Annotated in this window: 85 protein-coding genes, 1 tRNA gene and 2 pseudogenes; 60 read left to right on the forward strand and 28 right to left on the reverse strand. The window is 68.1% G+C overall.

Features of this window, described 5'->3' with window-relative positions; translation table 11 throughout:
* From ATE62_RS09710 to ATE62_RS09720, 3 genes are all read left to right on the forward strand, one after another.
* Window positions 1-1,182, forward strand: a 1,182-nt coding sequence (locus ATE62_RS09710) for a tryptophan 7-halogenase (protein WP_058818505.1), incomplete at its 5' end; no start/stop codon positions are given.
* On the forward strand, window positions 1,182-2,228 hold the full coding sequence (locus ATE62_RS09715) for a cupin-like domain-containing protein (RefSeq protein WP_058807556.1): 1,047 nt from the start codon (window positions 1,182-1,184) through the stop codon (window positions 2,226-2,228). The genes ATE62_RS09710 and ATE62_RS09715, both read left to right, overlap by 1 nt.
* Before the next feature lie 28 nt (window positions 2,229-2,256).
* Complete coding sequence (locus ATE62_RS09720; protein ID WP_082662715.1) at window positions 2,257-4,281, forward strand: glycoside hydrolase family 97 protein; 2,025 nt, start codon at window positions 2,257-2,259, stop codon at window positions 4,279-4,281.
* Window positions 4,282-4,293: 12 nt separating this feature from the next.
* On the opposite strand, the gene ATE62_RS09725 is transcribed toward ATE62_RS09720, so the two are convergent.
* Together ATE62_RS09725 and ATE62_RS09730 are read right to left on the reverse strand one after the other, a co-directional pair.
* Window positions 4,294-5,523, reverse strand: a complete 1,230-nt coding sequence (locus tag ATE62_RS09725) for a serine hydrolase domain-containing protein (RefSeq protein WP_197411640.1) — start codon at window positions 5,521-5,523, stop codon at window positions 4,294-4,296.
* 89 nt (window positions 5,524-5,612) lie between these two features.
* Window positions 5,613-5,686 (reverse strand) — tRNA-Cys (locus tag ATE62_RS09730).
* Window positions 5,687-5,908: 222 nt separating this feature from the next.
* Between ATE62_RS09730 and ATE62_RS09735 the strand changes: the two genes are divergently transcribed.
* The 3 genes from ATE62_RS09735 (at window position 5,909) to ATE62_RS09745 (ending at window position 8,596) form a co-directional block, all read left to right on the forward strand.
* Entirely contained in the window at window positions 5,909-6,571 is a 663-nt protein-coding gene (locus ATE62_RS09735; protein ID WP_058807557.1) for a protein-L-isoaspartate O-methyltransferase family protein, read from the forward strand.
* Between the two features lie 35 nt (window positions 6,572-6,606).
* Window positions 6,607-8,097 carry a TolC family outer membrane protein gene (locus ATE62_RS09740; protein WP_058807585.1) on the forward strand — a complete coding sequence of 497 codons (1,491 nt, stop codon included), beginning with the start codon at window positions 6,607-6,609 and terminating at the stop codon, window positions 8,095-8,097.
* A 76-nt stretch (window positions 8,098-8,173) separates the two neighbouring features.
* Complete coding sequence (locus ATE62_RS09745) at window positions 8,174-8,596, forward strand: DUF2497 domain-containing protein (protein ID WP_058807558.1); 423 nt, start codon at window positions 8,174-8,176, stop codon at window positions 8,594-8,596.
* On the opposite strand, the gene ATE62_RS22885 is transcribed toward ATE62_RS09745, so the two are convergent.
* The 4 genes from ATE62_RS22885 to ATE62_RS09760 form a co-directional block, all read right to left on the reverse strand.
* On the reverse strand, window positions 8,593-9,078 hold the full coding sequence (locus tag ATE62_RS22885) for an endonuclease domain-containing protein (protein WP_082662717.1): 486 nt from the start codon (window positions 9,076-9,078) through the stop codon (window positions 8,593-8,595). The two genes, ATE62_RS09745 and ATE62_RS22885, sit on opposite strands and share 4 nt — an antisense overlap.
* Before the next feature lie 144 nt (window positions 9,079-9,222).
* Complete coding sequence (nudC, locus tag ATE62_RS09750) at window positions 9,223-10,095, reverse strand: NAD(+) diphosphatase (RefSeq protein ID WP_058807559.1); 873 nt, start codon at window positions 10,093-10,095, stop codon at window positions 9,223-9,225.
* On the reverse strand, window positions 10,095-11,381 hold the full coding sequence (locus tag ATE62_RS09755) for a serine hydrolase domain-containing protein (protein ID WP_058807560.1): 1,287 nt from the start codon (window positions 11,379-11,381) through the stop codon (window positions 10,095-10,097). Before ATE62_RS09755 ends, nudC begins: the two co-directional genes overlap by 1 nt.
* The gene (locus ATE62_RS09760) at window positions 11,378-12,406 is read right to left on the reverse strand and encodes an A/G-specific adenine glycosylase (protein WP_231736229.1); all 1,029 of its coding nucleotides are present in this window, start codon (window positions 12,404-12,406) and stop codon (window positions 11,378-11,380) included. Before ATE62_RS09760 ends, ATE62_RS09755 begins: the two co-directional genes overlap by 4 nt.
* Before the next feature lie 26 nt (window positions 12,407-12,432).
* Between ATE62_RS09760 and ATE62_RS09765 the strand changes: the two genes are divergently transcribed.
* The 4 genes from ATE62_RS09765 to smc all read left to right on the forward strand — a co-directional run bounded on the left by ATE62_RS09765 (window position 12,433) and on the right by smc (window position 18,130).
* On the forward strand, window positions 12,433-13,008 hold the full coding sequence (locus ATE62_RS09765; RefSeq protein WP_058807561.1) for a DUF721 domain-containing protein: 576 nt from the start codon (window positions 12,433-12,435) through the stop codon (window positions 13,006-13,008).
* Window positions 13,009-13,024: 16 nt separating this feature from the next.
* Window positions 13,025-13,753 (forward strand): thioredoxin domain-containing protein, encoded by a 729-nt coding sequence (locus tag ATE62_RS09770; protein WP_058807562.1) that lies wholly within the window; start codon window positions 13,025-13,027, stop codon window positions 13,751-13,753.
* Window positions 13,754-13,790: 37 nt separating this feature from the next.
* The gene (locus ATE62_RS09775; protein WP_058807563.1) at window positions 13,791-14,531 is read left to right on the forward strand and encodes a thioredoxin domain-containing protein; all 741 of its coding nucleotides are present in this window, start codon (window positions 13,791-13,793) and stop codon (window positions 14,529-14,531) included.
* A 155-nt stretch (window positions 14,532-14,686) separates the two neighbouring features.
* Complete coding sequence (gene smc, locus ATE62_RS09780; RefSeq protein WP_058807564.1) at window positions 14,687-18,130, forward strand: chromosome segregation protein SMC; 3,444 nt, start codon at window positions 14,687-14,689, stop codon at window positions 18,128-18,130.
* Here smc and ubiA read toward each other — a convergent pair whose 3' ends face one another.
* The 4 genes from ubiA to ATE62_RS09800 are packed head-to-tail and all read right to left on the reverse strand — an operon-like array spanning window position 18,131 to window position 22,363.
* Window positions 18,131-19,042: a 4-hydroxybenzoate octaprenyltransferase gene (gene ubiA / locus ATE62_RS09785; RefSeq protein WP_058807565.1), complete on the reverse strand. Its 912-nt coding sequence runs from the start codon at window positions 19,040-19,042 to the stop codon at window positions 18,131-18,133. It lies immediately after the preceding gene.
* A 50-nt stretch (window positions 19,043-19,092) separates the two neighbouring features.
* Complete coding sequence (locus ATE62_RS09790) at window positions 19,093-19,767, reverse strand: hypothetical protein (protein ID WP_058807566.1); 675 nt, start codon at window positions 19,765-19,767, stop codon at window positions 19,093-19,095.
* Complete coding sequence (locus ATE62_RS09795) at window positions 19,764-20,375, reverse strand: TadE/TadG family type IV pilus assembly protein (protein ID WP_058807567.1); 612 nt, start codon at window positions 20,373-20,375, stop codon at window positions 19,764-19,766. The genes ATE62_RS09790 and ATE62_RS09795 overlap by 4 nt, the downstream gene beginning before the upstream one ends.
* Window positions 20,372-22,363, reverse strand: coding sequence for a TadE/TadG family type IV pilus assembly protein (locus tag ATE62_RS09800; protein ID WP_058807568.1), 1,992 nt, complete (start codon window positions 22,361-22,363; stop codon window positions 20,372-20,374). The genes ATE62_RS09795 and ATE62_RS09800 overlap by 4 nt, the downstream gene beginning before the upstream one ends.
* 203 nt (window positions 22,364-22,566) lie before the next feature.
* Here ATE62_RS09800 and ATE62_RS09805 point away from each other — a divergent pair, with 203 nt between their 5' ends.
* From ATE62_RS09805 to ATE62_RS09820, 4 genes are all read left to right on the forward strand, one after another.
* Window positions 22,567-23,313 carry a 16S rRNA (uracil(1498)-N(3))-methyltransferase gene (locus tag ATE62_RS09805; RefSeq protein ID WP_058807569.1) on the forward strand — a complete coding sequence of 249 codons (747 nt, stop codon included), beginning with the start codon at window positions 22,567-22,569 and terminating at the stop codon, window positions 23,311-23,313.
* Between the two features lie 151 nt (window positions 23,314-23,464).
* The gene (locus ATE62_RS09810; RefSeq protein WP_058807570.1) at window positions 23,465-25,384 is read left to right on the forward strand and encodes a proprotein convertase P-domain-containing protein; all 1,920 of its coding nucleotides are present in this window, start codon (window positions 23,465-23,467) and stop codon (window positions 25,382-25,384) included.
* A 1-nt stretch (window position 25,385) separates the two neighbouring features.
* Entirely contained in the window at window positions 25,386-27,746 is a 2,361-nt protein-coding gene (locus tag ATE62_RS09815; RefSeq protein ID WP_058807571.1) for a beta strand repeat-containing protein, read from the forward strand.
* 53 nt (window positions 27,747-27,799) lie between these two features.
* Complete coding sequence (locus ATE62_RS09820; protein WP_058807572.1) at window positions 27,800-29,173, forward strand: glutamate--cysteine ligase; 1,374 nt, start codon at window positions 27,800-27,802, stop codon at window positions 29,171-29,173.
* 6 nt (window positions 29,174-29,179) lie between these two features.
* Here the strand turns inward: ATE62_RS09820 and ATE62_RS09825 are convergent, their stop codons facing one another.
* A complete protein-coding gene (locus ATE62_RS09825; protein ID WP_058807573.1) occupies window positions 29,180-31,021 on the reverse strand; it encodes a gamma-glutamyltransferase family protein in 1,842 nt (613 codons plus the stop codon).
* 237 nt (window positions 31,022-31,258) lie between these two features.
* On the opposite strand from ATE62_RS09825, the gene ATE62_RS09830 reads away from it, so the two are divergent.
* Window positions 31,259-33,523, forward strand: coding sequence for a TonB-dependent receptor (locus ATE62_RS09830; RefSeq protein ID WP_058807574.1), 2,265 nt, complete (start codon window positions 31,259-31,261; stop codon window positions 33,521-33,523).
* A 161-nt stretch (window positions 33,524-33,684) separates the two neighbouring features.
* On the opposite strand, the gene ATE62_RS09835 is transcribed toward ATE62_RS09830, so the two are convergent.
* A complete protein-coding gene (locus ATE62_RS09835) occupies window positions 33,685-35,073 on the reverse strand; it encodes a methyltransferase family protein (RefSeq protein WP_058807587.1) in 1,389 nt (462 codons plus the stop codon).
* A 246-nt stretch (window positions 35,074-35,319) separates the two neighbouring features.
* Between ATE62_RS09835 and ATE62_RS09840 the strand changes: the two genes are divergently transcribed.
* Window positions 35,320-36,516 carry a M23 family metallopeptidase gene (locus ATE62_RS09840; protein ID WP_058807575.1) on the forward strand — a complete coding sequence of 399 codons (1,197 nt, stop codon included), beginning with the start codon at window positions 35,320-35,322 and terminating at the stop codon, window positions 36,514-36,516.
* A 1-nt stretch (window position 36,517) separates the two neighbouring features.
* Entirely contained in the window at window positions 36,518-36,919 is a 402-nt protein-coding gene (locus ATE62_RS09845; RefSeq protein ID WP_082662718.1) for a bactofilin family protein, read from the forward strand.
* A 15-nt stretch (window positions 36,920-36,934) separates the two neighbouring features.
* On the opposite strand, the gene ATE62_RS09850 is transcribed toward ATE62_RS09845, so the two are convergent.
* The 3 genes from ATE62_RS09850 to ATE62_RS09860 all read right to left on the reverse strand — a co-directional run bounded on the left by ATE62_RS09850 (window position 36,935) and on the right by ATE62_RS09860 (window position 40,562).
* Window positions 36,935-38,698 carry a sensor domain-containing diguanylate cyclase gene (locus ATE62_RS09850; RefSeq protein WP_058807577.1) on the reverse strand — a complete coding sequence of 588 codons (1,764 nt, stop codon included), beginning with the start codon at window positions 38,696-38,698 and terminating at the stop codon, window positions 36,935-36,937.
* A gap of 62 nt (window positions 38,699-38,760) precedes the next feature.
* Complete coding sequence (locus ATE62_RS09855) at window positions 38,761-39,054, reverse strand: DUF1905 domain-containing protein (RefSeq protein ID WP_058807578.1); 294 nt, start codon at window positions 39,052-39,054, stop codon at window positions 38,761-38,763.
* On the reverse strand, window positions 39,054-40,562 hold the full coding sequence (locus ATE62_RS09860; protein WP_058807579.1) for a YifB family Mg chelatase-like AAA ATPase: 1,509 nt from the start codon (window positions 40,560-40,562) through the stop codon (window positions 39,054-39,056). The genes ATE62_RS09855 and ATE62_RS09860 overlap by 1 nt, the downstream gene beginning before the upstream one ends.
* A gap of 402 nt (window positions 40,563-40,964) precedes the next feature.
* On the opposite strand from ATE62_RS09860, the gene ATE62_RS09865 reads away from it, so the two are divergent.
* The 25 genes from ATE62_RS09865 (at window position 40,965) to ATE62_RS09985 (ending at window position 56,641) form a co-directional block, all read left to right on the forward strand.
* On the forward strand, window positions 40,965-41,615 hold the full coding sequence (locus ATE62_RS09865; RefSeq protein ID WP_082662722.1) for a TetR/AcrR family transcriptional regulator: 651 nt from the start codon (window positions 40,965-40,967) through the stop codon (window positions 41,613-41,615).
* Window positions 41,616-41,687: 72 nt separating this feature from the next.
* The gene (locus tag ATE62_RS09870; RefSeq protein WP_058808836.1) at window positions 41,688-42,125 is read left to right on the forward strand and encodes a VOC family protein; all 438 of its coding nucleotides are present in this window, start codon (window positions 41,688-41,690) and stop codon (window positions 42,123-42,125) included.
* A gap of 28 nt (window positions 42,126-42,153) precedes the next feature.
* Window positions 42,154-42,570 (forward strand): DoxX family protein, encoded by a 417-nt coding sequence (locus tag ATE62_RS09875; protein WP_058808835.1) that lies wholly within the window; start codon window positions 42,154-42,156, stop codon window positions 42,568-42,570.
* Window positions 42,567-42,785 carry a DUF4287 domain-containing protein gene (locus ATE62_RS09880; protein ID WP_058808834.1) on the forward strand — a complete coding sequence of 73 codons (219 nt, stop codon included), beginning with the start codon at window positions 42,567-42,569 and terminating at the stop codon, window positions 42,783-42,785. Before ATE62_RS09875 ends, ATE62_RS09880 begins: the two co-directional genes overlap by 4 nt.
* Before the next feature lie 30 nt (window positions 42,786-42,815).
* Window positions 42,816-43,784, forward strand: a complete 969-nt coding sequence (locus tag ATE62_RS09885; RefSeq protein WP_058808833.1) for an alpha/beta fold hydrolase — start codon at window positions 42,816-42,818, stop codon at window positions 43,782-43,784.
* A gap of 37 nt (window positions 43,785-43,821) precedes the next feature.
* Complete coding sequence (locus ATE62_RS09890) at window positions 43,822-44,496, forward strand: glutathione S-transferase family protein (RefSeq protein ID WP_058808832.1); 675 nt, start codon at window positions 43,822-43,824, stop codon at window positions 44,494-44,496.
* Between the two features lie 32 nt (window positions 44,497-44,528).
* On the forward strand, window positions 44,529-45,248 hold the full coding sequence (locus tag ATE62_RS24110) for a DUF1428 domain-containing protein (protein WP_058808831.1): 720 nt from the start codon (window positions 44,529-44,531) through the stop codon (window positions 45,246-45,248).
* Between the two features lie 20 nt (window positions 45,249-45,268).
* Window positions 45,269-45,823: a GFA family protein gene (locus ATE62_RS09900; protein ID WP_197412019.1), complete on the forward strand. Its 555-nt coding sequence runs from the start codon at window positions 45,269-45,271 to the stop codon at window positions 45,821-45,823.
* A complete protein-coding gene (locus ATE62_RS09905; RefSeq protein WP_058808830.1) occupies window positions 45,820-46,119 on the forward strand; it encodes a DUF6958 family protein in 300 nt (99 codons plus the stop codon). Before ATE62_RS09900 ends, ATE62_RS09905 begins: the two co-directional genes overlap by 4 nt.
* 24 nt (window positions 46,120-46,143) lie before the next feature.
* Complete coding sequence (locus tag ATE62_RS09910) at window positions 46,144-46,869, forward strand: DUF899 family protein (RefSeq protein ID WP_058808829.1); 726 nt, start codon at window positions 46,144-46,146, stop codon at window positions 46,867-46,869.
* On the forward strand, window positions 46,866-47,675 hold the full coding sequence (locus tag ATE62_RS09915) for a VOC family protein (RefSeq protein ID WP_058808828.1): 810 nt from the start codon (window positions 46,866-46,868) through the stop codon (window positions 47,673-47,675). Before ATE62_RS09910 ends, ATE62_RS09915 begins: the two co-directional genes overlap by 4 nt.
* Before the next feature lie 24 nt (window positions 47,676-47,699).
* Window positions 47,700-48,194 (forward strand): VOC family protein, encoded by a 495-nt coding sequence (locus tag ATE62_RS09920; protein ID WP_058808827.1) that lies wholly within the window; start codon window positions 47,700-47,702, stop codon window positions 48,192-48,194.
* Window positions 48,195-48,220: 26 nt separating this feature from the next.
* A complete protein-coding gene (locus ATE62_RS09925) occupies window positions 48,221-48,646 on the forward strand; it encodes a VOC family protein (RefSeq protein ID WP_058808826.1) in 426 nt (141 codons plus the stop codon).
* A complete protein-coding gene (locus ATE62_RS09930) occupies window positions 48,643-49,149 on the forward strand; it encodes a VOC family protein (RefSeq protein WP_058808825.1) in 507 nt (168 codons plus the stop codon). The genes ATE62_RS09925 and ATE62_RS09930 overlap by 4 nt, the downstream gene beginning before the upstream one ends.
* Complete coding sequence (locus ATE62_RS09935; RefSeq protein ID WP_058808824.1) at window positions 49,136-49,588, forward strand: hypothetical protein; 453 nt, start codon at window positions 49,136-49,138, stop codon at window positions 49,586-49,588. The genes ATE62_RS09930 and ATE62_RS09935 overlap by 14 nt, the downstream gene beginning before the upstream one ends.
* Window positions 49,588-50,241: a glutathione S-transferase family protein gene (locus ATE62_RS09940; RefSeq protein WP_058808823.1), complete on the forward strand. Its 654-nt coding sequence runs from the start codon at window positions 49,588-49,590 to the stop codon at window positions 50,239-50,241. Before ATE62_RS09935 ends, ATE62_RS09940 begins: the two co-directional genes overlap by 1 nt.
* Window positions 50,242-50,457: 216 nt before the next feature.
* Entirely contained in the window at window positions 50,458-51,252 is a 795-nt protein-coding gene (locus ATE62_RS09945) for a hypothetical protein (RefSeq protein ID WP_058808822.1), read from the forward strand.
* A gap of 126 nt (window positions 51,253-51,378) precedes the next feature.
* Entirely contained in the window at window positions 51,379-51,717 is a 339-nt protein-coding gene (locus ATE62_RS09950) for a PGPGW domain-containing protein (protein ID WP_058808821.1), read from the forward strand.
* Between the two features lie 122 nt (window positions 51,718-51,839).
* The gene (gene rpmH, locus ATE62_RS09955) at window positions 51,840-51,974 is read left to right on the forward strand and encodes a 50S ribosomal protein L34 (RefSeq protein WP_058808820.1); all 135 of its coding nucleotides are present in this window, start codon (window positions 51,840-51,842) and stop codon (window positions 51,972-51,974) included.
* A gap of 29 nt (window positions 51,975-52,003) precedes the next feature.
* Window positions 52,004-52,342 carry a ribonuclease P protein component gene (rnpA, locus tag ATE62_RS09960; protein ID WP_082662719.1) on the forward strand — a complete coding sequence of 113 codons (339 nt, stop codon included), beginning with the start codon at window positions 52,004-52,006 and terminating at the stop codon, window positions 52,340-52,342.
* Between the two features lie 70 nt (window positions 52,343-52,412).
* Entirely contained in the window at window positions 52,413-52,625 is a 213-nt protein-coding gene (gene yidD / locus ATE62_RS09965; protein ID WP_058808818.1) for a membrane protein insertion efficiency factor YidD, read from the forward strand.
* Between the two features lie 44 nt (window positions 52,626-52,669).
* Window positions 52,670-54,442: a membrane protein insertase YidC gene (yidC, locus tag ATE62_RS09970; RefSeq protein ID WP_058808817.1), complete on the forward strand. Its 1,773-nt coding sequence runs from the start codon at window positions 52,670-52,672 to the stop codon at window positions 54,440-54,442.
* Window positions 54,439-55,104: a ribosome biogenesis GTP-binding protein YihA/YsxC gene (yihA, locus tag ATE62_RS09975; RefSeq protein WP_058808816.1), complete on the forward strand. Its 666-nt coding sequence runs from the start codon at window positions 54,439-54,441 to the stop codon at window positions 55,102-55,104. The genes yidC and yihA overlap by 4 nt, the downstream gene beginning before the upstream one ends.
* A 167-nt stretch (window positions 55,105-55,271) precedes the next feature.
* Window positions 55,272-55,940 (forward strand): glutathione S-transferase family protein, encoded by a 669-nt coding sequence (locus ATE62_RS09980; protein ID WP_058808815.1) that lies wholly within the window; start codon window positions 55,272-55,274, stop codon window positions 55,938-55,940.
* Between the two features lie 62 nt (window positions 55,941-56,002).
* The gene (locus tag ATE62_RS09985) at window positions 56,003-56,641 is read left to right on the forward strand and encodes a hypothetical protein (protein WP_058808814.1); all 639 of its coding nucleotides are present in this window, start codon (window positions 56,003-56,005) and stop codon (window positions 56,639-56,641) included.
* Here ATE62_RS09985 and ATE62_RS09990 read toward each other — a convergent pair.
* Entirely contained in the window at window positions 56,638-57,105 is a 468-nt protein-coding gene (locus ATE62_RS09990) for a cupin domain-containing protein (protein ID WP_058808813.1), read from the reverse strand. The genes ATE62_RS09985 and ATE62_RS09990 overlap by 4 nt on opposite strands.
* A gap of 230 nt (window positions 57,106-57,335) precedes the next feature.
* On the opposite strand from ATE62_RS09990, the gene dapE reads away from it, so the two are divergent.
* Window positions 57,336-58,466 carry a succinyl-diaminopimelate desuccinylase gene (gene dapE, locus ATE62_RS09995; RefSeq protein WP_058808812.1) on the forward strand — a complete coding sequence of 377 codons (1,131 nt, stop codon included), beginning with the start codon at window positions 57,336-57,338 and terminating at the stop codon, window positions 58,464-58,466.
* Between the two features lie 224 nt (window positions 58,467-58,690).
* Here the strand turns inward: dapE and ATE62_RS10000 are convergent, their stop codons facing one another.
* The 3 genes from ATE62_RS10000 to ATE62_RS10010 are packed head-to-tail and all read right to left on the reverse strand — an operon-like array spanning window position 58,691 to window position 61,247.
* On the reverse strand, window positions 58,691-59,260 hold the full coding sequence (locus ATE62_RS10000) for a Smr/MutS family protein (RefSeq protein WP_058808811.1): 570 nt from the start codon (window positions 59,258-59,260) through the stop codon (window positions 58,691-58,693).
* A 2-nt stretch (window positions 59,261-59,262) separates the two neighbouring features.
* Window positions 59,263-60,603 carry a murein transglycosylase A gene (mltA, locus tag ATE62_RS10005; protein ID WP_058808810.1) on the reverse strand — a complete coding sequence of 447 codons (1,341 nt, stop codon included), beginning with the start codon at window positions 60,601-60,603 and terminating at the stop codon, window positions 59,263-59,265.
* A gap of 5 nt (window positions 60,604-60,608) precedes the next feature.
* Window positions 60,609-61,247, reverse strand: a complete 639-nt coding sequence (locus tag ATE62_RS10010; RefSeq protein WP_058808841.1) for a Tim44/TimA family putative adaptor protein — start codon at window positions 61,245-61,247, stop codon at window positions 60,609-60,611.
* A gap of 292 nt (window positions 61,248-61,539) precedes the next feature.
* Here ATE62_RS10010 and secB point away from each other — a divergent pair, with 292 nt between their 5' ends.
* The 4 genes from secB to ATE62_RS10030 all read left to right on the forward strand — a co-directional run bounded on the left by secB (window position 61,540) and on the right by ATE62_RS10030 (window position 65,548).
* Window positions 61,540-62,055 (forward strand): protein-export chaperone SecB, encoded by a 516-nt coding sequence (gene secB, locus ATE62_RS10015; RefSeq protein WP_058808809.1) that lies wholly within the window; start codon window positions 61,540-61,542, stop codon window positions 62,053-62,055.
* Window positions 62,056-62,082: 27 nt separating this feature from the next.
* On the forward strand, window positions 62,083-63,675 hold the full coding sequence (gene murJ, locus ATE62_RS10020) for a murein biosynthesis integral membrane protein MurJ (RefSeq protein ID WP_082662721.1): 1,593 nt from the start codon (window positions 62,083-62,085) through the stop codon (window positions 63,673-63,675).
* Between the two features lie 3 nt (window positions 63,676-63,678).
* Complete coding sequence (trpS, locus tag ATE62_RS10025) at window positions 63,679-64,677, forward strand: tryptophan--tRNA ligase (RefSeq protein WP_058808808.1); 999 nt, start codon at window positions 63,679-63,681, stop codon at window positions 64,675-64,677.
* 181 nt (window positions 64,678-64,858) lie between these two features.
* A complete protein-coding gene (locus ATE62_RS10030) occupies window positions 64,859-65,548 on the forward strand; it encodes a DUF4136 domain-containing protein (RefSeq protein ID WP_058808807.1) in 690 nt (229 codons plus the stop codon).
* Between the two features lie 113 nt (window positions 65,549-65,661).
* Here ATE62_RS10030 and dnaA read toward each other — a convergent pair whose 3' ends face one another.
* The 3 genes from dnaA to mutM form a co-directional block, all read right to left on the reverse strand.
* Entirely contained in the window at window positions 65,662-67,023 is a 1,362-nt protein-coding gene (dnaA, locus tag ATE62_RS10035) for a chromosomal replication initiator protein DnaA (protein WP_058808806.1), read from the reverse strand.
* A gap of 538 nt (window positions 67,024-67,561) precedes the next feature.
* On the reverse strand, window positions 67,562-67,825 hold the full coding sequence (gene rpsT, locus ATE62_RS10040) for a 30S ribosomal protein S20 (protein ID WP_054590504.1): 264 nt from the start codon (window positions 67,823-67,825) through the stop codon (window positions 67,562-67,564).
* 176 nt (window positions 67,826-68,001) lie between these two features.
* Window positions 68,002-68,814 (reverse strand): bifunctional DNA-formamidopyrimidine glycosylase/DNA-(apurinic or apyrimidinic site) lyase, encoded by an 813-nt coding sequence (gene mutM / locus ATE62_RS10045; RefSeq protein ID WP_058808805.1) that lies wholly within the window; start codon window positions 68,812-68,814, stop codon window positions 68,002-68,004.
* Between the two features lie 93 nt (window positions 68,815-68,907).
* Between mutM and ATE62_RS10050 the strand changes: the two genes are divergently transcribed.
* The 10 genes and pseudogenes from ATE62_RS10050 to ATE62_RS10095 all read left to right on the forward strand — a co-directional run bounded on the left by ATE62_RS10050 (window position 68,908) and on the right by ATE62_RS10095 (window position 75,662).
* Entirely contained in the window at window positions 68,908-69,645 is a 738-nt protein-coding gene (locus ATE62_RS10050) for a class I SAM-dependent methyltransferase (RefSeq protein WP_058808804.1), read from the forward strand.
* Window positions 69,642-71,186: a 2-polyprenylphenol 6-hydroxylase gene (gene ubiB / locus ATE62_RS10055; RefSeq protein WP_058808839.1), complete on the forward strand. Its 1,545-nt coding sequence runs from the start codon at window positions 69,642-69,644 to the stop codon at window positions 71,184-71,186. The genes ATE62_RS10050 and ubiB overlap by 4 nt, the downstream gene beginning before the upstream one ends.
* Entirely contained in the window at window positions 71,171-71,665 is a 495-nt protein-coding gene (locus ATE62_RS10060; RefSeq protein ID WP_058808803.1) for a hypothetical protein, read from the forward strand. The genes ubiB and ATE62_RS10060 overlap by 16 nt, the downstream gene beginning before the upstream one ends.
* Entirely contained in the window at window positions 71,662-72,180 is a 519-nt protein-coding gene (locus ATE62_RS10065; protein ID WP_058808802.1) for a hypothetical protein, read from the forward strand. Before ATE62_RS10060 ends, ATE62_RS10065 begins: the two co-directional genes overlap by 4 nt.
* 22 nt (window positions 72,181-72,202) lie before the next feature.
* Entirely contained in the window at window positions 72,203-72,463 is a 261-nt protein-coding gene (locus ATE62_RS10070) for a type II toxin-antitoxin system CcdA family antitoxin (RefSeq protein ID WP_058808838.1), read from the forward strand.
* Window positions 72,463-72,759 carry a CcdB family protein gene (locus ATE62_RS10075; RefSeq protein ID WP_058808801.1) on the forward strand — a complete coding sequence of 99 codons (297 nt, stop codon included), beginning with the start codon at window positions 72,463-72,465 and terminating at the stop codon, window positions 72,757-72,759. The genes ATE62_RS10070 and ATE62_RS10075 overlap by 1 nt, the downstream gene beginning before the upstream one ends.
* 2 nt (window positions 72,760-72,761) lie before the next feature.
* Complete coding sequence (gene coaBC, locus ATE62_RS10080) at window positions 72,762-74,024, forward strand: bifunctional phosphopantothenoylcysteine decarboxylase/phosphopantothenate--cysteine ligase CoaBC (RefSeq protein ID WP_058808800.1); 1,263 nt, start codon at window positions 72,762-72,764, stop codon at window positions 74,022-74,024.
* A pseudogene (gene dut, locus ATE62_RS10085) lies at window positions 73,996-74,448 on the forward strand (dUTP diphosphatase); the annotation flags it as partial. The gene coaBC and the pseudogene dut, both read left to right, overlap by 29 nt.
* A 111-nt stretch (window positions 74,449-74,559) precedes the next feature.
* Window positions 74,560-75,309, forward strand: coding sequence for a HesA/MoeB/ThiF family protein (locus tag ATE62_RS10090; RefSeq protein ID WP_058808798.1), 750 nt, complete (start codon window positions 74,560-74,562; stop codon window positions 75,307-75,309).
* Window positions 75,297-75,662: a DsrE family protein gene (locus tag ATE62_RS10095; protein WP_058808797.1), complete on the forward strand. Its 366-nt coding sequence runs from the start codon at window positions 75,297-75,299 to the stop codon at window positions 75,660-75,662. The genes ATE62_RS10090 and ATE62_RS10095 overlap by 13 nt, the downstream gene beginning before the upstream one ends.
* 44 nt (window positions 75,663-75,706) lie before the next feature.
* Here the strand turns inward: ATE62_RS10095 and ATE62_RS10100 are convergent, their stop codons facing one another.
* The 6 genes from ATE62_RS10100 to ATE62_RS10125 all read right to left on the reverse strand — a co-directional run bounded on the left by ATE62_RS10100 (window position 75,707) and on the right by ATE62_RS10125 (window position 84,106).
* Window positions 75,707-76,432 (reverse strand): class I SAM-dependent methyltransferase, encoded by a 726-nt coding sequence (locus ATE62_RS10100; RefSeq protein WP_058808796.1) that lies wholly within the window; start codon window positions 76,430-76,432, stop codon window positions 75,707-75,709.
* Window positions 76,432-77,559 carry a peptide chain release factor 2 gene (gene prfB, locus ATE62_RS10105; RefSeq protein ID WP_058808795.1) on the reverse strand — a complete coding sequence of 376 codons (1,128 nt, stop codon included), beginning with the start codon at window positions 77,557-77,559 and terminating at the stop codon, window positions 76,432-76,434. The genes ATE62_RS10100 and prfB overlap by 1 nt, the downstream gene beginning before the upstream one ends.
* Window positions 77,560-77,633: 74 nt before the next feature.
* Window positions 77,634-80,150 (reverse strand): penicillin-binding protein 1A, encoded by a 2,517-nt coding sequence (locus ATE62_RS10110; protein ID WP_058808794.1) that lies wholly within the window; start codon window positions 80,148-80,150, stop codon window positions 77,634-77,636.
* A gap of 250 nt (window positions 80,151-80,400) precedes the next feature.
* Window positions 80,401-81,537 carry a DSD1 family PLP-dependent enzyme gene (locus tag ATE62_RS10115; RefSeq protein ID WP_058808793.1) on the reverse strand — a complete coding sequence of 379 codons (1,137 nt, stop codon included), beginning with the start codon at window positions 81,535-81,537 and terminating at the stop codon, window positions 80,401-80,403.
* A complete protein-coding gene (locus tag ATE62_RS10120) occupies window positions 81,534-82,787 on the reverse strand; it encodes a D-arabinono-1,4-lactone oxidase (protein WP_058808792.1) in 1,254 nt (417 codons plus the stop codon). The genes ATE62_RS10115 and ATE62_RS10120 overlap by 4 nt, the downstream gene beginning before the upstream one ends.
* 56 nt (window positions 82,788-82,843) lie before the next feature.
* Entirely contained in the window at window positions 82,844-84,106 is a 1,263-nt protein-coding gene (locus ATE62_RS10125; RefSeq protein WP_058808791.1) for an N-acetylmuramoyl-L-alanine amidase, read from the reverse strand.
* Between the two features lie 612 nt (window positions 84,107-84,718).
* Here ATE62_RS10125 and ATE62_RS10130 point away from each other — a divergent pair.
* From ATE62_RS10130 to ATE62_RS10140, 3 genes and pseudogenes are all read left to right on the forward strand, one after another.
* Window positions 84,719-87,349 (forward strand): Rne/Rng family ribonuclease, encoded by a 2,631-nt coding sequence (locus ATE62_RS10130; RefSeq protein WP_197411703.1) that lies wholly within the window; start codon window positions 84,719-84,721, stop codon window positions 87,347-87,349.
* Between the two features lie 126 nt (window positions 87,350-87,475).
* Window positions 87,476-88,879: a M48 family metalloprotease gene (locus ATE62_RS10135; protein WP_058808790.1), complete on the forward strand. Its 1,404-nt coding sequence runs from the start codon at window positions 87,476-87,478 to the stop codon at window positions 88,877-88,879.
* A gap of 56 nt (window positions 88,880-88,935) precedes the next feature.
* Window positions 88,936-89,741 (forward strand): annotated as a pseudogene (locus ATE62_RS10140) (thioredoxin domain-containing protein); the annotation flags it as partial.

Here is an 89,741-nt window from a genome sequence, read left to right on the forward strand (position 1 = left end):
GGTTTCGGCAGCATCATCGACGGCGGCGATTTCTTTCCGCACTGGGTCAAGGCGCGGCACCACGGGCTCGGGGTCGGGCTCGACGACTTCTCGCTGACCGCCACCGCGGCGCATCAGGGCCGCCTCTTCTTCCCCGACGAGGAGAGCGAGCGCTACGCGCGCGCCGATTACGGCTACCACCTCCCCGCCGCAGCTTATGCGAAGAGCCTGCGCGCGATCGCGCGGCATCTGGGGGTCGAGATCGTCGAGGCCGAAAGCGCCGGCATCGAGCGCGGCGAGAACGGCATCGCCGCGCTCCTGCTCGACGGCGACCGGCGCGTCGAGGCCGGGCTATTCGTCGACGTGACGCGCGAAGCGTCCTTGCTGCACGACACGCCGGGGGCAGCGTTCGACTCGACACCATCGCCCGGCAACCGACTGCTGGTCGCCCGCGCGCCGCGCTTCGCCGCGCTGCCCGTCTATTCGGAGGTCCGCGCTGGCGCGAACGGCTGGACCGCGCTCTACCCGGCGATGGCGCACACCCATGTCGCGCATGTCTTTTCGGGCGGCGTCACGAGCGACGACGACGCGCTGGCGGCCGCACAAGCGACCAGCGGGCTGCCGCTCGAAAGTGTCGCGATCTGCCCGCTCGGGGCGGGCATCGCGGCCGCGCCCTGGGTGCAGAATGTCGTCGCACTCGGCGAAGCCGCCGCCGCCTTCGACCCGCTCCACGGCCTGCCGCTGCACGCGCTGCAGCTCGGCATCGTCCACCTGATCGCCGCCTATCCGGGCGCGGGCGCCTGCGACGCGCGGCGCACCGAATATAACCGGCTGATGCGCTCGCATTTCGACCGCGTAGCCGATTTCCAGACCGCGCATCTTGCGCTGCAGACCTACATCGGGCCCTTCTGGGACGCCGCGCGCGCCACCCCGCGCTCGGCCGAGCTCGACCATATGCTCGCTTTCTTCCGCGCGCGCGGCGAGCTCGCGCCGCACGAGGACGAGAGCCTGCCGCCCGACAGCTGGCGCGCGCTGCTCACCGGCCACGGTCTATTGCCCGAAGGCTGGCGCCCGTCGGCCGACCGCACCCCGCCCGACGCGGTGAAGACGCACTTCCGCAAGATGCTGGGCACGGTGCGCGAACAGGTGCTGCGCCAGCCGACGCACGACGCCGCGCTCGCGCGCATCATGCAGCGCGCTTGATGGCTGAGCCCGCGCGCCTCGACCCGCCCGCCGCCGCGCCCTCGCCGCTCGACGCGCTGCCGCGCATTGCCGCGCGCAGCGCGCCGGCGCCCGCCGATTTCGCCGCGCTGGTCGCGGCGGGAAAGCCTGTCGTCGTCAAGGGCCTGTTCGACGACTGGATCGCGCTGGCGGCCGGGCGCCATTCGCCCGGCCGCCTGAACGCCTATCTCGCGGGGCTCGACCGTGGCGTACCCGTGCCGGTAATGGAGGCGCCCGCGCGCGCCGCGGGGCGCTTCGCCTATCGCGCCGACATCCGCGAGTTCAGCTTCACCAAGCGCCACGCGCCGCTGCGCGATACGCTCGCGCGGATCGAGACGCTGATGGGGCAGGCCAATGCCCCGACGGTGGCGATCCAGATGTTGCCGCTCGCCGAGGCGCTGCCCGATTTCCTGGGCCAGAACCCGATGCCGCTGCTGCCCGCCGACACCGGGCCCAAGCTGTGGCTCGGCGGCGCGGTGAAGACGCAGACGCACAACGACCGCGACCATAATCTCGCCTGCGTGATCGCGGGTCGGCGGCGCTTCCTGCTCTTCCCGCCCGAGCAGGTGGCGAACCTTTATATCGGTCCGCTCGACAATCCGCCGCCGCTGTCGCTCGTCGATCCCGAAAATCCCGACTACACCCGCTATCCGCGCTTTCGCGAGGCGATGGCGGAGGCGCGCGTCGCGATGCTCGAGCCGGGCGATGCGATCTTCATCCCGCGCTATTGGTGGCACCATGTGACCTCGCTCGATCCCTATAATGCGATGGTCAATTATTGGTGGGGCGGCGCGGGCGAGGGCGTCGAGAATCCGCACGACATCTTCCTCGCCGCGCTGCTCGCGCTGCGCGACCTGCCGCCCGGCGAGCGCGCCTATTGGCAGGCGATGTTCGACGCGCATGTGTTCGGCGATGCCGCGGCGGCCGCGGCGCATATCCCCGAGGGGCTGCGCGGCGTGCTCGGTCCGATGCCCGCCGCCGAGCGCGCGGCGCTGCGCCGCCGGTTGTCGGCCGCCTTCGACACATGATCCCCCTTCCCCGGAAAGAGATGAATCCATGATCCGCAAGCTTGCCCTGTTATCCGGCCTGTCGCTGCTGGCGCTCGCCGCGCCCGCGGCGGCGCGCGAATGCATCACGTCGCCGGGGAGGGTCCTCGAGCTGTGCGTCGCCGTCGAAGGCGGCGAAGCGCGCTACGAGGTGCGGCGCGGCGACGTGACGGTGATCGCGCCGTCGCGGCTAGGGCTGAGCTTCGCGGGCGAGGCCGACCCGCGCTTCACGACGCTCGGCGACGCCAAGCGCTCGGCCTCGGACACGAGCTGGGAACAGCCGTGGGGCGAGCAGCGCGTCATCCGCGACAACCACAGCGAGCTGTCGGTCAAGCTGACGGGCGACACCCCGCTCAACAAGTCGGCCGGCGTCACCTTCCGCCTCTTCGACGACGGTTTTGGCTTTCGCTACGATTATGCCGATATCCCCGCGGGGCAGGCGGTCGCGGTCGCCGCCGATCGCACGCAATTTCGCACCGTCGGCGCCTATCAGGCCTGGTGGTACGAGGGGCTGGGGCAGGAACGCGACGAATATCTCTACAAGCAGGCCGACGCGCGGCGCATCACGCTCGCCGAAACGCCGCTGACGCTGAAGGGCGACAACGGCCTTTATCTCTCCTTCCACGAGGCCGCGCTCGTCGATTTCCCCTCGATGCTGCTCGAGGGCAATGGCGCGGGAACCTACAGCGCCTGGCTGATGCCCTGGCCCGACGGGGTGCTTGCGAAAAGGACCGGGCCTTTCACGACGCCGTGGCGGACCGTGCTGGTCGGCGAAACCCCCGGCGCGCTCGCCGACAGCCGCATCACGCTCAACCTCAACGAACCGAGCAAGCTCCCCGACATCGCCAGCTGGTTCAAACCCGGCAAATATGTCGGCGTCTGGTGGGAGATGCACCTCGAGAAATCGACCTGGGGCAGCGGCCCCACGCATGGCGCAAACACTTCAAATGTAAAGCGTTACATCGACTTCGCCGCCGCGAACGGCTTCGACGGGGTACTCGTCGAGGGGTGGAACAGGGGCTGGGACGGCGACTGGATCGCCAATGGCGACAAGTTCAGCTTCACCACCGCCTATCCCGATTTCGACCTTCCCGAGATCGCGCGCTACGGCAAGGCGAAGGGGGTGAAGCTGATCGGGCACCACGAGACCGGCGGCGCGATCGAAAATTATGCGCGCCAGCTCGATGCCGGGCTCCAACTCTACGCCGACAACGGCGTGTCGCTGATCAAGACCGGCTATGTCCGCCACAGCGGCACGATCGTCGACGGTACCGGCGGGCTGCAGTGGTTCGCCGGCCAATATGCGGTCGATCATCATCTCGACGTCGTGAAGCGCGCGGCGAAGCTTCGCATCGCGATCAACACGCACGAACCGGTCAAGGACACCGGGCTGCGCCGCACCTGGCCCAACTGGGTCAGCCGCGAGGGCGCGCGCGGGCAGGAGTTCAACGCCTGGGGCAACCCGACCAACCCGCCCGAGCATATGACGATCCTGCCCTTCACGCGGCTGCTCGCGGGGCCGATGGACTTCACGCCGGGCATCTTCGACATCGCGCGCGGCGGCAAGGAGCTGACGCGCCGCGTGCAATCGACGCTCGCGACGCAGCTCGCCGAATATGTCGTCGTCTATTCGCCGATCCAGATGGCGGCGGACCTCCCCGAAAATTACGCGGCGCGGCCTGACGCCTTCCGCTTCATCCGCGACGTGCCCGCCGACTGGGAGGTGTCGCGCACGCTGCAGAGCGCGATCGGCGACTATGTCGTCGTCGCGCGGCAGCAACGCGGCGGCGGCGACTGGTATCTCGGCGCGATCGGCGACGAGGAAGCGCGGGGGCTCACCCAGCCCCTCGATTTCCTCGCGCCCGGCAAGCGATACGAAGCGCAGATCTACGCCGACGGCCCCGGCGCCGACTATCGCTCCAATCCGGGCGCGCTGGCGATTTCGAAGCGCGTCGTGACCAGCGCCGACCGCCTCGATCTCGCCATGGCGCCGGGCGGCGGGGTGGCGGTGCGCTTCCGGCTGCTCGATCGCTGAACCGCGCCGCGATCAGATCAAAGTTTTCAAACGGTCGATCCCCGTCGCCGCGCGGACGATCCGCGCGGCGAGGGCGTTGCCGTTCGCGGCGTTGGTGAAGACGATGATCGCGCGCCCGTTCCGCGCGTCGCCGACGCCCAGCGTCTTGAAGATGCCGTAATTGCTGCCGCTGTGCTGGAACAGCGGGCCCGCCGGCGATTGTTCGAGCTCCCAGCCCAGCCCGCGCGCGATGTCGCGGCCGCGCACGTCGATCCGGGGCGTGAGCATCGCCTGCCGCCCGGTCGCGCCGATCTCCCAGGCGGCGCGGTCCCGCTGGTCCATCATCAGCGCCATGAAGCGCGCATAGTCGGACGCGGTCATGAGGAGGCCGCCCGCCGAATTGACCAGCAGGTCGTGCGTCGACGGCACCGCCTTCGGATCCATCTCGCGCATCGCCGCGACCGAATCCTCATAGGTCCAGGACGCGATCGGCTTGCGCCGCTTCACCGCGATCGGCAGCAGCTTGTCGCCCAGTTCGCGCGTCGGCTGCGGCGGCAGCATCGCCTCGCCTTCGGGGGGCTCCGAATGACCGTAGACCGCGGCCGCCGCGATCGCCTCGTCCCAGCCGAAGCTGCTGCTGGACATGCCTGCGGGCTCGAACAATTTTGTCCGCATCACGTCGCCGAGCCCCATGCCCATGATCGCCTCGACGACCAGCTGGAGCCAGACGAAGGCTTCGCCCGAATAGCTGTACGCCGATCCAGGCATGCTGCGCGTGGCGAGCGGCGCCGAAGCCCAGTTGGGCAGGCCGGTCGAATGCTCCAGCACATGGCGGGCGGTGATGCGCTCCAGATTCGGATCGTCGCCCAGATGATCCGGCCGGCGATAGGCGACGAGCGGCGCGTCGAGGTCGAGGCGCTTCTCGTCGGCCAGCCGCATCACGGCATAGGCGAAGACCGGCTTGGTCATCGACGCGGCCTCGAACAGCGTGTCCTCGCGCACCGGATCGCGGGTGAGGATGTTCTTCACGCCGAAGCCCCGGCTCCAGGCGAGCCGCCCGCGGTCGACGACCGCGATCGCGACGCCGGGCACCCCGGCGATCCGCATGAGCCGCGGCAGTTCGCCGACCAGCGCCTCCGACGGAATCCATGCGGAATCGGCGTCGGGGGATGCGGGGTTCGTTTGCGCGCGGGCAGCGGCTGCGCCCCCGACCGTCATCGCCGCCGATCCGACCAGCAGCGCCCGCCGCCCAAGCTTCTTCATTGGCTTCCCACTCCCATCGGCCGTCGCGCCCCGCCCGGGCATCCGGGATCGGAAACGCATAGGCTGCGCCGGCTTCGAAGAACAGGAAATGGAGGCCCGAGCCGGAATCGAACCGGCGTATACGGATTTGCAGTCCGCTGCGTCACCACTCCGCCATCGGGCCTCATGCCGAACGGCCGGTCCTGTCGGACGGCCCGGGTGGGCCTGCGCTAGTGATGGGCTTTGCCAGCCTTGTCAAGGATTCGCCGATCCACCCTTGGCGGCGGCGGCCGGGGCAGCTATGCGCAGCCCAGCAGACGCTCATGCTGTATTAGCATTGCAATACAGCATCGCTTGGGCTAGAGCGGGCTGCAATGAGGGTCATTCCAGGAATCGGACAGCGCTGATGGCGACGAGATTGAACGAGGTAAGTGCCGCGGAGATGCGGGCTGCGATGATCGACAGCCAGCTCCGCACCAACGATGTGATCGACCCCGCGGTGGTCGGCGCGATGGGCGCCGTCGCGCGCGAGGCGCATGTACCGCCCGCGCTGGCGAGCGTCGCCTATATGGACCGCGCGATCCCGCTCGGCACCGGCCGCGCGCTCAACCCGCCGCTCGTGACCGGGCGCATGCTCGTCGCGGCGATGCTACGCCCCGGCATGCGCGTGCTCCTCGTCGGCGCCGCGACCGGCTACACCGCCGCGTGCCTCGCGCTGCTCGGCGCCGAGGTCGAGGCGCTCGAGGAAGAGACCGGGCTCATCGAGATGGCGAAGCTCGCCGCGACCAACCCCGCGATCCGCTGGAGTCAAGGCCCGCTCGCCGCCGGCGCGCCCGACAAGGGGCTGTTCGACCGCATCATCGTCGAGGGCGCAATCGAGGCGCTGCCCGCGGCGCTCGCCGACCAGCTCGTCGAGGGCGGCCGCATCGTCGCGGCGCTCCGCGACGGCAGCGTCAGCCGCCTCGTCCAGGGGGTGAAGACCGGCGGGACGATCGCGCTCCGCCCCTTCGCCGACATGGACGTCGCGCCGCTCCCGGGTTTCGCGGCTCCCAAGGGCTTCCAGTTCTAACCGGCTCCTCCCCAGTTTTCAGGCTGATCATGACGATGCTCGATACCAACAAGAAACAGCCCCGCGCCCGCTGGCTTGCCGGCCTCGCGCTCGGCGCCCTGACGATATCGGGGACGCTGTCGTCGGCAGCGCACGCCGAAACGCTGCAGGGCGCGCTCGCCAAGGCCTATGAGAACAACCCGACGCTGACCGCCGCGCGCGCCGGGCAGCGCGCCAATGACGAGAATGTGCCGATCCAGAAGGCTGGCGGCCTGCCCGATGCGCGCGCCGTCGTCGATTATCAGGAAAATCTGGTCATTCCCGGCAACGCCAATGTCCAGCCGATGCGCTTCCTGAACGTCGGCGGGCAGGTCAGCGTGCCGATCTATCAGGGCGGCGCGGTGAAGAATGCGGTCAAGGCCGCCAAGTTTCGCGTCGAAGCGGGCCAGGCCGACCTCCGCGCGACCGAGGCGAGCATTTTTTCGCAGACCGTCGGCGCCTATATGGACGTCATCCGCGACCAGGCGATTGTCCAGCTCAACCAGAAGAATGTCTCGGTCCTGCGCACCAATTTGCAGGCGACGAGCGACCGCTTCGAGATTGGCGACCTGACGCGCACCGACGTCGCCCAGTCGCAGGCGCGCCTCGCGCTCGCCGAGGGCGATCTGCGCACCGCCGAATCGAACCTGATTGCCAGCCGCGAGGCGTATATCCGCCTCGTCGGTGACGCACCGGTCGACCTCGAACAGCCGCCGCAGCTGCCGAACCTGCCCGCGACCGCCGAGGATGCCGTCGCGATCGCACTCACCAACAATCCCGACATCGAAGCCGCGAACCAGCTGGTCAACGCCAGCCGCGCCGACATCGGCGTCGCCCGCGCCGGCCGCATGCCCAAGCTGTCGGCGGTCGGCGGCGCCGGCTATGCCAACAACCTCAATTCGATCGCGGACGGGTCGATCGGGCGGCAGAATGTCACGACCAACGTGCAGACCGGACTGTCGCTTTCGATCCCGATCTTCCAGGGCGGGCGCCCCGCGGCGCAGGTCCGCCAGGCGCAGTCGCGCAACAGCCAGTCGATAGAAGCCTATGTCGAGACCGAGCGCGGCGTCATCGCCCAGACGCGCGGCGCCTATGCCGCGTGGCAGGCGAACGAGCGGATCATCGCCGCGACCGAGCAGGCGGTCAGCGCCAATGCGCTTTCGCTCGAGGGCGTGCGCGCCGAAAACAGCGTCGGCACGCGCTCGATCCTCGACATATTGAACGCCGAACAGGAATATCTGAACACGCAGGTCCAGCTCGTCTCGGCGCGGCGCAACTCGTATGTCGCGGCCTTCTCGGTGCTCGCCGCGATGGGCAAGGCCGAGGCGCGCGACCTGGGGATCGAGGGCGGCGCGCTCTACGACCCCGAGGTCAATTACAAGCGCGTGAAGGGCAAGATCTTCGACTGGGACGACGATCCGAAGCCCCAGCAGGTTGCGACCGACACGCGCGCCGTGCCCGCCGCCGACGCCAGCGTCCCCGCAGGCGATCCGCTGAACCCGCAATAAGAACTTGTTAACCATCGCCGGCTACCGGTAAGAGATGGTTAATCGTCCGCTTCCCGGACGATTCTCAGGGGGCCATATGGGCGACATGTCGCGTGAACCGTCGATGGAAGACATTTTGTCGTCGATCCGGCGCGTCATCGCGCGCGACGAAGCCCCCGGCGCGCGCGAAATCCGCGAGCCCGCGCGCGAGGATATCCTCGAACTGAGCGACGCCGAGGACGATTATGACCCCGCGCCCGAGGCGGGCGGTGCCGAGGAACTCGTCTCGCCCGCCAGCGCCGATGCCGCGCGCCAGTCGCTCGAAGCGCTGACCGCCGCGGTCGCGCCCGCCGTCGCGGCGGCGGTGACCGCACCGGCGGCTGCCGGCCGCACGCTTGAGGATGTGGTGACCGACGCGCTGCGCCCGATGCTCAAGGACTGGCTCGACGCCAACCTGCCGACGATGGTCGAGGCGATGGTGGCCAAAGAAATCAGCCGGATTACGGGGCGGCGGCTCTAATAATCCTCCCTGTCGCGAAGCGATGGGGAGGGGGAGTGCAGGGTTGGATTGCCCCCGGCAATCCAAGTCCAGTCCGGGGGACTGGACGACCCAGCACTCTCGCGAAGCGAGTGGTGGAGGGGTGATCGACGCCCGGATACGAACCGCACCAGACGCTCTACAACGGCTTCGACATCCTCCATTACTTCGCGCGCGGGCAATCTCACCACGGCGACACCTTGCCCGGCAAGCCATGCTTCACGCGCGGCATCCCGCGTTGGCATATTGCCCATGTCGTGCACCGCACCGTCGATCTCAATCGCGAGCTTTGCGGACGCTACGTAAAAATCGAGCACATAGGCGCCTATGGGATGCTGCCGCCGAAACTTGACCCCGCCGGGTCGCGTTCGCAGTTGCTGCCAGAGCTTGGCTTCCGGCGCGGTCATCATCCGCCGCAGTCGGCGCGCTCTTGCTATCGTCTCTTTCGACGTCTGTTGCTGCATGACCCCTCCACCATGCTTCGCATGGTCCCCCTCCCCGTCGTTTCGCGACAGGGAGGATTAGGGTAGCCGTATCGTTGGCGATTCGGCGGCAAGATGGCGCCAAATCGGATCATCTTAAACCTTCCGCGGCGAAGCCGTGGGGAATTACGACCCCGCCCAATCCTCGAGCAAGTACCGCGCGATCGCCAGCGGCGGCGGGGCCATGAATGGCGCGCCCATGTCGCCCGCGAGCGCCGCGCGGACGTCGGCGCGGTCGACCCACATCGCCGCTTCGATCTCGGTCGTGTCGAGCGTCAGCGCGGGGTCGTGCGCCACCGCGCGCGCGCCGATCATCAGCGACGAGGGGAAGGGCCAAGGCTGGCTCGCCACATAGGTCACGTCCGACACACGGATGCCCGCCTCCTCGAACAATTCGCGCGCCACCGCTTCCTCGAGCGATTCGCCGGGCTCGACGAAACCCGCGAGCGCCGAGAAGAAGCCCGGCGGAAAGCCCGGCTGGCGCCCCACGAGCACGCGGCCCTCGCATTCGGCGAGCATGATCACCACCGGGTCGACGCGCGGGAAATGTTCGGCATTGCAGGCGCCGCACTTCCGCCCCCAGCCGCCGCGGAACAGAGTGCTCGGCGTGCCGCACACCGCGCAGAAGCGATGCCGCGCGTGCCAGTCGACCAGGCTGCGCGCGCCGCCGTAGAGCGCGGCTTCCTCGGTCGACAGCAGCGGCAGCAGCCGCATGACGGTACGCGAGCGCGCATCGATCCGCTGGCCTGGCGCGGGTTCGCGTACGAAGAGCGGCACCCCCGCATCATCGATTCCGAGCAGCATCGGCGCACGGTCGTCCGCCGGATCGAAAGGCTCCCAGCGCAGCCCGCCGCCCTCGCCCGGGACGAAGTCGATCCCGTCGAGGACGAGGCACAGGGCGCGCGGATCGGCGGCGGCCGCCGCAAAGGCTGCGGCGTCGGTGCGGACCTGGTCGGCGCGGTCGAGCCGCGATCCGGTGAACCCCAAGGGCCGCGGCATCAGGCGATCACGTCCTTCAGCACGGTCTCGCCGAACTTGGCCTGGAAGCTTACCGTCTCGGGCGGCATGATCTGCGTATAGCCGCCGACGCGGTAGCCGAGCTTCCGATGCACGAAGCCGATCGTCCCCGCGGCGCCCGCCCAGCCGAACAGCCCCTCGCCCCCCGGCGAGGTCGGCAGCGACACGCGCCCGCCCGCGCCGAAGCCCTGGCCGTCGACGAAGGTGCCCTTGCGGTCGACCGCGTCGCTCAGCATGTTCGACATCGCAAGCCGCGCGGTCTCGGCCTTCATGATCCTCTTGCCGCCGGTCTCGCCTTCGCCGAGCAGCATCGCGAGGAAGCGGTCGTAATCGCGCGCGCTCGACACGAGCCCGCCGCCGCCGAAGGGGTAGGGCGGCTTGTCGAGATAGATCGACGCGCTCGCCGGATCGAAGGGGATGAGCACGCCGTTGAACAAGGCATAATTGCTGGTGAAGCGCGCGACATCCTTCGCCGCGACCTGAAAACCGGTGCTCGTCATGCCGAGCGGATCGAAGATGCGCGCCTTCAGGAAAGCGTCGAACGCCTGCCCCGACACGACCTCGATCACCCGTCCCATCAGGTCGAGGCTGATCGAATAGCTCCACTTGGTCCCCGGCTCGTAGACGAGCGGCAAGGTCGCGAGCCGGTCGGCCATGACCGCGAGGCTGGGCGCGGCGGTGACCGGCGGCAGCCCGGGGATCGGCAGCCGGCTCGCCTGCCCGCCGACGATGCCATTGTCGTCATAGGCCTTCTTGATCGGCCCCTTCTGGATGATGTTGTAGCCGAGCCCCGCGGTGTGCGTCAGCAGCTGGCGCACCGTGATCGGGCCCTTGGCGGGGCGCACGTCGGTGATCGAGCCGTCGGGGGTGTTCTGCACCTTCATGTTCGCGAAGGCGGGCAGGAAGTCGGCGATCGGCTGGTCGAGCGTCATCTTGCCGTCCTCGATCAGCAGCATGGCGGCGATGCCGGTGACCGGCTTGGTCATCGAATAGAGCCGCCACAAGGTGTCGGGGCCGACCGGCACGCCGTCGCTGATCGACTGGACACCCGCGCCGAAGAAGCTCGCCTCCGCCTGTCCCTTGCCGATCGCCGCGAGCGTGCCCGCCAGTTCCTTGCGGTCGACGAAGCCTTTGATGAAGGCGTTCGTCGCGGGATAGAGCTGCGCGCCGCCTTCCTTGAAGGCCCAGGCGGCATTGGGCAGCAGCAGCCCGGTTCCGCCGAGCGCCAGCCCGCCGAGCATCGCGCGGCGCGAAACCATCATGTTCATTGCACTCTCTCCAGCATCTTGTCGGTCAGTTTCCGGTAGAGCGTCGGCAGCCCCGCCGCGTCAAGGTCCGAGATGGGCCACCACAGGCCTTCCGTTGCGGCATCTTGGACTTCGCGGCGCACCAAGGTCAGCGTCAGGTCGAAATGGGTGAAGCCATGGTCGACCGATACGATCCCCGACTCGCGCGGCGGCGTGTCGGTCCAGTCGCCGCCGGGCAGCGCACGCATGCCGCCGAGCATGCCCTTGTCGGGGCGCCGCACCAGCCAGACCCTGCCGTCCTGCTCGATCCAGTATGCGAGGCCATGGCGATGCGGCTTCGCCTTCTTGGGCGGCTTCACCGGCAGCCGCTCGATATCGGCACGCCCGCGCGCGCGGCAGTCGGCCATCACCGGGCAGATGCCGCACGCCGGGCTGCGCACGGTGCAGATCGTCGCGCCGAGATCCATCAGCGCCTGCGCAAAGTCGCCCGGGCGGTCAGCGGGCACCAGCGGCGCCAATGCCGCCTTGATGTCACGCTTCGCCGCGGGCAGCGGAATCTCGATCAGCCGGTGCCGCGCGATCACGCGCTCGATATTGGCGTCGACCACCACCGAGGGCCGCCCGAAGGCGATCGCCGCCACGGCCGCCGCGGTATAGTCGCCCACGCCCGGCAGGGCACGCAGCCCCTCCTCGGTATCGGGAAACAGGCCGCCATGATCCGCCGCCACCGCGCGCGCGCAAGCGAGCAGGTTCCGCGCGCGGGCATAATAGCCGAGCCCCGCCCACGCCGCCATGACGTCGGCATCGTCGGCGGTCGCTAGATCGGCAACCGTCGGCCAGCGCGCCGTGAAGCGCTCGAAATAGCCCGCGACCGCGGCGACCGTCGTCTGCTGCAGCATGACTTCGGCCATCCACACGCGATAGGGGTCGGGGATCGCCGCGCTGCCCGGCGGAACGCGCCACGGCAGCACCCGCGCCGCGCGGTCGTACCAGCCGAACAGGCGCGCGGCGAAGCCTTCGTCGATGTCGGAAGTCTGGACGCTCACCCCCCGCCTATGGCATGGCGCCCGCTATGACGAAAGACGCGGCGGAGGATGGCCCGGCGGACAAGCCGAAGGCGAAAAAGGCGAAGGCGAAATCCGCCAAGCCCGCCGCGCGTCCCTATGAGCGCCCGCGCGGCGGCGAGGCGCGCGCGATCTCCGACCTCGTCCCCGAAATCGGCCGCACCGCCTTTCGCAAATTCGGCTTCATCCAGTCGTCGGTGGTCAGCCGCTGGCGCGAGATCGTCGGCGACCGCCTCGCCGACGTCACCCAGCCCGCGATGATCCGTTTCCCGGCCGGACAGAAAGCCGGCGGCACGCTGCACCTGACGATCAGCGGCGCGCACGCGCCGATGCTCCAGCACGTCGCCCCCGATCTGATCGCCGCGGTCAACCGCTTCTTCGGCTATGCCGCGATCGCCACCGTGCGCATGAGCCACGGGCAGGTCACCCCCGCGCCCGCCGTTCAGCCGCCAGCAATGCTCAAACCCGTACCCGCCGAACTGGGGGACAGTTTGCGCGACATCGGCGACCCCGAGCTTCGCACCGTCCTCGAACGGATGGCGGCGGGGCTCGCGACGCCGCCCAAGCTCCCCCGCATCAGTTGAGGAAGACCCGGCCCCGATGAAGCCATTCCTTTCGCGTTCGATCGCCCTTGCCGCCGCCGCCGCGCTCGGCGCGCTGACGCTGTCGGCCGTGCAGGCCGCGCCTGCCAAGAAAGCCGCGGCCGCCGCGCCGCGCTGGTCGTCGACCGTCACCGCCAGCAGTATCGGCGCCTATACCGTCGGCAACCCGGCGGCAAAGATCAAGCTGGTCGAATATTTCAGCTACACCTGCCACGTCTGCGGCGATTTCGCCAAGGCGGCGGGGGTGCCTTTGAAGACGCTCTATGTCGACAAGGGGCTCGTGCTCTTCGAATATCGCAACCTCGTGCGCGATCCGATCGACATGACCGCGGCGCTGCTTGCGCGCTGCGGCGGGCCCAAGGCGTTTGCCGGCAATCACGCCGCGATCTTCGCCGGCCAGCCCGCGCTGCTCGACAAGGTGACCAAGGCGAGCGACGCGCAGAAGACCAGCTGGTTCGAGGGCACCACCGGCCAGCGCGCGCGCAAGATCGCCGCCGACACCGGGCTCACCGCGCTGATGAGCGCGCGCGGCTACACGCTCGCGCAGCAGAACGCCTGCCTCGATAACGAGGTCGCGCAGGCCGAGCTCACCGGGATGACCAACATAGGGCGCAACGCCGACCGCGTCGGCGGCACCCCGACCTTCTTCCTCAACGGCCGCCGCATCGACGGCGTCGCCTGGCCGGTGGTGAAATCGCAACTCGACCTCGCCCTCAAGGCCTCGTAAAAGCCCGTCCTTCCCCCGATCAGTGGAGAGAATAAACATGACCCTGCTGCGTACCGCCCTGTTGACCTCGATGGGCGCGCTCGCCCTCGCCGCCTGCGGCGACAGCAAGACCGACCCCGCCAAGGAACAGGCGGCGATCGCCAAGGTCGCGGCGCCTGCGGGCAAGAGCTGGTCGCAGACCGTCACCGTCACCCCCGAGGGCGGCTATGCGATGGGCAACCCCGAGGCGCCGATCAAGGTGATCGAATATGCCTCGCTCACCTGCTCGCACTGCGCCGATTTCTCGAACACCAGCCATGAGGAGCTGAAGCGCGACTTCGTCGACACCGGCCGCGTCAGCTTCGAGATCCGCAACTATGTCCGCGACCCGATCGACATCACCGCCGCCGCGGTGATCCAGTGCGCGCCCAAGGAGCGCTATTTTGCGCTGATGGAAAATGCGATGGCGGCGCAGGCCGAAATCTTCGCCAACGCGCAGGGCAACCAGGCCGGCTACGAAGCCGCGATGGCCCTGCCCCCCGCACAGCGCTTCCCCGCGCTCGCCAAGGCGATCAAGCTCGACACCTTCTTCCAGTCGCGCGGCATGACCGCCGAGCAGATCAACAGCTGCCTCGGCAATGTCGCCAACCTCGAAAAGCTCGAAAAGGGCGTCAACGCGGCGAACGAAGCCTATCCGATCCCCGGCACCCCGGCGTTCATCATCAACGGCCAGCTCGCCGAAGGCATCGGCACCTGGCCGGTGCTGCGCGACCGCCTGAAAACGCTCGGCGCGCGCTGACGATATAATCCTCCCTGCCGCGAAGCGGTGGGGAGGATCGTTCGTCCCAACCCCCTTGCGACTCCCCCGCCCGCGCGGCATGACGGAGGCCAAGGGGGATATGTGACAAGCAGGTTGCATCATCTGCGATTCGGCCGACTGCACGGGATGCGCCCGTGCAGATAAAACGCCTGCGCCTGACCGGTTTCAAAAGCTTCGTCGAACCCACCGAACTGCGCATCGAACCCGGGCTGACCGGCGTCGTCGGCCCCAATGGCTGCGGCAAGTCGAACCTGCTCGAGGCGATCCGCTGGGTGATGGGTGAATCCAGCCCCAAATCGATGCGCGGCGGCGGCATGGAGGACGTCATCTTCGCGGGCACGACGCAGCGCCCGCCGCGCGACTTTGCCGAGGTCGCGCTGCATTGCGACAGCGAGGGCGATATCGTCGCGGGGCTGTCCGACGCCAGCGACGGCCATGAGCTCGAGATCATCCGCCGCATCGAACGCGGCGCGGGCAGCGCCTACCGCGCCAACGGCCGCGACGTCCGCGCCAAGGACGTCGCGCTGATCTTCGCCGACGCCGCGACCGGCGCGCACAGCCCCGCGCTCGTCAGCCAGGGCAAGATCGCCAACGTCATTTCGGCCAAGCCCACCGACCGCCGCGCGATGCTCGAGGAAGCCGCGGGCATCGCCGGGCTGCACGTCCGCCGCAAGGACGCCGAGCAGAAGCTCCGCGCGACCGAGACCAACCTCGGCCGCCTGTCCGAAATCGTCGCCGACATGGAGGTGCGCGCCAACGCGCTGCGCCGCCAGGCACGCGCCGCCGAGCGCTACAAGAAATTGAGCGACGAGATTCGCATCGCCGAAGGCCGGCTGATCTACGCGCGCTGGCGCGATGCCGCCGCCGCCGCCGACCAGGCGCGCCGCGACGCCGATGCCGCCGAGGCCGCGGTCAAGGCCGCGCAGGAAAAGCTCGACACGCTCGCCCGCGCGCAGACCGAGGTCGCGACCCGCGTCGCCGACGCGCGCAGCGCCGCGCAGGCGCAGCGCGACGCGCTCGCCGAGGCGACCGCGACGCAGGTCCGCCTCGCGGGCGAGGAACGCGCCGCGCGCCAGCGGCTCGAAGACCTTGCGGCGCAGCAGGCGCGCCTCGCCGACGACCGGAACCGCGAAGGTGAATTCGCACGCGAGGCGCATGGCGCGCTCACCGACCTGGATGCCGAGGCCAAGACGCTGGCGCAGCAACTCGCCACCCACGAAGCCGGCAAGGCCGCGCTCGTCGACGCCAGCCAGGCGGCGCAGGCCTTGCTCCGCGACGCCGAGGTCGCGCTCGCCCAAGCGCGCGCACAGGCCGCGAGCGAGGCCGCCGACCGCCGCATCGCCGTCTCCGCCCGCGACAGCGCCGAGGGCGCCGTCCGCCGCCTGGCGAACGACAGCGCGCGCGTCGAGGCCGAGGTCGCCGCGCTCGGCGACAGCGCCGCGCTCGCCGCGCGCCAAGCCGAGGCCGCAACCGCTGCCGCCGAAGCCGAAGGCGCGATCGGCGCCGCCGAAGAGGCGCTGCAGGGCGCCGAGGCCGACCGCGAGGCCGGTGCCGCGAACCTCGCCGAAATCGAGGCCGGGCTTGCCGAGGCGCGCGCCGCCTTCGCCGCGCTCGAAGGCGAAGCCGCGACGCTCGCGCGCGCGCTCGCCGCCGCCAAGTCGGACGCCAACCCGGTGCTCGACCAGCTCCGCGTCACCCCCGGCTATGAAGCCGCGCTCGCCGCCGCGCTAGGCGACGATCTCGACGCAGGCACCGATGCCGAGGCGCAGCGCAGCTGGCGCGGCGCCGACAAACAGACGAACGACCCCGCGCTCCCCGCGGGCACCACCGCGCTCGCCGATGTCGTCCAAGCGCCCGCCGCGCTGCTCCGTCGTCTCGCCCAGGTCGCAGTCGCCGACGAAGATTCGGGCCAGCCGCTCGCGGTCGGCCAGCGCCTCGTGACCAAGGACGGCGTAATGCGCCGCTGGGACGGTTTCGTCGCGCGCGGCGACGGCGCCACCGCGACCGAACGCCTCGTTCGCCAGAACCGCCTCGACGAGCTTTCCGCGCAGCGTCCGCAGGTCGAACTCGGCGTGATGCAGCTCGGTGAGCGCCGCGATGCCGCCAGCGCATCGCTCGCCGAGGCGACCACCGCCGTATCGGCCGCGCGCCGCGCGCTCGCCGACGCCGACGAGCGCCGCCGTACGATGCTGCGTGCGGCCGACCAGGCGCAGGCGGCGCTCGACCGGCACCGCGACGCCGCGAGCCTTTTCGACCGCCGCCGCGAAGAACTCGCCGCCGCGACGAGCGAAGCGCAAAAGGAACTCGCCGACCGCGAAGCCGCACTCGCCGCCTTGCCCGACGACAGCATCGCGCGCGCCGCGCTCGACGCACAGGAAGCCGCCGCCGAGCGCGCCCGCGCCGACGCCAATACCGCGCGCGAGGCACAGGCCGCGCACGAACGCGCCTTCGCGGCACTCAGTGAACGCCAGGCGGTGGTCAGCGCCGAGATCAAGAGCTGGAAGGCGCGCGCCGGCGAGGCCGCGCGGCGCGTCACCGAAATGGACAAGCGCGCCGAAGCGCTTGCCGCCGAGGCGGCGAAGCTCGCCGACCTCCCCGAAAAGCTCGCCGCGCAGCGCGCCGAGGCTGAAGCGAAGCAGGCGAGCCTGCGCGAGGCGGTCGCCGCCGCCGAAGCGCACGAACGCGCCGCCGAAGCCGCGCTGCGCGAGGCCGAGGCCGCGCTGGGCTTGATCCGCGAGACGCTCGCCACCGCGCGCGAGACCCGCGCCGGCGCGGTCGCGCGCTCCGAAAATGCCGAGCTTCGCCGCGTCGAAATGGGCCGCCTGTCGGGCGAACGCTTCGAATGCCCGCCGCCGCTGCTGCCGCAAAAAGCGGGTTTTGAAAGCGCGAGCGTCGGCGATGCCAACGCCGAATCGGGCCAGCACGACCGGCTGATCGCCGACCGCGAACGGCTCGGCCCCGTCAACCTCGTCGCCGCCGACGAACTGGTCGAGCTCGACGCCGAGCGGATACGCAATGCCGCCGAGATCGAGGAGCTGACGCAGGCGGTACACCGCCTCCGCGGTTCGATCGGCAATTTGAACCGCGAGGGCCGCGTCCGCCTGCTTGCCGCTTTCGAGACGGTGAACACCCATTTCCAGCGCCTCTTCACCACGCTGTTCAACGGCGGCCAGGCGCATCTCGAGCTCGTCGATTCGGACGACCCACTCGAGGCCGGACTCGAAATCATGGCGCAACCGCCGGGCAAGCGCCTCGGCACGCTCACCTTGCTGTCGGGCGGCGAGCAGGCGCTCACGGCAGTGGCGCTGATCTTCGGCCTCTTCCTCACCAACCCAGCGCCGATCTGCGTCCTCGACGAAGTCGACGCGCCATTGGACGACGCCAATATCGAGCGCTTCTGCGACCTGCTCGACCGCATGACGCGCGAGACCAACACGCGCTACCTGATCGTCACCCACAATGCGGTGACGATGGCGCGGATGCACCGCCTGTTCGGGGTGACGATGATCGAAAAGGGCGTCAGCCGCCTCGTCTCGGTCGATTTGGGCGGCGCCGAGGAACTGCTCGCGGCAGAGTAACTAGGGCGCGTTGCCCACCACCAGCATCGCCGCGAAGATCAGCAGCCCGGCAAAGCGGTTGCTGCGGAATTTCGCCAGCGCATCCTCGCCCTTCGCGGGATCGAGCGTCACCACCTGCCCCGCGAAATGCAGGCCCGCGGGGATCAGCGCGACGAGCACCAGCGGGTCGGGCCGCACCTGCCACAAGGCGGCCGCCCAGCAGCCGAGCGCGACGACGTAGCAGAGCCCGACGCCCGGCTTCACATGGCGCCCCATGGCGCGCGCGCTCGACTTCACGCCGACCAGCGCGTCGTCCTCGATATCCTGCAGCGCATAGATGGTATCGTAACCGATCACCCACGCGATGCAGCCGGCATAGAGCAGGGGCAGCGCCAGCCCCGGCGGGTTCATGCCGACCGCGGCCCAGCCGACGAGCGCCCCCCAGCTGAACACCAGCCCCAGCCACGCCTGCGGCCACCAGGTGATGCGCTTCATGAAGGGATAGGCCGCGACGAGCAGCAGGCTCAAAAGCGCGATCAGCTGCGCGCGCAGCGGCAATTGCACGAGCACGAGCAGCCCGACGAGCGACAGCAGGATCGTCCACAGCCACGCGTTCCGGAGCGACACCGCGCCGCTCGCCACCGGCCGCGACGCGGTGCGCGCGACCTTGGCGTCGAGGTCGCGGTCGACGATGTCGTTATAGACGCAGCCCGCGCCGCGCATCGCGATCGCACCGAGCAGCATCCACAGGAACAGCGGCCAGTGGCTCGCCGCCCCGCCCGCCAGCGCGAGCCCGAAGGTGCACGGCCAATAGAGCAGCCACCAGCCGATCGGCCGGTCGAAGCGCGCGAGCAGCGCATAGGGCCGCGCCGCGGCGGGCAGCAGCGCGGCGAAGCCGGTGAGCTCGCTGTCGGGAGGATGGGTCGTCGTCATGCGCCCGCGCGCGATAGCAGCCGCTGCGCCCGCAATAAACGCCTATTGCATCATGTGCAGGTTGACGGGGTCACCCCGGCGACCGGATAGAGCTGCGACGTGTCGCGACCTTCGCGGATGTTGAACGCCGCGGTCGAGCGGATCGTCCGCTGCCCCAGCCAGTTGCCATAGACAAGCGGCTCATAGTCATAGACGATCTCGACGAACATCACCGCCGATCCCGGCGGCGCGGTCACCTCGGCGCCCTCGGGCCCCATGCCGGGAAAATCGTCGCCCGTGATGCCGTCGCCCTCGTCGCCATAGCTCGATTCGACGTCGAGCTCGCCAAAGCAGCGCTGCCAGTGGATCCACTGGCCGTCGTCCGAGGTATTGCGTTCGAGGCTCGACAGGATGATCCGTCCACGCTCGCGCAGGTTCAGCCGCCCCGCCTGCTGTTCGGCGCCGGTGAACACCTCGTTGATGTCGACCTCGCGCACGCGCGGCAGCGACAGGCTGCTGCCGACCGCGATGCGCGACGCATTGTCGGCGACGCTGAGGCCGATCTGGCTGATGCGGGTATTCGCCAGCGTCAGATTGGCCATTTCGAGGCCGCCGAGCCCGAGCAGCACCAAGAGCGGAATGCAGAAGGCCATTTCGATCAGCACCGTCGCGCGCGTATCGCGCGCGAAGGCATGGCGGCGCAGTTGCCGCGCGGCGATGCGGGTCCGGCGAAAAAGGCGGGTCATGCGCATATCACCTGGCTCGTCGATCCGTTGGTGCCATAGGGCTGGTTGCGCAGCACCGTCGCGGCCTTCAGCGTCGCATGCTCATCCTGCCCCAGCATCCGCCAGACCGGCAGGATGCGGTCGAATTCCATCGTCGCTTCGTAGAGCACGACGTCGTCGGCGCCGCCATTGCCGCTGGTGCCGCGATCGGCCTCCCAGCTGCCGGTGCCGTTCAGATCCTCGAAACATTCGCCCGCGTCGCGCGTGCCGTTGCCATTCTTGTCGGTCAGCGGCTCGGGCTGGCCGACCTCGTCATAGCTTTCATAGGCGAGGCGTGAGAAGTTGACCTCGGCGCCTGGAAAGACGGCGAGCACGCGCGCCTCGACCTCGTCGTCGAGTTCGGACTGGTCGGCGGAATTGCCCTCGAGCGTCGACAGGCGCGCGGCCTGGCTGACCGCGCCCTGCAGCACCTGCTGCGCGTACATCTGCCAGCAGAAGTCGAAGATGCCGAGTAGCAGCAGCAGGAACACCGGCGCGGTGAGCGCGAACTCGATCAGCGCGACCCCGCGCGTGTCGCGGCCGAGCGAACGCGCACCGGGGCGCAGGCGGCGGAGCAGCCGGCGCATCATTGCGACAGCCTCAGGCGCGAGATCTGCCCGGCGATCGACGAGAAGATGTCCTTCAGCGTCACCTTGGTCCCGTCGGGCTTGGTCAGCGTCTGATACGCCTTACCGGGGGTCGCGCAATTGGTGAGGTTGGTGTTGAGGTTGACGCTGAGCGCCACCACCCACACCGTGATGTTGCGGTCGCGCGCGGCGTTGCACAGCTGGACGAAACGGTTGTTGTGCCGCGCGGTCAGGTTCGTATCGCTGGTGTCGATCGACCCGCTGACATTCTGGTTGAGATATTCATATCCCTGGAAGGTCAGATTGCCCATGTTCGCCGACATCGCGCCGTCGGTCATGAACACGATGTGGCGGTCGATCGGGCGGCCGTTGGTCGCGGTCGCATTTTCGTCGGAGAGAATCCCCGTCGGCGACAGCAGCCGCGCGCCCCACGCCATGCCGACGTCGTGATAGGTACCGCCGACCGGCTGCAGCGAGTTGATATAGGTCTGGAAGCTCGATTCGTCGTCGGCGTCCATCTCGGTGAGCTTCATCGCCGCCGCCGGGCACACACCCCAGCCGCTCGGCCAGTTGAGCTTGTAATTCTGGTACAGCGGCGTGCTGCCCGAATAGCCGACGTTGCCGACATTGACGTTCAGCGTGCCCGTCGTCGACGGCTTGCTGCTCACCTGCTGCGCGCGCGCATAGGCGATCTCGGGGATCATCATCTTCCAGCGGCTGTCGTCGCTGGTACCCGGCGCGCTGTCGATGTCCATGTCGAGCGCGGTCGAGGGCGCGGTCGCGTCGGCGGCGAAGGCCGTGGTCTTGCGCTCGAAGATACAGCCGCCCCAGCTGTTGGTCTCGTTGGTGCCGTTCACGCCGGTGCTGGTCGTGATCGTGCCGCCCGTCTTCAGCGCCGAGACGTTGAAAGTGCGGTTGAGATAATTGTAGCGCGTCGGCGGCTGCGTGATGGTCTGCGGCGTCGTGCGCGTATATTCCATCGTCCGGCTCTGGCGGTAGCAGGTGTTCGACGACCAGCGGTAGCGATACTCGAGATAGCGGTATTTCTGCTTCAGGTCGTTCGTGGTCACGCGCTCGCCGTTGCTGTTGACCGTCTGGCTGGTCTGCGTCGTCGTCTGCGACTGGTAGGCGGTCGCGGCACTGTTGGCGCCGCCCGCGGTCTGCGGGCAGGTCGTGCTGTTCTTGTTGGAGACGGTTTGGACCGGATTCATATTGGCCCAGTCGATCACCATCGTCGCGGTATTGTCCGACGCCGTGCCGTTGACCGTCGTACCCGTCTGCCAGTTGTTTGGTTCGATCTGGCGCGACGGCATGATCACCGTATTGGCGATCCAGTCCGGATTCTCCGCGAGCAGGATCGCCCCGACATTGACCGTCGAGCTATAGGGAACGACGCCGATGCGCAGGCGCCCGTCACCCTTTTCGGCGCTGGTCAGCGTCTTGAAGAAGGTCATCGACGCTTCTTTGAGTTCGTCGATGCGCGCCTGCGTCCCAGTGCCCGGATCCTTCATCGACCCGGTGACGTCGAGCACCAGCATCACGTCGACGTTCGAGATTTCGAGCTTGGCGGCGCAGCTGACCGACAGGTTGAATTCGTCGAAGCCGAAGACGTGCATGATCGTCGTCGGCAGCGTCGCGGTCGCGGTGCCCGCGACGTCGGACACGCCCTGCGGAGCCGATTGGAACTCGACATCCGAACTGCCGTACATGCCGTCGGGGAAGTTGAAGGCGAACATCTTGTCGGCTTCGGCCTCGGCCTGGTCGCCATAGGAGGAGGCGCCCATATAGCGGCGGCCCGCGAGCACGCCGGCGTCGCACGCCTGCTGCAGGCGAAGCTCGGCCATATAGCCGCGGCCGATGTCGATGCCCGACCCCACGATACCGACGATCGGCACGATCGCGGCAGCGGTCAGCATCATCGCATTGCCGCGCTGGTCGCGCGCAAAGCTGCGAATGGCGCGCCAGATATCGCGGATCGAGGTCCCTCGCATGGTCACAAACCCCTCTTGGCCGCGCAGTTCGCCCCAACGGATGCACGGCAGGTAACCTGCACCTAGGGCGGGACTGCTTACCAAAACGCTAATCGGGTTAAGGCGGGCTCCGGCCAAAGGTCCGATTCTGACCCGGACCGGGACAGAATCGCAAAATGCCCATGCGGGATGTGCAAATTTCCTGCGTCTGCTATCGCGGCCCCATGCCCGCCGTCCCCGCCTGGCCGCCCGCCAGCACCCCGCGCCTGTTCGTCGAAACCCCGCTCGCAGCGGGCGCGAGCGCGGTCATCGACGGCGGTGCGGCGCATTATCTGCTCAACGTCATGCGGACGAAGCTGGGCGACCCATTGCTGCTTTGCGACAACCGCAGCGGCGAATGGCTCGGCATCGTTGCCGACGCCGCCAAGCGCGCGCTGACCGTGACGATCGAGCGGCAGACGCGCCCGCTCGAGACCGTCCCCGATTTCTGGCTCTGCTTTGCGCCGGTCAAGAAGGCGCGGCTCGACTGGATCATCGAGAAAGCGACCGAACTCGGCGTCGCGCGGCTCCAGCCGGTGATCACCGGGCGCACGATCGTCGAGCGCGTCAAGGAAGAGCGCCTGCGCGCGCAGATCGTCGAGGCGTGCGAGCAATGCGGGCGCACCACGCTCCCCGACCTCGCCGAGCCGGTGAAACTGCCCGCGCTGCTCAAGGGCTGGCCCGCGGAGCGCGCTTTGCTCTTTGCCGACGAGGCGGGCGGCGTGCCGATGGCCGAACTCGCCGCGCCCGCCCCCGCGGCGATCCTGACCGGTCCCGAGGGCGGCTTCACCGACCGCGAGCGCGAGTTGCTCCTCGCATCGCCCGCCGTAAAGCGCATGGCGCTCGGCCCGCGCATCCTGCGCGCCGAAACCGCCGCGATCGCCGCCACCGCGCTGTGGATGGCGGCCCATGGGGATTGGACGACAAGCTGAACTTGTCCCCATCCGACACAATAACGGCGCGAAATCGCTATCCTTAACCCGATGTTAGCCACAAGCGCGCCATAGCGGCGCGATGCAACGGCGGGACCAGAGCCGAGATTGCCGGGGTGGGGCCCGGCAAACGCAGCTGTGGCGGGCGCTGATGGCGCTCGCCCTGCTGGTGCTCGCCGCCGTTGCAACCCCCGCGCGCGCGCAGACCACGACGACCTACAGCAACAGCACGACGGGCACGATCAACAACGGCACGACCTGCACCGCGCCGCTGGTGCGCAATTTCACCGTCTCGACCAGCTATCTCGTCGGCGATGTCGATCTGGGCGTGCTCGCGACGCACAGCTGGCGCGGCGACATCAGGATCACGCTGCAATCGCCCGCGGGCACGCGCGTCCAGCTCGTCGACGGCGACACGGCCAATATCTCGGGCGACAATTTCAACGTCCGGCTCGACGATGCCGCGGCGAGCACGGTCAACACCGACGGCAACACCGCCAATCATTCGACCAGCGCGCCGCCCTACCAGAACCAGTTCGCGCCCAACGCCGCGCTCTCGGCCTTCAACGGCCAGAATGCGCAGGGCACCTGGCGGCTCGAGATCTGCGACCAATATCCGCAGGCCGACAACGGCAGCTTCACCCGCGCCGACCTTTACATCACCAGCCTGCCCGCCAATTACGCCGACCTGTCGCTGACCAAGGCGGTGAGCAATGCGTCGCCGAACAATGGCGGGGCGATCAGCTATACCTTGAGCGTCACCAACGCGAGCGGCTCGCCGCAGACCGCCACCGGGGTGACGGTCGACGATGTCCTGCCCGCGGGCTTCACCTTCGCCAGCGCGTCGGGTTTCGGCAGCTACAACAGCGGCACCGGCGTGTGGACCGTCGGCAGCATCCCCGCGGGGACCACCCGCACGCTCACGATTTCCGGCACCGTCAATGCGACATCGGGCGCGACGATCGTCAACAGCGCCGAGATCAGCGCCTCCTCGGTGATCGACAGCGATTCGACCCCGAACAACGGCGCGACCGGCGAGGATGATTATGCCAGCGCCAGCTTCACCGTCGCGGGCAGCCGCACCGCGGGCACGCCGCCGACGCTCGTCTGCAGCGCGGGCACCACGACGCACGACTGGGACAGCATCAGCTGGTCGGCGGGGACGACCAGCGGCAGCTATGCGCTCGCCAATATCGGCACGATGAACTTCGCCATCGCGATCAGCGGCGGCAGTTTCCTCAACAACGCGACCTATGGCGGCCAGTCGCCGACACGGCAGAATGTCGTCACCGGCGGTTTTTCGCCCGCGCAATATTCGATCTTCGAACTGGTCGACATGACCAGCCAGTCGGGCAGCGTCACCAGCACGATCACTTTGCCCACCGCGGTGCCCGGCGCGCAGTTCCGCCTGTTCGACATCGACTATAATGCGAACCAGTTCGCCGACCGCGTGACCGTGACCGGCAGCTATAATGGCGCGGCGGTCACGCCGACGCTGACCAACGGCGTCAGCAACTATGTCATCGGCAACAGCGCCTATGGCGACGTCGTCGCCGCCGACACCAGCGCGAACGGCAATGTCGTCGTCACCTTTTCGTCGCCCGTCGACACGATCGTGATCAACTACGGCAACCACTCGACCGCGCCGACCGATCCGGGGCAACAGGCGATCGCGATCCACGACATCATTTTTTGCCGCCCGACGACCAACCTCGTCTTTGCCAAGACGAGCAGCATCGTCAGCGACCCGACGAACGGCACGACCAACCCCAAGGCGATCCCCGGCGCGGTGATCCGCTATTGCCTGCTCGTCACCAACAATGGCAGCGCCACCGCGACGAGCGTCGCGATCAACGACGCGATCCCCGCAACGATGACCTACACCCCCGCCTCGCTGCGCAGCGGCACCAGCTGCGCCGGCGCGACGACGGTCGAGGACGACAATGCGGCGGGCGCCGACGAGAGCGACCCGTTCGGCGCGGCCTTTGCCGGCACCAATGTGACCGCATCGACCGCCAGCCTCGCGCCCGCGGCGGCGATGGCGATCGCCTTCACCGTCACGGTCAACTGAGATGGCGGCGCGCGCGCATCTCCTCCCCGCGCTGCTCGCCGCGGCGCTTGCGCTGAGCGGCACCGCCCACGCCCAGCGCGTCATCGTCAACCCCTCGTTCGAATCGAACGATCCGCAGGGGCCCGGCGCCGCGAACTACGAGATTTACGCGAACGGATCGGTCGCCGGCTGGGATTCGGCATCGGGCGAGATTGAATTGTGGGATACGAATTTCAACGGCGTGCCCGCCTATGACGGGTCGGTCTTCGCCGAGATGAACGCCAATGTCCCCGGCGCCTTCTACCAGAATATCTGCATGGTGAACGGCGAGTCGATCGGCTGGACCTTCGCGCACCGCGCGCGCTCGGGCGGCCCCGCGACGCAGACGGCGCGCTTCCAGATCGCGAACAGCAGCGGCACCCAGCTCCAGTTGCTCGCGACGCAGGCGTCGACCACCGCGAACCAGGTCTGGAACGTCAACACCGGCAGTGCGACCTACACCGGCGCCTCGGGCGTCCAGCGCGTCCAGTTCATCACCACCGACGCCGGCAGCTACGGCAATTTCCTCGACGACATCCGCATCACGCTCAACCCCTTCGTCGAGCTGTCGGCGGCGACCGGATCGGGGGTCGAATCGATCGCCTCGGCGAACATCCCCGCGCTCCGCGTCAGCGGTACGCTCTTCTCGGCGCGCACCGTCAACGTCAGCATCACCGGCGGCACCGCAGTGCGCGGCACCGACTATACGACCCCGAACGGCGCGGCGAGCTTCACCGTCACCATCCCCGCGGGCACCTATCAGAACACCACCGTGCCGCTCGGCATCGCGGTGATCGACGACACCGCGACCGAAAGCAGCGAGACGATCCAGATCGCGCTGTCGACCGGCACCGGCTACACCGTGTCGAGCACGTCGAGCTGCGGCGGCACCCCGATCACCGCCGCGACCTATACGATCACCGACAATGACTCGCCCGTGGTGCTGACCAAGGCGTGGACGAACGGCATCGCGAACGACGCGGTGAGCCTGGCGATCAGCGGCGGGCTCGTCCCCACGGCGGGCAGCTCGACCGTCGGCGGCACGACGACCAACGCCACCGCCGTCGCGGTCGCCGGATCGACGCTGACATTGACCGAGGCCTTCACGACGGGCGCGGCGGCCAATTACACCAGCAGCCTCGAATGCCGCCGCAACAGCGATAACGCCGTCGTCGCGACCGCGGGCACAGGGCTCAGCCGCACCGTGACGATGCCCAGCGGCACCTCGCTCACCTGCACCTGGACCAACGCCCGCAAGTCGGCGACGCTCGTGGTGCGCAAGACCTGGGTCAACGCGCTCACCACCAACGCCGTCACCGTCACGACCACCGGCCTCGTCAACAACGCCAGCCTCGCGTCGGTCGCGAACAGCGCGAACGAGACCGACACCAACGCCGCGGTCACCGTCTACGCCGCCGAGGCCGCGACGCTCGCCGAGACCTTCACCGCGGGCAGTGGCGCCAACTATACGCAGGCGCTCGCCTGCACCGGCAACGCCACCGCGCTCGCCGGCGCGGTGCTGACGGTGAACCCCGCCGACACCGCGATTGTCTGCACCTTCACCAACAGCCGCATCGTCCAGCAGCTCCGCCTCGCCAAGGCGTGGAGCGGTGCCACGACCGGCCACTCCGCCAGCGCGACCACCACCGGCGGCACCGCCAACCCTAGTTTCAGCTCGACCGCGCCGACCGCGACCACCGGCAGCTATGTCAACGTCCGCGCGGGCGACGTCGTCACCCTGCCCGCCGAGACCTGGGGCGGCGGCGCGGTCGCGGCGCTCTACAACGTGACCGTCGAATGCAGCGGCGGCAGCCCGCTCGCGAGCGGCGCCACCGGGCGCACGCTGACGATCCAGGGCAGCAGCACCGCGACGACCTGCACCTACACCAACGCCTATGTCCTGCCGCTGACGATCGCCAAGAGTTCGGCCGCGTACAGCGACCCGCAGAACGGCACCACCAACCCCAAGCTGATCCCGGGCGGCTTCGCCACCTACAGCCTGACCGTTACCGCCCCCGCGGGCACGCAGGCGACCAGCAACAGCGTCATCGTCACCGACGCGCTGCCCGCGAACCTCGCGCTCTTCGTCGGCACCTACGCCCCCGGCCCGGGCCCGCTCGCCTTCGCCGCCGGATCGAGCGGCCTCACCTACAGCTTCACCAGCCTGTCGAACGCGTCGGACGACCTCAGCTTCTCGAACAACAATGGCGCCAGCTTCACCTACACCCCGGTCGCCAATGCCGACGGCGTCGACCCCAATGTCACGCATATCCGCATCAACCCCAAGGGCAGCATGGCGCCCGGATCGAGCTTCACGATCAACCTTCGCGCGATGGTCGAATAGGGGTTCGAATAGGCCCGATTGCATTCTGTACCGGATAGTCTAGATGGCGCGCTATGAGCACGCGCACCGCTTCGGACAGCAACGATCCCATCGTCGAAAACCGCGACCAGCTCGCGGCCCCCATGATCAAGGGCGAGAAGCCCAAGGACCGCTGGCGCATCGGCACCGAGCACGAAAAATTCGTCTATCGCACGGCCGACCACCGCGCGCCCTCCTACGACGAACCCGGCGGCATCCACGACCTGCTGATGGCGCTCACCCGCTTCGGCTGGGAACCGGTGATCGAGGGCGGCAAGGTGATCGCGCTCGCGGGCAGCGACGGCACCGTCAGCCTCGAACCCGCCGGCCAGCTCGAACTCTCGGGCGCGCCGCTCGAAAATCTCCACCAGACCTGCGCCGAAACCGGGCGGCACCTCAAGCAGGTCAAGGAAGTCGGCGCCGAACTCGGGCTCGGGTTCCTCGGGGTCGGAATGTGGCCCGACAAGACCCGCGCCGAGCTGCCGATCATGCCCAAGGGCCGCTACAAGATCATGCTCGAACATATGCCGCGCGTCGGCACCATGGGGCTCGACATGATGCTGCGCACCTGCACCATCCAGACCAACCTCGACTATTCGTCCGAGGCCGACATGGTGCAGAAGTTCCGCGTTTCGCTCGCGCTCCAGCCGCTCGCGACCGCGCTCTTCGCTTCGTCGCCCTTCACCGAGGGCAAGCCCAATGGTTTTATGTCGTACCGCAGCCATATCTGGACCGACACCGACCCCGCGCGCACCGGCATGCTGCCCTTCGTCTTCGAAAAGGGTTTCGGCTACGAGCGCTATGTCGACTACATGCTCGACGTGCCGATGTATTTCGTCTTCCGCGACGGCCAATATATCGACGCCGCGGGCCTCAGCTTCCGCGACTTCATGAAGGGCGAACTCTCGGTCCTGCCCGGTGAACTGCCGCGGCTCAGCGACTGGAACGACCATCTCTCGACCGCCTTCCCCGAGGTGCGCCTCAAGAGCTTCCTCGAAATGCGCGGTGCCGACGGCGGGCCGTGGAACCGCATCTGCGCGCTCCCCGCGCTCTGGGTCGGGCTGCTCTACGACCAGGGCGCGCTCGACGCCGCCTGGGACCTCGTCAAGGGCTGGAGCATCGAAGAGCAACAGGCGCTGCGCGACGCAGTCCCCAGCGAAGGCCTCGACGCCCCCGCGCCCGGCGGCGGCACCGTCGGCCAGCTCGCGCACCGCGTTCTCGATATCGCGGCGCAGGGTCTCGCGGCGCGCGGCGAGGTCAATTCGATGGGCGACAACGAGGTCGGCTTCCTCGAGCCGCTGCGCCGCATCGCCAAGAGCGGCAAGTCGCCCGCGCACGACCTGCTCGACCGCTACGAGGGACCGTGGCACCACGACCTCTCGAAAATCTACGACGAACTGAGCTTCTAGCCCCGCTCAATACGCCAGCGCGCAGCCGTCGGCGCGCATTTCGCTCGCCGCGGCATAGACGCGCGTGTCGCCGTCGACGCGATGCTCGACGCACTGGTAGCGCCCGAACCCGCCGTCGGACTCGCCGAGCGTCCAGCCGATGTCGGCGAGCCGCCGGCGCGTCGCGTCCGGAACCCCGCTTTCGAGCCGCAGCACGCCGTCGGGGCCCAGACCCGGCGAATCCTCGCCCATCGTCTCCGACGACCCCTCATGATGCCAGCGCGGCGAATCCCCCGCTGCCTGGATTTCCAGCCCGTAATCGAGGCGATTGATCATGATCTGCGCCTGCCCCTGCGGCTGCATGTCGCCCCCCATCACGCCGAAGCTCATCCACGGCACATCGCCGCGCGCCGCGAAGCCCGGGATGATCGTCTGGAACGGCCTTTTGCCGGGCGCATAGATATTGGGGTGTCCGTCAGCCAAGCTGAACAATTGCCCGCGATCCTGGAACATGAAGCCCAGCCCGTCGGCGACCAGCCCCGACCCCATGCCGCGGAAGTTCGACTGGATCATCGACACCATCATGCCGTCCTTGTCGGCGCAGCTGAAATAGGTGGTGTCGCCGCGGCTCGGCGCCTGCCCCGGATGCACCGGCGACAGCAAGCGGTCGGGGCGGATCAGTTTCGCGCGCTCGGCGGCATAATCCTTCGAGATCAGCCACTCGACCGGCACCTTGGCGAAATGCGGATCGGCATAATAACGCGCGCGATCCTCATAGGCGAGGCGCTTGGCCTCGGCCTGCAGATGGATCGACAGCGCCGACTGGAACCCCGCCCCCTTCAGGTCGAAGTTCTCCAGGATATTGAGCATCTGCAAAGTCGCAATGCCCTGCGTGTTCGCGCCGAGCGCATAGACGTCCGTGCCGCGATAGCCGGTCTTGTGCGGCGCTATCCATTCGGACCTGTGCGCCTTGAGATCCTCGTAGCGCAGCCAGCCGCCGATCCGCTTGAAATAGGCGTCGATCGTGCGCGCGATCTCGCCCTCGTAAAAGGCGTCGCGCCCGCCTTCGGCGATCAGGCGAAAGGTGCGCGCGAGGTCGGGATTGCGGAAGACCTGTCCCGCCGCGGGACCCTGGCCGTCGTTCAGGCCATAGGTTTGCAGCGCGTTGTCGATCTCCTCGATCCCGCGCCCCGGCTGGCGGAACCCCGCGAGACTGCGGCGGATATAGTAAGCGATCATGTCGGGGACCGGCGCCCCCGCCTCGGCATGCGCGATGACGGGTTCGAACAGCTCCTTCCACGGCAGCTTGCCGTAGCGCTGATGCATCGTCCACCAGCCGTCGATCGCGCCCGGCACCGATACGCTGATCGCACCATAGGCGGGCAGCGTGCCGCCCTTGGCCCGGCTGCGCACCGTCGCGAGGTCGAGCCCGCGCGGGCTCTTGCCCGATCCCGCGAGGCCAGCGAGCTTCTTCGCCTTCGGGTCCCAGATCATCGCATAGACGTCGCCGCCGATGCCGTTCGCGGTCGGCTCGAGCAGCCCCAGGCACGCATTGATCGCAATGGCCGCGTCGACTGCGGATCCGCCGCGCTTCAGCATCTCGATTCCCGCCAGCGTCGCCAGCGGATGCGCGGTGCCCGCCGCGCCGTTGAGGCCATAGACCGCGGTGCGCGAGGCAAAGCTCGCCCCGACCGGCCGGTCGCCGCCGCCGACATCGGGCCGCAAGAAGCGGTCTTCGCCGGCTTCCCAGCCGGACGGCCCCGCGCCGCCGGGCTCGGCCGCGGCCTTCGGCCGGGCGGTCTGGGCGGCAAGCGTCGACGGCAGAAGCGCCGCGGCCGGAGCGGCGGCCAGCAGGGTACGGCGGTGCATGGATGTCATCCCTCAAAGCGCCGCTTCTGCGGCAAGCGCCGGCGGGGCGCAACCATGATGCATCGCCGACGCGGCGCCCGCCCGCGCGCCCGCAAAAAAGTGAAGCAAAAGCGCAACAGTGCCGACACGAACGTCAGCCGGGCGTCGTTCCACGATTGATTGCGCGCGCGTGCGGAGTCAAAGGGCGGCTGGTTCCACCGCTCTCCCATTCTCCACTCTGTTTCAGGAAGCTTGCCCATGCGCCACTTTCCTTCCGCTACCGCTATAGCATTCGTACTTGCCGCCACCGGCTTTGCCGCGCCCGCCTTTGCGCAGGATAGCGCGCCCGTCGTCGAGGACGACAGCGGCCTCACCGACATCATCGTCACCGCGCAGCGCCGCGAGGAAAGCCTGCAGGACGTCCCCGTCGCGGTCTCGGTGCTGTCGGGCGACACGCTCGGCGCGATCACCTCGACCGGCTCGGACATCCGCGCGCTCGCCGGCCGCGTGCCCAGCCTCAACATCGAGAGCTCCTACGGCCGCTCCTTCCCGCGCTTCTACATCCGCGGCCTCGGCAACACCGATTTCGACCTCAACGCCTCGCAGCCGGTCAGCCTCGTCTATGACGACGTCGTGCTCGAAAACCCGATCCTGAAGGGCTTCCCGATCTTCGACCTCGACCGCGTCGAAGTGCTGCGCGGGCCGCAGGGCACTTTGTTCGGCCGCAACACCCCCGCGGGCATCGTCAAGTTCGACACCGTCAAGCCCGGCGAGACCGGCGGCTATGCCAAGGTCAGCTACGGCCGTTACGGCACCAGCCAGGTCGAGGTCGCGGCGGGCGCCGCCGACGACAATGGCTTCTCGGTCCGCCTGTCGACCCTGTTCCAGCACCGCAATGACTGGGTCGACAATGTCGCGACCCCGGCGAAGAAGGACCTCGGCGGTTACGACGACATCGCCGCGCGCCTCCAGCTGCAATATGAGAGCGGCCCCTTCACCGCGCGCGCGGTCGGCCAGGTCCGCGTCTACGACGGCTCGGCGATCATCTTCCGCGCCAACACCCAGCTTCCGGGCAGCAACGACCTCGTCGGCCTCGGCGGCGCAGGCACCGAATTCGAGCGCGACAAGGTCTACCAGGACGGCATCAACTTCCAGAAGCTTAACACCTATAACGCCGGGCTGAACCTCGAATATGATTTCGGGCCGGTGACGCTCTACTCGATCACCTCCTACTGGAACGGCAATTTCAAGAGCCGCGGCGACATCGACGGCGGCTTCGGCGCGGTGTTCCTGCCGGTGTCGGGCCCCGGCCTGATCCCCTTCCAGGCGCAGAGCCAGGACAATGTCCCCAGCCTCGACCAGTTCACGCAGGAAATCCGTATCGCGTCGAACAATTCGACCGGCCTCGGCTACCAGTTCGGCGTCTTCTATTTCGACGAAGGCCTCGACATCACCAGCTTCGAATTCGGCGGCCCGACCGACGCCACCCCGTCGGCGATCGCGGTGCAGCGCCAGGACAGCGAAGCCTACGGCATCTTCGGCTCGGTCAATTACGCGTTCGACAATGGGCTGAAGCTGCAGGCCGGCGCGCGCTACAACCATGACACGCGCGATTTCGTCGCCGCGCGTCCGGTCGAGACGCGCCCGCCCTTCGTCGTGAGCCCGAACACCCCGGTCCCGCCGCAGGCGGCCACCGTCAAGGGCAAGCTCCTCACCTGGGACGCCAGCGCCACCTATGAGGCGTCGGACGCGGTGACGATCTACGCCCGCGTCGCGCGCGGCTATCGCGCGCCGTCGGTGCAGGGCCGCCTGACCTTCTCGCGCGTGATCTCGACCGCCGACCAGGAAGAGACGATGTCGTACGAGGCGGGCATCAAGACCGCCTTCCTGGACGACAAGGTCCGCTTCAACCTGACCGGCTATTATTTCGACACCAAGGACCTGCAGCTGACCGCGGTCGGCGGCACGGCCAACGTCGCGAGCCTGCTCAACGTCGATGCCAAGGGTCACGGCGTCGAGGCCGAACTGCAGGCGGCGCCCGCCACCGGGCTGACCTTCTCGGTCGGCGGCGCGTGGAACGTCGCGAAGATCGACGACGCCAACGCCTTCGTCGCGGGCTGCGGCTCGGCGACGCCGTGCACCGTGCTCGACCCGCAGCGCCCGGGCAGTCCCGGCATCTTCTCGATCGACGGCAACCAGCTGCCGCAGTCGCCGAAGTGGACGGTGAACTGGACCGCGGGTTACGAAATCCCGGTCGGCGACGGCGCGGTCTATGCCTTCACCGACTGGTATTACCGCTCGAAGGTGCAGTTCTTCCTCTATCGCTCGGTCGAATTCTCGGACGACAAGCTGCTCGAGGGCGGGCTGCGCGTCGGTTACAAGACCGACCGCTTCGACGTCGCAGCCTTCGTGCGCAACATCACCGGCGACAAGTCGGTGACCGGCGGCATCGATTTCAACAACCTCACCAGCTACGTCAACGAACCCCGCATCTGGGGCGCCGAAGCAAGCGTGAAGTTCTGATCTTGCCCTCTCCCCTTCAGGGGAGAGGATAGCGCAGCTCGCTCCGGCAGGAGCTAGCGAAGCTTGGAGAGGGGGATGCTGCGGCGCCCCCTCTCAACTGCGGCTAGCCGGACGAGCCGGCAAGCCTCCGTATCTCTCCCCTGAAGGGGAGAGAGCGGGAACTAAGCCACCGGCCCGATGCGCTCGTCGGGCTCCAGCCGGATCAACGGCCGCTTGCGCCCGCTCAGCTTGGCAAAGAAGCGCGGCACCGGCGCATTTTCCTGCGCCCAGTTCCAATAGGCCTGATAGGCGGGGTCGGCGAGGAGATGCTTCTCCTCGGTCTTGGCGCGCCAGTAATAGACCCCGCTGACCAACCCCAGCAGCACCGTGTTGCGCAGCCCCTCGATCCAGCCGCCGCTGGTCGCGAGAAAGGGCATCGCGCCGATCCACCAGCTCAAATTCTTCGAGAGATACGCCGGGTGGCGCGTATATTTATACGGCCCGTGGGTCAGCACGCCGCGGTGCGTCAGGTTCGAGAAGCGGATGCCGAAGGCCATCGTCGCCCAGCTGTAGATCGCGGTCAGCGACACCAGCGCGATCGCCCAGACGATCATGATGCTGTCGTGCCCCTCGAGCCAATAGCCCCAGTCCGAGCCGTTCACCTGATAGTCGAGCGGCCCGCCGTTCATCAGGATGAAGGGCGGGTAGCAGACCAGCGCCGCGACCCATGCCATGCCATAGGGGTTGGCGGTGCGGATGTGCGAATCGAGCGGCTTCAGCGTCAATATATAGCCGACGGTCGCGATATGGACGTCGACAAGGTAGAGAAGGTTGATCGCCCAGAGGCCGGTCATATAGGGATTGGCGAGCACCTCGCTCATCGACACCGTCACCAGCGCCGAAAAATTGCCCGGCACGATCGAGAGCATGAAGGCGGTGAAGAAGCCCTTGACCGCCCAGGCGCGGAAATGATGGCCGATCGCGCGGCCGTCGACCGGCTGGCCGGGCGCAACGAGCCAGCGCCCGAACTGCCAGCAGCCGTCGCGCGGCTCGGTCATGCGGCGGTCGAGCCAGAGCATGTAGGGCACCGAGATCAGCAGCAGCCAGGGCGCGACGCGCTCGAGCAAATCCATCGAAAAGGCGTAATTGCCCTCCCAATAATAGCGCATCAGCGCATAGGTCGCCGCGATCATCCCCCAGGTCGTCCAGAGCCCGGCGAGCTTGGTCAGGCTGATGTCGATCGTCTCGCGCCACGGGCGGCGCAGCGACCAGTCGATCCCGGTCGAGGGATTGCGGTGCACCTTGTCGACGAACACCGACCACAAGACCATCGGAATCGCGCAGGCGAGCACGCTCGCGATCGCCGAATTGGGCCCGCTCAAGGGGCCATGATTGCCCCAGTCGATCCCGAGGAAACCCGCGATCTGGGGCGCGGTGCGCGCGATCAGCAGATAGGAGAAGAGCCCGATCAGCCCGACGATGCCGACCCCGGCGCTGACCGCCGAGCGCGGCCGCACGGCCAATTTCGCCGGGGTTTCCGCGGCTGGCTCGGCGCCCGCGGGCACCGTCATTTTGGGCATGTGAGTCACGCCTCCCGCCTAGCCAAAAATGGTAAGCAAGCCGTCAATATTACCGCATGATTCGCAGCGAAATCGCCCCAAAATGGCAGCGTTGCACGGCTTTGACACCGTTCACCGCATCCCCCTTTCGACTCGGCGCGAGTCGCCTTCGGGGGATTCGCGAGTCGCCCGGACTCCTGATAAGGCGCGCATCATTCGGGGCGGAGGGCTCCAATAATAACAAGATGGGGTCGCCACTTGTCATCGAAATCGACGGGCCTGCGCCATTGGCGCCAGCGCTTCAATGCGCTGTTTCAGGACCATGAAATCTTCATCCGCACGCACGGTCACGTGCGATTCCTTCGTATCAGCGCCAAATGGCAGAAGCGCGTCGCGCTCATCGCCGCCGCGGTGCTGCTCGCCTGGGCGGGCGCGACGCTGGCGGTGCTGGTCAACCAGCTGCTGACCTCGGGCGAACGCGCCGCGGTCGCCGAGCAGCAGGCCGCCGCCGCCGCCGCCGAAGCGCGCATCGCCAAATATCGCGACAGCGTCGCCGAAACCGCAGCCGACCTCGCCGATCGCCAGGACCAGCTCGACGAATGGTCGAAGGTGCATTTCGGGGTCGAGGCCGATGCGGTCACCCCCGAAGAAGGCGCTGACGCGCCGAAGGCCGAACCCGCCGCGCTCGAAACCAGCGCGATCGACCCGAACCTGCCCCCCGAGGCGCAGGCGCTCGCGCGCATCGAAAAACGCCAGGAGGCCTTCGCGGGCCGCCTGCTCGCCGCGGTGAACGACCGCGCTACCAAGGCCGAGACGGCGGTCGCCGCGCTCGGGCTCGACCCCAAGGGCCTCGTCCGCAGCGCCGCGGCCGGCCGCGGCGGTCCCTTCATTCCGTACCGCGGCAAGATGGGCAAGGCGAAGGCCTTCGGCCCGTCCTTCGCCAAGCTGGAGGGCGCGCTGTTCCGCATGGAAGTGCTCGAACGCACGCTCGTCGCGGTGCCCTCGGGCAACCCCGCCGACGTGATGATGATGTCGTCGGGCTTCGGCTATCGCAGCGATCCCTTCACCGGCGCCGGCGCGATGCACGCCGGCCTCGACTTCCGCGGCCCGATCGGCACCCCGATCCTCGCCGCCGCGCCGGGCAAGATCGTCTTCGTCGGCCAGAAGTCGGGTTACGGCAATGTCGTCGAGGTCGACCATGGTCAGGGGATCTTAACCCGCTATGCCCACTTGTCGGGGTTCACCACGCGGGTGGGAACGCAGGTCGCGGCCGGGGAACAGATCGCCAAAATGGGTTCGACCGGGCGCTCGACCGGCAGCCACCTGCATTTCGAAGTTCGTTTGAACGGCGTCGCGGTCAACCCCCGCCGTTTTCTGGAGGCCAAAGCCGATGTTCTCGAAGTCAAAGACGACGCCCGACAGCGAGTCGGTTCCGTCGCCAGTGCCGCCCGCTAAGATGGCGACCGGCGCGCGCCATACGACCTTTTCGATCCTCGGATCGGACGTGGTCGTCACCGGCAATGTCTCCGCGACCGTCGACCTGCACGTCGACGGCAAGATCGAGGGCGACCTGAAATGCGCCAACCTCGTCCAAGGCGAGGCGAGCGAGATCAAGGGCGCGGTGGTCGCCGAGACCGCGAAGATCGCGGGCCTCGTCGACGGCTCGATCGAGGCGAAGACGCTGATCGTCCACGCCACCGCGCGGATCACCGGCGACGTCGTCTACGAAACGATCACGATCGAGAATGGCGGCAAGATCGACGGCAAGCTGTCGCACCGCCGCCACGGCGCGGGCGTCGCCAAGGCCCCCCCGCCGCTCGAGGTGGTCGAGAATAAGTCGGCCTCGCTGGGCATCTGACGCGGGCCGCCCGGCTCAGTTGGACAGCGCGCTCTCGCGGCTCGGGCCTTCGTCGCGCCGCGCCGCGGTACTGCTGCGCTGGATCGCCACGCAGTCGCGCCCGCCGCGCTTGGCATCGTAGAGCGCCTCGTCGGCGAGCCGGTAGAGCTGCTGGAAATCGCTCGCCGGGCGCACCTCGGCGACCCCGACGCTGGCGGTGACGATACGCTCGCCGATCGCGTCGCGATGGTCGCAGGCGGCGATGCCGCGCCGCACGCTTTCGGCGAAGCGCGCGAGCACCATGCCCTCCATGCCGACGGTGAGCAGCCCGAATTCCTCGCCGCCAAGCCGCGCCGCGGTGCACATCGGCCCCTCCCAGCGCGCGATCCGCCGCCCGATCTCGCAGAGCACCGCGTCGCCCGCGTCGTGGCCGTGGATGTCGTTGATCGATTTGAAGCGGTCGATGTCGACGAGCAGCAGCGCCGCGGGCAGGTCGTCGGCGCGCGCGCGTTCGAGCAAGGGCGTCACGCTGTCGACGAAGCCGCGGCGGTTGGGCAGCCCGGTCAACGGATCGCGCCGCGCGAGCTGCTGCGCCAGCGCCTCCGATTCGCGCGCGCTGTCGCGCTCGACGCGGAGCGTCGCGAGCCGCCTTGTCGCCGAGGCCGACAGCCACAGCGCCTGCCAGGTCGCCGCGGCGAGCACGAGCAATTTCGACCCGCCGCCCCACACGCTGTCGTCGACGTCGACGATATGGATGAAGGCGAGCACCGCCATCGGCAGGCACCAGGCCGCGAGGAAATCGCGCGCCTCGACCGACCCGCGGCGCCACGCCCAGCCGAGGCAGAGCGCCACCGCGATCAGGTCGGCGACGACGATCAGCCCCAGGACATTGCCCCAGGCGGCGAGGCTCTCGCTGCGGATGAGCGCGAGCGGGATGCCGATGACGCCGACGATTGCCCCGAGCGACAGCGCACCACTGCGCAGCCAGCGCGGCACGACGCTACGCTCGATCGCCAGCACCGCGCTCGCGGTGGCGACGGCGATGGCGAAACAGGCGAGCAGGGTCGCGAGCTGCGCCGACACCGTGCCCGCGAGGCCGGGAAAGAGCGCGAGATGCGCCTGCGACCAGAGCGCGCCCCAGACGAGCATCGTCGCCGACCAGCCCGCCTGCCACGCGAGATATTGCCGCCGCACCGCGACCGCGAGCGACAGGCTGTAGATGCCGCTGACGAGCAGCAGGGTCAGCGCCGCGCCGACGCCCACCGCCATGCCGGTCGACTGCACCACCGCCTCGTCCTTGGGCAGCAGCCGCGCGCGGAACAGGCCATAACTCGCGAGCCGGTCGAAGCGCAAAGTCACGCCGGTGAGCTTCGCGCTGCGCTCGGGCGCCTCGAACAGGATCTGCCCGCCCGCGCGCCAGTGCGATCCAAAATCGCCCTGCCGCACCTGCTGCCAGCGCGTCTGCCCGTCGGCATAGGTGAAGGCGACCGCGAGCCGGTCGAAGCGCGTCTGGTGGACGAGCAGCGCGAGATCGCCGCGCGTGATCGCCACCTTCGCCGGATCGGTGCGCAGCCACAGGCTGCCGCGATGATAGCCCTCGGGCGTGCCGGTGCAGGCATAGCGCAGCGCCGCCAGCCGGTCGTCGGGCACATCGGTCGCGCTCACCGCATGGCAGAGCCGGCCCTCGCCGTTCAGCGTCACCGCCTGCGCCGGCGCCGCCGCCAGACCGAGCAACAGCAACGCCAGGCCGAAAAACAGCCGGCCGCAGAGCTTCGCCAAGGGATCGCGCACGACGGTCATGCCCCGGCTATCGCAGCAATAGGTTGGAAAATCTTTACCATGATCGCGCGCGCTTTTCGGTCTCACCGGCGGCCGACGCGCATCGCGACGCGCACCCGATCGCCGAGCCCGACGCCTTCGGCCTTCTGCACCGCGACCTTGACCGGCAGCAGATAGGTGCCGTCGCGCGGGAAGAGCGAGGTCGCGAATTCGGTCGAACCGATCGTCGCGATCACCGGCACCACGCCCCAGCCATAGCTTTCGGAGAGCGCGGCGTAGCGGATCTCGCCGACATGGTCGTCGGGCACGGGCGCGAAGAGGAAAGGCGCGGGGCCGCGCCATTCGACGATCGCCGTGTCGAAGACGATCTCCGCCATCAGCTGCGCGGCGCCTGCCGCCGATAGCTCAAAGCCTCGGCGACATGGATGCGCCCGACGCTGTCCACCCCCGCGAGGTCGGCGATGGTGCGCGCGACCCGCAGAATGCGCGTGTAGCCGCGCGCCGACAGCCGCATCGCCTCGGCCGCCTGCGCGAGCAGTTTCCGCCCCGGCTCGTCGGGGGTCGCGACCGCCTCGAGCAGCTCGCCGTCGATCTCGGCATTGGTGCGCGCCTTGTGCCCCGCATAGCGCAAGGTCTGGACTTCGCGCGCGCCCGCGACGCGCGCGGCGACTTCGGCGCTGCCCTCGGCGGGAGGCGGCAGGACGAGGTCGGCGGCGCGCACCGCCTCGACCTCGACGTGCAGGTCGATGCGGTCCAGCAAGGGCCCCGAGAGCTTCGCCTGATAGTCGGCGGCGCAGCGCGGCGCGCGGCTGCACGCGAGTGCGGGGTCGCCGAGATGGCCGCAGCGGCACGGATTCATCGCCGCGACGAGCTGGACGCGCGCGGGAAAGGTGACATGCGCATTGGCGCGCGCGACGCTGACCTCGCCGGTCTCGAGCGGCTGGCGCAGCGAATCGAGCACCGCGCGCTGGAACTCGGGCAATTCGTCGAGGAACAGCACGCCGAGATGCGCGAGGCTGACCTCGCCCGGCCGCACGCGCAGCCCGCCGCCGACGAGCGCGGGCATCGACGCCGAATGATGCGGGCTACGGAAGGGCCGCGCGCGGACGAGCCGCCCGCCCTCGAGCGTGCCCGCGACCGAGGCGATCATCGACACTTCGAGCGCCTCGGCGGGGGTGAGGTCGGGGAGGATGCCCGGCATGCACGCCGCCATCAGCGACTTGCCCGCGCCCGGCGGGCCGGACATCATCAGATTATGCGCCCCCGCCGCAGCGATTTCGAGCGCGCGCTTGGCGGTCTCCTGCCCCTTGACCTGCGCGAGGTCGGCGCCGCGGACGGGCGCTTCGACCTCGCCGGGTACCGGCGCGGCGAGCAGGGCGCTGCCGCGGAAATGGTTGAGCAGCGACAGGAGATCGGGCGCGCCGAGCACCTCGACCTGCCCCGCCCACGCCGCCTCGGGCCCCTGCGCCGCGGGGCAGACGAGCCCGCGCTCGACGCTCGCGGCGTGGATCGCGGCGAGCAGCACCCCGGGCGAGGAAGCGACGCGGCCGTCGAGCCCGAGTTCGCCGACCACGACGTACGACGCCAGCGTCTCGGGATCGATCACCCCCATCGCGCCCAGCAGCGCGAGCGCGATCGGCAGGTCGTAGTGCGAGCCTTCCTTGGGCAGGTCGGCGGGCGAGAGGTTGACCGTGATGACCTTGGGCGGCAGCGACAGCCCGATCGCCGCGATCGCGGCGCGCACGCGCTCGCGGCTTTCGCCGACCGCCTTGTCGGGCAGCCCGACAACGACGAAGCGCGGCATGCCGGGCGTGATCTGGCACTGCACCTCGACCCCGCGCGCGTCGATGCCGAGATAGGCGACGGTGGAAACGATCGCGACCATAGACCCCCCGGCGGGCCCGGCCGTCGACCGATGTGCCCGCTTTGTTCCCCGCGCCCTTTTACGCCAAGCGGCGGGAAGGTCGAGTCTTTTTCGAGGATTGCATCGATAGCGGATGGATCGGTGGATCGGGGGTGGGGAGCGGACCATCTTAATCCTCCCTATCGCGCAGCGATGGGGAGGGGGACCATGCGAAGCATGGTGGAGGGGTGGTAGCCTGAAAGCCGACGTCAAGGCCTCGACCCCTCCACCACCCTGCGGGTGGTCCCCCTCCCCACGGCTTCGCCGCAGGGAGGATTAAGCGCGTCCGTTCGCCGCCCCCAAAAACCCCCACCCCAGCTTGCATTTCCTGCACCCCCGATTTCGCATTTGACAACATACCGACTGGTCGGTATGTTGATTCGCATGACGACGAAACCCACCCCTCCCGTTCCGCTGCCGATGGGCCGCCCGGCCCGCGGCAATGCGCGTGCCAAGCTGATCGCCGCGGCGCACAGCACAGTGCGGCGGCAGGGCTATGCCGCGACCAGCGTCGACGAGATCTGCGCCGCCGCGGGCGTGACGAAAGGGGCTTTCTTCCACCATTTCGCGTCGAAGGAAGCGCTGGCGGTCGCGGCGGCCGAGGGCTGGACCGAGCGCGCGCGGCCGATGTTCGAGCTGGCGCCGCACAACCGGCTGGACGACCCGCTGGGCCGGCTGCTCGGCCATATCGATTTCCGCCTGGCGATGCTCGACGGGCCGACCGAGGATTATACCTGCTTCGTCGGCACGATGGTGCAGGAGGCCTATGCGACGAGCGACCGCATCCGCGCCGCGTGCGAGGCGAGCATCAACGCCTATTGCCAGGCGCTGGCGCCCGACATCCAGGCCGCGATCGACCTGTACGGCACGCCCGAGGACATCAGTGCGATCGGCCTCGCGCAGCATGTCCAGTCGGTGCTGCAGGGCGCCTTCGTCCTGGCGAAAACCACGAACGATCCGGCGATTGCGCGCGGCACCGTCACCCATCTGAAGCGTTATGTCCGGATGCTGTTCGGGCGCGGAGGCGCGGCTTGATGCGACAGGTAATTGCGGCCGCGCGCCGCCAACGCTGACTAACAAACCCCCACCCCCCGAAGGAGAGAGTAGATGCCCCAGATGATTTTCGTGAACCTGCCGGTGACCGACCTTCCCAGGTCGAAAGCCTTTTACGAGGCGGTCGGCGCGGTCAACAACCCGGCCTTCACCGACGAGACCGCCGCCTGCATGGTGGTGACCGAAGGGTCGATCCACGTCATGCTGCTGACGCATGAAAAATGGGCGACCTTCACCTCGAAGGCGATCCCCGACGCGCACACGACGGCGCAGGTCCTGCTCTGCGTCTCGGCCGACAGCCGCGCCGACGTCGATGCGCAGGTCGACAAGGCGGTCGCCGCGGGCGGCAAGGCCGACCCGACCCCGACCCAGGAATATGGCGACTTCATGTACGGCCGCAGCTTCGAGGATCCCGACGGCCATATCTGGGAAGTGATGTGGATGGACCCGACCGCCATCCCCGCCGGCGAACCCGCCGAAGCCGCGGCCTGAGCCAGCGTTGGGCGCGAGGAGGAAGAGCATGACCGACGCAGTCCCCACCAAGGGTCAGACGATCGCCGGCCGCATCCTGAGCGGATTGGTGATCCTCTTCCTCCTCTTCGACGCGGGGCTCAAGCTCGCGTCGCCCGCGACCGCGATCAAATATAGCCCGCCGGGGCTCGGCTGGCCGCTCGAGACCGGCACCATGTATCTGCTGGGCACGCTGCTGCTGATCCCGACCCTGCTCCATATCTGGCGCCCGACCGCGATCCTCGGCGCGATCCTGATCACCGGCTATCTCGGCGGCGCGATCGCGACGCATGTCCGCATCGGCAGCCCGCTGTTCAGCCACAGCCTGTTCGGGGTCTATCTCGGCCTGATGCTGTGGGGCGGACTGTGGCTCCGCGATCCGCGCGTCCGCGCGCTGATCCCCTTTTCGAAGGGAGCCGCGGCATGAGTTTCCAGGCCTATATGGACAATGTCGAGGCCAAGACCGGCCAGTCGCCCGACGCGCTGAAAGCCATCGCGATCGAAAAGGGCCTCGCCGACGACCAGGGGCTCGCCCCCGGGGTCAAGGCCGGCGCGATCATCGACTGGCTGAAGGCGGATTACGACCTCGGCCACGGCCACGCGATGTCGATCGTCGCCTATCTCAAAGGCAAGCGGAGCTAGACTCCGTCAACAACTCAAGAGGATCGTCCCATGACAGCTTTCCCCTCGCTGCCCCTTTTCCGCCGCCGCACCCCGGCCATCGCCCGGGCCCTGCTGGCCACCGCGACCTTGCTGGCGGCCACCCCCGCGGCGCTGCATGCTCAGACGCCGGCTCCGGCCGCGGTCTCGGCGGCCGCCAAGACCGGCTATGCCGAAGTCGACGGCGCGCGCATCTATTATCAGGTCCATGGCGACCTGGCCTCGGGCCGTACCCCGCTGCTCGTGCTGCACGGCGCGTTCATGTCGGGCGATGCGATGGCGCCGCTGATCGCGCCGCTAGCGGCGACGCGGCCGGTGATCGCGATCGATTCGCGCGGCCACGGCCGCACCGGCGATGCGCCGGGCGGCCTCAGCTATGACCAGATGGCGCACGACGCGGCGGGCGTCCTTGCGGCGCTGAAGGTCGAGAAGGCCGATGTGCTCGGTTATTCGATGGGCGCCGCGACCGCGCTGCGCCTCGCGATGCTCCACCCCGAAAGGACCGGCAAGCAGGTCATCATCTCGGGCGCCTACCGGCTCGACGGCATGCCGCCCGAACTGATCAAGAGCATCGCAAGCCTGACCCCCGAAATCTTCGCGGGCTCGCCGATCGAGAGCGGGTACAAGGCGCTGTCGCCGACGCCCGACGCCTTTCCGGTGCTGGTGAACGAGATCAAGGCGCTCGATGCCACCGATTTCGCCTGGTCCGAGGACGGGATCCGCGCGATCGGGGGCAAGACGATGGTCATCGCCGGCGACAATGACGGCACCACGCTGGAACATACGATCGCGCTGTTCAAATTGCGCGGCGGTTACGACCTGCCGACCATCTTGCAGGGCTTCATGACCGAAGGGCCCAAGGCGCGGCTCGCGATCCTGCCCGCGACCTCGCACATCGGCATCATGGCCGAGGCGCCCGCGATCGCCGCGATGGCGACCGCCTTCCTCGACGACAAGGCGCCGCCGCCGCCCGCCTTCTGACCCCACCCGCCAAACGACGCGATCAAAGGAGAGGATCATGTCCGTCAATCCCAATGCCAATATCGAAGTCACCGCCTTCGACTGGGTCCCCGATTTCGCGCGCGGTTTCGTCCGCGACCTCCGCCCGCGCTGGGCGTGCGAGGAGATCGGGCTCGACTATGCCGAGCATCTGATCAGCGCGATCAACCGCCCGGCCGACCATTTCCTGTTCCAGCCGTGGGGGCAGGTGCCGGTGCTCAACGACGGCGGCATCCGCCTGTTCGAAAGCGGCGCGATCCTGCTTCACCTCGCCGAAAAGGATGCGCGCCTGATGCCGCGCGACCCGCAGGCGCGCGCCAACACGCTCGCCTGGCTGTTCGCCGCCTATAACAGCGTCGAGCCGATGCTGTTCGAGCTCGGCAATGTCGACATCTTCGCCAAGGATGAAGAATGGGCGCAGCTGCGTCGGCCGAGCCTGATCGAGTTCATCCAGGGCCGGCTCGGCCGTCTCAACGACGCGATGGGCGACAAGGAGTATCTCGCCGGCGAGTTCAGCGTCGCCGACATCGCGATGGCCACCGTCCTGCGCGAGGCGGTCGAGGCCGGATTGATCGCCGAGCAGCCCAAGCTGCAGGCCTATTTGGGTCGCTGCCTCGCCCGCCCCGCCTTCCAGCGCGCGATGGACGCGCAGCTGGCCGCCTTCAGCGAAGAAGCGGGTCCACCCGCCGCCTGATCCCCCCTCCCACACCCCCAAGGAGAGAAAAGATGACCTATGTAGAAGGATTTGTCGTCGCGGTGCCCACCGCGAACAAGGAAGCCTATCGCAAGCACGCCGCCGACGCCGCGCCCCTGTTCAAGGAATTCGGGGTCGCCCGCATGGTCGAATGCTGGGGCGACGACGTCCCCGACGGCAAGGTCAACGACTTCAAGGGCGCGGTCCAGGCCAGGGACGACGAGACCGTCGTGTTCAGCTGGTTCGAATATCCCGACAAGGCGACGCGCGACGCCGCGACCGAGAAGATGATGAACGATCCGCGCATGGCGGCGATGGGCGGCGAAATGCCCTTCGACGGCAAGCGCATGATCATCGGCGGCTTCGAATCGATCGTCGACGACCGCGCCGAGGGCAGCACCGGCTATGCCGACGGCTATGTCGTCCCCGTCCCCGACGCCAACAAGGAAGCCTATCGCGCGATGGCCGAAAAGGCCTCGCAGGTGTTCCGCGACTATGGCGCGACGCGCGTGGTCGAGGCGTGGGGCGACGACGTCCCCGACGGCACGGTCACCGACTACAGTCGTGCCGCGCACAAGCAGGACGGCGAGACGGTCGTCTACAGCTGGGTCGAATGGCCCGACAAGGAAACGCGCACCGCGGGCTGGGAAAAGATGATGAAGGACGAGCGGATGCAGCACGATCCGAACGACCAGACCTTCGACGGCAAGCGCATGATCTACGGCGGCTTCGAGCCGATCGTGATGGCGTGACGGCGCGCCGCGGAGATCGGATGATGACCGGCACGCAACAGCCCGAAAAGCGCATCGCGTCGTGCCGGTGCGGCGCGGTGACGCTGGAGCTGACCGGTCCGCCGATCGTCGCGGCGACCTGCTATTGCGCGAGCTGCCAGGCGGCCGGGGCGGCGTTCGACGCGCTTCCCGGTGCGCCGGGCACGCTCGGCGGCGACGGCGGCACACCCTATGTGCTGATGCGCAAGGACCGCATGGTCTGGCTGTCGGGAACGGGCGAGCTCGACGAGCATCGGCTGAAGCCCGATTCGCCGACGCGGCGCTTCGTCGCGCGCTGCTGCAACGCGCCGGTCGCGCTTGAATTCACCAAGGGGCATTGGCTGAGCGTCTATTCGGCGCACCTCGCCGAGGCCGAGCGCCCGGCGGCCGAGATGCGCACCATGGTCAAGGAACGGCCCGCGGGCGTCGAGCTCGCCGATGACGCGCTGAACTACGACGGCCATTCGGGCCGCTTCATGTGGCGGCTCCTGAAGGCCTGGGCGGCGATGGGCTTTCGCGCCCCGCCGGTCGAGGCGATGCAGGGATATGGCCGATGAGCAGCCCCGCCGACCGCATCGAGATCGAGAATATCACGAGCCCCGGGCATAAGATGCGCGTCGACCGCGCCAAATATGACGCGATGAAGGCGGCGTTGCTCGCGGTGGTGCCGCAGGACGCACCCGGGATGACCGTCGCCGAGGTGAAGGCGGGCGTGCTCCCGCTGCTGCCGGACGATCTGTTCCCCGGCGGCGCCAAGGCCGGCTGGTGGCTGAAGGCCGCGCAGCTCGACCTCGAGGCGAAGCGCGTCATCGCGCGCGCGAATACCAAGCCGCTGCGACTGCACCGGATCTGACGAGCGGGGGAAAGGAGAAGGACGATGGATCATATCACCTACCCCAACGAGAGCGCCGAGTACCGCACTGCACGCAACGCTTTGCTCGATGCCGAGATCGCGCTGCGGCGCCAGATCGAGGCGGTCGCGGCGCAGCGCCGCGCGCTGCCCCCCGGCGGCGAAATCCCCGAGGACTATGTCTTCGAACGTATCGGCGCGTTCCAGCGCCCCGAGACCGTGCGGCTGTCCGAACTGTTCGGCGACAAGAAGAGCATCATCCTGCAAAGCTTCATGTTCGGGCCCGAGCGCGACGTGCCCTGTTCGGGCTGCACGCATATGCTCGATTCGATCGACGGCGGCGCGCGCTATGTCGACGATCGCACCCCGCTCTATGTCGTCGCCAAGTCGCCGATCGCGCGGCTGGTCGAATGGGCGCGGCGGCGCGGCTGGAAGCACCTGACCTTCCTGTCCGACGTCACCACGCGCTATTCGGCCGATTATTTCGGCGACACCCGCAAATTCCCGCCGTCGATGCGCGCCGACCGCAAGCTCGGCCCCGGCGAGGAATGGGACGAGACGATCTTCAACAGCTTCCGCAAGGACGGCGACACCATCCGGCATCATTGGGGCAGCGAAATGGCTTTCGCGCCCGAGGACCCCGGCCAGCACCACCGCGCGGGCGACCAGGTCGACGCGCTGTGGGGCCTGCTCGACATGACCCCCGAAGGTCGCGGGGATTATTTTCCGACCGTCGAAGGAGGAAAGACATGAGCCAGAACAAAGAAAATGGGGCATCGAACTTCATCTGGTACGAACTGATGACCAGCGATCCCAAGGGCGCCGCCGATTTCTACGGCGCCGTCGTCGGTTGGAGCATCCCCGACAGCGGCGAGGCGACCGCGGGCGGGGTCGATTATCGCATGATCGTCCGCGACGACGGCGGCAATGCCGGCGGCGTGCTGACGCTGACCGCCGATATGGAAGCCGGCGGCGCGCGGCCGATCTGGCTCGGCTATCTGCACGTCGACGACGTCGATACCGCGGTCGCGGCGATCACCGCCGATGGCGGCGCGGTCCAGATGGGTCCGATGGACATCCCGGTCGGGCGTATCGCGATGGTCACCGACCCGCAGGGCGCGCCCTTCTACATCATGGACCCTACCCCGCCGCCGGGATCGGAGGGCATGGAAAGCGACGTCTTTTCGATGGACCAGCCGCAGCGCGTCCGCTGGAACGAGCTCGCGACCAGCGACCCCGACGCCGCGATCGCCTTCTACACCAAGCATTTCGGCTGGGGGCAGGAGGGCGAGATGGATATGGGTCCCGCCGGCGCCTATCGCTTCATCCAGCGCGGCGAAGTCGGCATCGGCGCGGTGATGCCACTGATGGAAGGTTATCCGGTGCCGGTGTGGAATTTCTACATCGGCGTCGACGACATCGACCGCGCGCGTGAAGCGGTCGCGGCGAACGGCGGCACGATCACCAACGAGCCGATGGAAATCCCCGGCGGCGAATATGCGATGAACGCGATCGACCCGCAGGGCGCGCCGATCGGCTTCGTCGGCCCGCGCAAATAATCCGAGCCCCCAAGGAGAGAGACGATGAGCAAGACCCCGATGACCCTCTGCCTCTGGTACGAGGGCGACGCCGAGGAGGCCGCGGCCTTCTACGCCGCGACCTTCGCCGACAGCAAAGTCGGCGCGGTCACCCGCGCGCCCGCCGATTCGCCGGGCGGCAAGGAAGGCGATGTGATGACCGTCGACTTCACCCTGCTCGGAACGCCATGCATCGGCCTCAACGGCCCGCCGCTGTTCAAGCATAATGAATCCTTCTCGTTCCAGGTGCACACCGACACGCAGGCGGAGACCGACCAGCTGTGGGACGCGATCACTGGCAATGGCGGCGCCGAGAGCGTGTGCGGCTGGTGCAAGGACAAATGGGGCGTCAACTGGCAGATCACCCCGCGCGCGCTGACCGACGCGACCACCGGCAGCGACCGCGCCGCCGCGAAGCGCGCCTTCGAGGCGATGATGGGGATGAAGAAGATCGACATCGCCGCGATCGAGGCCGCGGTGCGCGGCGAAGCGGTTACCTAGCCACCGGCCAAGGGAGGGAGAGGAAGATGGAAGGCCAGAAAAACCAGGGGCCGACGAGCGGCCTGACCCCGCATATCGCGATCGGCGGCAAGCGCGGCGCCGAGGCGATCGATTTCTACGTCAAGGCGTTCGGCGCGACCGAGCAGATGCGCATGCCCGCGCAGGACGGTGTGCGGCTGATGCACGCGCATCTGACGGTCAACGGCGCCTCGCTGATGATGCACGACGATTTCCCCGAATATACGGGGAGTGCGATGGGCGCGCCGACCGGGGTGACGCTGCACCTCCACGTCGACGACACCGATCGCTGGTACGAACGCGCGATCGCCGCGGGCGCGACGTCGACGCTCGAACCGCACGATGCTTTCTGGGGGGACCGTTACGCCCAGGTGAAAGATCCGTTCGGCCATCTCTGGTCGATCGGCGGGCCCATCAAAGGAGAGACGAAATGAGCAACGGAACCGAACCCGTGACCATGTGCCTGTGGTACGACAACGACGCCGAGGCCGCGGCGAAATTCTATGCCGCGACCTTCCCGAACAGCGAGTTCGTCGCCGCGACGCGCTCGCCGAGCGATTTCCCCGACGGCAAGGAAGGCGATGTACTGACGGTCGAGTTCACCGTCATGGGCATCCCCTTCATCGCGATCAACGGCGGCCCCGCGTTCAAGCAGGATGAGGCGTTCTCGATCGTGATCAACACCGACACGCAGGAGGAGACCGACCGTTACTGGAACGCGATCGTCGATAATGGCGGGGCGGAGAGCATGTGCGGCTGGTGCAAGGACAAATGGGGGGTCAACTGGCAGATCACCCCGCGCGTGCTGACGCAGTCGATGACCAACCCCGACCGCGCCGCCGCCAAGCGCGCGATGGACGCGATGATGGGGATGAAGAAGATCGACATCGCCGCGATCGAAGCCGCGCTGAAGGGCGAAGAAGTTGGCGCGGCGTAGCCCGGCGCTCTTCGCGTGGCTGCTCTGCGGCACGCTCGACATCGTCTATGCGGCGGTGTCGAGCGTGGTGCAGGGCGGCACCGTCTCGTCGATGCTCCATGCCGTCGCGAGCGGGCCCTTCGGCGACGGCGCGCGCCAATGGGGTGTGGCCGGCGACATCGCGGGGCTCGCGACGCATTTCGCGATCATGGGCGCGATGGTCGCGGCGTGGTTCTTCGTCGCGCGGCGCTGGCAGGCGCTCACCACCTGGCCGTGGTGGCTCACCGGCACGCTCTACGGGCTGCTGCTCTATATCATCATGAACGGCGTCGTGCTGCCGCTGCGCTTCGGCTCGCCCTTTCCGCCGACCGACCTCGTCAAGGGCGCGATCGCGCTCTTCCCGCATATCTTCTTCGTCGGCTGGCCGCTCGCCTGGCTGACGCGCAAGGACAATCGCTGATGCTGATCTTCTATGGCCACCCCTTTTCGAGCTACACGTGGAAGGCGCTGATCGCGCTCTACGAGAAGGATATCGCCTTCGACTATCGCAACGTCGATCCGGCCTTTCCCGACCATATGCCCGAGCTCCGGGCGCATTGGCCGGTCGGACAGTTTCCGCTGATCGTCCATGACGGCGTTCCATATTTCGAGACCTCGATCATCATCGAATATCTCGACCGGCTGGTGCCCGAGCCGCGGATGATCCCCGCGGATCCCGACGCGGCGCTCAGGGTGCGCTTCTTCGACCGTATCTTCGACCATCATGTGATGGCCCAGGGGCAGCATGTCGTGAACGACGCGATCCGCGGCCCCGACGGCCATGTCCCGTCGATCGTCGACGGCGCCAAGGCGAAGCTCGAAACGATCTACGCCTGGCTCGACAAGGAGCTGGCGGGCGGCGGCTGGGCGACGCCTTATGGCTTTACGCTGGCCGATTGCGCCGCGGCGCCGTCGCTCTTCTACGCCGACTGGGTGCACCGGATCGACGCGAAATACGAGAATTTGCGCGGATACCGCGCGCGGCTGCTCGCGCACCCGTCCGTATCGCGCTGCGTCGAGGAAGCGCGCCCCTACCGCGCCTATTTCCCGCTGGGCGCGCCCGATCGGGATTGAGGCCGGCCTATATTCTGATCGTCATCCCGGCGAAGGCCGGGATCTCGCCCGTGCAGCATGACGATAGGGTGAGATCCCGGCCTTCGCCGGGATGACGATCCGGTTAAGGAACGCCATAACCCGCCGTCCCGAAATGGCACGGCGAGCCTCTGGTTAATGAAGCGCTGACCGTGCCGCTTTGCCAATTGGCAAGCGCGCCCGCGCGAGAGCGGAGGCATGATTTCGGCCTCCGCCCTCGTCCGCACGCTCATCGTCGCGCTCTTCGCGTCGGTGCTGGCGTTCGCGCCCGCGAAGGCGCAGCAGGCCGGCTACACGACCGTCACGACCACGATCACTTGGAGCTATTCGGACGGCGGCGACGATGACGGCGACTTCATCGACGAGGATGCCGCGCTGCTGGGCGATGAAGCGCTCGCACTCGACAAGGATGCCGACGACACGGGCGTCGCGACGCGCCGCTACGCCCCCTCCGCGCATCTCGCGACGCTCGGCCGCGCGAAGGCGGTCTACGGCCCCTTTTCGGTGATCGATGCGACGACGGTGCGCATGGCGGGCGATGTCGACGGCGCGACGCCGCGCCAGTTCGCGGCGATGCTGGCGGCGCATCCGGGGCTGAAGCGGCTCGAGATGATCGACTGCCCAGGCAGCCTCGACGAAGATGCGAACCTGATCCTCGCCCGCGCGATCCGGCGCCAGGGCATGGAGACGGTGGTGCCCGCGGGCGGTTCGGTGCGCTCGGGCGCGGTCGAGCTGTGGATGGCGGGCGTCAAGCGCAGCGCCGCCCCCGACGCCGAGTTCGGGGTGCACAGCTGGGCCGACGAATATGGCCGCGAGGCGCGCGACTATCCCACAAGCGACCCGGTGCACGCCGAATATCTGGGCTATTACCGCGAAATGGGGCTCGACGACGCCAAGGCGCGCGCCTTCTACGCGATGACCAACGCGACGCCCTTCGACGACGTCACCTACCTCACGCGCGACGACATGGCGCGCTATGTGGCGCTGAATTAACCGTCGCCCCCGCGGAGGCGGGGGGTCGCTGTAGGCGTGGCGCAAGGCTACAAGCGGCCCCCGCCTGCGCGGGGGCGACGTGCTTTATCCTTGTAACACGCCCCCTCTCTCCCCACATCGCCCCGCATGGCAAAGCGCAGCCTTTACCAGCGATTGCGATCGACCGCACAAGTGCGGCTGACGCTCTTCTGCCTCGGCATCTTGCTGATGATCACCGGCGTGCTGATCGGCCCGCTGCCCGGCCCCGGCTTCCTGATCGTCTTTCCCGTCGGGCTGATGCTCTGCCTCCAGAACAGCGCCTGGGCGAAGCGCATCTATGTCCGCTTCAAGCGGCGGCACCCGCGCTACGCCGGCTGGACCGACCGCGTGATGCGGCGCGCGAGCGCGGCGCGGCGGCGCGAGCGCGACGCGCTCGATGGCGGGGTTAACGACACGGCATTGAAATCCCGCCCCAATGAAGATTGATCGCCAAATGCGACCGGGGCCAATTGACTTTGCCCCGAATCCTGCTTATTCGCGCCCCCATCAGTGGCCGCCCACGTTTGGCGGCCCTTTTCTGTTAGAGCCGAGACTTAGGGACAACCGCGATGAAGCGTACCTTTCAACCGAGCCGCCTGGTGCGCAAGCGTCGCCATGGTTTCCGCGCCCGCAAGGCGACCGTCGGCGGCCGCAAGGTCCTCGCCAACCGCCGCGCCCAGGGCCGCAAGAAGCTGTCGGCCTGATCGCTGACGCTTCTGCGCCAGCCCGTCTGGTGCGAACGCTTTCAAAACGCAGCGAATTTCTGGCCGCGAACCGCGGCCTTCGCTTTCCCATGCCCGGCTTCGTGCTGCTCGTCCGCGTGCGCGGCGATGACGATGATGCGATGGGCATCGGTTACACCGTCAGCAAGAAGGTCGGCAACGCCGTCACGCGCAACCGGATGAAGCGCCGGCTGCGCGCGCTCTGCCGCGCCGCCTTGCCCGAATCGGGGATCGCGGGCGCCGACCATGTGCTGATCGGCCGCCCCGGCGGCAACGACATCGCCTTTGCCGAACTGGACGAGCAGCTGACCAATGCGCTGACGCGCGCCGCGAAGAAGCTGGCGAAATGAACGCGCCCACCGCCCGCCGGACGGAACCCCGAATCGCGAATGAAGTTGCGCAGTTTTCCGGGCTTTCGGCATGATCGCCCGGCTGCTCATCCTGATCGCCTGGCTGTGGCAGAACGGCCCGTCGCGCATCCTGCCGCCGACGTGCCGCTATCAACCGTCGTGCAGCGCTTATGCCATCACGGCGCTTCGGCGCTATGGTGCGATCAAGGGTGGCTGGCTCGCGACAAAGCGGCTATTGCGCTGCCACCCGTGGGGCGGTCATGGGCATGACCCGGTTCCCTGACACAGCATTTTCCCGACATCAGACGATAAGAGAGACCAAAGAGCGTGGACGACAAGCGTAACTGGATCACGGCCCTGCTGCTGTCGGCGGCTATCCTGTTCGGCTGGAGCTATGTGTCGGAGAAATTCTTCCCGACCCCGGCCAAGCCCGACGTGACCAAGACGGTCGCGGGCAGCAACGGCGCCCCGGCGACCGGCACGGCTCCGGCCGCCACGCCCGACGGCGTTCCGCCCGTCGCGGGAACGGTCGCAGCGCCGGGTACGCCCGCCGCTCCGGCCGCCGCCGCGATTCGCCCGATCGACGCCGTGCTCGCCGAAGGCCAGCGCGTCGCGATCGAGACGCCGACGATCAAGGGCTCGATCAACCTCGTCGGCGCGCGCATCGACGACATCACGCTCACCAAATATCGCCAGACGATCAAGAAGGACGCCCCCGCGGTGCGCCTCTTTGCGCCGGCGGGAACCAAGGGCGCCTATTTCGCGACCACCGGCTGGTCGGCGCAGGGCATCGCGGTGCCGGGCGCAACGACGGTGTGGACCGCGAGCGGCACGCGCCTGACCCCGACGACGCCCGTGTCGCTGAGCTGGGCGAACCCGACCGGCCAGACCTTCCGCATCGATTACAGCATCGACACCAATTATCTGATCACCGCCAAGCAGACGGTTGTCAACGCGGGCACCGCGCCGATCGTCGTGCGCAGCGGCACCTATATCGACCGCACCGGCATCCCGACCGACCCGCACGAGGTCGACAGCTGGACGATCCACGTCGGCCCGACGGGCTATCTCGACGCCAAGTCGAACTTCACCGACTATCACGAGCTCGACGAGGCGGCGAACCGCACCATGGCCTATTCGTCGGCGAGCTGGCTGGGCTTCACCGACAAATATTGGCTCGCCGCGGTCATCCCCGCGAAGGGCGAAAAGGTGTCGGCGGCGTTCAACGCGCTCGGCAACACCAGCTATCGCGCGGCCTTCGCCAGCGAGCTGGTGCAGCTCGCGCCCGGCCGCCAGATCGCGACCACCAGCCGCATCTTCGCGGGCGCCAAGGAATTCGCGACGCTCGAGCGCTACCAGGATGATATGGGCATCACCCGCCTGTCGAACGCGATCGACTGGGGCTGGTTCGAATTTTTCGCGGTGCCGATCTTCAAGCTGCTCGACTGGCTGTTCCGCCAGGTCGGCAATTTCGGCGTCGCGATCATGGTGCTGACTTTGATCATCCGCCTGCTGATGTTCCCGATCGCCAACAAGCAGTTCGCATCGATGGCGCAGATGCGCGTCGTGCAGCCCAAGATGAAGGCGCTGCAGGACCGCTACAAGGACGACAAGCCCAAGATGCAGCAGGAGCTGATGAAGCTCTACAAGGACGAGAAGATCAATCCGCTCGCCGGCTGCCTCCCGATCCTGATCCAGATCCCGATCTTCTATGCGCTGTACAAGGTGCTGATGCTGACGATCGAAATGCGCCACCAGCCGTTCGCGCTGTGGATCAAGGATCTGTCGGCGCAGGATCCGGCGATGATCCTGAACCTGTTCGGCACGCTGAACTTCACCCCGCCGTCGCTGCTCAGCATCGGCGTGATGGCGGTGATCCTGGGCGTGACCATGTGGCTGCAGTTCCGCCTGAACCCGCCGCCGACCGACCCGGTGCAGGCGCAGGTGTTCAAGATCATGCCGTGGATGTTCATGTTCATCATGGCGCCCTTCGCCGCGGGCCTGCTGCTCTACTGGATCACGAACAATGTGCTCTCGATCGCGCAGCAGCAGTGGATGTATCGCAAATTCCCGGCGCTGAAGGCAGCGGCGGCGAAGTGAGCGACATCGATCCGGGCACCGAGGACCGGGGCGCCGAAGAACGGGGTGAACGCGCGCGCAAGCTGTTTGCGGGCCCGATCGCCTTCCTGAAATCGGCGCCCGCCCTCCAGCATCTGCCGAGCCCGAGCGTGCCCGAGATTGCCTTCGCGGGGCGCTCGAACGTCGGCAAGTCGTCGCTGCTCAACGCGCTGACCAACCGCAACGGCCTCGCGCGCACGTCGGTGACGCCGGGGCGGACGCAGGAACTCAACTATTTCGACGTCGGATCGCCCTTGGTGTTCCGGCTCGTCGACATGCCCGGCTATGGCTTCGCCAAGGCGCCGAAGGATGTCGTCAAAAAATGGCGCTTCCTGATCAACGATTACCTCCGCGGGCGGCAGGTGCTCAAGCGCACGCTGGTGCTCATCGACAGCCGCCACGGGATCAAGGACGTCGACCGCGAGGTACTCGAGATGCTCGACGTCGCCGCGGTCAGCTATCGCATCGTCCTGACCAAGGCCGACAAGGTGAAGGCGACCGACCTCGCCGCCGTGCTCGCGGCGACCGAAGCCGAGGCCCGCAAGCATCCCGCGGCGCACCCCGAGGTCATCGTCACGAGCAGCGAGAAGGGCATGGGCATCGCCGAACTGCGGACCGCGGTGCTGGAGGCGGTCGAGGTTTGATTTGAAAATCCTCTCCCCTTGGGGGAGAGGATAGGGAAGGTTGCGGGCTTGCCCGCTACCGAACCTCGGTGAGGGCTGACATACCCTCACCCAGCTTCGCCTAGCGAGCAAACTCGCAAGGCTTCGCATCCCTCTCCCCCAAGGGGAGAGGGAGTAAGGGAGACCCCATGAAACTGTTCATCGGTAATAAGGCGTACTCGAGTTGGAGCCTGCGCGGCTGGCTGGCCGCCAAGCATAGCGGGCTGCCCTTCGAGGAGGTCACCGTCCCGCTCTACGACGAGGACTGGTCGAACCGCCGCGAAGGCGACGAGTTCGCGCCGTCGGGGGGCAAGGTGCCGATCCTGTGGGACGGCGAGGATATCGTCGTCTGGGATAGCCTGGCGATCATCGACTATCTCAACGAAAAGACCGGCGGCACGCGCGGCTACTGGCCCGAGGACATGGCGGCGCGCGCGATGGCGCGGTCGATGGCGGCCGAGATGCACAGCAGTTTCGCGGCGCTGCGCCGCAACCACAGCATGAACATCCGCCGCATCTACCCCGCCGCCGATCTGCTGCCCGAGGTGCAGGCCGATGTCGTGCGCATCGTGCAGATCTGGGCCGAGGCGCGCGCGCGTTTCGGCGGCGAGGGCGATTTCCTGTTTGGCGACTGGTCGGCGGCCGACATCATGTTCGCGCCGGTGGTGACGCGCTTCATCACCTACTCGATCCCGCTGCCGCGCTTCGCCGTGCCCTATTGCCAGGCGGTGATCAGCCATCCGTGCATGCAGGAATGGATCGGCGGCGCGCAGGCCGAGGACTGGGTGATCGAGCAGTTCGAAAAAGCCGACAGCTGAAATGTCGCCGCGATGAACGCGGCGTTCAGCCCGCGCTGCTCCGCAGGCGGTAAGAAGGTCGCATGAAGAAGATCCTTCTCGCCTCCGCCCTCGCGCTCGGCGCCGCCGTCGTCGCCGCCGCCGCCGCGCCCGCTAGCCAGTGGGAAATCGGCCCGGTCATCCGCGGCAAGAACTACTCCGTCGGCATGCCGCTCGCGCCGCGGCCCGAGCGCGGCGGCTGGTCGTTCGACTTCCCGGTCGGCAGCAAGGCGGCGGGACATGTCCATTACGTCACCTTCCGCCCCGGATCGCTCGCGGGCAAATCGCGGATCGTGGTGCGCTACCGCGTCGACGCCAAGGCGGGCACGCGCTTCGTGCCGCAGGCGAACCCCGACCGCGCGGGCACGGTGTCGCTCTACCTCCAGCGGCGCGGCGACAATTGGAACGCGCGCGGGCATTATCAATATTATCGCTGGTACGCGCCCGCCGCGACGGTGCGCGAGCTGGCGCCGGGCGTCGGCGAGATCAGCGTGGCGCTCGACGACCCGCAGTGGATTTCGGTGCTCGGCCGGCCAGCGGCGAACAGCCCCGAAGCGCTCGAAGATGCGCTGGCCGATGTCGACCGGATCGGGCTGGTGTTCGGCTCCTCGAACGCGCGCGGCCACGGCGTCTATGCGACCGCGCCGGCGAAATTCACGATGACGGGGTTCCGGATCGATTAGGGAATCCGCTTGGTCGGATAGGGCGTGCCGTCCTTGTGGAAATAGCCGTCGGGCGTGAAGAGCATGTCGATGTCCGAATAGCCGCCGCCGATGTCGTATTTCTTGCCGCCGCCGAGCGCGACGAGCACGCAGTCGGCGTCCGATTCGTTGACCAGGTGATGGCCGTTGGTGCTGCCCTTGGGCCACACCGCGATGTCGCCGGGCCGCATCGGCCAGCGGCCGTCGTCCTCGACCAGCACCGCCTCGCCCGCGATCATGATCACCATCTCGTCCTCGCCGTCGTGCCAGTGGCGCTGCGACGACATCGCGCCGGGTCTCAGCACGACATGGCTCGCGGCGAAATCGCTGATCCCGGTGACGGGCGCGAGGCGGCGGTACCAGCGGCCCTGCACCGCGGCGTCGAAGGGCGCGGGATAGCCGGTGGCGTTGGTTTGCGGGATGGCGTCGAGATCGAGCTTGGGCATAGGGCAGTCCTCTGCGTTTGTTCTTTTTTTGTTTCGCACAAAGACGCAAAGATACAAAGAGATTCCGTAAGACAGCTACGTCGCGCGCCATCCGCGCGAAGCGCCTTTCTGGTCGCCTGCGGCGACACGCTTTCGTAAAAACAGGGCGCGCCATCTTCGTGTCTTTGCGTCTTTGCGCGAAACATTTCAGCGTCTCGACTAAGGGCCACCCCAAGGCGTATGGCGCGACCATGAGCATCGACCCCGTAGACCTCGCCAAGGCGCTGATCGCCGCCCCGTCCGTCACCCCCGCCACCGGCGCGGTGTTCGATGTGCTCGAGGCGGCGCTGACCCCGCTCGGCTTTACGGTCGAGCGCTTTATCGACGGGATCGAGCCCGACGGGCCGGTCGAGAATCTGCTCGCGGTGCGCACGGGCAAGGGACCGCGGCATTTCGGCTTTGCCGGGCACCTCGACGTTGTGCCGCCGGGCGTCGGCTGGACAGGCGATGCGTTCGCGCCCGAGGTCCGCGGCGACCTGCTCTACGGGCGCGGGGCGGTCGACATGAAGGGTTCGATCGCCGCCTTCGTCGCGGCGGCCGCAGCCACGCCCCCGGAAACGGGGACGATCAGCCTGATCATCACCGGCGACGAGGAAGGCCCCGCGATCTTCGGCACGCGCGCGCTGATGGAGCATATGGCGGGGCGCGGCGTCGTGCCCGACATGATCGTCGTCGGCGAGCCGACGTCGGTGACCAGGCTCGGCGACATGGTGAAGATCGGGCGGCGCGGGTCGGTCAATATCTGGATCGACGTGCCGGGGACGCAGGGGCATGTCGCCTACCCCCACCTCGCCGACAATCCGATCCCCAAGCTGGTCGAGATCCTAGCGGCGATCGACGCGGTGGTGCTCGACGAGGGCAACGACTGGTTCCAGCCGTCGAACATCGAATTCACCGACATCGAGGTCGGCAACGGCGCGACCAACGTCATCCCCGCCTCGGCGCGCGCGCGGCTGTCGATCCGCTTCAACGACCAGCATAAGGGCGCCGACCTGGTCGCGATGATCGAGCGCATCGCACACGATGTCGAGCCCAAGGCCAAGGTTCTCGGCAAGATTTCGGGCGAAGCCTTCCTGACCCCGCCGGGCGACCTGTCGGGGCTCGTCGCCGAGGCGATCCATGCCGAGACTGACATCGTGCCCGAGATGTCGACCACCGGCGGCACGTCCGACGCGCGCTTCCTGCATGCACTCTGCCCGGTGGTCGAATTCGGGCTGACCAATGCAACGATGCACAAGCTCGACGAGGCGGTCGCGGTGGCAGACCTGCACAAGCTGACGGCGATTTACCGCGGGATATTGGTGCGGGCGCTGGCGGGCTGAGATTAATCCTCACGCGAAGGCGCAAAGGCGCCAAGAAGAAAAATCTCACACAAAGACACAAAGAGGGCGTGCGCCGCCGCCAGTGTCGCCTGTCGCCGAAGGCGACCTTCTATAAGGCGCTTCGCGATCATGGAGCAGCGGTGCGGGCGAAGGCTACCCTCTTTGTGTCTTTGTGTGAGACCCTTTTTCTTATCTTCTTGGCGCCTTTGCGCCTTTGCGTGAGATTAGTCTTCGCGCGCCCGCCGCAGGATGACATAGACTGCGCCTGCCCCGCCATGGCTGATATGCGCGGGGCGCAGCGCGACGATCTGGTGGGCGTAGGGCGAATAGGCCAGCCAGTCGGGGAGCGAAGCGCGGATCGCGCCGCGCGGGCGCGGATCGCCGTGCATCACCGGCAAGCGGTCGGCGCCGGGGCGCAGACGACCCGCGACCACGAGCAGCACGCGCGCGCCGCGGATCAGCGCGCGGTGGATGCTCTCGTCGAGCAAGGCCTGCGCCGAGGCGAGGCTGTGACCGTGGAGGTCGATGCTCATGTCGGGGCGGACGAGCCCCTTGCGCAGGCGGCGGTCCCAATGGCCGTCGAGCGTCGCGGTGTGGTGCGTGCGGCGCGGCGGCGGGAGCGGCGAAGGCGGACGCGCGGCGGGCGGTGCGGTGACGCGCGGCTGCGCCTTGGGCGGCTTGACCGTGGGCGGCGCGACGGGCGCGAGCGGCGCGGGCGCCTTCGCCAGCGGCTTCACCGTCGCAGCGACCTTTCGCCAGAGCGCCGACTCGTCGGGGGCGAGCCGACGAACCATCGTCAGCGCCGGATCAGGCGCGCGATGCTGGTGCGCGGCAGGAGGAGCAAAGCCGACCCGCGGCCCGACATGCCGCCGGCGATCGCGCGCGCGTCGTTGCCCGCGCCCCAGAAGCTGTCGAAGCGATTGGCGCCCTTGATCGCACCGCCCGTATCCTGCGCGATCCACAGCCCGTTGGGTTCGGCGCGGTCGAGCGAGAGGAAGACGGGGGCGCCGAGCGGCGTATATTTGGGATCGGCGGCGACGCTCGCGCGGCCCGTCACGGGCACGCCGAGCGCGCCCAGCGGCCCCGGACCCGTGATCTCGCGGAAGAAGACCCAGCTGGGATTCTCGTTCATCACCGCGGCACCGCGCACCGGATCGGCGCGCAGATAGTCGAGGATACCCTGCATCGAGGTCTGGCCGGGCTTGAGTTCGCCGCGATCGGCGAGCAATTTGCCGATGCCGACATAGTCGCGGCCGTTCTGCGTATCGTAACCGATGCGCATCACCCCGCCGTCGGGGAGGCGCAGGCGCCCCGAGCCCTGGATCTGGAGGAAGAAGAATTCGGCGGCGTCGGCGGCCCAGGCGATTTCGAGCCCGCGGCCTTCGAGTGCACCGCGCTCGATCGCGGCGCGGTCGTAATAGCGCACCAGATTGCTGCCATCGACACGGCCGCGGACCTTCTTGCCCTTCAAATCGTCGGAAAATTGGCCGAGGTCGACGTCGACCAAGTCGGCCGGACGGCGATAGATGGGCACGTCGTATCCCGCACGCTTGGTGCGCGAACCCGCGATCTCGGGCTCGTAATAGCCGGTGACGAAGGTCGTGCCGGCGCCGACCTGCACCGTGCCGAAGTAGCGCTGGAAGAAAGCCGATGCGTCATCGTCGCGCCAGTTTTTCGCGGCGTTGCAGCTTTCGCTCCAGTCGGCGTTCTGGGTCAGCCCGCTGACGTCGGCGCGGCGCGTGACCGAGGGGCAGCTCAAACGGAACGCGGCGAGCGCGGCGCTCGCCTGCGACGCGGTTACGCCGAGCGTATCGAACTCGGGGCCGGCGACGACGCCGGCCTCGGCCGCGGTGGTCGCGCTCGTCGGCACCGCCGGCGCGGCGAGCACCGGGTTGGGCGTTGCGGGGATCGGCTTTGCCGCGACGCTGCCGCTTTCGGAGGGGCGTGGGGTGTAGGGACGGGTCGGGCCGGTCGGCGCGGTGGAGGTCGGGGCCGGGGTCGGCGCGGGCACTGGACGCGGCGTCGTTTCGACGCGGCCACCGCCGGCATCGGGAATCACCGACGAACAGGCCGACAGCGCGGGCAGGCTGGCGAGGAGGGCGAATCCCAGCGCCCGGGTGGAGACGGGGCCGGGCATCGACGTCAGGCGGATTCGGCTTCGTCGAGCTGCCAGTTGGGATCGCCGCTGCCGATCCGGCGCCGGAAGGTCCACAGGTCGTTTGTCTCGGTCGCGTCGATCATCGAGCCCGCGATCATGTTGCCTTCGGCATCGCGGGTGACCGCGCTGATGTCGGCGCGGTAGCGCACGGTGACGCGGGCTTCGCCGCCCGACAGCTCGACCGCGGTGATCTTCGCCGAATCGATACCGACGAGACGGTTGTCGAGCCGCTCGCCGCGCGCCTCGCGCGCGTCGATCGCGTCGGCGAAGGCTTGATAGCTGTCGGCATCGCAAAGATCGCGGAGGGTGTCGCGGTCGCCGGCCCAATAGGCCTCGAGAATCATGCGATAGGCCGCCTCGGCGCCGTCCATGAAGCGGCCGGCGTCGAACTGGCGGTCGGTCGCGAGCAGCTGGCGCAGCCCGGCTTCGGCGGCGGGTTCGTAGACGAGGCCGGAGGTATCGGCGCTGCCGCCCTGCGGCGACGGCGGGGCTTCGGGATCGTCGATGCGCACCGGTGCGGGGGCGGCGCGCTCGTCGCGGCGCGGCAGCACGGGCTCCTGCTCGTGCCCCGTGCGCTTGCCGAGCACCGAATAGAGCCGCATGCCGAGGAAGGCGGCGATCATGGCGAGCAGGACGATCGAAATGGCTGTCACGGGCTGGAGTCCAATGCGGTCTTCGGGAAAGTCTTGGCCGATACATAGGCTATCGGCGGCCATGTTTCAAATCTCCATGGCCGCAGCCTTGCCTCAGGTCAACGTCCGGCGCGCGCCGCGGTTGCCGCGGGCGCCCTCGGAGCGGCCCATTGTGCTGCCCGCCCGGCGCTGCTAAGCGCCGCGACAACCGCCCGCACCGCCGGATCGCACCGATCCGGATGCGCGGGCCCTTTTCATTCGATACAGGGAAAGCATCACAGTCATGGCCGACGAAACGACGCCCGAATTCACCCCCGAAACGCTGAGCAACGGCGAGGACAACAGCCCCGCGATCGGCCTGATCTCGCAATATGTGAAGGATCTGTCGTTCGAGAATCCGAACGCGCCCGCGATCTATCAGGTGCAGGACGCGCCGCAGATTGACGTCCAGTTCAACATCGGGGCCGAACAGGTCGGCGACGGCGTGTTCGAAGTGTCGCTGAAGATCGACATCACCTCGAAGGCGGGCGACCTGACGGCGTTCGTCGTCGATCTGAAATATGCCGGCCTGTTCGGCGTGCGCAACGTCCCCGAAGACCAGCTGCAGCCCTTCTTCCTCGCCGAAGCGCCGCGCATCCTGTTCCCCTTCGCGCGCCGCGTCGTCGCCGATGTCGTGCGCGACGGCGGTTTCCCGCCGCTGCTGCTCGAGCCGATCGACTTCCACGGCCTGTTCCAGCAGCAGTCGCAGCAGATCGCCGCCGAACAGGCCGGCGATATCGCGCCGGTCGGGCAGGCCTAAGCTTCACCGGCTGGGCGGGCTGACGGGGTGAGCAGCCTGATCAAGAGCGTCGGGACGATCGGAGGGCTGACGATGGTCAGCCGCGTCTTCGGTTTCGCGCGCGACATGCTGCTCGCCCGCGTGCTCGGCGCGGGGCTGGCGGCGGACGCCTTCCAGCTCGCCTTCACCCTGCCCAACACCTTTCGCCGGCTGTTCGCCGAGGGCGCCTTCTCGGTCGCCTTCGTGCCGATGTATAGCCGCGCGCTGCACGGGGAGGACGGCGAGGCCGCCGCGGCGAAATTTGCCGACGACGTGCTCGGCGTCTTCCTCTGGGTGCTGCTCGTCTTTTCCGCGGTCGCGATGATCGCCATGCCGGGCATCGTCTGGCTGCTCGCCAGCGAATATCAGTCGGTGCCGGGCAAGTTCGAGCTCGCGGTGTTTTTGAGCCGCATCACCTTTCCCTATCTGGGGCTGATCAGCCTCGTCGCGATGCTCTCCGGCCTGCTCAACGCGCGCTCGCGCTTCGCGCCGGGCGCGGCGGCGCCGGTACTGCTCAACATCGTGCTGATCGCGGGCATCTTGATCGGCGCCGAGATGCGCGGGCCGGGTGGTGACGACCGCATCGTCGCGATCGCGCTCGCAATTTCGGTGTCGCTCGCGGGGGTGCTGCAGCTCGCCTATCTCTGGTGGTCGGTGCGGCGGGCGGGGCTGAAGCTCCACATCCGGCTGCCCAAGCTGACCCCCGAGGTCAGGAAGCTCGGCATGCTGATCCTGCCCGCGACCTTCGGCGCGGGCATCTATCAGATCAGCCAGTTCGTCGACACTTTCTTCGCGACAAGCCTGCCGCAGGGGTCGCTGACCCTGCTCAAGCTCGCCGACCGATTGAACCAGTTGCCGCTCGGCATCGTCGGCATCGCGCTCGGCACCGCGATCCTGCCGATGCTGGCGCGCCATATCCACAGCGGCGACGGCGCCGAGGCGCAAAGATTGCAGGCCAATGCGTTCGAGATCGCGACTTTGCTGACGCTTCCGGCTGCGGTGGCGCTCGCGATCTGCGCCCCCGCCTTCACCGCCGCCTTCTTCGTCGGCGGCAAGTTTACGCCCGAAGACGGTGCGCTGATGGCGCATATCGTCGTCGCGCTCGTCGCGGGCCTGCCCGCCTATGTGATCGTGAAGATTTTGAACCCCGGCTTTTTCGCGCGCGAGGATACGAAGACGCCGGTGTGGACCGCGCTCGCCTCGCTGATCGTCAACATCGGCATCAACCTCTATGTCGTCGAGCGTTACGGTATCGTCGGGCTGGCGGGCGCGACCGCGGTGTCGGCGTCACTCAACTGCCTGCTGCTCTACATCATCCTGCACCGGCGCGGCTGGTTCCATTTCACCACGCGGCTCGCCGGGCGAATCCTGCGCCAGCTGGTCGCGGTCGCGGTCATGGGCGCGCTGCTGTGGTGGATGATGCCGCAGCTCGCGCCCTATTATGGCGGCGGGGTGTTCGAGCGCATCTGGTCGCTGTCGGCGCTGTGCGCGGCGGGGGGCGCGGTCTTCCTGACCGCGGCCTTCCTCGTCGGCGCGCTTGACAAGGAACTCGTCGCCATGCTCACGCGGCGGCGCGCCAAACCGGCGGCAATAGAGGAATAGATCATGCGGACGCTGTCGGGCATCCAGCCCACCGGAAACTTGCACCTCGGCAATTATCTGGGCGCGATCCGCAACTGGGTGCGCATGCAGGACGAGATGCCGGGCGAGAAACTCTATTTCCTCGCCGACCTGCACGCGATCACCGTCGCGGGCGATGCCGCCGAGCTGACCGCGAACACGCGCGAGATGGCGGCGGCGCTGATCGCCGCGGGGATCGATCCCGAGAAGGCGATCCTGTTCAACCAGGCGCGCGTGCCCGCGCATGCCGAGCTCGCCTGGCTGCTCTTCTGCACCGCGCGGATCGGCTGGCTGAACCGCATGACGCAGTTCAAGGAAAAGTCGGGCAAGAACCGCGAGGGCGCGAGCGTCGGGCTCTACGCCTATCCGGTGCTGCAGGCGGCCGACGTGCTGCTCTATCAGACGACGCACGTCCCCGTCGGCGACGACCAGAAACAGCATCTGGAACTCGCGCGCGATATCGCGACCAAGTTCAACCTCGACACCGGCACCGAGACCTTCACCTTGCCCGAACCGACGATCCCGCCCGCCGCGGCGCGGATCATGAGCCTGCGCGACGGCACGGCGAAAATGTCGAAATCGGACCCGAGCGACGCGAGCCGGATCAACCTGGTCGACGACCGCGACACGATCATGGCCAAGATCCGCAAGGCGAAGACCGATCCCGAGCCCTTGCCGTCGGAGGCCGCGGGACTGCAAGGCCGCCCCGAGGCGAAGAACCTCGTCGCGATCTACGCGGCGATGGCCGACGAGAGCGTCGACCAGGTGCTCGCGCGCTTCGCGGGACAAGGGTTCGGGGCGTTCAAGCCCGCGCTCGGCGAATTGCTCGTCGAGACGCTCGCGCCGATCGCCGAGCGGCTGAATGCGCTGAAGGCCGACACGGCGGCGATCGACGCCGCGCTGGAGAAGGGCGCCGAACGTGCCCGCACGCTCGCCCAGCCGACGCTCGACGCGGCCTATGCCGCGCTGGGGCTCTGCCGCTGAGCGCGGGCAGCGAACCGTCTGGCACCGCAGCGAAATTCTTGTCTTCGGCCCGCCGCCACCCCATATCGGGTGGTGCAACCGGTTGCGGCAAGGCGAGTTCAACCAAGGTTAAGTCGCATCGGCGTAGTCATGCTATAAAGAGCGGCGTGCATGCGCGCCGACTCACGGAGCGAAGACGATGATGAAGACCCTGACTTTCCGCCGGCTGAGCCTCGCCGCGCTGACCGCCGCAACGCTGGCGATCGCTGGCTGTGCCACCCCCTTCCGCGCCGATGTCGCGCGCTTCCAGACCCAGCTGCCCGCCCCGCAGGGGCAGAGCTTCACCGTCGAGGCGGGCGACCCCCGGCTCGCGGGTGGGATCGAGTTCGGCCAATATGCCAATCTGGTGTCGGGCGAGCTGACGCGCTTCGGCTATCGCCCCGCGGCGCCCGGCGAGCGTCCCGACATGGTCGTGCGCATGGGCTATGACATCGACAAGGGGCGCGAGCGCGTGCGCAGTACCCCCGGCTTCGGCGACCCGTGGTACGGCGGCTATTACGGCCGCGGCTTCTATCGCCCGGTGATCGTCACCGGCCGCGGCGGCCGCCGCTTCGTCTACGGCTATCGCGACCCCTTCCTATGGGGCGGCTTCGGCCCGGGCTTCGGCTATAACGACGTCGAGAGCTATACCGTCTACACCAGCGGGCTCGACCTCTCGATCAGCCGCGCGACGGACGGCTACCGCCTGTTCGAGGGCCGCGCCGAGGCGCAGTCGCGCGACAACAACCTCCAGGCGATCGTCCCCAACCTGGTCGAGGCGATGTTCACCGGCTTCCCCGGCAATTCGGGCGAAAAGGTGCGCATCACCGTGGCGCCGCCCGAAAAGAGCTGATCGCGCCGCCATTGGCCAGACAAAAGGGCCCGCCTTCCGAAAGGACGGCGGGCCCTTTTGTTGTGGACGAACCGGTGGACAAGTCCGGGGATGAGCCCGGCAGAAGCTGTGGATCAGCTGTTGAGGCTGCGCCGGATCGCGGCGATTTCGGCGTCGAGTTCGCTGTCGCTGACGCGCAGCGCCTCGACCGTGCGCACCGCGTGAATCACGGTCGAATGGTCGCGCCCGCCGAAGCGGCGCCCGATCTCGGGATAGGAGCGCGGGGTCAGTTCCTTCGCGAGGTACATCGCGACCTGCCGCGGGCGCGCGATCGCGCGGACGCGGCGCTTCGACGCCATCTCGCTCTTGTCGAGCTTGTAATGCGCGCAGACCGCGCGCTGGATCTCGTCGATCGTGATCCGCGGGCGCGCGCTGCGAACATTCTCCGCCAGCCGGTCCTCGGCGAGCGCGAGGTCGAGCCGCGCGCCGGTGAGCGCCGCATAAGCGAGCAATTTGTTGAGCGCGCCTTCGAGCTCGCGGATGTTGCGGGTGAAATGCTTGACCAGATAGGCGACGACGTCGCCCGGCACCTCGACCATCGGCATCGCGGCGAGCCGCTGGCGGATGATGCGGTCGCGCAGATCGTCCTCGGGCGCCTCGATGTCGGCAACGAGCCCGCCCGACAGCCGCGACAGCAGCCGCGCTTCGACCCCGTCGAGCATCGCCGGCGGGCGGTCGGCGGTGACGACGAGGCGCTTGCCCGCGGTCATCAGGTCGTCGATCGTGTGGAGCAATTCCTCCTGCGTCGAATTCTTGCCGATCACGAATTGCAGGTCGTCGAGCAGCAGCAGGTCGGCGGCGCGCAGCCGCGCCTTGAACGCCATCATGTCGCCGCCGCGCATCGCGCCGACGAATTCGAGCATGAACTTCTCCGCCGACATCAGGATGATGGTGGCGGTCGGGTGCGCCGTCGCATAATCCTGTGCGATCGCCTGGAGCAGGTGCGTCTTGCCCTGGCCGGTGCCCGAACAGAGGTAGAGCGGGTTGAATTGCGGCGCCTCGACCATCGCCATGCGGCGCGCGGCGTTGGCGGCGAGGATGTTCGAGCGCGCGACGACGAAGCGGTCGAACGACAGCCGCGGGTCGAAACCGAGCAGCGCCGGGTTCGCGGCGGGCGCCGGCGGCGTTTCGAAAGCGGGCAGCGGCGGCTGCGCGAGGATCGCGGCGCGCTCGGCCCCCGCGCTGGCGCCGCGCACGCTGACGCTGCGCACCGCGGGCAAGAGCTGGCGCCACGCGAGTTCGAGCCGGTCGCCGAAACGTTCGTTGATCCAGTTGGCCGAGAAGCGGCTCGTCGCCTCGAGCGTGACGACGCCCGACAGGCTGCAATAGTCGGCGAAGCGCACCGGCTTCAGCCAATGGTCGAAGGTGCGCGCGCCGAGATCGCGGCGGAGCCCTTCGGCCACGCGCGGCCACAGCGTCGCGGCGTCGCCGCTCATCGCCGTTTCTCCGCCACGCTGGCCATAGCTCTCCCCGCCTGAAATCACGCCTGTCCCCCACCTTGCTCGGTCATCGGATGCCCCCCGGCATCGCCCCGGCCGCACAGCATTTCCCCACGCCCCGGTCGCAGGACGCAGTTTCCCGTTCCGCGCAAGCAGCGAAGGACGGCGAATCATGTGATGTGGCGGCCAGCGGCGAAGGCCGATGACACCCCTGTCTAGGCAGGGCGGCGCGAGTCGATCAAGAGCGGGGGATGTAAAAATATTGAAATAAAAATCTTGACTCCCCCGCGACCCCGGAATCGCGCGAAACCGGTATTTTAAATAATTAAATCAATGGTTTAATTGTTACAGTCAGCGTCATGAAAAACGAATCGCGATAAATCCGCGACTTACCGCGATGCAACACTATTGCCATGATGCCGTAACAAAGCCGCCCATCACCTTGTCCCGAAATGGGCACAAAAAAGGACCCGCGGGCGATGCGCCGGCGGGTCCTTTTTGATGCACGATCGGCAAAAGCCGAATCGGGCGGCAATCACGCGATCGCGTTGACGCTCTTGGTCAGGCGCGAATATTTGCGCGCGACGGTGTTCTTGTGGAGCACGCCCTTGGCGACGCCGCGGGCCATTTCGGGCTGCGCAGCCTTCAGCGCGGCAGCGGCGGCATCCTTGTCACCGGCGGCGACGGCATTCTCGACCTTCTTGACCAGCGTGCGAATGCGCGAGACGCGATTCTTGTTCACGACGGTGCGCGCGGTGTTGCGGCGGATGCGCTTTTTTGCCTGGGGCGTATTGGCCATAAATTCCTCGGTTTTCAAACGGTCAAAGTCGGTCGGAGCACAGCGTCACCGGAGCAGCCGAATCGCGCGAAACGTGCGAATCAATGTCCGGATACAGCCGGTTCCGGACAACCGGACCCTGCTCGAAGGGTGCGCCCATAGCCAGATTGTCCTATCAGGTCAACGCCGAAACCGCGCTAACGCTGGCATTTGGGGCAGAAGAAGGTCGAGCGGCCCGACTGGACGATGCGGGCGATCGTGCCGCCGCATTCGCAACGCTGCCCCTCGCGGCCGTAGACGCGCCAGTCCTTGGCGAAATAGCCGAGGTCGCCCTCGGGGCTGAGGAAATCGCGCAGGGTCGATCCGCCCGCGGCGATCGCGGCGGTGAGGACGTCCTTGATCGCGGGCACCAGCAAGGCGAGTTTCGCCCGCGAGACGTCGGCGGCGGGCTTGGCGGGGTGGATGCGCGCCATGTTGAGCGCTTCGCAGACATAGATGTTGCCGAGCCCCGCGACGATCGTCTGGTCGAGCAGCATCGCCTTTATCGGTGCGCGGCGACCGGCGAGCGCCTTCGCCAGATAGGCGGCGTCGAAGGCATCGGACAAGGGTTCGGGACCGAGGGTCACGAAGGCGGGGAAGACGGTGAGCGGGTCGCCCGCGACGAGGTCGACCGAACCGAAGCGACGCGGGTCGTGGAGGAAGAGCCGGTGCCCCGCGCCGGTTTCGATGAGCAGATGGTCGTGCTTGCCCGCCTCGCCGCCCTCGGTCCGCCAGCGTCCCGACATGCCGAGGTGGAAGATCATATGGTCGTCGCGGTCGGTGGAGATCACGCCATATTTGGCGCGGCGCGACAGGGCGGTCACCGTCGCGCCGGTCAGCCGCTGCGCGAGGTCGGCGGGGAAGGCGCGGCGAAGGTCGGGGCGAAAGGTGATGACCGAGGTCAGGCGCTGCCCTTCGAGAAACGGCGCGAGGCCGCGGACGGTGGTTTCGACTTCGGGAAGCTCGGGCATATCGCGGGTTTGGCTACGCGCCATTTGCCTGCGCGGCAAGGCCCCGCTAAAGGCCGGGGCGACTTCGTTTCTCCCCGCAAAGGCGCAACCATCATGGCCACCCCCGACACCGTCAGCTTCGGCTATGAGCAGGTCCCCGCGGGCGAGAAGACCGCGATGGTGGGCGAGGTCTTCAGCCGCGTCGCGCGCAAATATGACATCATGAACGACGCGATGTCGGGCGGCATGCATCGCCTCTGGAAGGACCGCTTCGTGCGCCGCGTGAAGCCGCGCGCGGGCGAGGCGATCCTCGACATGGCGGGCGGCACCGGCGACATCGCGTTCCGCATGGAGAAGTCGGGCGCGAGCATCACCGTCGCCGACATCAACCCCGACATGCTGGGCGTCGGCGTCGAACGCGGGGCCGAGCGCGGGATCGATACGCTGGTGTGGTCCGAGCAGAATGCCGAGAAGCTGTCGTTTCCCGATCAGTTTTTCGACGCCTATACGATCGCCTTCGGCATCCGCAACGTCACCGATATCCCGGCGGCGCTCAAGGAAGCGCATCGCGTGCTGCGCTATGGCGGGCGTTTCTTCTGCCTCGAATTCTCGACCAACGAATGGCCGGGTTTCGCGCAGGCCTATGACGCCTATTCGCACCATCTGGTGCCGAAGCTCGGCAAGCTGATAGCCGACGACGAGGACAGCTATCGCTATCTGATCGAATCGATCCGGCGCTTCCCGCCGATGCCCGAGTTCGCGAAGATGATCGGCGCCGCGGGCTTCACGGCGGTGAAGGTCGAGCCGATCATGGGCGGGCTCGTCGCGATCCACAGCGGGTGGAAGGCTTGACCCGGCCGATCGTCCATATTGCCCGCCTGCTGAAATGGGGGCGTATCCTCGCGCGCCACGGGGCGCTGCGCGGGATCGAGAGCGCGCCGCAGACCCCGATCGGCGTGAAGCGGCTGTGCCGCATCGCGCGCTTCGGCACGTCGCAGCCGGCGGTGCCCGACTATGCCGCCGCCTTCCAGGCGATCGGCCCCGCGGCGGTCAAGCTGGGCCAGACGCTCGCGACGCGCCCCGACCTCGTCGGCGAGGAGGCCGCGCGCAACCTGCTGACCTTGCAGGACGCGCTGGCGCCGGTGCCGTTCGAGCGCATCCGCCAGGAAATCGAACTCACTTTCGAGGCACCGCTCGAAAGCCTCTATAGCGAATTCGAGCCCGTCCCCGTCGGATCGGCCTCGATCGCGCAGGTCCACCGCGCGGTGACCACCGAAGGCCGGCAGGTCGCGGTCAAGGTCCGCCGCCCCGGCATCGACAAGCAGTTCGCGCGCGACATCGACACCTATGAATGGGCCGCCGCGCATCTCGAGGCGCTCGGCGGCGAAGCGACGCGGCTGCGCCCGCGCGAAGTGATCGCGAACTTCCGCCGCTGGACCTTGCGCGAGCTCGACCTCAGGCGCGAGGCGGCGTCGGCGTCCGAGCTCTCCGACGCGATGACCGGCGTGCCGACCTATGAGGTCCCCGCGATCGACTGGGACCGCACCGCCAGCCGCGTGATGACGATGAGCTGGATCGACGGGATCAAGATTTCGCACCGCGAGCGGCTGATCGCGGCGGGGCACGACATGGAGGCCTTGTCGGCGAACCTCGTCAACGCCTTCCTGCGCCAGGCGATCGCCGAGGGCTTTTTCCACGCCGACATGCACCAGGGCAATTTGTTCGTGAAGGCCGACGGGACGATCGCCGCCGTCGATTTCGGCATCATGGGGCGGATCAACCGGCAGGCGCGCTACTGGCTCGCCGAGATCCTCTACGGCCTGACCACGGGCAATTACCGCCGTGTCGCCGAAATCCATTTCGAGGCGCAATATGTCCCCGACTATCATAATGTCGAGGAGTTCGCGACGGCGCTGCGCGCGGTCGGCGAGCCGATGCGCGGCAAGCCGGTGAGCGAGCTCAGCGTCGGCCAGATGCTCGATGGATTGTTCGCGATCACCCGCGACTTCGACATGCAGACGCAGCCGCACCTGCTCCTGCTCCAGAAGACGATGGTAATGGTCGAGGGCGTCGCGACGATGCTCAATCCGAAGATCAACATGTGGGACGTCTCCGGTCCCTTCGTCAGCGAATGGATCCGCGACGAGCTGGGCCCCGAGGCCGCGCTCGCCGACGGCCTCCGCCAGCAGGGCAAGACGCTGGCGCTGATCCCCGACATCATCCGCCGCCTCGACGAACAGCTCCCGAAGAAGGGCGCCGCCCCGCCCGCGCCGCCGCTGCCCGAAATTCCGCTGATGTGGGAGAAGGGCGAGAAACGCGTCTGGTGGCGCTATGCGCTGACGGCTATCCTCGCCGCCTCGGCGGGAGCAGCGGCGGCATGGATCTGGGCCTGAAGATAGCGCGCGGCGGAACCGCGGCGGCGGCGGCGCTGGCACTCGGCGGCTGTCCCAGCAACACGAGCACGCACCTCGTCAGCCTCGACGCGCCGCCGGCCTGGGCCATCGAATATCGGCACGGCACGATCGTCGGGAGTCCGACGACCTTCATCCAGTCGACCTACCGCGTCCGCAGCGGCGACAAGGTCGTGTGGCAGATCGACCTCGCCGCCGAAGATCCCGCCTGCGACGCATTCGCGCCCGAGCCGCGCGACAAGAAATTCCCTGCCGAGCTCCGCTATGGCGAAACGCCGAGCTGCTACCGGCAATCGGTCGCACCGCGACCACTCGAAGAGGGGCACGGCTATCGTTTCGAAAGCGACGATCTCCGCTACAACCACAGCCTGCACGTCATCGGCCAATATTTCATGGTCGAAGCCGGGCGGGTGAAGCCGATATCGCAGAAGCGCTACCGCGAGACGACGGGGGCCGAATGATCGGGCGCTGGTATCGCACGCCATGGGCCCAATGGATCGCGTCGACGCTGGTCGCGGCGATAGAAGCCGCCATATTCGGATTGATCGCATTGGTCGCGATCATCTGGGGCGGCGAGACCGTCGTCTTCGGGTCTTCGGGTCCGGGTATCGCCATGCTGGCCGAGTTGAGCTTGATCCTGCTGCTCTTCGTCTTGCCGCCACTGCTCGTCATCGCGATCGTGCTGCTCTGGCCCGTGCTGCTCGGCCTTTCGGCCATGCTGTGGTTTCCCACGCGACGATCGGGCCGCGTCGTCGCCCCCGGCTGGTGGATTTCCACCGGGGCGGCAACGGGCACGGCCTGCGGGCTGCTCCATTTCCTGGGCGGAACGCCGGCATTCGACATTGTCGAAGGTCCGTTTGCGCCCGCCGTGACGCTGATCTGGACCACGGCCATCGGGGCCTTCGGAACCTGGCGCCTGTATCGCAGGCTGGCCCGGATGGCCGATCCGGTTGCATCGGACCATCTATGCGCATAATCCATGCGCAAGGAGAATGGCGATGAACGGTCCCGCGCGATTCGAAGGCCCCAAGAAGGCCGCGCCCAAGAAGCCTACCAACGTGTCGCTGAGCATCGCGCTGGTCGGTGAAGCCAAAAAACTCGGCATCAACGTCAGCGAAGCGTGTCAGGCGGGGCTCGCCGCCGAGGTCAAAAAGGCGCGGGAAGCGGCGTGGCTGGAAGAAAATCGTGCCGCGATCGAAGCTTCGAACGAATATGTCCGCAAGCACGGACTGCCGCTCGCCAGATACCGGCTGTTCTGATGGCCCAGTTCGACGTCCGAAACACGTCGGAAGGGGCGCTCGTCATCGATTGCCAGTCGAATCTGCTGCGGCATCTGAACACCCGGCTTGTCGTACCGCTCTTGCCCGCGGACGAATTTGAAGTGGTGGCCAGGCGGCTCAATCCGCTCTTCACCATCGAAGGGACGGACTATGTCATGTACACGCAATTTGCCGCGACCCTTGCGGTCAGTCAGCTTGGCGAGGTGATGATGAATCTGGATGACCACAGCCTGATCATCGTCGGCGCGCTCGACGTGCTGGTGACCGGAGTCTGATAATGGCCGCGAAACGCATCCTCCTCATCATCGGCGGCGGCATCGCCGCGTACAAAAGCATCGAGTTGGTGCGACTGTTGCGGAAAGGCGGATATGTCGTGCGCTGCGTGATCACGCGCGCGGGCGAGCAGTTCGTGACGCCGCTGACGCTGGCGGCGCTCAGCGAGAACAAGGTCCATACCAGCCTGTTCGACCTCAAGGACGAGGTCGAGATGGGGCATATCCAGCTCAGCCGCGAGGCCGACCTGGTCGTCGTCGCGCCCGCGACCGCCGACCTGCTGGCGAAGATGGCGAACGGTCTGGCCGACGACCTGGCGACCACCCTGCTGCTCGCGACGGACAAACCGGTGCTCGCGGCGCCCGCGATGAATGTGCGCATGTGGCTGCACGCCGCAACCCGGCGCAATGTCGTGACGCTTCGCGGTGACGGCGTGACGGTGATGGAGCCCGACGAGGGCGAGATGGCGTGCGGCGAATATGGCCCGGGGCGGCTGCCCGAGCCGGCAGCGATCTTTGCCGCGATCGAGAAGGCCCTGGCTAATGCGCCCGCGGTCGCGCCGCTGACCGGCCAGCCCGATTTCGCGCCCGCGAACCACCGCCCGCTGCACGGGCGCCGCATCCTGATCACCGCGGGGCCGACGCACGAGCCGATCGACCCGGTGCGCTATATCGCCAACCGGTCGAGCGGGAAGCAGGGTTTCGCGATCGCCGCCGCCGCCGCCGAAGCGGGCGCCGAGGTGCTGCTGATCGCGGGGCCGGTGCCGCTGCCGACCCCGCCCGGCGTGATCCGCGTCGATGTCGAGACCGCGCGCGAGATGGCGGCCGAGGTCGAGCAGGGCCTGCCCGTCGACGCCGCGATCATGGTCGCCGCGGTCGCCGACTGGCGCGCCGCCGACCCGTCGGCGCAGAAGATCAAGAAGGACGGCAGCGGGCGGGTACCGCCGCTCGCGCTCGCCGAAAACCCCGACATTCTCGCTACCGTCGCGAAGAGCGTACAGCGCCCGCCTTTGCTCATCGGCTTCGCCGCCGAGACCAACGACGTGCTCGCGCATGCGGAGGCCAAGCTCGACCGCAAGGGCTGCGACTGGATCGTCGCCAACGACGTCGCCGCCGACCCGATGGGGGGCGAGACGAATCGGGTACATATCGTTAGCAAAAGCGGCGTAGACAGCTGGGACCGGCTGCCCAAACAGGCCGTCGCCCGCAAATTGATGGAAAAGATCGCCGATGAGCTCGATGCGCGTGTCCCAACTCACTCCGATTGAAATCCGGATCCAGCGGCTGCCCAATGGCGGCGGCCTGCCCCTGCCCGCCTATGCGTCGGACGGCGCGGCGGGGATGGACGTCGTCGCGGCGGAGTCGCTGACGATCCGCCCCGGCACGCGTCACGCGGTCGCGACGGGCTTCGCGATGGCGATCCCGCCGGGCTATGAGGTGCAGGTGCGCCCGCGCTCGGGGCTCGCGCTCAAGCACGGCATCACCTGCCTCAACACGCCGGGGACGATCGACAGCGACTATCGCGGCGAGGTGAAGGTGATCCTCGCCAACCTCGGCGACGAGAATTTCGAGATCAAGCGGGGCGACCGCATCGCGCAGCTGGTGCCCGCCCCCGTGCAGCGCGCGAGCTTCGCCGAGGTCGAGGCGCTCGACGAAACCGCGCGCGGCGCGGGCGGCTTTGGCTCGACCGGCGTCGCGAGCGAGGCCGAAAGCAGCGAAGGCGAGGAAGAGCCGATCGACGACAGCGTCCCCGACAATGTCGGCTCGCTGTCGGAGGTCAAGATGCGGCGGTCGGGGGAGTAATTGCTCTCCGACGCCGAACTCGACCGTTACGCCCGCCAGATCATCCTGCCGCAGTTCGGCGGCGCGGGGCAGGCGAAGCTGAAAGCCGCGCACATCGCCGTGATCGGCGCGGGCGGGATCGGCTGTCCGGCGATCACCTATCTCGCCGCCGCGGGCGTCGGGCGGCTGACGATCGTCGACCATGACCATGTCGAGCTGTCGAACCTGCAACGCCAGCCGCTGTTCACCGACGCCGATATTGGCGCCTCCAAGGCCGAAGTCGCGGCCGATGCCGCGCGGCGAATCAATCCGCATGTCGAGGCGGTCGCGGTGGTCCAGCGGCTGGACAGCAGCAATGCTGACACTCTGCTCGCGGGCGCAAGCCTGGTCCTCGACGGGTGCGACAATTTCGACACAAGGCTCGCGGTCAACCGCGCCGCAGTAGCGCTCCAGATCCCGCTGCTCTCCGCCGCGATCGGGGCGTTCGAGGGACAGGTTGCGCTCTACGAGGGCTGGCGCGAGGGCGCGCCCTGCTACCAGTGCCTGGTCGGCGCGGATCCCGACCGCGAAGGGATCAATTGCGCCGAGACCGGGGTGATGGGCGCGCTCGCGGGCATGGTCGGGACGATGGCGGCGCTCGAGGCGGTGCGCGCGCTGACCGGCTGGGGATCACCGCTTGCCGGGCGGCTCGCCATCGTCGATATGCTCGAGCGGCGCTGGCGCGAGGTCGGCGTCGCCAAGGACCCGGGGTGCCCGGCATGTCGAGCCTGAACATCATCGTCGCGGTCGCCGAGGGGCGGCGGCTCTATGCGGCGCTCGAAGCGGCGATGGCGTCGGCGGCGCTCGGACGTCCGACGCGCGTCTTCCTGCAGGGCGAGGCGGCGGCGCTGCTGCGCGATCCGGTGAGTTTCGCGGGCGACGCGGCGCGCCGCGCGGCGGGACAACCCGAGCTCGCGTGGATGGTCGAGGAAGCGATCGCGATGGAGGTCGGGCTGTTCGTCTGCCAGTCGGGCATGGCGCTGGTCGGCGTCGCCGCGACCGAGCTGGTGCCGCATGTGAAGGCGGCGGGGCTGGTGAGCTTCATGGCCGATATCGGGCCGGGGGACCGGCTGGTGGTGTACTGAAATATCGATCCTCCCCACGCGCAGCGATGGGGAGGATCACAAGCCTAAGAATTGTCGCACACCTTGATATCCTCGGGCTCCGGCCGGTTGCCGTCGGGGACGAAGCGCGCGAGATAGCCGCCGGCGTGCTGCTTGTCGTCGTAGGACAGGAGTTTGTACCCCACCGCCTCGAACTCGCAGACGAGCAGGCGGAAGGGCGTGCCATGGTCGGCGATCGGCCGGTCGCCGTCGACGACGAGGATCTGCCCGCCCTGACGCAGCGCCGGGCGCAGCCGCCAGAGGAAGGCATAGGGCTCGCCGATCTCGTGATACATATGGACCATGAACACGCGGTCGAAGCTGGCGGCGGGGAGCCGCGGATCGTCGACCGCGCCGAGCTTGATCGAGACATTGTCGAGCCGCTCGCGCGCGACGCGGTCGGCGAGGCGCTCGATCACCTCGGGCATGATGTCCTGCGCAAGCACGCGCCCGTTCGCGCCGACGCGCTGCGCGAGGCGCACGGTATAATAGCCGTCGCCCGCGCCGATGTCGGCGACGGTCATGCCCGGGCGGACATCGGCCGAGTCCATCACATCCTCGGCCTCGTTCACCCGGTCGCGCGCCTCCTCGGTCGACCATTTGGTCGACACCGTCGGCGCGACGGGGCGGTCGGCGGGCGGGAAGTCGCGCGCGGTCGCGGCGCGGTCGCCGTCCTGATCCCATGGCGGCGCGTCGCAGCCGCCGAGCAGCGGCAAGGCCGCGAGCGCGGCGAGGACGGCGCCGCGCAGCATCAGTCGATATCCTCGACGTCGACCTTTTCGCCGGTGACCTTCTGCGACAGCGCCGCCGCCATGAAGGGATCGAGCGCGCCGTCGAGCACATCGGAAGGCGCCGTGGACGTTACCCCGGTGCGCAAATCCTTCACCAGCTGATAGGGCTGGAGGACATAGGAGCGGATCTGGTGGCCCCAGCCGATCTCGGTCTTCGCCTGATATTCGCCCGACGCCGCGGCCTCGCGCTTCTGCAGCTCGGCCTCGTACATCCGCGCCTTCAGCATGCCCATCGCGGTCGCGCGGTTCTTGTGCTGCGAGCGGTCGTTCTGCGACGCGACGACGATGCCCGTCGGGATGTGCGTGATGCGCACCGCCGAGTCGGTGGTGTTGACGTGCTGGCCACCCGCCCCCGAGGCGCGATAGGTATCGATCTTGAGGTCGCCCTCGTTGATCTCGATATCGATATTGTCGTCGATCACCGGATAGACCCACACCGACGAAAAGCTGGTGTGGCGCCGCGCCGAGCTGTCGTAGGGCGAGATGCGGACGAGGCGGTGGACGCCGCTCTCGGTCTTCGAATAGCCATAGGCATTCTCGCCCTTGACCAGCATCGTTGCCGACTTGATCCCCGCCTGCTCGCCCGCCTGATATTCGACCAGCTCGACCTTGAACCCGCGCTTTTCGGCCCAGCGGCTGTACATGCGCTGGAGCATTTCGGCCCAGTCCTGGCTCTCGGTGCCGCCGGCGCCCGCATGGACCTCGATATAGGCATCGTTGGCGTCGGCCTCGCCCGCGAGCAGGGCTTTGATCTTGTCTTCCTCGGCGCGCGCCGCGAGCGCGGCCAGGCCCGCGACGGCCTCGTCGACCATCGCCTCGTCGCCTTCCATCTCGGCCAGCTCGATCAATTCGGCGGTGTCGGCGCATTCGGTTTCGATCGCGCGCGTCGCGGTGATCGCCTCGTCGAGGCGGCGACGTTCGCGCATGACCTCCTGCGCCGCCTTGGCGTCGTTCCACAGGGTCGGATCCTCGACCTTGGCGTTCAGCTCGTCGAGTCGGCGCAGCGCGCGGTCCCAGTCGAGGAACCGCCGCAGCAGCGCCAGCGCGGCGCCGATCTTGTCGATATGATCCTGCGCTTCGGCGCGCATGTTCTAGCTCCTGAAAAAATGTCGATCACGCCCTTACGGCCTGTCGGGCCGAAGGGAAAGAAACTCGCGAACCGTCAGATGATGCCGCCGCGATCCTCGAGGAAGTCGCTGTCGCTGCGGCGGCCATTGCCCTGTTGCACCGGCGCGTCCTGGCGCGTCGCGGCCTTGGCGGGCTTGATCTCGGCCTCGCGGATCGTCCGCCTGGGCTCGCTTTCGGGCTTGAACGCCTCCCAGATGATCGACGCCTTGGGGTCGGTGCCCGGCCAGCTGCCATAGACGCGGCGGCCCGACTGGCGGTCGATGCGCACCATGCGGATGCCCTTTGGGGCCGAGAAGGGGATCGGCTGGCGGTCGTCGAGCCCGACGAGCGCGAAATCCTTGAAGATCGGCGCCGCGAGGCTGCCGCCCTGCGCATAGCCGCCCATCGAGCGCGGCTGGTCGAAACCGATATACATGCCCGCGACGACGTCGGGGGTGCCGCCGACGAACCAGACGTCGTTCGGACCCGAGGTCGTCCCCGTCTTGCCGAAGATCGGCACGCCGAGGTCGCGCAGCCGCACCGCGGTGCCGCGCTGGACGACACCTTCGAGCATATGGACGACCTGATAGGCGGTGAGCGGATCCATCAGCTGTTTGCCCGACTTGGCGAAGCGCGGCATCGGGCGCCCGTCCCAATCCTTCTTGTTGCAGCCGACGCAGGGTTTCCAGTTGACCGGGAAGATCACCTTGCCGCGGCGATCCTGGACATAGTCGATCACCCGCGGCTTCAATTCGCGGCCGTGGTTGGCGAGCATCGCATAGGCATTGGTGATCTTCTCGACCGTCGTCGAACCCGCGCCGAGCGCTGTCGACAGATAGGGTTCGTGCTCGCCGATGCCCATGGTGCGGATCGTGTCGACCACCGGCTCCATGCCCACCTGGCTTGCCGCGCGCACCGTCATCAGGTTGCGCGACTGTTCGAGGCCCCAGCGCATCGTATGCTCGCCGCTGCCGCCCGCGCCGCCGAAGTTGCGGAAACATTTGTTGCCGAAACGCGCACCCTGATAGACGCAGAAGCTGCCGTCGACGATCATCGTCGCGGGCGTCATGCCATTGTCGAGCGCGGCGGCATAGACGAAGGGCTTGATCGTCGAGCCCGGCTGGCGCTCGGCCTGCGTCGCGCGGTTGAAGGGTGAGAGGCGGACGTCGAAACCGCCCTGCATCGCGAAGATGCGGCCCGAATGCGGGCTCTCGGCGATGAAGCCGCCCGACACCTCGGGGATATTACGAAGGGCATAGCTGCCGCCGCCGGTCGCCTTGACCGCGATCAGGTCGCCCGGGCGCATCGCCGAGAAGGCGCTGCCGCCGGTCTTGCGATAACCCTGCATCGCGGCGCCGGCAGGGAGCCGGCCGGTGTCGCCGTTGGCGAAGCCGATGCGCGCCTCGCCGGCGTTCTTCGACAGCACCGCGGCGATGCGCCAGCCGTCGTAGTCGATGCCGATGAAGCTCGACGCGAGGCGGCTCTGCCACTGGTCGTCGGCCTCGATCGTCGCGATCGGCCCCGACCAGCCCTTGCCCGCGTCGTAGCGGAGCAGGCCTTTGCGCAGCGCGGTCGTTGCCGCGGCCTGCATCTTGCCGTCATAGGGCGTGCGTACCCAGAGGCCGCCGGCATAGGCGCTGTGCGGGCCGTCCTCGGCGGTCTCGCCGAACTGGGCGATCAGCTGGCGGCGCACCTCTTCCATATAATAGCCGCCGACCTGCGCGATCGCGGTGTTGCCGCTGCTGGTGAGGCCGAGCGGCATCGCGCGCGCGGCATCGCGCTGCGCGGCGGTGATCCAACCGTTCTGCTCCATCGACCCGAGCACGAAATTGCGCCGCGCCAGCGCTTCGGCCTCGTTGCGCGCGCGGCCATATTTCTCGGGCGCCTTGGGCAGGATCGCGAGGAAGGCCATTTCGTGGAGCTGGAGCTGGTCGACGTCCTTGTCGAAATAGGCGCGGCTCGCGGCCTGCACCCCGAAGCTGCGGCGCCCGAGCGGGATTTCGTTGAGATAGAGTTCGAGGATCTGTTCCTTGGTCAGCGCGTCTTCGATGCGCATCGCGAGGATCGCCTCGCGCACCTTGCGGCGATAGCTGAGCTCGTTGGTGAGCAGCAGGTTCTTCGCGACCTGCTGGGTGATCGTCGAGGCGCCGACCGGGCGGCCGCTGCTGGTCAGGTTGGTGACGATCGCGGTCGCGATGCCCGGATAGTCGATGCCGCCGTGGCTGAAGAAAGTCTTGTCCTCGGCCGCGAGGAAGCTGCGCACCAGGAGCTGCGGATATTCGCTATATTCCAGCTGGACGCGGCGTTCGCGCGCATAGCTGTGCACCGGCTTGCCCTCGGCATCGCGAACCATCGTCGGCAGCGGCGGCTCGTAATCGCGCAATTGCTCGACCGACGGCAGGTCGCGCGCGAAGATCAGCCAGATCAGGAACAGGCCGACGAGGCCGGTCAGCGCAAGATAACCGAGCCAGCGGAACCAGCGGCGCGTCCACATCGAACGGAACCAGCTCGCGACGGCATTGCTGTCGCGGCGCAGACGATAGCGGAAGTGGGACGTGGTCTCGGCGGCCATAGGCTCCCGCCTCTAAAGCGTGCGCCCGCGAAAGGGAAGCATGGTTGCGGTGGAGCGCTGGTGACCAACTGTCGGTGCTGGAAGGGTTTCGCGCAAAGACGCAAAGACACGAAGGGGCCGTGATTGCCGCGAAGCGGCTTTCTCCGCCGGACGCAGCGCCTTGTCGCTCCGAATGGAGAGAATGGGGCCTGTCGGCCCCGTCCCTTCTTCGTGTCTTCGTGTCTTTGCGTCTTTGCGCGAAATCTCTTTCTTACCGGGCGCGGCCTCTCGCGCTGACCGGCCAGATCGCGACGAGCGTCTCGCCCTCGACGACATGATAATGGTCGTAGAGGTTCACCGTGGGGTCGCAGTGGGGCACCGTGAGCGTCACCGGATCGCCGGGGGCGAGCGTTTCGCCGATGCCGGGCGAAATCAGCGCGGCATGCTCGTCGCCCATGAAGGCGAAGAAGGCGCTCTCGGGCGCCCCGCGCCGCACGACCGCGACGCCGCCGTCGGTCGACAGCGACTTATAGCCGGCATCGATGGTGACGAGGCCGCTGTGGTTGGCGCTGACGATGCGGGCGTCGACGCCGAGCGAGGTTTCGAAGGGCACCGTAGCGTCGCCGGTCAAATCGCAGTCGAGATATTGCTTGTCCATGAAGACATAAGAGCCCGCCTGCAGCTCGGTAAAGACGCCGAGATCGAGGTCGATGCGGTGGGTGCCGGTGCCCGATCCGGTGACGATCTCGGGTGCGTGGCCGGCGGCGGTCAGTGCGGCGATCACGGTCTGCAGATAGGCGGTCCGCTCCTCGATCGCGGCGCGGCGATCGGCGTAAGCCTCGATATGCTGCTGCCGGCCGCAGTAAAATTGCACGCCGCGATAGTTGAGGTTCGGGAGGCCGGCGATCGCTTCGGCGAGCGCCACCGCCGCTTGCGCCGAGGCGACGCCGGTGCGCGCGATGCCGGGGTCGATATCGATGATCACATCCAGCGAGACGTCGAGCGCCGCGTCGATCCGCGCCGCGACTGCCGTATGGTCGACCACCGCCATCAGCCCCTCGGCCGTGCCCGCGAGCGCCGCGAGCCGCTCGATCGCGCGCGGTGCGGCGACGGGCGAGGTGATGAGGATGCCGGTCACGCCGCCCTCGGCGAGCACCTCGGCCTCGCCGATCTTGGCGCAGCAGACGCCCGAAGCGCCCGCCGCGAGTTGGCGCCTGGCGATATCGACGCTCTTGTGCGTCTTGGCGTGCGGGCGGAGGCCCACACCATGCGACGCCGCGAGCCCCGCCATCGCCGCGATATTGCGATCGAGCGCATCGCCATCGAGCACCAGCACCGGCGTGTTGAGGTCGGCGCGGCTCCCCTGCCGGCCGACCAGATGGGCGTGGAGCGTCAGATCGTCGGTCATGAGAACAAGGCTTCCAGATGCGGGTTGAGGAATTTGCCGCCCGGGTCGGCCGCACGGCGAACGCTGCGATAATTTTCGGCCATCGGGTAGAGCGCATCGACGTCGTCCCGGCTCAGCGTGTGGCGCTTGGCCCAGTGCGGGCGGCCGCCGTTGGCGCGGAAGATCGTCTCGGCGTCGGCAAAGACGGTCTGCCACGGCATCTTCGCATATTGGTGCATCGAGATCGCCGCGACCGGCCCGGCGTTCATCGGGCTCATCCAAAGGTCGTCGGCAGCGACGGTGCGATATTCGAAAGGGAAGGTCACCGGCAGCCGCTTCTTGCGGATCCAGCCGACGACCTCCGCCAGCGTGTCGAGCCCCGCGGCGCGCGGCACTTCATATTCCATTTCCTCGAAACGGATCGTGCGATCCGAGGGAAAGATCGCATGCGCCGGTCCGCGGCGGCGACCGTTCATATCGGTCTTCATCATCCCGCGCTGGAGGATGGGGGTCAGGAAGGGCAGCTTCGCTGCGATGTCCAAAACGCGGCGGAACGCCGTCTCCTCCATATCGGTCGTGCTCGGCGGGGGGTCGCAGGGATCGCAAAGGTCGAGCGTCTTCAGGATCACCTGATCGGCGTGCGGGAAGAACCAGAATTCGATATGGCGATGCTGCGCCGCGAGTTCGTCATAGCTTTCGCGGATTTCGTCCCAGCGGCGCTTCTCGATGCGCTCCGCCAAGTGAAAGGCCGGCACAACCGCGACCTCGATCTCGGTCGCGATCCCGAACATCCCGAGCGACAGCCGCTGTGCCTGGTAGAGGTCGGGCTCGGCCCGTGCGTTGCACCAGCGCGCCTCGCCGTCGGCGCCGATCAGGCGGAAACCGCGCGCCATCGTTGCCAAGCTGCCGAGGTCGACCCCGGTGCCGTGCGTCCCCGTCGCCATTGCACCGGCGAGCGACTGCGGGTTGACGTCGCCTTGGTTGGCGAGCGCCACCCCCTCCTCCCAGAGCGCCGCGGTGAGCCGCTTGATGCTCCAGCCCGCGGGGATACGCGCGGTTTGGCGGTCGGGCGCGACCGTGATTTCGCCGGGGAGCAAGTCGAGGCCGAGGATCAGTTCGTCCGATTCGCAAAGCGGCATGAAGCTGTGACCGGCACCGGTCGCACGCACCTTGCCGGCCTTGCGGACGAGATCGGCGAGTTCGTCCTCGCTTACGGGGCGGGTGACAGCGACGGGCGCGGCGACGCTGCCCGACCAATTGCTCCAGCCCATCGCGCTCTCCCTTCGACCGGCGCGAAGCTGTCGGCGCGGAACACGCTGGTCAAGGATTAGTTCGAGGCGATCTGCCGCGCGAAGTGGATCTGCACCGCCTGGCGCACCCCGCGCGCAACCTTTTTCTGTCCCTCGGCCGAGGCGAGGAAGTCGGCGTCGCTTTCGTTCGAGATAAAGCCGGTTTCGAAGAGCACCGACGGCGTGTCGGGCGCCTTCAGCACCACGAAGGACGCGAAGCGATGCGCGGTGGTGCGGAATTTGACGTTGCCCGACGCCTCGCGCTGGAGCAGGCGGGCGAAGTCGGACGCGACATTCATCGTCTCGCGCTGCGTCAGGTCGAGCAGGATCGACGACACATCGCTGCTGTGCGCCCCGAGGTCGACGCCGTTGATGATGTTCGCCTTGTTCTCGCGCGCCGCGAGCCGTGCCGCCTCGCGGTCGGAAGCGACTTCCGATAGCGTGTAGATCGATGCGCCGCTCGCCTGCTGGTTCTCGGCAGCATCGGCGTGGACCGAGATGAAGAGGTCGGCCTTCAGCCGCCGCGCGATGCCATAGCGTTCCTCGAGCACCAGATAGCGGTCGTCGCCGCGCGTCAGCGCGACACGGACGCGCCCCGACGCGATCAGATCGTCGCGGATCGCACGCGCCAGCGCCAGCGTGATGTCCTTCTCACGCTTGCCGCTGTGCGGGCTGATCGCTCCCGGATCGTGCCCGCCGTGGCCCGCGTCGATGACGACGAGCGGCAGGCGCGGGTTGTCGGGCCCTTCGATCCGGGGCAGCGCGACCGCGGGCTTGGGTTTGCCGATCGGGACGGTCACCGAATAGCGTTTTTCGGGGCGCTTGGCGCGAAACTGCGCCGGCGGCTGGAGTTCGAGGCGGGGGCCACGCGAGGCGCGGCGGAATTCCTCGGCCGATACCGGATCGAGCCTGAAGCTCAGGCTGCGCCCGTCGGCGGCGAAGCGCGCGTTCGATACCAGCGCCGGGCGGTCGAGGTCGAGCACGACACGCGCGGTGCCCGGGCCCTGCTGGCCCTGGCGCACGGCGCGCACCAGCCCCGCGCCCTGCGGCGAATGCCCCGCCTCGGCCCCCGAAATGTCGAGCGCGATGCGGTCGGGACCCGCGAGCAGCAAGGTAGAGGCGCCCGCGACGAGATCGTCGAAACGCACGGTCACCTCGCCCTCGCCGATCTCGATCGCGCCGATATTGCCGGCGAGCACCGCGGGCGTCGCGAGCAGCGTCGAAAGAAAGAGCGGGAGGAGCAGCACGGCGCGTTTATGCCGCGAGCGACGGCGGCTGGTCCAGTCTTTATCCGAAAACATCCAAGGCCACCTGCGGGTCATCACGATGAACCGGTCATTAGGCATGCCCCGTCAAGTCGCGGTGAAGCGGAAGGGTTAACCGGCAATTCAGCACGATTCGCCCGCGCGCGGCCCGCCCCCCTTGCCGAGGCCTTGTCCCGGCACCATTTTTTGGGGCGGGCGGTTGCCGTTGGCGACCACCGATGCTAGCACCGCCCACGCTGACGGTGTCATCGCCTGAACCGTCGGGCCTTATGCGGGGACTGCGCCCGTCCGGATCGGACGGCATCGCTCCCCCGGTGCCCGGCAGAACAGGCATGGCGACCTGCCGTCGGCCCACCCCGGATGCGCGGGGCAGCGAAAGAAGATCGGACATCTGGTCGATTCGCAGCTTCGGGCATCCCGCAACAGGTTGATGCCGCATGAGGCTTGCCATGCCCTCTTTCGATCGCGACGCCGGCGCTTTTGCGTCCGCTGCCGCGACGGAAGACCGCATGCGCGTCCAGAACCGGACGCGGGCCGCATCAGGCAATAACGTCTTTTTTTCTTTGAACCCTATCGACCGCAGTCCTCCTTCGTGGAGGGCCGCGGCCTTTTTTGTTGGCGCGCCATCGCGCGCCTGGAGTGATAATAATGACCACGCGCATGTTGATCGACGCGCGGCATCGGGAAGAAACCCGTGTCGCCGTCACCAAGGGAAACCGCATCGAGGAGTTTGATTTCGAGTCCGCCGAGCACAAGCAGCTCAAGGGCAATATCTATCTGGCCAAGGTTACCCGCGTCGAACCGTCGCTGCAGGCGGCGTTCGTCGAATATGGCGGCAATCGCCACGGTTTCCTCGCGTTCAGCGAAATCCATCCCGACTATTACCAGATTCCCAAGGAAGACCGCGAAGCCCTGCTCCGCGAAGAGGCCGAGCATGCCGCCGCCGCGGCGATGCGCGCCGAAGAGGATCTCGACGAGCTGGAAGGCGACGTCGCCGAGGTCGAGCGCCCCGACGAGGACGAAAATGGCGACGCGCCGCAGCCCGAAACCGTCGGCGAGGAGCCCGAGGGTGACGAGGACCATGGCGACGACGAGCCGGGCGACGCCGACGACAATGGCGAAGCCGAAGAGGGCGCCGAAGAATCCAAGGACGGCCGCGGCGACCGCAAGGGGCGCGGGCGCGGGCGCGACGGCCGCAAGGGCCGCGGTCGCGGGCGCCGTCGCGACGACGAAGAGGACGGCGAGAGCCGCATGTCGCTCCGCCGCCGTTACAAGATCCAGGACGTCATCCGCCGCCGCCAGGTGATGCTGGTCCAGGTCGTCAAGGAAGAACGCGGCAACAAGGGCGCCGCGCTCACCACCTATCTGTCGCTCGCCGGCCGCTATTGCGTGCTGATGCCGAACACGATGCACGGCGGCGGGATCAGCCGCAAGATTTCGAACGGCGCCGATCGCCGCAAGCTGAAGGCGATGATCGACGAGCTCAACCTGCCGCCGACGATGGGCTGCATCGTGCGCACCGCGGGGATGAGCCGCACCAAGGTCGAGATCAAGCGCGACTTCGACTATCTCGCGCGCGTCTGGGACGAGATTCGCGAGAATACCTTGGGCTCGAGCGCCCCGGCGCTGATCCATTCGGACAGCGACCTGGTGAAGCGCGCGATCCGCGACATCTATCACAAGGATATCGAGGAAGTGCTCGTCGAGGGCGACGAGGGCTATAAGGCCGCGAAGCAGTTCATGAAATTGCTGATGCCGAGCCACGCGCGGCGCGTGAAGCAATATGCCGACCCGGTCTCGCTCTACCAGCGCTACGGCGTCGAGGACCAGCTGGCGGGGATGCTCAATCCCGTCGTCCAGCTGAAGTCGGGCGGCTACCTCGTGATCAACCCGACCGAGGCTCTGGTGTCGATCGACATCAACTCGGGCCGGTCGACCCGCGAGCATAATATCGAGCAGACCGCGCTCAACACCAACCTCGAAGCCGCGCACGAGATCGCACGCCAGCTGCGCCTGCGCGACATGGCGGGGCTGATCGTGATCGACTTCATCGACATGGATCATGGCTCGAACGTCCGCAAGGTCGAGCGCGCGATGAAGGACGCACTCAAGAACGACCGTGCGCGCATCCAGATCGGCCGCATCTCGGGCTTCGGCCTCATGGAGATGAGCCGCCAGCGGCTGCGCACCGGCGTGCTCGAAGCCTCGACGCGCCCCTGCCCGCATTGCGAAGGCACCGGCCTCGTCCGCACCGCGTCGTCGGCGGGGCTCAGCGCACTGCGCATGATCGAAGAGGAAGCCGCGCGCGGCAAGGGCAGCAAGATCATCCTGCGCGCGAGCCAGGAAGCGACCTTCTACCTCCTCAACGAAAAGCGCCGCGAGCTGCGCGAAATCGAGGAACTCTACGGCGTCAGCGTCGAAATCCTGCCCGACGGCGAGACCGAGGGCGCGCGCATGGCGATCGAGGTCGGCGGCCCGCCGCCCGTCGCCCGCCGCAGCTTCGCCCCGATCGTCGAGATCGAGGAAGAAGAGGAAGAGGAATTCTTCGAAGAGGAAGAAGAAGCCGAGGCCGAAGAAGAAGAAACCGAGCGTCCGCACGAACGCCAGCGCGAGCGTGACGGCGAGGAAGGCGAAGGCGACGGGCGCAAGCGCCGCCGCCGCCGCCGCCGCGGCCGCCGCGGCCGCCGCGACGAGGAAGGCAGCGAAGCCGGCGAAGGCGAAGCCGCGAACGACGACGAGCCCGAAGCAAGCGACGACGAAGCGGTGACCGAGGAAACACCCGCCGAAGCGGTGGAAACCGAGGCGGAAGCCGAAGCCGAAGCCAAGCCCCGCCGCCGCCGTGGCGGACGCGGCCGCAAGGCAAAGGACGAGGCCGTCGAGGCCGAAGCCGTGGAAGCCGAGGCCGAGGCCGAGGCGCCTGTTGCCGAAACGGCTCCAGAGCCGGCCGCCGAGGCAGCGCCCGCCGCCGAGGAAAAGCCGAAGCGCAAGCCGCGCCGGACCAAGGCGCAGATCGCCGCCGAGGAAGCCGCCGCCGCCGAAGCTCCGGTCGAGGCCGAGCCGGTGGTCGAGGCCGAAGCCGAAGCCGAAGCCGAAGCCGCCAAGCCCGCACCGAAGAAGCGCGCGCCGCGCAAGACCAAGGCCGCGGCTGCCGCCGCTGCCGAGGAAGCGGCGACCGCGTCGGACGTGGCCGAGGCCGGCGAAACGGTCGCCGCGGAGGGCGAGGAAGCTTCCGACGGCGAACCGCGCCGCGGCTGGTGGCAGCGCACCTTCGGCAACTGATCGCGGCTATTGATCGGCGGCGACCGGTCATATCGTCGTGATCGCCCTTGCGTCCGGGCGCCCCGAACCCCACAAGGCCTCCATGGCTTCAGTTGCGGTTCAGGCGCCCGGCGCGAGGACGATCCCATGAATTTTTCCGTACCGCAGCGCATCTGGCGCGCCGACGCTTGGCGTGCACTCGTCCGGCTGCTGGTGACGGTCGCCGTCCTCCTCGCGGTCGCGGTGCGTCCGGTGGCCGCGCAGTCGATCCTGCGCGACGCCGAAACCGAGGCCCTGCTCCAGGACATGATGGACCCGCTGCTCGTCGCCGCGGGGCTCCAGCCGGGACAGGTCCGCGTCCACCTGCTCGGCGAGCGCAGCATCAACGCCTTCGTCGCGGGTAGCCAGGATATCTATGTCTTTTCGGGCCTGATCGAGGCCGCGGGCAGCGCCGAGGAAGTGCAGGGCGTGCTCGCGCACGAGCTCGGCCATGTGATGGGCGGCCACGCGATCCGCGTGAACGACGGCGCGAAGACGGCGACGGGCATCTCGCTGTTGAGCCTGCTGCTCGGCGCCGCGGCGATCGCGGCCGGCGCGGGCGAGGCGGGCATGGGCGTCATGATGGCGGGGCAGCAGGCCGCGCTCGGCAAGTTCCTCGCCTTCAGCCGCGTCCAGGAATCGACCGCCGACGCCGCGGGCGCGCAATATCTGTCGAAAGCCGGGATCAGCGGCCGCGGCAGCCTCGCCTTCTTCAAGCGGCTGCAGAATATCGAATTCCGCTATGCGGTGAAGCAGGACGACGACCAGGCCTATGGCCGCACCCACCCACTGTCGGGCGACCGCATCCAGGCGCTGCGCGAAGTCTATATGGTCGATCCCGCCTGGGAGAAACCCGCCGACCCCGCGATCGAGGCCCGCTTCCAGCGCGTGAAGGCCAAGCTCGAGGGCTATATCGCCGAGCCCGAGCGGACGCTGCGCAAATTCCCCGAAAGCAACACCAGCATCCCGGCGCGCTACGCCCGCGCCTATGCGTGGCACAAGAGCGCCTATCCGCAAAAGGCGCTCGCCGAGGTCGAGGGGCTGCTCAAGGCCGACCCCAACGATCCCTATTTCCTCGAACTCGAAGGCCAGGTTCTGCTCGAATCGGGGCGCCCCAAGGAAGCGATCGCGCCGCTGCGCAAGGCCGTCGCGGGCTCGCGTTCGCAGCCGCTGATCGCGGGCACGCTTGGCCACGCGCTGATCGCCACCGAGGAACCCGGCAATTTCGCCGAGGCCGAGGAGGTACTCAAGACCGCGGTCGCGCTCGACAACCAGAACCCCTTCGCCTGGTACCAGCTCGGCATCGTCTATGCGAACAAGGGCGATCAGGCGCGCGCCGCGCTCGCCTCGGCCGAACGCTACAGCCTCGAGGGTGGACAGGCGATGCTCGCGCTGCGTAACGCCGACCTGGCGATGCAGGGCCTGCCCGAAGGGTCGCCCGACTGGATTCGTGCACAGGATATTTCGCTGGTCGCGCGCGCCGAGGTGGAACGCGAGCGCAAACGGCGCTAGATTCGGGCAAAGCGAATTGGGGAATGCGTCGCACAGGCGATGCACAAGGGCGACAAGTGACGGATAGAAAAGACGATTATTACCAGCCGTGGCTGCGCGACGCGCCGCCGCCGACGGCGCCCGCGCCGGCCGAACCGCCGCGCGGCGCGCCCGACGCCGGCTCCGACGGCGGCCTCGCCAAGCCGCGCGAGGTGCCGCCCGTCGGCCTCGACGTGTCGCGCTACCCCGCCGAGGAGCGTGTGCCGAGGCCGCCCGCAGTCGACACGGAGCGGCTGAAGGCCGGGGCGAGCGGGCTGTGGAAAGCGGTTCGCACCGGCAGCAGCGCCTTTGCCGAATGGACGATCCGCGTCGGCGAGCGCGCCGACATCCCCGCGCGCGTCGAGGCGATGGAAATCCCGCGCCGCTCGCGCGAACTCGCCGGGCGCGCCGCCGAGGGGGCCGCGCGCGCCGCGAAGGCCGCCGGGCGCGGCACGGCGCGCGGCAGCGCCGCCGCAGCGGCGGCGAGCGCGAAGGCCTGGGACAAGATGGCGCTCGGCGAAAAGGTCGGCAAATTGTCGAGCGGCGCGCAGCGTGGGCTGGGCGAGGTTGCAGGCAAAGCCGGCGACGCGCTGGGCCAGGCCGCGAAGGCGGGCAAGGAAAGCCTGGGCGAGGCCGCGACCAAACTGCGCCCCGCCCCGCGCGAGGAGGCCGCGCCGCCGCCCTCGGGGCTCGAACAATTGCTCGCGCGCGAGGAAGCCGAAGCGGCGGCGAGCGCCGCGACGACCCAGCCCGCTGCGCCCGACCTGCCGCTCTTCGCCGGCGAGCCGGGCATCGAACTCGCCGCGCCCAAGCCGGCGGCGGCGAAGAGCGGCAGGTCGGGCGC

The organism is Sphingopyxis sp. HIX (genome assembly GCF_001468285.1).
In the GTDB taxonomy this organism is placed as follows: Bacteria; Pseudomonadota; Alphaproteobacteria; order Sphingomonadales; family Sphingomonadaceae; genus Sphingopyxis.

Bases quoted from the DNA above. Each gene is read 5' to 3' on its own strand.
- ATE62_RS09805 (WP_058807569.1), top strand. From the start codon at position 22,567: ATGCCCGCCGTCCCCGCCTGGCCGCCCGCCAGCACCCCGCGCCTGTTC.
- ATE62_RS10120 (WP_058808792.1), bottom strand. From the start codon at position 82,787: ATGGGCTGGAGCAATTGGTCGGGCAGCGTCGCCGCGCCCGTCGCTGTC.
- ATE62_RS10070 (WP_058808838.1), top strand. From the start codon at position 72,203: ATGAACGGTCCCGCGCGATTCGAAGGCCCCAAGAAGGCCGCGCCCAAG.
- ATE62_RS10130 (WP_197411703.1), top strand. From the start codon at position 84,719: ATGACCACGCGCATGTTGATCGACGCGCGGCATCGGGAAGAAACCCGT.
- ATE62_RS09990 (WP_058808813.1), bottom strand. From the start codon at position 57,105: ATGCCCAAGCTCGATCTCGACGCCATCCCGCAAACCAACGCCACCGGC.
- ATE62_RS10125 (WP_058808791.1), bottom strand. From the start codon at position 84,106: ATGTTTTCGGATAAAGACTGGACCAGCCGCCGTCGCTCGCGGCATAAA.
- ATE62_RS09945 (WP_058808822.1), top strand. From the start codon at position 50,458: ATGATTTCGGCCTCCGCCCTCGTCCGCACGCTCATCGTCGCGCTCTTC.
- ATE62_RS09930 (WP_058808825.1), top strand. From the start codon at position 48,643: ATGAGCAACGGAACCGAACCCGTGACCATGTGCCTGTGGTACGACAAC.
- ATE62_RS09770 (WP_058807562.1), top strand. From the start codon at position 13,025: ATGAAGCCATTCCTTTCGCGTTCGATCGCCCTTGCCGCCGCCGCCGCG.
- ATE62_RS10115 (WP_058808793.1), bottom strand. From the start codon at position 81,537: ATGACCGACGATCTGACGCTCCACGCCCATCTGGTCGGCCGGCAGGGG.
- ATE62_RS09865 (WP_082662722.1), top strand. From the start codon at position 40,965: ATGACGACGAAACCCACCCCTCCCGTTCCGCTGCCGATGGGCCGCCCG.
- ATE62_RS09755 (WP_058807560.1), bottom strand. From the start codon at position 11,381: ATGAACATGATGGTTTCGCGCCGCGCGATGCTCGGCGGGCTGGCGCTC.
- ATE62_RS10000 (WP_058808811.1), bottom strand. From the start codon at position 59,260: ATGGTTCGTCGGCTCGCCCCCGACGAGTCGGCGCTCTGGCGAAAGGTC.
- ATE62_RS09735 (WP_058807557.1), top strand. From the start codon at position 5,909: ATGGCGACGAGATTGAACGAGGTAAGTGCCGCGGAGATGCGGGCTGCG.
- ATE62_RS09815 (WP_058807571.1), top strand. From the start codon at position 25,386: ATGGCGGCGCGCGCGCATCTCCTCCCCGCGCTGCTCGCCGCGGCGCTT.
- ATE62_RS10100 (WP_058808796.1), bottom strand. From the start codon at position 76,432: ATGCTGCGCGGCGCCGTCCTCGCCGCGCTCGCGGCCTTGCCGCTGCTC.
- ATE62_RS09905 (WP_058808830.1), top strand. From the start codon at position 45,820: ATGAGCAGCCCCGCCGACCGCATCGAGATCGAGAATATCACGAGCCCC.
- ATE62_RS10030 (WP_058808807.1), top strand. From the start codon at position 64,859: ATGAAGACCCTGACTTTCCGCCGGCTGAGCCTCGCCGCGCTGACCGCC.
- ubiA (WP_058807565.1), bottom strand. From the start codon at position 19,042: ATGACGACGACCCATCCTCCCGACAGCGAGCTCACCGGCTTCGCCGCG.
- ATE62_RS10110 (WP_058808794.1), bottom strand. From the start codon at position 80,150: ATGGCCGCCGAGACCACGTCCCACTTCCGCTATCGTCTGCGCCGCGAC.
- secB (WP_058808809.1), top strand. From the start codon at position 61,540: ATGGCCGACGAAACGACGCCCGAATTCACCCCCGAAACGCTGAGCAAC.
- ATE62_RS09855 (WP_058807578.1), bottom strand. From the start codon at position 39,054: ATGGCGGAGATCGTCTTCGACACGGCGATCGTCGAATGGCGCGGCCCC.
- ATE62_RS10065 (WP_058808802.1), top strand. From the start codon at position 71,662: ATGATCGGGCGCTGGTATCGCACGCCATGGGCCCAATGGATCGCGTCG.
- trpS (WP_058808808.1), top strand. From the start codon at position 63,679: ATGCGGACGCTGTCGGGCATCCAGCCCACCGGAAACTTGCACCTCGGC.
- dapE (WP_058808812.1), top strand. From the start codon at position 57,336: ATGAGCATCGACCCCGTAGACCTCGCCAAGGCGCTGATCGCCGCCCCG.
- ATE62_RS09830 (WP_058807574.1), top strand. From the start codon at position 31,259: ATGCGCCACTTTCCTTCCGCTACCGCTATAGCATTCGTACTTGCCGCC.
- ATE62_RS09765 (WP_058807561.1), top strand. From the start codon at position 12,433: ATGACGAAAGACGCGGCGGAGGATGGCCCGGCGGACAAGCCGAAGGCG.
- ATE62_RS09920 (WP_058808827.1), top strand. From the start codon at position 47,700: ATGAGCAAGACCCCGATGACCCTCTGCCTCTGGTACGAGGGCGACGCC.
- nudC (WP_058807559.1), bottom strand. From the start codon at position 10,095: ATGCCGCGGCCCTTGGGGTTCACCGGATCGCGGCTCGACCGCGCCGAC.
- ATE62_RS09860 (WP_058807579.1), bottom strand. From the start codon at position 40,562: ATGGTCGCGATCGTTTCCACCGTCGCCTATCTCGGCATCGACGCGCGC.
- ATE62_RS09790 (WP_058807566.1), bottom strand. From the start codon at position 19,767: ATGACCCGCCTTTTTCGCCGGACCCGCATCGCCGCGCGGCAACTGCGC.
- ATE62_RS09980 (WP_058808815.1), top strand. From the start codon at position 55,272: ATGAAACTGTTCATCGGTAATAAGGCGTACTCGAGTTGGAGCCTGCGC.
- ATE62_RS10075 (WP_058808801.1), top strand. From the start codon at position 72,463: ATGGCCCAGTTCGACGTCCGAAACACGTCGGAAGGGGCGCTCGTCATC.
- ATE62_RS22885 (WP_082662717.1), bottom strand. From the start codon at position 9,078: ATGCAGCAACAGACGTCGAAAGAGACGATAGCAAGAGCGCGCCGACTG.
- ATE62_RS10050 (WP_058808804.1), top strand. From the start codon at position 68,908: ATGGCCACCCCCGACACCGTCAGCTTCGGCTATGAGCAGGTCCCCGCG.
- yidD (WP_058808818.1), top strand. From the start codon at position 52,413: ATGATCGCCCGGCTGCTCATCCTGATCGCCTGGCTGTGGCAGAACGGC.
- mutM (WP_058808805.1), bottom strand. From the start codon at position 68,814: ATGCCCGAGCTTCCCGAAGTCGAAACCACCGTCCGCGGCCTCGCGCCG.
- ATE62_RS09795 (WP_058807567.1), bottom strand. From the start codon at position 20,375: ATGATGCGCCGGCTGCTCCGCCGCCTGCGCCCCGGTGCGCGTTCGCTC.
- ATE62_RS09745 (WP_058807558.1), top strand. From the start codon at position 8,174: ATGGGCGACATGTCGCGTGAACCGTCGATGGAAGACATTTTGTCGTCG.
- ATE62_RS09810 (WP_058807570.1), top strand. From the start codon at position 23,465: ATGGCGCTCGCCCTGCTGGTGCTCGCCGCCGTTGCAACCCCCGCGCGC.
- ATE62_RS09900 (WP_197412019.1), top strand. From the start codon at position 45,269: ATGATGACCGGCACGCAACAGCCCGAAAAGCGCATCGCGTCGTGCCGG.
- ATE62_RS09880 (WP_058808834.1), top strand. From the start codon at position 42,567: ATGAGTTTCCAGGCCTATATGGACAATGTCGAGGCCAAGACCGGCCAG.
- dnaA (WP_058808806.1), bottom strand. From the start codon at position 67,023: ATGAGCGGCGACGCCGCGACGCTGTGGCCGCGCGTGGCCGAAGGGCTC.
- ATE62_RS09725 (WP_197411640.1), bottom strand. From the start codon at position 5,523: ATGAAGAAGCTTGGGCGGCGGGCGCTGCTGGTCGGATCGGCGGCGATG.
- ATE62_RS09835 (WP_058807587.1), bottom strand. From the start codon at position 35,073: ATGACGGTGCCCGCGGGCGCCGAGCCAGCCGCGGAAACCCCGGCGAAA.
- ATE62_RS09940 (WP_058808823.1), top strand. From the start codon at position 49,588: ATGCTGATCTTCTATGGCCACCCCTTTTCGAGCTACACGTGGAAGGCG.
- ATE62_RS09740 (WP_058807585.1), top strand. From the start codon at position 6,607: ATGCTCGATACCAACAAGAAACAGCCCCGCGCCCGCTGGCTTGCCGGC.
- ATE62_RS24110 (WP_058808831.1), top strand. From the start codon at position 44,529: ATGACCTATGTAGAAGGATTTGTCGTCGCGGTGCCCACCGCGAACAAG.
- ATE62_RS09800 (WP_058807568.1), bottom strand. From the start codon at position 22,363: ATGCGAGGGACCTCGATCCGCGATATCTGGCGCGCCATTCGCAGCTTT.
- ATE62_RS09890 (WP_058808832.1), top strand. From the start codon at position 43,822: ATGTCCGTCAATCCCAATGCCAATATCGAAGTCACCGCCTTCGACTGG.
- ATE62_RS10095 (WP_058808797.1), top strand. From the start codon at position 75,297: ATGTCGAGCCTGAACATCATCGTCGCGGTCGCCGAGGGGCGGCGGCTC.
- ATE62_RS09845 (WP_082662718.1), top strand. From the start codon at position 36,518: ATGGCGACCGGCGCGCGCCATACGACCTTTTCGATCCTCGGATCGGAC.
- ATE62_RS09820 (WP_058807572.1), top strand. From the start codon at position 27,800: ATGAGCACGCGCACCGCTTCGGACAGCAACGATCCCATCGTCGAAAAC.
- ATE62_RS09925 (WP_058808826.1), top strand. From the start codon at position 48,221: ATGGAAGGCCAGAAAAACCAGGGGCCGACGAGCGGCCTGACCCCGCAT.
- ATE62_RS09915 (WP_058808828.1), top strand. From the start codon at position 46,866: ATGAGCCAGAACAAAGAAAATGGGGCATCGAACTTCATCTGGTACGAA.
- rpmH (WP_058808820.1), top strand. From the start codon at position 51,840: ATGAAGCGTACCTTTCAACCGAGCCGCCTGGTGCGCAAGCGTCGCCAT.
- ATE62_RS09715 (WP_058807556.1), top strand. From the start codon at position 1,182: ATGGCTGAGCCCGCGCGCCTCGACCCGCCCGCCGCCGCGCCCTCGCCG.
- coaBC (WP_058808800.1), top strand. From the start codon at position 72,762: ATGGCCGCGAAACGCATCCTCCTCATCATCGGCGGCGGCATCGCCGCG.
- ATE62_RS09950 (WP_058808821.1), top strand. From the start codon at position 51,379: ATGGCAAAGCGCAGCCTTTACCAGCGATTGCGATCGACCGCACAAGTG.
- ATE62_RS10135 (WP_058808790.1), top strand. From the start codon at position 87,476: ATGAATTTTTCCGTACCGCAGCGCATCTGGCGCGCCGACGCTTGGCGT.
- ATE62_RS09910 (WP_058808829.1), top strand. From the start codon at position 46,144: ATGGATCATATCACCTACCCCAACGAGAGCGCCGAGTACCGCACTGCA.
- prfB (WP_058808795.1), bottom strand. From the start codon at position 77,559: ATGCGCGCCGAAGCGCAGGATCATATCGACAAGATCGGCGCCGCGCTG.
- ATE62_RS10010 (WP_058808841.1), bottom strand. From the start codon at position 61,247: ATGATCGCCGCCTTCCTCGGCATGCGGCTCTATTCGGTGCTCGGCAAG.
- ATE62_RS09825 (WP_058807573.1), bottom strand. From the start codon at position 31,021: ATGCACCGCCGTACCCTGCTGGCCGCCGCTCCGGCCGCGGCGCTTCTG.
- rpsT (WP_054590504.1), bottom strand. From the start codon at position 67,825: ATGGCCAATACGCCCCAGGCAAAAAAGCGCATCCGCCGCAACACCGCG.
- ATE62_RS09875 (WP_058808835.1), top strand. From the start codon at position 42,154: ATGACCGACGCAGTCCCCACCAAGGGTCAGACGATCGCCGGCCGCATC.
- ATE62_RS09775 (WP_058807563.1), top strand. From the start codon at position 13,791: ATGACCCTGCTGCGTACCGCCCTGTTGACCTCGATGGGCGCGCTCGCC.
- ATE62_RS09985 (WP_058808814.1), top strand. From the start codon at position 56,003: ATGAAGAAGATCCTTCTCGCCTCCGCCCTCGCGCTCGGCGCCGCCGTC.
- ATE62_RS09885 (WP_058808833.1), top strand. From the start codon at position 42,816: ATGACAGCTTTCCCCTCGCTGCCCCTTTTCCGCCGCCGCACCCCGGCC.
- ATE62_RS10060 (WP_058808803.1), top strand. From the start codon at position 71,171: ATGGATCTGGGCCTGAAGATAGCGCGCGGCGGAACCGCGGCGGCGGCG.
- ATE62_RS09720 (WP_082662715.1), top strand. From the start codon at position 2,257: ATGATCCGCAAGCTTGCCCTGTTATCCGGCCTGTCGCTGCTGGCGCTC.
- ATE62_RS09870 (WP_058808836.1), top strand. From the start codon at position 41,688: ATGCCCCAGATGATTTTCGTGAACCTGCCGGTGACCGACCTTCCCAGG.
- mltA (WP_058808810.1), bottom strand. From the start codon at position 60,603: ATGCCCGGCCCCGTCTCCACCCGGGCGCTGGGATTCGCCCTCCTCGCC.
- ATE62_RS09850 (WP_058807577.1), bottom strand. From the start codon at position 38,698: ATGACCGTCGTGCGCGATCCCTTGGCGAAGCTCTGCGGCCGGCTGTTT.